This window comes from Streptomyces sp. NPDC035033, from assembly GCF_040636735.1.
Classification (GTDB): Bacteria; Actinomycetota; Actinomycetes; order Streptomycetales; family Streptomycetaceae; genus Streptomyces.
The window spans coordinates 1-103207 of the sequence record NZ_JBEZUZ010000015.1; the positions used below are offsets into that span (position 1 = coordinate 1).

Below are 103207 nucleotides of genomic sequence, written 5' to 3' on the forward strand. Positions count from 1 at the left end.
GAAGCGGAATTCCGGGTATTACCCGCGCAGCGGGTAATACGGGAAAGCGCGGAGCGGGTTCCAATGCGCTGCGCGCATTGCACCGAAAGAATTCGCTGCGCGAATTCTGAGTCCGCTTCGCGGACTCTGGGAAAGCGCTCCGCGCTTTCCCGTATTACCCGCTGCGCGGGTAATACCCGGAATTCCGCTTCGCTCCATTCCGGAGTGAAGCAATTCCCGCTGCGCGGGAATTGACGGGGCGTCCGCTGCGCTCCCGCCCCTCCCGGCTCCGCCGGGCAGCGACGAGGGAGGGTGGCCGGGGCCGGACGGGGCGTCAACCCTTGCAGGGACTGGCCGGGAGGGGCCGGAAGGGGGCGAGGCCGGCTCCGGGGCGGCGGGCCGCTCACCGCCGGGCCGGGCGGGTCCGGGACTCTCCTTCCCACCCCCAACCGGCCCGACTGGGACGAGAAGTGAGCGTGCTTCAAAAAGTACCCCTGGACCGACTCTGGAACAAGCCTGCTCCCCCACCCCGAAAATGATGCAGGATGTAGCTTTGGCAGAACCCGACCACACCCCCACAACACCCCGGAGAAACCCACCGCGGAGCGGGTCTGCATCATTCTGATGCTCTATGTAGGAATGGCAGAACCGGGCCACAGCCCCAGTACACGAACGGGTGAGGGCCCGGGACGCGGGACAGGTACCCGCGCACGGACCGGACAGGCCCGATCGACACCCCGGACGAGACCCCGCGGACCCCCACCGCCGAGACTTACCACGACCTATCAGGTCACCTATCAGCACGCATGTTGACCAGGGAAAACAGGGGGTCGACCTATCAGGTTCCACCTCACCACCAGGGCGTGGTGAGTGGACCTCACCACAGCGGCCGGCCACTGCACCCACTGACACCGATCCGGTGCAACCCTCACACCGGATCGATGCAACACCGCGACGCAGACACCGCGAATTCAACACACCCCCGACCAGGCATTCCCCACACCACTGAGGAGCCCGGCCCCGCCCCCGACCGGGCCGAGGAACACCACCCCGGCCGGGCCCACCGGGACGAGGAACACCAGGACGCCGAGGAGCACCAGGAGCAGCCGACCCGACCGGGACGAGGGCAGCCGGCTCGACCGGGACGCGGACCAGGAGCAGCCGGGGCGCGCAGGACGAGGACGACCAGGAGCAGCCGACCCGGCGGCCGGCCGCGTAGGGTCCCGTGGAGGCCCTACGCGCCTCTCTCCCACCCCAACGACCACCGCCCCACCCCAGAACACCCGGGCGGGCAGACACGCCGTCAAAGGCGGGGCAGGGGCGGTTACGGGTTACCGGTTACAGGCCCCGGAGGCCTGGACACCGCCCCGGGCAGCCAGAACCGGTGTCCTCGCCGGGCTGTAACCGGTAACCCGTAACCGCCCGCCAGGCGGCCGAACGGGCTCCGCCCCACCCAGGACACCCGGGTGGGGCGTAAGGGCCGTCAGAACGGCGCAGGGGCGGCCCGGTGGTACTGCCCCCAGAGCGCGCTGGGCACCGGACCTCGCCCGCGCACGCCATATCGGCGCGGGCTGCGCCCGACCCTATCCGGGCGAGCCGAGGTCCGCGGGTCCGTCCCCGAGCGGGCGCCGGCCGGTACGCGGCGCGGGCACGGGACGGTCGAGGGCAGCGGTCCACTCCCCGGCCGCGGCCAGGCCGGCGGCCGTGCGGGCCCAGCGGTCGGGCGGGAGCTGGTCGGGGACGTCGGGGCCGGGACCGAGCGGACGACGGTGTGGTGCGATGCTCACCGCCCCAGTCTCCCCCCGCCCGCCGCTGTCCGGCCGCCCCCGGCCCGGGAGGAGAGAACAGAGCCTCTTCTGAGGTTCTCCCAGAAGAGGTGTCGGCGCCGGGATCGAGTGACCCACGGCCGGTGACCAGCGCGGACGCGGAGTGCGGCCGGAGAGGTGGGCAACCGGTGACGCAACCAGTGAGGCAACCAGTGGCGCAACCGGTGACGCAACCGGTGACGCAACCCGGTCGGCTGCCTCGGCCACGGGGCCTCGCGGCGGGCGGTACCGGCGAGCGGTCGCCCCGGGCCGTTGACCTGCGGTGGTAAGCGCGGTGGTAAGCCTGGTGGTGAGCGGGGATCAAGATCGTTCTTCCCCAATTGGGGAAGTCGCCGCTTCCCCTTGCCGCGGGGGTCAGCTGGTGCCGACGGCCTGCGCCTCGCCCACCCAGGCCGTGAACGCCGTGGCGCGGGTCTCGGTGATCGTGCCGGAGTCGCCGAGGGCGGGCGCCTCCCACGTGACGGTCCAGGTCGAGGTGGCGGTGCCCTCGCTGGTCCCGACCGTCAAGGTGTCTCACATGTGAGACACGGGGCCCGTAGGGGCCGGGTCCGGGCTGCCGGACGGGCCGGCCGCACGCGCCGGGGGAAGTACGCGTACGACCGGCCCAAGGAGGTGTCCACTTCGCTCCGATCACCCGCCTACCCCCACCCACCACGCACACACACCACCACCTTGGCCAGACGAGGGACGAACGGGCGGGGCGCCCGACGAGGAGGACCAGGCCGACGAGCAGGACAAGGCGAGGACGAGAACGAGGGAGCCGGCCCCGACCGCCGAGAAGGCCGGGCGGGCCATGGACAAGCAAGTCGGGTGAAAACCCCAAAGCGAATCTAAGGGGTGTTAGCACCCATAGCTCCCTTGCACGTTCAAGGGAGGCAATTACTGAATTCAGGAACTGCCCAGGTCACGTCAATGGTCGGTGCGGACAGCGTCACGGCCAGCGCCCCGGTACTCCCACCGGCAGCATTGAGCAGTCAGAGGCACGGGGGTCACATACGGATATCCGTAGGGGGAACGGTCTACGTAAGGCACTCACGTGAGTGCCTTCCCGACCTTGATGGCCATGAACCAGTTGCTGAAAAAGCAATTGCTGGGGCGCTCCGGGGCTCCCGCCGAGCGGGCCTGAGGGGCGGGGCACGGCGTTGTAGGACGAGCCGGGGCGGGTAGGGAGGCTGGCCGCCTGTGACGGGGCCCGCTAGTCGGCTAGCGGACCCGACGGTCGACGACGATCAGGAGGACGAGGAGATCGGCCAGGCGGCCGCAGCCCGTCGAGGAGGTCCCGGGAAGACGAGGAGGCCTTGGCCCGCCACCTCCCTTGAACGTTCAGGGGTGAGGGGGCACCACTTCGTAACGTTCCTAGGTGGTGTTCCCCTGGGGAACACCACCTACGGAGAATCCGTAGGTGCGACTCTCGCGAGGTGCTCGCGTGAGTACCGCGCCCCGGCCTGAGCTGGGGGTTCGCTAATCGACTAGCGAACCCCAAGCTCAGCCCGGAGCGCGGACATCGATCGCCGGCCTTCGGGCTTTGAGTCTTCGCGGGAGGGCTCGTTCCGGCCGCCGGAAGGGCTTTGACCAGGGATGCAGGCGGTTCGGGGGAAGTTCGTCGGCAGGGGACGACGTCGTGTCCGTCCTCACGGCCCCTCACCAGGACTCACCAGTCCTCACTGGGGTCCGGTGGTGCCTATCGTTGCCTGACTCGGCTAACCTGACGGGGACACTCTGTCTACAGCCGCTTCGGCGGGGTGGAAACGACGAAGGCCCGGAACCGGTTGCCGCCAGTCCCAGGCCATCGCCTCACAGAGTGTGACTATCGAGCCCGGCCGACTTGCTCACGGCCGGGCTCAGTCATGAGCCGACCATCTCGTCCGGTCCCGTTCACCTCTAGCCCAGCCAGAGGGTCACAACCCTGTCGATGATCTCCGCGACCAGCAGCGGTGCCAGCCAGTCGACCACCGCCTGCCAAGCGCGGCGCTTCTTCTGACCAGCCGGAGGCTGCTCGTTCTCGGGCATCATCTGCCCCTCCCAACGCGGCCCGTTGGCCCTGGGCCCCAGGGCGCCGCCCCTTGGCGGGACGGAGACTTGAGGACCGGTCTCGGGAGGAACGACCACCAGCATAGAGGCTCGGCGACGCCCCGTCAGAAACGAGACCACTATCCCTGGGTGGCCGGTGACATCGAACCACTAGATCTGGGGTGGGAAATCCATGTACGCCCTAGGCGTGTCGCATATGACGAAACGGGCATCGGGTGCAAGTCGGACCGAGAGCCGACGCGGTAAAGTGCGATGCCCCTGGCAGTCGAACGGCTAGACCAGGCAGCGAAGGCTACCGAGAGTGCGACGCAGCAGCTCCAAGAGCCGAGCGGAAGACGAGCTCGGCAAGGCATTCTGCAGACTTTCACTCGAACGTGTGTTTGGCGCAATCTTTCGAAAGCTACTACCGTTCCGCCAGCCGGGACGACGAAACGACTCCATGGAGTCGCCCTTCACGTCCAGGAACAGGGTGGGAATCTCCACCGGCCCCGAGGCATGCCAGAAATCGCGCAGGGGAGACGCTCAGGGCCCAGCTCGTCGGCGAGAAGGACATCTTCGTCTCGGTGCTCCTCGTCGGCGTCATCTTCGTTATGGGGCAGTTCATCGCGCTGCCGCCGAGAGAGGGTTCTTGCGGGTGTACCGGCCGTCGCCGAGACCTGCGCCGAGGACGACCTGGGTGACGTGCCCGTAGCCGGCCGGCAGCCGGTCGCCCTCTTCGCGGACCGTGCCGGGCGGCAAGCCCGTTTCGTATGGGACGGTGTCGGCGTCGGGGCAGCCGGGCGACTCGGTCACGGCCGCACCCGCAGAGCGGTCAGGGTCCGCAGGGGGAACGTCGCCCGGTAGGCGGGGGTGGTTTCCGGCGCCGCCGAAAGGCCCGGGAGGCGGGCGGCCAGTTCCTCCAGCGCGATCCGCAGTTCCGTACGGGCCAGGCCGGCGCCCACGCAGTAGTGCGTGCCGCGGCCGAACGCCAGGTGCGGTGCGGTGGGCCACCGGTCGGGGAGGTTCCGGCCGGGGTCCGGGTAGCGGGCCGGGTCGTGGTTGCCCGCGCCGTACAGCAGCAGGATTCGGCTGCCCGCGGGGAGCACGTGGCCGGCGACCGTCACCTCGCGCACGGCGGTGCGGTACATGCCGACCACGGGGCAGTCCAACCGCAGTCCCTCCTCGACGAGTTCCGGGATCGGTACGGCTCCGGAGGTGAGCGCCTCCCAGCCGCCCGGTGCGCGCAGCTGGTGCCGGACGGTCATGGCGAGGGCCTGGGCGAGGGTGGTGTGGCCGGTGATGACGAGGGTCGGGATCGCCGAGGCCACCTCCTGCGGGGTGAGCCGGTGACCGTGGGGGCTCTCGTGGAGCATGGCGCTGATCAGGTCGTCGCGCGGGGCGGACAGCCGCTGGGCCGTCAGCTCCCTGGCCAGCTCGCCGAAGGCGCGCAGACCCGTGGCGTACTCCCGTAACCGCTCCTCGGTATGGTCCCGGCCGACCATCAGCTGGACCTTGTGGTCGGACCAGCGCAGGCAGTCCGCGTGGTGCTCGTCCGGGATGCCGAGGAAGCGCAGGATCACCGTCAGCGCGTACGGCTGCGCGAACGCGGTGATCAGGTCGAACTCCGAGAGGCCGGCGAGCGGGGCGAGGAGCTGTGCGGCCGCGGCGCGGATGCCGGGTTCCGCCGCCTTCAACGCCCGGGAGGTGAAGCCCGCGTTGACCACTGTGCGGACTCTGGTGTGCTCGGGCGGGTCCATCTCTCCGAGGGACACCGACTCCCCGCTCCAGGTCCTCAGCGTCTCCCTCACGTCCGCCGGCACGTCGGCCGAGGAACGCGGCTTGTGGTCGCGGGCGGAGAAGTCCTCGTCGTTGCGGAGGATCGCGGCGATGTCCTCGTACCCGGTCACGCACCACGCCTGGAGCCGGGGGACGTGGACAACGCGTCCGTGGCCGCGCAGCCGCGCCAGTTCTTCGTAGAGTTCGTCCGGATCGCCGTTGCGTGGATCGAATCCAGCCGACTGAGTCTCGTCGCCGGATATCCGGCCCGCCATGGAGACCTCCCCGTTGACCGCCTCGCGCTGTCGCCGGAGCGATCGTCGCACCCGGGGCATCGGCTTATCCCTCGCGGGAATCGCCCAAACCACGCGAACGAGTGACGCAGCCGTCTTCGAGTGGACGTGGTGAGGGCGGGCCGGCCGGGCGTCCCGCGCTCAGCTCGTCTCGGGTGGGCACCCTAGAGGATCACGACGGGCTTGGCGGGGGCAGAAAGGGGTTCCGCGGTCCGCTGTTCGTGTGGCGCTGCGGGGAGTTCCGGTGTCCGTCGGTCGGCGCATTCGTTCCCAGGGCATGAAGAAGATCATCAGCACTGCCACGCTCGTTCTCGCTGCCGTGGCCCTTGCCGCCCCCGCCCAGGCCGACGGCCCCGAGGACTGGCCGGGCATCGCCGGCCCCATCCCGCAGACCGTCGGGCAGGAGATGATCAAGGCTCCTCTCGCTCCGTTCGTAGGCACCCAGAAGAACAACGCCAGCAACGGCAACGTTCTCGACCACGCACGCAACCCGCTGCACCGGTAGCCCGCCCGGGCCCTTGCGGTAGCAGGGGCGAGCCTGGTGTGGCTCGCCCCTGGTCCGGCTCAGCTCTTCTCGGGTGGGTCACCCTTCAGGGCGACGAAGTGGTGGGCGCCGGCCGCGAGGGCGCGGACGTCCGTGGCACCCGTGACGTTCGTCGCTGAGGTGTTGTTCACCTTCCATTCGATGACCTTGCCGTCCTCCTTCAGCGCGGCCAGGGACTCGATCGCCACGGCGACCTGGACGACCTTCGACTGCGCCCCGCTCGGCACCTTCTGGGCCGCGTACGTGGCGCCCCAGGCGTAGACCTTGCCGCCGACGACCGCGACGGAGGTGTCCTTGCCCGCGGCGATGGCGGTGACGGTCCCCGACTTCACCTCGGCGGGGATGTCCGTCTGCTTCTTGCTGTTGTCGCCCCAGGCGATGACCTCGCCGTCCTTGGTGAGCGCGAGCGCGTGGTGGGCGCCGGCGGCGATGGCGGTGACGCCCGTCTCGGCCGCGTCGGGGACCTCGGTCTGGTCCTTGCGGTTGTCGCCCCAGGCCAGGACGGCTCCGTTCTTGAGGGCGAGGGAGAAGTACTGGCCGGCCGCGATGGCCTCGACGCCGTTCTTGGCCGCGGAGGGGACCGCGGTGGCGTCGTAGCGGTCGGCGCCCCAGGAGACGACGCCTCCGCTCTTCAGTGCGAGCGAGTGCAGGTAGCCGCCGGAGACGGCCGTCACGCCGCTGTTGAGCGCGGCCGGAACGGCGCTGTGACCGTAGCGGTTGCTGCCCCAGGAGTGGACGGCGCCGTCCCTGACGGCGAGGGAGTGGAAGGCGCCCGCGCCGATCGCGCTCGACCCTTCCTTAACCGCCGCCGGCACGGCCGTCTGCCCGTATTCCGGGTCACCCCAGGCGAGGACCTCGGACGGTGCCGCCGCGTGCGCCGCGTGCGGCACGGCGGCGAGGAGTCCGCAGGCGATCGTCAGGCTACGGAACGTCATGGCCTTGTACGTTCGTTCAGTCACGGTCGGCTCCCGCTGCGGGCGAGGCCGCGTCGTTGGGGGTGTCGGCGGTGGGACGGTTCGCTCGGCAGCGCGCTTCCTCGGCGGCCGACATGGGGCCGGTGCGCTGGAAGACGCGGTCGCTCACGCCGGGGGCCGGGTGGTCGATGACCGTGTGCAGCCGCCAGTCCTGGTTCGGGTCGGTCGGGGTCGGGTTCGACAGGAACCAGCCCTCTGTGCGCTGCCGGCCGCCCTGCGTCTCGAACCACGACACCTCGGCCGGCTTGATGACCTCGTTGACCGTGCGCTCGGTCGTCGGGAACCACGCCGGGGTGCTGCCCGTACCGCCGGCGTACTGGGCGGTCATCGCGGTCGGCTCGCCCCCCGGGGCCGGGGGCAGTCCTGCGGCGGGCGGCAGGTCGCTGATCGTACGCGCGCTGAACTTCAGCGGACGGGTCCGGTTGAGCGTGGAGCGTGTGCAGTTGACGTACGACTCGCCGTTCTGGCGGGCCGGTTCGTAGTACGGGAAGGAGTACGCGTCCTCCGGGGCGAACACGCACTGGCTCGCGTTCTTCACGCACTCGGTGACGGCTTCGCTCACCGGACGCTTGTCGTTGCCCTTGTAGGCGACGGACTCGGGCATTTCGTTGCTGCGCACGGTCTTGTCGAGGGCGGGCGCGATCTCGGTGGCCTTGATGTCCGCGATCATCGCGCCGCACTGCGAGCTGTTCGTCTTGGAGGCGGACATGGTGGAGGCGAAGGTGAGCAGCGGGTCGTACTCGTCGGCGGTGAAGGTGTAGGTGCGCTTGGTGCGCCACACGCCCGCGCCGAGCGTGTTCGTCTCCTTGTCCGGGTCCGGCTCAGTCAGCTCCACGCGCGCGGGGCCGCCGGAGCCCTGGACGCTGTACATCTGGCCCAGTTCGACGTCGCGCGGGCGGCACTCCTTGGCGACGCCGGGGCTGTCGTCCCAGGTCACGGTGACTTTCGCGCCGGGGCGGACGCCGCGCAGGCGCTGCTTGAATCCGTACGTGTCGGCTCCCGAGCCGCGCAGCATCACGCCGACCTTGCCGTCCGGGTGGCCCGACGCCTCGGGGCCGTACCGCCAGACGCCGTCCGTCGTCCCCGCGCCGTTCGTCGAGCCGACGGACCAGCCGGTGACGGAGACCTTGCTCGCGTCCGTGCCGGTGAAGGCGGGCAGGCTCGCGTCGCCGTTGATGAGGGCGACGGGGGTGGCGGCTGCCTTCGGCGCGGCCGGGGACTGGGGCTGGGCGGTGGCGAGGGGGTGGGCCGCCGCCGTGGTGACCAGGGCCAGGCCGAGGGCCGCCAGCGCGGTGGCGCGGGGGTTCATCGCGGTGCGGTTCACGGGCGCTCACCCCGCAGGACGACGGTCTTCTTCAGATGCGAGCCGGCGGGGAGGCGGCCGCCGGGAAGCTCCACGAGACCGGAAGCGGGAGCGGGGGTGATCGTGCGCAGACCGGGCCCCGGGCCCGGGTTGGGCTTGGGCGGAGGCGCGGTGGTGCCGGGCGGCCGGAGCCGGTCGCAGGTGTTGCCGGGGACGGTGTGGGTGCTGGCGGCGAAGGTGCTGCGGTTGACGCTGGAGGGGCCGTCGACGATGACGTTGTCGGCGCCGATGCCGCCACCGGTCAGAATGCTGCCGGCGATGCGCTGCATCGCGGCGCTGCCGCTGAAGGTGAGCGCGTCACCGGGGTTCACGACGAGCTCGTAGGAAGTGGACTCCGTCTGCTCGGTGCTCCACGTCTTGGCGTACGAGAGCTGGAAGCCGCCCTCGAAGGCCGCCTTCAGGGAGGCCGAGGCACCGACCGTGCCGCTGCCGTTGACGGTTCCCTTCGCGGATGCCTCGGCGCTGGGGCCCTGGGACTGGTCGGGGGTCTTGAAACCGCCGCCGGCCTCGCCGCCGACGCCCGCGGTGACGGAGCCGTTGGCGGTGAGCTGTCCCTCGACGGCGAGCTTCCCGGTGATCTGGCCGCCGAGGTTGTCGGAGCTACTGACCTTGAGGGAGACCTCCCGGCTGACCTTGATGTCGTTGTTGGTGCAGTTGACGACGGCGTTGCCGAAGGACTTCACCGTGGTGAAGTAGTCGGAGGACGCGTCACGGTTCACCTTGAAGCGGCAGTCCCCCTGGTGCTCGGCGCAGTAGTCGCTGAGCTGCTGCACGGAGGCGGGCTGCTTGGTGACGGTGTCGAAGAGGCGCGCCGCGGTGACGGGTCCGGGCGCCGAGGCGTCGGAAGACTCCTCGGCCGCGACGGCGGCCGGGGTCGTCAGGGCGACGGCGATCGCGACGGCGAGGAAGGCGACACGGCGCGTGTTCGTGTGGGGGCTCACGGGTTCATCACCTTGCACATGTGAGTCAGCTGCGGGTCGGAGGCGAGGAGAGCCGGCGGCAGATCGGCGGCGAAGCCGTCGCAGCTGCTGTCGATAGCCGAAGAGGCATTGTCCTGGGGACCGGACTGCACGGCGTCCAGCTCCTCGCGGGTCTCCTTCATGCCCTGCTTCTGCTCGGCACCGTCACCCGCGAGCGCGTCCATGCACTTCTTCGACGAGGGCGGACACTCCTCCGTCTTCTCCTTGGCGGCGGCCATGTCCTTCTTGGCCTGCTCCTGGTCCTTCTCGACCTGCTTCTCCTTGGCGTCCACCTCCGCCTCCTCCTTGTCCCCCGCGGGACAGGGCGGCTTGGACGTGCCGTCAGGGCAGGTCTCCTCCTCGGGGGGCGGGGCGAGCGTCGTGACGGCGGGCAGGGGACTGTCGGCGACGGCGGCGGACACGCCCGTGCAGAGCAGGGCGGCCCCGGCGGCGAGAACCAGGGTCAGTGAGGCGGCCCGGCGTGGGAGGCCGGGGCGAGGGCAGAGGGGTGGCATAGGACGTACACACCTTCTGTCAGGGACTTCGGAAAGTTGGGAAACTCGGGGAACTCCGAAGCGAACAAGAATCCGCATTCCGGCCGAGTTTCCGCAAACATATGAAAGTCGTTGCCAACTAGGCGGAGAGGCACGCCGCCCTCGGAGCCATGATCATCCGACTGGCGGGACCGGGCCCCGGCAGCCCGGATGGGCTCAGACGTTGCGCCGGTTTCCGTCAGCGTCACAGGGGAGTTCGGCGACAGGATGGTTCGCGGTGAAGTCGCGTTCAGCCTGGCGCTCGGCCTCGGCGATGGCGGTGGGCTGGATGTCGATGATGCCGCCGAAGGGCCGGTCGACGTCGCGGATGATGACCAGGGCGGTGGTCAGCAGGGCGGTGATGACGACGAGCGTGATGATCTGGCCCCGGTTGTTCCTCCGGGGCAGGCAGATCCCCAGAGCCGCCACCGTGATGACCAGGGTGGCGAGAAGGAACCAGAAGATGGTGGAGGGGATGCTGGAGGTCGCCTGGGTCAGGCGTTCCTCGCGTTCGTCGGATCGCTTGTTGTCGGCGGCGATCAGCATGCCGAAGGACGGCTTGCCCTCCAGCGTCTCGAAGGTCTCCCGGAACGAGGTCGACCACACGCTCGGGGCCGGAGAGCCGTTCCCGTCCGACATCGCGGGCCACTCCTGCACGCGCACCGCGCGGGCGTAGCAGACCGCGTCGGCCTGGATCTTCCCCCGCTGCAGGGCGGGCGCGTACTCGGCGGTCTCGACGAGCTGGTCCAGGGCACGGGCCTCGCCGCGGGCGGCGACCTCGGCCTTGCCGTAGGAGCCGTTGGCGGTCACCAGGACGAAGGAGAGCAGCAGGACCGTCATCGTCAACAGCGGGCCCACCAAATCCTTGACCGCCATGCCCTCGTCGTCATCGGCGTTGACGAGCCGGGGCCGCAGCCAGCGGTTCGCGGCAAGACCCGCGAGCAGGGCGATCACGGCGACGACGATGACGAGGACCACGAGGGGCCACCTTCCGGGAAGACGACGGTTTCACCCCGGCAGGGGGGCGGGGGCGGCGTGATCATCTCCAGGTGGCTGACAGGACCGGAAGAACGGAAACGTTCCCTCGCCCCCGCATGAGCGACGCCTCTGAGCCATCCGGACCAGGCCTTCGACCTCACCGTTCGGGTGCCCGGCCGTGACGTGCGGGACGGTATCGCGTTGACCGGCCATGCGAAAGATCATCACCTGCGGCCTGCTGGCCGCCGCGGCTCTGTCCGCCGCCACGCCCGCCTACGCCGACAACGACAGCAATTTCGGCAGCGGCGCCAACGCCGCGAACAACTGGAACTTCACCGCCGCCGACGTCTGCCTCCAGGAACTCGCCGTCGTCCCCGCCCTCAGCGACTGGACCGGCAACCACAAGAACAACTGCTCCAACGGCAACATCATCGACCACGCCACTGGCGTCCTCCCGCTCGGTCGCTGACCGACGGCACCTCACGCGTGGTTCCGCCGCCGGCCCCCTCGTCACACCCGGCCGGCGGTGCAGCGGCGGCCTTGCCCGGCTCGGGCCCTCACCACACCCTCACCTCACGCCGAAGTCGGCACCGCGGCCCACGCCATACCCGGTGCCGGGCGCGCCCGGAAGGAAATCGCGCCGCCGTGGCGGAGAAACTCGGCAAGAAAGCCGAGGAGGGCCTCGCCCCCGCCCTTTTCACCTCGGCCCCCGAGGTCTGGTAACAGCCAGTCATTGCTGACGGGCTTGCCAAGGGTCCGCGAAACGCGTCAGCTCACTCGCGTCGCCCTCGTTCCTTCTCGGCGTCAACCGCTGCACGGACGTTCTCCGGGGCTGGTATCGCCTCCGGGACGCCTGGCACGACCCGGACCATTCACGGCGAGCCGGCGAACATGACGGCGCTCATGTCCGCCGGTTCGTCGTCCGCGGCCTCCTGGCCGACCTGAGCGCGAACCCGGACAGCACGCTGCACCACCCCGACCAGGTCGCGGAGGTCTGCCGCCGCGAGGACCTGACGGACCTGGTCGCCGCCTACACCCCGCTCGATCCTGAGCAGGCCGCCCGCCTTCGGCTCCGCTGCCGACTTCAACCACCTGATCCGGCTCGGCTGGATCCGCTCCCCGCAGTCGATCGAGGTCCGCTTCGGCACCAGCCGGACCGGGGCCGTCAACGTCGCGCTCTACACCACGGCGTCCGTCGACGCGGTGCCTGCCGAACACCCCGAGGTCGACCGGAAGCAGCTGCGCACGGTCGAGAAGGGCCGGCATTCTCCGCTCGCGGCACTGCGCCCAAAGTCGGCGCCCGTACCGGTGTAAGCCTCCGCGGGCCTTGCGGCCGCACGCGTCCCGGGCGGCGCGGAAGGATGGCCCGGGACGCGGGCGTTCTTGCGTGCCGCTCACGCCTGCCCGGCCGCCGGCTCCCACAGGGGGCGGGCACGTCCGGTCCCGCCGCAGTGGAAGCACAGGCCGCCTCCCGGCGTGCTGCGGGCGCCGGCGGTGCCGGCGGCGTGGCGGAAGAGCCGGGTGAGGCCCGCGGCGTGGGCCGCGTGGAGCGGGAGCTCCTGCCGTCTGCCGAGGGTGACCTCCAGCGCGACGCCGGGGCCGGTGAAGTGGACATACATGCCTCCGGTGATCGCGCGGAGCGTCTCGTTCACCTCGCGCATCGACTCCGCGCCGGACAGCTGCACCCGGGCCGCGAGGACGGTGTCGTCGGCCGCGGCGAAGGAGAGCAGCCCGGCCGGGCGGGCCAGCGGCCCGACGCGGCCCACGGGGTCGGGATGGGTGTGGTGGAGCCGGGCCAGGGCGTGCCACAGGTCGCCCGGCAGATCCTGGGGTGCGGGTCTCTTCTCGGCTACGTCTCATACAGCCCTGTGCAGGGCCTCCTCGGTCCTGTGACCGCCGGGTGGGCCCGCCCGTCCCGCGCGGTGACACGGGGACTTCGGTTCCTGTTCCGCCCGCCGGGCCCGACGCCAGGCAGCCCGCCCCGCAGCGAGGAGCGTGCTTGGCACCGCCTACTCCGGGCCGGGGTCGCGCAGCGGGTTCTCGTGACCGCAGTCCCAGCAGCCCACGGTCTCGGGGAGGTTCTCGAACCGTATGCCGGGGATGCCGAAGGAGCCGTCGATGCGGAAGCCTCCGCAGTTCTGGCACGGTGTGGCGTGGAAGGGCTTGTCGCAGCGGAGGCAGGTGCCTTCCGCGCTGGTCCGGTCGAGGCGGGTGACTTGGGTATCTGCGCTGCCGCATCGCACGCAGAACGCTTCTTGGGCTGTCATGGTTCTGGTGCGCCTCAGGTTCGCGGCATTGTTCCCCCTGCTCCGCTCCGGTGAAATGCCGACGGGCGTGGAGAGGAGCCTTCGGGGGCGTTGTTCATGGGCGTCGTGCGAAGCGATAGATCGCGTACGTGACGCCGAGGACGATGTCCACGGCAGCCCAGAGGAAGATGATCACTCCGACCCCGATCGCGGTGCCGAGGCTTTCGGCGTCGTTACACGTCTGTCGGTCGAGCGTTCCGCAGTCGTCGGGGGTCCCGGATCCCGAGGCGGCCCCGATGATGATCCAGATCAGGAAGATCGCCTGGATGGCCAGGAAGACCCAGAGGAACATCCGCGGCCTGCGCCTGCGCGGCTGTCCCGCCGCGGGCGGCGCAGGGGTCCCCCACTGGGGCTGAGGTTGTGCATTGCTCATGGCGCATCACGCTTCGTCTACTGCTCGGTGTCGCTGCCGGTCGCCCGGCGTTGCCGTAGTTGTCCTTCGAAGGACGGCTCGTTCATCCCAGGCTGCCTCCGAAGGACCCGCTCATCGCCTCGGACTCACTGATCTGCAAGGTTCCGCGGTGGGTGATTTCCACCTTGTAAAAGCCCTGACCTGTGGGTACGTCAGGGACGATCACCTCGAAACTGCACGCGGTCCCCGCTCTGGTCGACTCGCCCAGGGCGCCGGTGGCGATGACCGTGCCGGAGGCGTCGTAGACCGTGACCGCCGCGCCTTCGGTGATGTCGTCGAAGCCTTCGCTTCCCTCACAGCCGCCTTCGCCGTCGCTGACCGCATTCCTGGTGAGCAGGAAGGTGCCGGTCAGCTGGAAGACGGTGGGTGTCGGGGAAGGGCTCGGTGTCTGTGTGGTCGGCGACAGCGGAGGGCTGACGGCCTCGGGAGACGGCCCACCGCTGTCTGCCAGAGCCCAGATGACGCCCACCCCGCCCGCACCGATGACAATCCCTGCCACCAGGGCCAGGACCAGGTTCCGGCGCCCACGCGCCGGCTTCCCCGACGCCACTGCAGGAGGAGGCTCTCCAGACCCGTCCATTACCTCAGAGTGCGCTTCTCCGCTCATCTCCGCACGCCAGGGGCGCCCTGCCCGGATGGCTGAACGTGAGCGTCTGGCCACGAAGACGACCGACTCCATCGCCGGCGACTTCGAAGCCCGCTACGACGCCGATGGCTCCGTGACCTCGGAAAAGCTTCCCGGGGGCTATACCCTCACCGTCGAAGAGGACACCACCGGCGCCACGCTGTCCCGGGTCTACACCCGTGACAGCGACGGTCAGGTCGTTTACTCCGACACCGTCGAGGAATCTGTCCACGGCCAGGTCATCCGCCACTCCGGCTGGTCCGATCAGGAATACACCTACGACGCCGTCAGCCGCCTTAGCCAGGTAAAGGACACCGTCGGCGAGACGTGCACCACCCGTACCTACAGTTTCGACCAGCGCACCAACCGAATCGGCCTCACCACGGCTGAAGGCGCGGCCGGAGCGGCCTGTCCCATCACCGGAGAAACCACCACCACCCACACCTACGACAGCGCCGACCGCATCACCGACACCGGCTACGTCTACGACGCCTTCAGCCGCACCACCGCCCTGCCCGGTACCCAGATCGGCTTCTACGCCAACGACCTGGTCCACCAGCAGACCGCTGGTAACCAGCGCCAGACCTGGCAGCTCGACGCCGACATGCGCTTCCGCTCCTGGACCGTCGAGGAGAACACCGACGGCACCTGGACGCAGACTGCGGCCAAGATCAACCACTACGACAGCGACGGCGACAACCCCCGCTGGATCACCGAGAACCCCAGCGACGGCAGCATCACCCGCAACGTCGACTCCGCCTCGGGCGACCTCGCCGCCACCACCGGCAATACAAGCGGCACCGTCCTGCAGCTGACCAACATCCACGGCGACATCGCCCTCCAGCTCCCGCTGGACACGGCCGAAGCCCCCCTGGTCCTGGACAGCGACGAGTACGGCAACCCCCGCATCGGCCAGCCCGCCAGCCGCTACAACTGGCTCGGCGGCAAGCAGCGCTCCAGCGAGACCCTCACCGGCCTCACTCTCATGGGCGTCCGCCTCTACAACCCCACCACCGGACGCTTCCTCTCCCTCGACCCCGTCTACGGCGGCAGCGCCAACGCGTACGACTACGTCAACGCCGACCCGCTGAACTCCTACGACCTCGACGGAAGGTGGAGCTGCGGCTGGTGCAAGAAGGGGTGGAACAAGTTCAAGAAGAGCCGCTTCGGTAAGCACGTCCGCAAGTACCGCAAGTTCTACGGCGGAGCCGCGGCCTTTGGCATCGGCATCGTCGGCGGGGCCTGCATCGCCGCGACTGCGGGTATCTGCGCGGGCGCCGGCGGCCTGATCATTGGCGCCGCCTTCGGTGCAGCCGGCGGCGCGGCCAACTACCGCATCGCCAACTCCAAGCGCACCCGCTCCGGCTACTACAAGCGGATGGCGTTCGGCGCAGCGACCGCCTTCGGCGGAGGAGTATGGAGCCGTTACCGGCTGCGCGGCGCCCCACAGAGCCCCAAGCGGTGGATCGACTCCTTCCGGCGCGAAAAGAAGTACGGCAAGCACCGACGCAAGGTCAACGTCCACTGGGGATTCGGCACCAGATGGATTCGATGACCACGTCACGACAATCCGCGACCCTGACTACTCAGCACAAGCGATGACTCGCTAGCGTCACCACAGGGGGCCGACTGACTGAAGCCAGTCGGCCCCCATACCACACAGGAAGAACCATGCCCGACGCGACACCCTCACGATTCATGCGCCTCGTCCTTCGCATGGACGCCCTCGCCACGTCCAGAATCGGAACCCTTACGCTGATCCCCGTCCTGATCGCGGTGGTCAGCACCGACACCCTCGTGGGCTACGTGGTGACAGGAGTTCTCTTCTCCACCATGGTGGCCGTAGGCGTGGCCAGCCGCCGCCACGAGCGACGCAACAACCCGCCCCTTCAAAGCTAACCACCCAAGCCCGCCGGGCTCGGTAAGACGTCGTTTCTTATGGCTGTCAGAGCGGCATGAGAGCCTCCTGGCATGAGCTACGACCTTGCTGTCTGGGAAGGCGAGAGGCCAGCGGATGACAAGACCGCCGGTCGGGTCTTCAACGACCTGTACGACCGCTACATCGACAGCGAGGTGGAAGAGCCTCCGTCCGAGCGCATCGCGGCTTATGTGGCCGCGTTGCTTGAGCGGTGGTGCGACCTCACCGAGGACGAGGAGGACACCTCGCCCTGGTCAACCGGGCCGCTGATCGGCGAGGCCAGTGGTCCGCTGATCTACTTCCCCATGCGGTGGAGCATGGCCGAGGAGGCGTCGGCCTACGCGGCAGCCGTCGCGGAGTCCATGGACCTGATCTGCTTCGACGTACAGCAGAACCGGCTCAGGCCGTGAGAAGGCTGGCTAAGCGGCGGTAGCCGATGAGGGCTGCGGCTATGCCGACGAAGGCGAGGAAGTGCTCCGCCTTACGTTCGTAGCGCCGGTGGAGCCGTCGGCAGCCGGCCAGCCAGGACACGGTTCTCTCGACCACCCACCGATGCCGGCCCAGCCGCTGCGAGGACTCGACGCCCTTGCGGGCGATGCGAGGACAAATGCCCCGCTGACGGAGCCATCGCCGCAGGTGGTCGTAGTTGGCTCTGTCGATGACGAGGAGCAGCGTTTCTCCGGCAGTTCGGGAGGCGTTGCCCGAGTCGAACGTCGATGGCTTCGGACAGCAGCTCGGTGCCGACCGGCAAGACGCCGTGTGCCGGTCGTCCCGGGCCTCGGGACAAAAGCGCTGGCTACGGGCACAGGCGGCTGCCGCCGTCCCGCCGTTGCCGAGTGCCGGTGTCTGCCTCCCGTTCTCGTCCATATCGAGATCCGGGCCCGGTGAGCGCCCCCCGAGGTCGTCGACAGCTGCTGTCGTATGGCGTCGATAAAGCCACGTAGTCGTAGCCCTTGTCCGCATGTAGTTTCGCCGGCCTCCGACGCCGGGGCCCGCGACGGGACCGGATGGGCGGGATGCCCCGCACCAGCGGCTCCAGACCCTGACTGTCGTGCATGTTCGCGCCGGAGATACCCAGAGACAGCGGCAGTCCGTTCCGCTCACAGATCAGATGGATCTTCGATCCCAGCTTGCCGCGGTCGGTCGGATTCGGTCCCGTCAGCAGCCCCCTTTTGCAGCCCGCAGGGTGACCGAGTCGATCGCGCACCACGACCAGTCCAGTTCGCCGCGTGCTCCGAGTTCGTCGAGGATCACCCGGTAGAGCCGGGCCCGGACCCGGTCCCGGCTCCACTGGGCGAAGCGTCGGTAGACCGTTTGCCAGGCCGGGCCGAACACCGGCGGCAGCTGCCGCCAGGTGCAGCCCGACGTCGCCACGAAGATGATCGCCGCCAGGGCTTCGCGGTCACCGGCCCGGCGTCGGCCACCGCCCTGCGGACGTATCACCTCAGTCGGTGGCACCACCCGCCGGAACAGCACCCACAACTCGTCCGGCACCAGTCGCTCCACGAGATCCGCCATGGACGGCTCAACGAACGATCACGCCATAAGAAACGACGTCTTAGTTGCCCGCTCCCTCCCGTCCAGCGCAAGGCTGGGGAAGCCCCAGATCGACAGGCTTCCGCGCCTTAAGACGCGCTGCATCAGCTTGTTCGGCGCGTACGAGTCACCCGGTCGTGGGCACTGGCGTGCGGCGATGGATCGCGGCCCTGAGCACTGCTCTCCCACCGCCGACGATGCCTGTCAGCTCACCCACTCGCCGACGACCGTCCACTCCTTGGACAGATCGCTCGCTCGATGCTTGCGGATCTCGTCCTTCATCTCCGCGGCCGTGGCATCCCTCCCGGTGAAGGGGCATCCGCCGCGCGCGTGACTCATCGGCAGCACGCATTCCTCAGGCGAACACACTCGAAGTTCACGTCGTCTGCTTGGCATGCCCGCACTCTCCCACAACACCCACCGCCCACCCCGAGACGGCGGTTACCGGAGGTCAGCGGGTGCCCAGCGAGCGGCGGTGCGGCGGCGGCGCATCCCGCCGGAGTAGCCGGCGACCTGGCGGTCGGCGGCGTCCATCCGGCCGAAGCGTTCGAGCAGCTCGGGCGACCGTTCCTCTCAGCGCGTTCAGGTCCAGACCCCGCAGGGCACGGGTATCGCCGAAGGATGTGTGCAGCCCTTCGGCGACCACGATCTGATCAGGCTCGACCCCTCCACCGGATGCCTCGTACGCGGTCATGACCGACCCCGGCTGGCACGGACCTGGACGACTGGCTCAGCTCCCGCCGTCCAGCCGCGGAGCTTCTCGGGGTTACGGATCACCCAGAGGCACTTGATCTTCCGGTCGACGACGTCGAACGCGAACACCGTCACGATGACGCCGTCCTGCTCCGCCACCACGCCGGGCTGGCCGTTGACCGTACGTTCCAGGAACGCCATGTCGCCGGGCCTGCGGCGGGCGATCTCGACCAGGGCGCGCGCGACCTGCTCACCGCCTTCGATGGGGTCCAGGAAGGTGACGGCGAGGCCGCCCCCGTCGCCGATCGCCGTGGCGTCGGGGTCGAGAAGGCCGATGAGGGCGTCGATGTCCTTCGCTTCCCATGCCTGCTTGAAGTCTCCGACGATGCCGGCGCGTTCGGCCGACGAGGGCGCGGAGGCCTGTGCGGCCCGGACCCGGCGGCGGGCCGACGAAGCCAGCTGGCGGCATGCCGCCGGCGTGCGGCCGACGATCTCGGCCACTTCTGCGAAGGGGTAGCGGAAGACGTCGTGCAGGATGAACGCGACGCGTTCGGCCGGAGTCATGGATTCGAGTACGACCAGAAAGGCAAGGTTCACCGACTCGTCCAGGGTGACCCGATCAGCCGGGTCGACGGCCTCGCCGCCCGGCCGCCCGCTGATCCACTCCGTCGGTTCGGGCAGCGGTTCGGGAAGCCAATGCCCCACGTAGGTCTCGCGCCGGGCCCGTGCCGAACTGAGCACATTGAGGCAGATGCGGCTGGTGACCGTGGTCAGCCAGGCACCGGGGGACTCGATGGCGTCCTGCTGCCGCCGAGACATGGCGTACCACCGGGTGTATGTCTCCTGCACGGCGTCCTCGGAGTCGGCGAGGGAGCCCAGCAACCGGTAGGCGAGATTGATCAGATGGCGGCGCTCGCTCATGATCGCGTCGAGTCCTGGATCCGGCCGGCGCAGTTCTGGCACGGACGGTGTGGTCATCGTGACGGCTCCTCGGTCGTGTCTGCCCTACGCCTCACCGACAAGACAGCGTGCCGAAATGTGAGGCCGCCGCGTCACCTGACATTCCACGGCGCCGTGTTGTCGAACAGTCGAGACGAACTCGCCCACCCCGCCGCGTCGTCGGCGGCAGCACTGCAAGGAGACACCATGAGCCTGTTCCGGCTTGACGCCAGCATCCTTCCCGACACCTCGGCCAGCGCCGAACTGGCCGACATCGTCGAAGCGCAGTGGACCGCGGCCCACCCGGACAAGCCGGTGGTGCGCCGCCATCTGGGCACCGATCCGCTGCCCGCCGACGCCTGGGCACAGGCCCACGCCGGTGCCTCGACGCCCGACGCCGACCGCACTCCCGCCCAGCGCGACGCCCGCCTGCTGGCCGAGTCGCTCGTCGCGGAGCTGGAGATCGCCGAGGCGGCGGTGCTGGCCGTGCCGCTGTACAACTTCGGTGTCTCCCAGCACTTCAAGACCTGGGTCGACCTGGTCATCGCCGGGGCGCCCCTGGGCAGTCCGGTACTCAAGGACAAGCCGACCGTCCTGGTCACCGTGCGGGGAGGTGGCTACGGCCCCGGCACTACCCGCGACGGCTGGGACCATTCCACTCCTTACCTCAAGCGCATCCTCGCCGACGTGTGGCAGGCCGACCTCACCGTCATCGAACGCGAGCTCACTCTCGCCGCCACCGCCCCCGGCATGGAACACCTCCAAGACCTCGCCGCCGACCTCCACGCCGAGGCCATGGCCGCGGCGCGCGACGCCGGCCGTGAAACCGCGGCCAGGTGACACCGCCCGCTCCGGTGCGCCTCACGGTCGTCTCGAACCATCGCCCTGCGATCGCTGAGGTATGTGGCTGACAGACGGGGCCGTGTTCCGGCGCCGGACGCCTGGGCGATGGCCTGCCGGCTGCTGAGCTTGTGCGCGCACCTGCCGTACGCGGAGTCCGGCAAGCTCAAGCCCGGGGCCCCTCCGCCTAAAGCGTGTTGCAGAAGGTTGTGCCCGGGCAGGTCAGGGTCGGTTTTGGGGGCGGTCCGGTCATGCGGCGAGGGCGAGGTTGTGCATGTGGGCGACGGCCTGGACCGCGTGGTGAAGGCCGCTGCCGCGCTGCCGGCAGTCGCGGAGGACCTTGTAGTGCTTCATGCGGGCGAAGGCGTGCTCGACGCGGGCCCTGATCCGTCGGTGTTCGGCGTTGTCCTCTTCCTCGCCGGGCAGCAGGGCCCGCCCGGGGCGTTTGCGGTGTGGGACGACGAGTCCGGTATTGATGTAAGCACCGTCGCCGAGGACGGTCACGCCGTCACACTGATCGGCCAGGCCGGAGTCCCGCCACGCTTTCGCGTCCGCGGTGTTGCCGGGCACCGGCCGGGCCGCGGCGACGACCAGTTCGGTGCCGGCGTCGATGATGACCTGCACGTTCGCCGAGAACCGGTAGTTGCGCGAGGACGCGCCGACCTTCCGGTCACGGACCGGGACCAGGGTGCCGTCCACGATCCACAGCCGCTCGGCCGCATCGACGGGACGGGCGGCCGGCTCGATCGCGAGCAGCGGCCGCAGCCGCTGGATGACTCGGCACACCGTCGCCGGCGAAACGCCGAACAACGGCGCGAGCTGCCGCATGGTGAGGTTCGTGCGGTAGTAGACGGCCACCAGCAGAACCCGGTCCGCCAGCGGCAGACACCACGGACGGCCACCACCGGGCCCGTTACCGCCCCGCTCCCGCACGACCTTCAGCAGCCGCTCGAACTGCCGCATCCGCAGACCCGTGAACGTCTCCACCCACAACGGCTCAGCCCTCAACACCCCACGCATACAAGGGAAATGCCCGGATCGAAGCCTTCTGCAACACGCTCGCAGCTCGGTCTCGCGGGCGGCGGCGGCCGCGGCGTCGGCGGCGAGCTCGGCCTGGACGACGGCGTCGGTGTCCGGTACACGGTGCCGACGGGCGCGGCGGCGAGCAGCTGGTCGAGGCGCTCCCACTCCGCGAGCTCCGCCCGGCCGCGGACGTCGTCGGCCAGGTCCTCGTGGCGGGAGTCCTGGCGTGCGTCGAAGCGGGCGTCGTCGAGGGCCGCCGCGACGGCGGCGGCGTCCATGCCCTTCGCCCGGCGCCGGACGGCGCGGCGGCCGATGCGGGCCGGGTCGACCGGCTCCCGGGGCGCGGCGACGCGCGGGGCGAGCGGGCGGCGGGCGGTACGCGGGGGCGGCCAGGGCGTGGTCATCGTCGGCCTCGTCTTCGTGGTTCGGATTCCGGGAGCGGGCCGCCGCCAGAGCGCTGTGCGGCGGCCCGTTGGATTGAGCCGAAGCTCAGGAGTTGTCACCAGCGGGGCCGGCTGAGCTGGTGAATGTGGACGACCGAGGCAGCCTGGTTGTCACACGCGAGGCATCCGACTTGTCACATACGCTCGTTCGGCAGTCTTTCTGTCACCAGAAAGACTGCCGGGCTGTGCATCGGAATGTGGAACTGCGGGTTTGGCCCTGGACTCACGCAGGACTTCACCCGCAGGGGTTGTGGGGCTTGACTTCGAGATTGGGAAGTTGCGTGATCGGGATAGCCATTGGGGGCTGGATGGCTGTAGCACCGGCCGGCCCCGGGCTCGGGGCGGGGCTCTCCGTACCGTACCGATGCCCGCGCCTACCCGGATCCGCAGGGGCGGGAGTGAGGGGGGCGAATTCCGCGAGGCGCGTTGGTGTCACCGGCCAGGCCGGACCCGCTGGGGCCGTAGGGGCGGCCAGGCCTCAGGCGGGGATCGGGCGGCCACGGGAGTCGAGCACCCTGGCGGCTGGCGGTTCATCGGCAGCAGGCCCCCGGATCGGTGGCGATCCGCTCCTTACGCATTGAGGTGATCGGCGCGGTGCCCGCCCGGTGGAAGGAGTCGACCAGGCTCGGGTCGTGCTCGCATAGTCCGCTGTCAGGTCGGATATAGCCGAGGCCCTTGCGGTCGACTCGTTCGTCGATCCGCAAGGGCCTCGGTTTCGGTCCGTCAGGGCTATGGCTGGACCGGGTCGCCGCTTCCCAGTTGCAGCCACCACGCGTCATCGGCGCGGGACAGCTGCACGGTCTGGGTCGTTCCGTCGGCGTACTTGAGCTCGACGCTCGCCAGGTAGGGGACGACGGGGTCGGCGACGGTCGCTCTGACCGCCTTGTCCGCCTTGCCGCCGTACTGGTCGATGAGGGCCTTTGCTGCCTGCTGCTTGGCCGTGAACCATGGCGCGCCCAGAGCGGCCATGCCCTCGTCGTCGCCGATACGCAGCCGCTGGACGTAGGCCTTGATCAGGAGCTCGGCCTCTTCGGCGACCTCCTTGGCTTCCGAGTCGGAGGACGGAGCCGCCAGGATGTCCACCTGAACCTTCGGCGAGTCGAGCAGGGAGTAGGGCTCGTCATCCCCAAGGGCCCACCAAGTGGCCCCAGCTCCCGCGAGGGCGATAGAGAGCGCCGCGGCGACGATCCACCTGGTGCGCGTGGATTCCGGCATCAGTACCACCTTGGCTTGACACGGACGATGTTGGCCCACGTGCCGCGCTGGCTCTGCACATAGACGTCGAGTCGCTGGTTGAGTCGGTTGTTGTTGTGGGCGCTGACGTAGGCCTTGCCTCCGGCCATCTTGGTCACGACTCCGGCGTGGTCCCAGCCGCCCTTGCCGCCCCAGTTGAAGAAGACGACGTCACCGACCGCAGCGTACCTCTGGTGCGTTTCCTGGTACACGGCCCCGTTGCTGTTCCTCGACAGGAACCTTTCCATGTTGTCGGCGACAGTCCACGTGTGGGACCAGAGGTAGTACACGCCGCCACCGGAGTGCGGCGGGGACATGTGCTTCGTCCGGTACCAGTTGTCGACGTTCCTCTTGTCCTTGTTCACTCCCTTCATCCGCATGCCACCGCCGAAGTGCAGCGCCTTGGAGATGTAGTTGGTGCAGTCCTGGGGGTAGTCGTGGCGGGCGTTCCAGTTGTTCCGTGCCCACGTCGCCGTGCCGTTGGCGGAGATCGAGGCGAACGGGGCGATCTGCACATCGGTGGCGGAGGAGGCGGTAGCCGTGTATGCCGTGCGCTGGGGCGGGGAGGTCGCTTCGGGCCCGTCATTGTCGACGGTTCCGTACACGACCGAGTTGAAGGCGCTCTCGTCCGTGGCCAGACGCTGTTCGACCTGCCCTGCGCTGGCCTTGCTGCGCAGCTTCGGGCTCGTGCCGGCGGAGAAGGAGTAGTAGTAGGGCCCCTCGCTCTGCTCCGGCTCGGAAGGCATGTCTGCGGCCGTCTTCTTCTCCAGCACCGTGGCCCGCAGGGTGACGGTGCCATCGGCGGCCGGCATGGCCAGGACCTCGGACAGCGTCGAGGTCATCCCCGTGTACACGAGGTCCTTGGTCCTCAGCGCGTCGCGCGTGTCGATCAGCCAGGACTCCTCGGTTGCGAGGAGGGTGGAGTACAACGCGGCGTTGGGTCGTCCCGCGACCGCGCCTTCGGAGGTGTCCTTGGCTCCGGTCACCAGTGCGGCCGTCGATGCCAGGTACTCGTTGACGGCGTCACGGTAGACCGTGGGCGCAAGGGGCGCCGCCAGGGGTGCGACTGCGTTCGTTGTGACGGTGGGGCTTGAGCCGTACGGACTGGAGGCGTGTACAGCGAAGGTGTAGGAGGCACCGTTGTCCAGGCCGGTGAACACCGCGGCCGTGCCGGTGGTGGTGCGCTGGGCCACGGTCGTACCGGTGCTGTCGACTGCCGTCACGTGGTAGGTGAGGGCGGTGTCCTCGTAGCCGCTGTCCTTGCTCGTGCCCCAAGTCACCAGTGCACCGCCGTCACCGGGACGCGAGTGCGGGGCGACCGGTGCTGACGGGGGCACCGCAGCCTCGTACTTGACGGTGAGGGTGGCTCCCGTGAAGGTGATGCCCTCGGCCGCGGGTGCGCCCTCCGGCTTGCGCAGGACGATTCCGTGGTTGGCGTCGGCCCCGCCGGTCCAGCCGATGACCAGGCCGGTGACATCGACTGCCCAGGGTGCGGTCGCTTCCACGTTCACGCCTGGAGCGGTCACATTGTCGAGGACCGCGCCGGTCTCGGAGGTCGCCCAGGGGGCGTTGAGGGCATGGACGCTTACTTCGGGGACCGTGGTGCCTGCCGTGAGCTGCAACTTCGCGTCCACCACGGTGGCGCCGGCGGGGATTCCCGAGACATCGGCCTTGAGGTAGCCGCGCCAGTTCTTGCCGGACACGGCTCCGACCTTCAGCGTGCTGCCGGTCGTCCCGGTGCAGGTCTCGGAGTCGGTGCACACCGTGGCCTTGATCAGGGGGAGGACCACGGAGGTGCCGGCGGTTGAGGCGGAAGGCTGCGCCACGGGGTTCGTGGCGATGGCGGTGTTCGCGGTCCAGGCGGAGCACTTGCCCGCGTAGCACCCGCGCATGGACCAGGCGAACGGTCCTCCCGTAGTGAGGTTCTCAGCCGGGATCTGGAAGCCGGCCCTTTCACCGTTCGGAACCAGCTGAGTGCCGAGGGTCTGGGTGGTGGCGCCGTTGTGGAGCCGGAACTGGGCCTCCACCATGCCCCCGTTCGGAGAGGTGACCACTCCGGAGACGAGGGGCGAGGCGGTGTCGGTCGCGCCGGACTGGAGGTGCTGGGGCACGTCCGCGGGCAGCACTGCGTTCGCATCCACGCGGAACGCCAGCCAGCCGGACCATGCGGAGGAAGCGACGCCGTCACTGGAACGTGCGCGGATCCTCAGGTGCGCACCGTCTGGTACGGCAGCGGACGTGGGGATCTGCACCGTGGCCAGTGCCCCGGACACGGCCTGGGCGGTCCTGCCCGTCCAGGTATACGTCGTGTCCGTGTGGGCGGGGTCGGGTTCGACCTGGAACTCCGCCGTCAGGGTCGAGCCCGCGTCGAGGTCTGCGACCTTCGCCTGCAGCGTGGGGGTGAGGGAGGAGACGGTGGGCAGCGAGGCCTCTGCCCTGAGCGGGTTGACGACCAGGTTGGCGGGAACCGCCGGCGTCGAGTTGTAGGTGACGATCAGCGACGGCTCCGAAGCGGAGTCGTGCGAGCCGTCCACGTAATTCGACGACCGGTAGCGGCGCCAGGTCAGCGGGTCGGTCTCGTCGACCGCGGCAAGGCGCACTCCATAGTTCGGCTGGCCGTCCGCCCATGCCTGGACGATGCCGTCCACGTCCCACGACACGTGGCCGCCTGGGCAAGTGGCGTTGTACCCCTTGGCGACCTTCGAGACGGGAGCCCCCACACTGGTCGTGGCCGGCTGGGCGGACCAGGTGATCCCGGACGGATCCCAGTCAGAGGTGACGCGGCGGACCTGGATCCCGGCGTTGTTCGTCGAGCATGACGAGGACCAATGGGAGAACAGCCGGAGGTCAGCGTCGACCACGCTCTTGCCGGCGAACCTTGAGGTGTCGAACTTCAGATACGAGCGTGCTCGCTCGGTTCCGTTGTACGTGCCGGCCTTGAGCTCGGTGGATCCGCGCTGCGAGGCAGGGTAGGCCGCGTCCTGGACCCAGGTGTCCGTCAAGGGGCCCAGTAGGGTGTTCGTCGGGTCGATCGTGACCGGGTAGGTGACGTCCGGATTCTTCAGGAAGCCCGAGTCCGGCTTCAGGACCAGTGTCTGGTCTCCGGCCGGTCCCTCCACCGAAGCTGTGACATCACTGACGTGCTCGGGCTCATTGGCTGCAGGGCGTTCGTCGGCACCCCACATCATCGGTACCGGGGCCGCGGCGATGTCCTTGCCGTCTGCGCTCTCCCACAGCAGGCGCTCATCCGCGGTCTCGCGAAGCTTGAGCCCTTCGGCGGCCACGGGGATCCGGAGCTCGACCTGCTCCGTCGGGCGCTCGTTGAGGATCAGCAGGTGTGAGAAGCCCTCGGGTAGTGCGGTGACCACCAGGTCGGCGTTCGGCTGGACGTTCTTGTACGTCGCGGTGTTGCCGTCGAGTACGGGGCGGGGCAGCGGCCCGTCCCAACCGAGTCCGAGGGATCTGGCGCCTTCGGTGACCTCGGCCAGAGGCCCTTCCCCACCGTCGGAGAACTGGATCTCCGCAGCGGCCTGCTTGGGCTGTACAGCGCCGTTCCGGAACACCAGGGTGGTGTCGACGTCCTGCCAGTCGCCGGATTCGTCCTTTACGCGGACGGGTCCGGTGGTCGACTCCTCGGTCAGGGTGCCGTCCGGATTCGCGTACGTGATCGACGACTCGGTGCGAAGCGGCTCGATCTCCACCCGCTGTCCCAGGAGGGCCGCACGTGCTCGTGCGACTCCTGCCGCCTGGTCCGTGCTCTGCGTCTGGGCCTCTGCGGATGCTGCGGGCAGCACCCGATGGAGTGGTGCGCTGGACACCAGGCCCGTTTCGACGGCAAGGAATCCGGCCATCGACCACGCCATGCTCTGAACCGCTATGGCACGCAGCGGTCTTCTTCTCTTCCCCAAGACCTATCCCCCCTATATTCACTCGCCGGAATGGGCGATTTCGGGATTCTTACATGATCGACTTGCCTCCTCGAAAAATTTCGGAGACTGAGACGCGAAACACAGAGAGAGCAGTCGAGCGGGTTCGACCGTGCCATGATTTCCGTTATACAAAAAGAACATTGAAGATCCGTTCGGCGGTTTCACGACAATAAAGACAAATACGACTAAACTCGTACACTCGACCCTTAAGACCGTGTCCTATGTGGTGAGGCGGTCGTTGGGGTTGTCATGGGGCGGGGTACGTGGAGTTGGATTGTTCCGGACGGGTTGTGGGAGATCGCGAAGCCGTTGATCCCGCCTTCTCGGGTGCGGCCGCAGGGCGGTGGGACGCCGGACACGCCTGATGAGACGCTGTTCGCCGCGATCATCTACGTGTTGGTCAGCGGATGTGCCTGGCGGGCCTTGCCGCCCTGTTTCGGCGTCTCGAAGTCCACGGCCCATCGCCGGTTCCTGATCTGGTCCAGGGCCGGAGTGTGGGGCCGGCTGCACGAGGAGATCCTGTACCGCCTCGACGACGCCGGCCTGCTCGACCTGTCCCGAGCGGTTCTCGACTCCGCCCATGTGAGGGCGAAAAAGGGGGCGAACTCACCGGTCCGAGCCCCGTGGACCGGGGCAAAGCGGGTTCCAAGATGCACGTCCTGTCGGACGCGAACGGCCTGCCCCTCCTCGTCGGAGTCTCGGCCGCCAACACCCACGACAGCCAGGCCCTGAAGCCCATGGTCCTCGGCCACCAAACGAGACACGACCCCCACCGAGGCCGGAACTTCAAACCCCAGCGTCTGCACGCCGACAAGGCCTACGACATACCTGAACTGCGGAAATGGCTCCGCGGGAAACGCATCGGCGTCCGCATCGCCCGCAAGGGCATCGAGTCGTCAGAACGCCTGGGACGCCGCAGGTGGGTGATCGAGCGAACCATGTCCTGGCTCACCGGCTACCGCCGGCTCAACCACCGCTACGAACGACACCCCCGCAACTACCTGGCCTTCCTCGGCCTCGCCGCAGCCATCTGCTGCTACAACCGACTCCTCCGCCTCACCACATAGGACACGGTCTTAGCGGTGGTGCGCCGAGGGGTGCGGTTCCGCCTGGTCTTCACATTCGCTCATCGGCCGCGAGGGTGATGGTCTGCTGATGTGGCAGCAGACCGGCGATGGCTTGGATGGTGTCGGTCATGTGCTCGCGGCGGCCGTGGTGGCGGGCGAGCGCTCGCCAGTTCTTCAGGTGTGTGATGCCGTGCTCGACTCGGATGCGGCGGGAGGAGTGAGCTTTGCGCCGGCGTTCGTGCATCTCCTCGTACCAATCAGGAGCGTCCTTCTTGAACTTGCGATGTGGCGGCGTCACGACCCGGCCGCCGGTCTGGGCGCCGAGCCCCTGATAGCCGGCATCGGCAAGGATTTCGACGACGGGCCCGTCTGTCAGCAGCTTGACCAGCCCCAACTGGCGGGCGTGAGTGATATCCGCGCAGTTGGCCGGCTGGGCCAGGCTGCAGAACAGCAGCCTTCCGTCGGCGTCCGTGACGACCATGGACTTCACCGCGTTCTGTTTGTTCTTGCCGGAGATGAACTTCTCCCGGTCCTTGCGTCCCGCGGCGGGCCTGCGGACCCGGATCTCGGTACCGTCGATGATCCCGGTCTGTCCGCTCGCGCCGAGATGGTCGATGACCTCGGCGAGACTACGCAGTCGGACGCCAGGCGCGATGGTGCAGCCTCTTTCGGAGAGCAGTGGCCGCACCTCAGCGATGGCACGCGTGATGGTGGAACGGTCGACATCGAACCAGCAGGCAGCACATCATGGGTGGCACCGTGGCGAAGGTGAACGAGTGTGGCCAGGAGCCGGTCGACGAAGACCAGCTTGTGTTTCGCCCCGGCGCCGTGGTCGCGACGCGAGCCCGGTCTGATGCCGTTCATGCCACAACGGGCCGACCCCTGAGACGAGTTCAGCGATCACCTCGGGCGTCACCCGTGTTCTGTCGGCTTCGGATGATCGCCGCACGTGCCCGGTTCCCCGCCACACAAACCATGATCGACGATTACAGCCTCGACACACCACCGCTAACCACGCACGAGCTCGTTAGATGAACGGACCGTCGAGTACCGCGTATTCACACCACGCCCCGATCGCGTACTGCTTCGAATACAGCCCGCCTTCCGCCACCTGCTCCGGAGACCATTCGTCCGGCCCCGGGTCGAGGTCCAGTACGCACCGTTCCGATGTGCAGTCCATTTTCAGTCCGTCCGAGAGGACGAAATATGTCTGCTGCACGCTGCAGGGGAATTGATATTCGAAGACGCCTCGAACAACGAGCTGGACCAAGCGCCATTCGTTGCCAGCCACCGTGTCCACCGCCTGGATGTCAAACGCGGCGAACCGGCCGGCCGCTCCCCCCCTGGGAAGATGCAGTCGAATCCCGGTTATCACACCGTCCTCGAAATTCCCAAATCTTTCCACGAATTTCTTCGAGTTCTCTGCGAAGAGCCTCACGAAGGTCATCTACTTTCCGTTCTCGAGCGCCGTCCGTCAGCGCTGCCTCGGCCTCAGGCCCCAGCCCGGAGGGAGGTCGGCCGCCGGCACGTGGGGAGCGCCGGGACCGTGCCCGGAAACAACGCCGGGCGTTTCGAAAACGTGCCCGTGCGGGCCGTCGGTTCCGGGGTGGGTCTTGAAGTCGAAGTGCCCGACGGCATCACCGTTCTCGTTGTAGATCGTATTCTGGACGGGCGTTCCGTCCTTCCCGGTCCTCGTGTAGACGGAATTCGGGGTCTGACCGGTCAGCGACTGACTTCCCACGCCTGAGGTGTGGCCGCCCGACGGCAATCCGTTCTCGTCGAGCGGCATCCGATAAGGCTTGCAGTTGTGAACGAGGACGGAAGTATTCCCCGCCAGCACATAGTACGTGTGCAGGTCATCCACCGTCAGGTTGTGGACCCGCTGGTGCTGGGTCCACGCACGCACGGCGCCGACCTGGACGTAGGAGCCGTTTCCGGTCTGCAGCAGCGTTCCGGGGACGATTTCCTTGGCGTAGAGCCACTTGCCGGGTCCGGGCGCCCAGAACGGGTGGTTGTCCGTCGCGACGACCTTGCCCGGATGTCCGTCGGGGTCGGTGACGGTGATCTCGACCAGGTTCTTCTGGCCCTCACCGGTGATGAGTGCAGTGACCGTGCGCGGGCCGGTCTCTCCGGTCACCGGGTCGGTGGCGATGACCTTGTCGCCGGTATGTACCCGGGCCATGGCCCTGGGGCTACCATCGGCCATCACAACCATGGTGTCCGGGGTGAAGCTGTTGCCGGTGGCGCAGCCCCCCGCCTTGGTGTCGGCGCCCTTGGAGGTCGATCCGCTGTCGGCCGGTTTCGGTGCGGGCGGGCTGTCAGCCGCCTTCGGTACGGGTGCGGTGTCGGCGGCCTTGGCCGTCGTCGCCGCGTCGCCGGCGTTGTTGGCGGTCTTGGCGGCCTGCGTGGCGTCGAGTGCCTTGTTGCCGTACTTGGCGGCGTTCGCCGCGTAGCCCGCGCCCGGGATGGCCGAGGCGGCGGAGAGGCCGGCGTTGACGTAGTCGCCTTCCGCGGCGTACCAGCCGGCGTTGGCCAGGTCGGCGGCCTCACCGACGACCGGGACCATGCCGACGACGTCGAGCGAGGTGTGGCCGATCGTCTTCCAGGACGGCATCTTCGGCCACTTGCCGGTCGGGTCGGTGAGCTTGACCGGGTTGTTGTGGGTGTAGGTGTAGGCGGCGAGGTTGCGCGGCTCGGCGATGCCGCCCGCCATGTCACCGTCGAGGTAGTCGGGCAGCGCCGGGTCGGTGCTCGCCCAGAGCTGGGTCCGTGGGTTGTAGTAACGGGCTCCGTAGTAGTAGAGCCCGGTCTCCGCGTCGAGTTCCTTGCCGGTGAACTGGTAGGGCGTGTCCGCCTGTCCGGTCCGTTCCTCCACCCAGGTCTCCCCGTACGGGAAGTACTCCAGGTGCTCGGTGACCTTGCCCTGCTTGTCGGTGACGTAGCCGGAGGAGCCGATGTGGTCGGCGTGGAAGAACTGCTGGGCGTCCTCGGAGCCGGTGGTCGCGACGGTCTTGGTCGTCACCCGGCTGTCACCGACGAAGACGTGCTTGTAGCCGGTGGTGTCGCGTTCGCTGTAGTACCGGTTCGGGTACAGCGAGAGTCCCTCCTCGCTCCGCTTGACCAGGCGGTCGCCCTTGTCGTCGTAGACGTAGGAGACGGTGGCGCCGGCGCAGCCGTTCGGGTCCTGCGCGAGGGTGCCGGTCGCCGTGTCCTGGGTGCAGACGAGGCGGTTCTCCTCGTCCCACACGTACTGCCGGCGCTTGTCGGCGACGCCGGTGTTGACCGTGCCCGTCAGGTTGCCGTTGGCGTCGTAGGCATGGCCGACCGGACCGACCTTGGTGGGGGCGTGCGGTGCGGTGCCGTCGTAGGCGTACGTGTAGGCGTAGGTGGTCCGGTCCTGGACGTCGATCGGGTTGGACGGGTCGTCGACCGGTTCGATCGGCCCGGCACTGCCGGCTTCGACCGGGAAGGCCGGGGTGCCGCCGGTGACCTCGTGGGTCTGCGTCTTGTTCGTCGTGTTGTGGATCGAGTCGTAGGCCAGGCTCAGCGTGTACGTGTTGACCGCATTGTTCTTGTCGGTGTACTGGCCGGACGCGGAGGTGAGCCGGTACTGGTCGTCGTATCCGTAGGTCTGGCTGCTCGGACCGCCGATGTCCCCGCCCTGCGGCACGTTGTTCGCCAGCGAGGTGATGTTGCCGATTTTGTCGTACGTGTAGCCCAGGTCCTGGAAGGCGGTTCCGCTCGGTGCCGCGGACTTCAGTGCTGCGAGTCGGCGGTCCTCGGCGTCGTAGGTGTAGGTGGTGCGCACCCCGTTGCCGGTCTGCTGCAGGATCTTCTGCCCGAACTTGTCGTAGTCGACCCGGTCCAGGTACGTGTAGCTGGTGCCGTTCTTCGATCCGGTGGCCCGGCCGACCTGGCCGCCCGAGTCGTAGTCGTAGGTCAGGACCTCGCCGTCGGGATAGGTCATCTGCAGCACGCGGTTGAAGGCGTCGTAGCGCCAGGCGGTGGTGTAGGTGCGCGGGGCGTCGCGGACCGCGGTGATCGTGCGGGTCTCCTGGATCACCTCGCCCAGCGCCCCGTAGGCGCGCTTCACGGTTCCCGCCGCGTCGCGGATCGCGGTGACGCGCGAGGCCGCGTTGTCCGGTGCGCCGGGGGCTCCGTACTCGTAGGAGACGTTGTTCTCCGGGAACGTCGGGTAGCGGATGGCCTTCAGCCGGGAGTACTCGTAGTCGTACTCGACGGCCTTGGCCGCTGCCCGCAGGTTCGCGGTGACCTTCGAGGTGACGTTCCCGGCGAGGTCGTAGCGGGTCTCGGTGCGCCCGGCGTCCGGGCTGTCGAACGAAACGCGGCGTCCCAGTGCGTCGTAGCCGGCGCGCGTGACGTTGTTCTTGTCGTCGGTGATCGTCGTGATCTGGCCCATGGGGTCGTACGCGTAGCTGGTCCAGATCGCCGAGGAGCCGTTGAACTCCTTCACCGAGGTGGTGGCACCCCGGACGTCGGTGTAGGTGCGGCGCTCCTTGCCGTTGCCGTCGGTCACCGTCCGCTCGAAGCGAATCGTGCCCGCCCTGTCCTCGCCGAAGCCGTATCCGGTGCTGGTGGTGACTCCGTCCGGTTGCACGGTCCTGACCGACCGGTCCAGGACGTCGAAGGTTTCCTTCGTGGGCGCCACGGAGTCGAAGGAGGCGTTGAACGCGGTGTTCGCGGCGCCCTTGTCCTCGGTCACCGGGTAGTACTTCTCCACGGCTCGGCCGAGGTGGTCGAACTTCAGCCGGCCGGAGACCGTCATGGCCTCGGTGGGCTCGGCCCCTGGTGAGGCGGACACCGAGGCGTCCTTCTTGGTCTGCAGGACGCGCTTGAGGCCGTCGGTGAAGGTGACGGTGTCGATGGTGTCCTCGCGTACGCCCGAGGCGGCACGGTCGAGGTGCTTGGTCGTGGCGTACGGGACGGCCGCCTCGGGGTGGTACTCGAAGGTGATCGTGGCCTGGTCGCCGTCCTGCTCGTAGGGTCCGGTCACCTTGTCGAGCCGGCCGACGCTGTCGTAGGACATCCGGAGCGGCTGGCCGTTGTGGTCGGTGTTCAGCTCGGGCAGGCCGTACTTGAGGTCGTACGCCGTGGACGAGCGGTAGCCGAAGCTGTCCTCGACGGACTCGACGTGCACGCCGACGGTGGTGTCGTAGCCGTACTCCAGCTTGTAGCGCTGCCCTTGTGCGTTCGCCGGGCCGGTCACCGATTTCAGGTTCCCGTCGGGGTGGTACGTCAGGTCGGAGACGGCCGCGGTGTCGTCGTCGAGGTACTCGCGTGTCTGGCTCACGGTGCCGGTCGCGCAGTCGACGGTGGCCTCGCGGTGGCGCAGGAGTGCGCCGGTGGCCGCGGCCTTCTGCCGTATCGCGTCGGCGATGCCGACGAGGTGCCGGTCGCGGCACTGCGTGTCGGAGCCGCTGTACGCGTAGACGGTCTCCAGGTCGTCCGCGGTGCCCTCGTCACCCGCGTCGAAGGTGCGGACGACGTTGCCGTACTCGTCGTAGGAGAGGTCGGTGAAGGTGGACTTCCCCGCGACGGCCGCGCCTTCGTAGTACTTGTCCTCGATGCGGGTGAGCTGCGGGAAGACGGTGGCGGTCCGGCTCTTCGGGTCGGCTTCCTCGCCCGTGGTGGTGTCGGTCAGCCGGTAGGTGTGGAGTGTCTCGCGGTACGGACGGCCGGCGCCGTCCTCGGTCAGCGTGCGGGCGAGCAGGCCTCGGCTCACGTATCCGTCGGTGCGGTACTCGTCGGTGACCGTGCGGCGGACGGTGTCGTCCGCATCGGTGTCGCGGTCCTCGGTCACCACACGGCCGAAGCCGAGGAACTCGCGCTCCAGCCGGTCGTAGCGCCCCTGCTCGTAGCGGTAGGTCGTGAGCCGGGTGTCGGCACCGTCGCCCGTGAGCCCGTCGAACACCGAGGTGCGGGACAGCACCCAGCGGCTCTCCGGCATGGCGGCGGTGTTGCCCGATCGGGTGTAGTCCAGGTCGATCCTGGCGCCCATCGGGCGCGACACCGAGCGCAGCAGGTTGGTGCGTCCGGCCTTGTTGACCGCGACCAGGAGTTCGTCGTCCCGGGTGGACTTGACGTGGTCGGCCAAGCCGTCGCCGTTGACGTCCCGCAGGCTGGTTTCGGCCCGGCTGATGCCGGTGGACGCGTTGGCACCGGGGTTGAAGACGAAGACGCCGACGGGAGTGGGCAGGCCGACGGTGAAGTAGACGCCCGCGCCGAGACTGGCGTTCTTGTCGACGGCGATCTGGGGGAAGCTGCCGCGGAAGGGGGTGGGCGCGGTGAAGCCGGTGCCGGTGTTGACCGCGACCTTGATCGGGTTGGTCCCGTCGGTGAACACCCGGTCGGTGAGGCCGTCGCCGTTGACGTCCGTCATGCTCGTGCTGGTGTACGAGGTGCCCAGCTCGGCGGAGAGTCCGCCGGCGAAACCGTAGCGGTCGACGTTGAACCCGAGGTTGACGCCGACGTTGCGGGTGGACGCGTCGTTGATCGCTCCGGCCGGCCAGGGTTCGCGGGCGGCGAAGGAGTAGCCGAGGTTCAACTGGACGTCGCCGTTGGAGAGCACCTTGTCCGGAAGCCCGTCCCCGTTGATGTCGAGCAGGTCGACGCGGACGTCGGACTCGCCGCCGCCGAGGCTGCCGCCGATGCCGAGCGACGGCTGGACCGAGCCGGTGGTGGCGGTGTTGGCGCTGGTACCCGCGTCGGGTGCGGCCATGCCCAGGGCACTGGCGATGGTGGCGGTCTCGCTGCCCGCGGAGAGCGACACGTTGCCGGAGACGTTGTCCGCCTCGCGGACGTTGCCGCCGAGGGTGCCGCGCGTGGCGCCGAGCGCGCCGGTCATGTCGGAGAACTGGATCTCCTTGGCGCCCACGACGTCGGGGTAGCCGTCGCCGTTGAGGTCGAGGTAGTCGACCGAACCCGCGGTGATCCCGCCGACCACGGTGCCGCCGAACGGGCCGGCCGCGAGGGTGGCCGACACCTGCCCGGTGACACCGCGGCGCATCACCGCCCGGTCGCCCGCCACGTCGGCGTCGGTGACGACGTCGATGGTGTCCGCGCCGAGGCGGGAACTCGTCGCCATCGCGGCGGTGACCCAGGAGGACTCGTCCTGGGCGGCCCAGCCGCCCTTGGCGGGAACGGGGGCGAACACCGCGAGACGCGGCATGGCGAGCCGGGGGTTCGCGGCGAAAGGCGCGACGTCCGCTTCCTTGGGCTCCTCGGGGAGGGCGTCCTTGAAGCTCTGGTCCAGCGTGAGTTCGGCCTGCTTGATCGGCTGGGTGGCACGGGCACGGTTGGCCTGGTAGCCGATCACGCCCCAGCCGCGGTAGGGCTGGGCGAAGGCACCCTGCCCGACGGAACCGTGCATGGCGCTGGGCGCCGGGGTGAAGGTCGGCCAACTGGAGGTCACGTCGTAGGTGACCGACGCGGACTGGCCGACGAGCGAGCCGAGCAGTCCGGTCTCCGTCGTGGAGTAGTCGATGTAGAGCTCGTCGCCGGCGGTGACCGGCACGGTCAGGTCCAGGTTCGTGCTGCCGAAGTAGGTGTCCTTGGCTTTGAAGATCCGCTTGCCGAGCAGTTGCCCGCCGCGTTTCTTCACCGTGAACGCGATCGGGGCGTCACCGAGGAGTCCGAAGTTGAGGGATATCTTCGGCCGCACCTTCAGCTGGCCGGTCCTGGTCGCCTTGTAGGTCTGCTGCGGCGCGGTGAGGGTGTCCGCCGGGAACATGGTCATGTCGTACGGCGGGGTGATCACCAGCGTGGGATCACCCTTGGCGTCGACGACCGACTCGACTCCCTGCGCGGCCGTGTAGTGCGCCTTCGGAGCCCAGCTCACCGCCGAGGGGTCGATCGGGGAGTCGGTCTTCAGCTTCCACGACATCTTCTCGAACATGCTGACCGGGATGCTCACGTCGATCGCGGTGGTGCCGGTCGACGCGGCGGGCAGGACCTTGCGGTACACCTCCGAGGGGGCGTGGACGCCGTTGCCCTTCTCGATCACGACGGTCACGTCGTCCGAGGTCGCCTTGGACTTGACCACGTCACCGGTCAGTCGCAGCGTGCCGTTCACCGGGACGGTCACCAGGGACGGCCTGCCGCCGAAGGTGAAGTCCGTCGACGCGCGGAACACGGTGCTCGCCAGCCCGTTCGCGTCCGTACTAGCCGGCAGGTCGGTGTAGGTGATCTCCGGGTCCCACGCCACGGTGTCGTACTTGCCGTCCAGGATGGACTGGGTACGGAAGTACAGCGCGTCGCCCTTCTTCACCGGAATCGACGCCACGTTGCCCGGGGTGAACTCGGTGTGGTCGTCGGGTCCGATCCGCTGCGCCCAGAGTTCGGTGTCCTTGTGCTGGATGGTGACCCGCACGCCGTCGGCCTTGGTGTAGGCCGCCCGCGCCGGCGAGGGGTCCTGGGTCAGCTGCACGTCGCCGTCCACGCGGACGTTGCCGTCGAACGGCGCGACCCAGCGGCGCACCGTGTCCAGGAGCGGCGAGTTGTCCACCTGCTGGTTGAACTGGGCGGTCTGATCACCGACGATCTCGCCGGTCACCGCGCCGGCCCCGATCGGCACCGGGGTGCGGGTGGAGTCCGCGCTGTAGGCGGGTTGCCCCTGGGCGTCCAGGTAGCCGAAGAGCACGCCGCCGTTGTTCACCAGGTCGGTAATGCCGTCGCCGTTGACGTCGCTGAAGAACCGGTCCGAGGTGGTCGTGGTGCCCACGAAGTCCAGCTGGGCCGAGGTGGTGAGGACGTACGACTCGACGCCGATGGTGCCGGACAGCGTGCGCTCGGTCGAGATCCCCGGAAGGCCGGTGAGCTTGATCGGCGTGTCGCCGAACTTCGGCTCACCCCCTGGCCTGGCCAGATTGGGCCGGTAGAACACGTCCTTGTTCTTGCGGAACACCTTGTCCGGCAGGTTGTCGCCGTTCACATCGGTCAGCGTCGACAGGCCGTCGGACTGGCCCGCGCTGAAGCCGACCTTCAGCCCGACGGAGCCCTCCTTGGTCGGCAGTCCCTGCACGTTGTAGCCCGCGAACAGGTGCGCGCCGAAGTTGGCCGACGTGTTCGCCGAGATCGTGCTGGCCTCGCCTTCGCGGATGTTCACCCCGAGGTCGTCGTCCGGCACCGACCACCCCGCCGCGTCGGCGAACGCGTCGTAGTTTCCCGACCGATCGCGCACGTCGTCGAAGTAGTCGAACGTGTGGGTGTTGAACAGCTGGTTGCTCTCGCTGAACTGCGACACCGAGGTGAGCAGCGTCTTGGCGAACGCGCCGGTCCGGTAGTTCAGCTCGTAGGCGCGGATCAGCTGGTCGTCCAGCTTGACCTCGACGCGCCGCAGCAGGTCGGCGGTGACCTTCTTGAACCCGTACCTGGCGTCGATCCGCACGTCCGCCCGGCGGGGCTCGCCGCGCTCACGGTCCCGGACGAACGTCACCGAGTACCTGCCGTCGGTGTCGCCGCGGCCGGTGTAGGTGATCTTCTGCGGGTACAGGTCGCTGCCCGGCACCGTGGAGCCCCTCGTGCCGCCGTCGGCCACCTTGGCGTACCGGTAGCGCAGGACGTTGTCGTTGCCGTCGCGAACCTCCCGCGCCGCCCAGGTGGCGACGCGGCCCTCGCCGTCGGCCAGCGTGCTGTCGGTCGTGCCGCCGAAGACCGTGCGGACACCCTGCTTGTCGGTGACCTCCCACCAGTAGTTCGCGGGGCTGTCACCATGGCGCACGATCCGGTCGAACGAGCCTTCCACCCGGGAGTGGAACACCTTTTCCGCGGTGCGCGCCTGCAACGCGCCCCGGTGCGCCACCGGGGTCAACTGCTCGCCGTTGAGCAGGTAGGTCTCGGTCTCAAGGCCGGCGTCGTAGCGCGGTACACCCCACCGCGTGTCGACCGTGATCACCGGGGTGGTGAGGTCCCACCCCACACCGAGCCACCCGTTCGCCCCTGACGAGTTGTAGGTGAGGGACAGACTCGGCTCCAGGCCCGAGCGCCCCTTCGGCACCTCCAGGGGGTACGACAACCTCGCGTCACCGCTGTTGTTCGCCGCAGGTGCCTCGATCAGGTTCACCCCGGAGCCGGGATCGGCCGCCTTGATGTCCTTGATCTGGTTCGGGTTGAACGACGTACCCTCCGGCCCCTCCGGCCCGGTGACCGCCGCCCCGGCGTCCGGCACCGCCGCGGCAACGCTGCGCAGCAGTTCGGGCGAGGTCATCCCCGACATGGTGAGCACCATGGCCAGAATGATGGTCACGGCCGTTCGGCCGCGGACCACGCGATGGACAGTCATCAAAGAGCCCCCGTACCGTCGGACGTCCCCGAAGCGCGAGTCGTCCAACGACCCCCACCCCCTGCGCTACCGAACGGTAGTTTCCGGGCGGGGTCGTTCGTACAGGCTTTCCGGACAAGACCCGGCCTGTGCGGTCACGATCCGGCAACGGGAGTTCCGGCCGGTCCGAGGGGGCAATCGTCCAGTGAAGCCCCCATGACCCGATCTTCGTCATCGCCTCCCTCCTCGTCGACGAACGCATCGACTCCCCCCAACACGCAGAAGCCAACGCATGGATCGGGTCGGGATACAACCTGGGATCGGCGACAGGGGGCGGCTCTCGGCGGTCAGCTTTTGGCCTTCACCGGCCCGCGAACCGTTGCCGCCGCGCTCGCTGGGCTGACGGCCGTCACATCGCTGCTCGCGCGCCGACTGCCCGAGCAGACGCCATCGGCCAGTGGAGACACGGACCCGGAAATGTCCCTGCCAGCACCTGGCGACTCGTCCAGCGACGCAGCGCAGCCCGGTTAGCACCGTCGATCAGGCCCTCGATCTGGTCAAAGACGCGTGCACCGTGTCTTCGGCTGTCGGCACCGCGTCGATGTCTGGAGCCGCGGGCACGTGCACTCCTGTCAGGGAGTCTTCAGAGGTTGTCCGTCGTCGGCCCGGGACCGGCCGGCGTGCCGGGGGGAGAGGTGGTTCTCCAGGGCGTCCAGCCCGAACGGCGTGAACACGAGCAGTCCCGGCATGAGCAGGGCGATCACGACCATGACGCCTCCGGATGGAGTGGTGATCGTGGCCAGGTGATGAGCGGTTCCGAGTACTGGATGACGGCTCGGTGCTCGAAGGGTGAACATCGACGGGAAGCGCCCCTGAGGTCTCGTTACCTGCCGGTAGCGTCGAGGGCTGCGACGGAGCGCCGAAGAAATGCAGAGCGGGGAGGGGCTCGCCCAGAAGATCTTCGGCGGGGTCGGGATCCTCGCCGGAGGCGTCATCGGCCTCGGAGGGGTCGCGCTCCTGGTCACGGTCATCAAGCATCGGAACGACGACTAACCGGGAAGGCCACGAGGCGGGCCGGGCGAGGAACGCGGTCGGCGCGCGTTGCGTGAGCGTGGAACGGCGGCGGTCATGACCATCGTGGACAGCTGGGGCTGTGCTGCCGAGCGCTCTCGTCGTTCGCGGGCCGCCCGGAGCGTCCGCCGTTCCGGTCACCGGTTCGGTGGCTCGCTTCTGGATGCTGCCGGTCAGTCGAGCCAGTGCCAACGCCTTCCCCAGGGGGGCAGGTCGTCCCATCGATATCCGCATCGGCATGTCAGTTCGGTGCAGGGGCCGCGGCCCCCGAATTTCAGGTGGCTCTTGTGGTCGCAGAAGAGGCACGGTGAATCCCGCACGACCGCTCGGGGGGCCTCGGCGGGTTTCTCGGCGGGTTTCTCGGCGGGTAAGGGTTCCGAGGGCTCACGGAGTTCCGGGACCGCGGGAGGCTCGGGCGGAAGGTCCGTCCGGCCAGAATTCAGGCTCGCGTACCGGCCGGAGTGCGTGGCCCTCCGCCGCGAGGACGAGGCGCGAACGGACAGCGCACCGCTGACCGACAGCGCAACCCCCAGCACCACGAGTACGACCACGACGGCCGCCCGCGCTTCCGTGCTTCCCCCTCGGGAACGAGGGTCTTCGGCGATCCTTCCCCTCCGAGATCCGTCACACGCCCGAGGTCACCATCAGGCAAGGGCGCGTTCGTGGAAAACGCGTCACCGCGGTGAACGCGGCCCCCGCCATCGCCGGCATCCGCACACCGAGGAAGCGGCCGACGCCGGCACCCCGGATCGTCGTGACGACGCCCGCGACGAGCGGATCGGCGTTGATCAGAACGGCGATCGTCGCGGCATCGAGCCCGGTCGCGGCACCGTCACACGTCCCGTGTGCATCACGAGCACGTGCCGGAGCCCCAGCACCGCGAGCCGCCCGGAACCGGCCCGCTGTCCGCCCTACGCAGGCATCGTCACGTCGACCGCCGGCCTATCGGGCGAAGTTCGCAGCGATCCGCTGCTGGATGTAGTCGGCCGCGGTGATCGGCGGGTAGCGGCCCTCCGGGCCCTCGATCACCACGTCGCGGTCGGCCTGCGCGAAGAACGCGATGCTGTGGCGGGCCGACCGGTCGTCGCCGGGCCCCGGCGACCTGACCCGGTGGAAGTTCGACGGGAGCCGGTCGTCACTCCACCGCATCAGCATGTCCCCGATGTTGCAGGTGATCACGGAGTCCGCCGGCTCGACCGGCGTCCACTCCTGCGCCTCGGCCTCCTTGCCCGGGCACACCTGCAGGCCGCCCTGCCCGTCCCGCTGGAACAGCAGCGTCAGGCAGTCGAAGTCGGTGTGCGCCCCCGCCCGCCACACGTTCGCGGGGATCACGGCGTCGTCGGGCACGGCGAAGTAGTGCAGCATCCGCAGGGTCGACTGGTACTGCGGGCTCGCCGGGTCGTGGGCACGCGCGAAGAAGCCCTCGGGCAGCCCCAGCCTGTCCGCGAAGCAGGACAGCACCCGCATCGCCAGGTCCCGGCAGCGCGCCTCGAACGCCAGCACGCGCTCCTGGAAGCCGGGCAGCGCGTCGTCCGGCCACAACCCCTCCATGTGCGGGCGGGTCACCTGGTACGACTCCTTCTGGTCGGGCGTCCCGATCGAGGGACGCACCTGGGTCATCGACTCCCAGCCGGAGTTGAGCCCCTTCTTCAGCGCGTGCCGCGCCTTGGTCTCCTCCGGCAGGGCGAAGAAGGCCTCGGCGTCGGCGAACGCGCTGTCCACGGCGCCGGGTTCGATGCCGTGGTTGACCAGCTGGAAGAAGCCGATGTCGGTGGCGGCGGCCCACAGTTCCTCGGTGACCTCCGCCTTGCGGCGCTCGAAGTCGGTGAGGTCGATGCGGCGGATCTCCCGGGCGGACGTCTCCGTCCCGGCCCCGCCCATGCGGGTCTCCTTGGTCAGCTCGTCCAGTGTGTACGTGGTGTTCGTCATCGCGGCTGTCGCTCCTCTGACAGGGAGTTGCGTACGGGATGCAGTCACCGCCCCTGCGATCCCCAGCACGGGCACTCAGACGCCCGCGTGCACGGTCACGGCGGGCCCCTTCGTGGGCCCGGCGCCGTGGGCTGGTGCGGGCCCCGGTCGCCGGGGCCCGCACGCGATGTGCTCAGCCTGCACGGTCTGTGTTACCGGTGGGGATCGTGCTGTTACGCGGCCGTAAAGCTCCGGGCGATGCCGGTCGAGGTCTCGGGGCTCCGCCGGTCAGTCGCCGCGGGAGCCCCACCGGGCGAGGCCTGCCGCCAGCTCCCGCGACGGCAGCCGGACGTGTTCCCCGTCGCGTACCAGCACCTCGCCCCCGACCAGCACGGCCGCCACCGTCCTGCTGCCCGCACACGTCAAGAGCGTCGCCCCCGGATCGTGGACCGGAAGGCAGGCGTAGTCCCGGTCGAAGCGGTGCAGGACGAGGTCCGCCCGCATCCCCACCCGCACCGCGCCGTCCGGGTTCTCCTCGATCCCGAGCACCCGGTTCGCGCCGCCCGCCGCCATCGCGAACATCTCGGGGAACCCGAACAGGTCCGCCTTGCGGTGCGCGGCCCGCTGCAGATACGCGCCGATGCGCAGCGCCTCCAGGATGTCCTGCGTGTCGTTGCTGGCGGCCCCGTCGACCCCGAGACCGACACTCAGGCCGGCCTCCAGCATCTCGGGCACCGGTGCGATCCCGCTGCCGAGCCGCATATTGCTCAGCGGGTTGTACGAGACACCGACGCCGTACCGGGCGAGGGTGGCCCGCCCCTCGGCGTCGAGCTCCACGCAGTGCACGGCGAGCAGCCGCTCCCACAGGAACCCGGCCCGCTCCAGATACTCGACGGCGCCGGCTCCCGTACGGTCACGGCACATCGTGTCGTCCGTGGTCGTCTCCAGCAGGTGCAGCGAGACGGGCAGCCCGCGCTCCTCGGCGTACGCGCGCACGGCGCCCATGCCCTCCGGCGTCAGACACCGCGGATTGGGCACGGCCACGCCGACGTCCACCCGGCTGCCGCGCGCCCGCGCGATCAGCTCGTCGGTGTGCGCGAGGGCCTCCTTCAACGGCTGCATCAGCCGCGGATCGAAGCCCCACTTGCGGCTCGGGTCGGCCCGGTCGGCGACGCCCCGGCACAGCACGGCCCGTACACCGCTGTCCTGGAGGGCCAGGAGCACGGCCTCGTGCACCTCGGGCGACGGGTGCGGCCACATGTGCTCGACGAGTGTGGTGGTGCCGCTGCGCAGGGCCTCGGCCGCCGCGGCGGCGGCGGTCGCGTAGGCCCGCTCGGGCGTGAGCAGCGCCGCTTCGTCGCCGACGGCGTTCAGCCACGCGAGCAGCCCGAGCCCCTCGCCGATGCCGCGCAGTCCCGCCTGGAAGAGGTGGGTGTGGGTGTTGACGAGGCCGGGTGTCAGGTGTCCGCCCCGCCCGTCCAGGACGTCCCCCGCACGGGGCAGTTCGCCGTGCGGGGAGATGGCGGTGACCCGCCCGTCGGCGATGTGCACGTCCCTCCCGGGCAGCCAGCGGCCCCCGCTGTGGACGGTGACGTCCGTGATCGTCCCGAGTGTCATCGGCCGGACTCCTTCCGGAGGCGGGTGGCGTCCGTGTGGTGGAAGAGCAGGTTGAGCAGGAAGGCCACGATCCCGGTGACGGCGATGCCGCTGTCCAGGACGGTGCGCAGGTACGGGGGCAGCGGCGCGTAGAAGTCCGGTGCGCCGACGGGGATCATGCCGAGGGCGAAGGCGAGGGCGACGCTCAGCAGGTTCCGCGGCCGGGTCAGGTCGGCGCGCGCGAGGATGCGCAGCCCGACCGCACCCACGGTTCCGAACATGACGAGCGAGACCCCGCCGAGGACCGGTCCCGGCACGGCGGCAACGGCGGCCCCGAGGACGGGCACGAACGCGAGCACCATCATCAGCGCTCCCGACAGTGCCACCACATGGCGGCTCTTCACGCGGGTCACGCTCACCAGCCCCACCGACTGGCCGAAGGTCACGATGGGGAAGGAGGCGAGCGCCCCGGACAGCACGGTGGCGGCTCCGTCCGCGCGAAGCGCCCGTACGACGGTGGGCGCGTCGTCGCCACGGCCGACGATCTGGCCGACCGCGAGGGTGTCGCCGACGGACTCCACCATGTTCACGAGCTGCACGACGAGCATGGCCGCGACGGCGGGCACCACGAACGTGGGCGCTCCGAAGGCGGTCGGGTCGGGCGCCGTGACGAGGCGCGCGTCCGCGACCCCCGAGCCGTCGAAGAGTCCCAGGGGCAGCGCGGCGAGGGTGCCGGCGGCCATGGCGAGCAGCACCGAGAACCGGGCGACCGCGGGCGGCGCGAAGCGCTCCACGACGACCACGAGCAGGACCGTCCCGGCGGCGAGCGCGAGTCCGCGGCCACCGTTGCCGTCGGCCCCCTCCCCGGCGACAAGACCGGCCGCCGAAGGCACCAGCGAGAATCCGATTACGGCGATGACCGTCCCGGTGACCAGCGGCGGGAACAGATGCAGGCAGCGCCCGAACCAGGGAGCGACGGCCAGCGTCACCAGGCCGGACACGACGGTGGCCCCGAACACGGCGGCGAGCCCGTGCTGCTGCCCGATGAGGATGGCCGGGGTGATCGCGGTGAAGGTGGAGCCCATCACGATCGGCAACCGTGCCCCGAACCACTTCAGACCCAGCGACTGCAACACGGTGGCGACCCCGCTGACCAGCAGGTTCGCGCTGATGAGCAGCCGTATCCGGTCCTCGGGCAGATGGAGCGCGGTGCCCACGAGCAGCGGCATCGTGGCCATGCCCGCGTAGGCGACGAGCAGGTGCTGCAGGCTCAGCGGCACGAGCCGCCGCCATGGCGGCCGTACGTCGACGGGGTGGGGTCCCGGGTGTGCGGGCGCGACGGCATGCTCGACAACAGCCATCGTTCCTCCTCGCAGCTCGGCGGAAGACGGCTGGTTAGCGTCCGGGTGAGTCCCGCGCCCGGACGCGCACCGGCCGTTGCAGCCATGACCGGTGTGGAGGTGACGGTAGGGAGGCGGTGTTTCGGCCGCGTTGCGCCCAGGAAACCGCGGCGTACCCGAAGGGCACGGCGCGGACGGGGTTCTACGACGAGACCGCCGAGTCCTGCGAAGCCGCCGTCACCCTCGCCTCGCTCCTGATGCGGGCCTGACATTCAACGACAGAGCCTGGCCCCCTGTTTCGTCAAGGTCCATCCCCGCGGGCGCCGGAAGCAGCGGACTGCACATCGGACCTCGATGATCGTCACGGGTCGATCCCTGTGGGTGCGGGACGCAGCGCACTCCTGGCGAGGCAGGGGTCGAGGCGCGGGTGTATGCGGATCGACGTTGTTCGGACGTGCCGGCTTCGCACTGCTCCGCAAGCGGGTCCTCCTCGCCCCGTGACCGATGTCAGTGGCTCCTGGAACCATGCCTTCGTCCGAGACAGCCGTATCAGGAGCGATGCATGGGAACGTGGGGAACCGGCCCCTTCGACAGCGATCTCGCCGCAGACTTCGTCGAGGAACTCGAAGGACTCACCCACCAGCAGGTCGTCGACGTGCTGGGGCGGGCATTCCAGCGAGTCACCGGCTCGGGAGAACGCGTCGACGGCGGAGACGGGGCCGAAGCCGTTGCCGCCGGCGCTCTCGTCGCCAGCACCCTCCCGGACAGCCCCATCGTGATCGAACCGGACGACGGCCCCAGCCAACCGCTGCCCGAACTGCCGGCCTGCCTGCGCGCGTCGGCGAGACTCGCACTGGACCGGGTTCTCCAGGACGGATCAGAAATGGCGACCGGCTGGGTGGACAGCGCCGACGCCGACCAGTGGCGCCACGAAGTACGACAGATCCTCGAAGCACTCGAAACACCCACCGATCACTAACCGTGACCACTTCACGGAAGCCGCGCCAGAGCCCGAGAACGGACAGCAGATGTTCACGACTTCGGGCAGCGCCATAGGACGCCGTTGTTCTCATGCTTCGTGAGATGACCTTGCACGACGACGGATCCCGGTGGCCGTTCTTGATGTGCGCATCGACTCCGGACGGCGAAACAGGGATGCGAAGCAGCAGCCCGGAGAACTACAACGAGGGGATGACCGTCTTCCTCTGTTCCAAGTGCGGCACCGCGATCACGCCAGAGCTGGTGGAGCTTGCCGCTGTCCCTGACCTCTCCGTCGGGGAGCACGACCGGGACAAGGAGACGCGCCGGGCACCTTCCACCATTCCGCGGGGCCGCTACGCGATCGAGCCCGAGCCGTGGGGACCCCCTTACGTCGTGCAGGAGAACCAGAAGGACCCGAAGCCGGCTCAGCCACGGGGGCCTCTGGTCTGCCGCGAAGAAGGCTTCGTCATCTCGGCGGGCAGCCGACAGACAGTCCTGGTGCACCCCGACGACGCCGCCGGCCTTCAGCCGTTGCCCAACGGGGAGAACAGCACTGGGTGCTGCGGACCGGCAGGCGACGAGGGACTCAACCGAGCCTGCCCCTGCGGTGCTCCGGTCGCTACCCTCGCGGCCGACTGCCTCGGACCCTACGAACTGCACCTCGACCCTGTCCGGACCTACGCGTTCTCCCAGTAGGACCCCGACCTTCGCCGGAGGACCCGCTCGCCCCGCCGTTCCGCCGAACGATCGGCACACACGACACCGCCGGCCAACGTTCGGTTCCAGCGAGGCTTCACTGCCTCCCGGGCTGGTGAATGAACGCCGCCCGAACTCGGGTTCTGGCTCACTTCTCGTGAAGCCGTACCGGTCCTAGGTGTCCGAGGTCGGCGAGCCCGGAGAACCAGCGGGTCGACGGTTTGCTCCGGCAGGAGACACCGGTCCGGTCGACGCGACTTCACGAAAGTGGTGCCAGAACCCGAGAGATGACGTCACTGTGCGGGGCGGTCCGCCCCTCGACGGAGGGACGGGTGGGCCGCCGGTCCTGTCTATGCTCGGACCCATGGCACTGGAATGGGAACAGATCATCGTCGACTCCGCCGATCCCGTCGCTCTCGGGCGCTGGTGGGCCGAGGCTCTCGGCTGGGTAGTGGTCGACGAATCCGAGGAGATCATCGAGATCCGGCCCGAGCCGGACAAGATGCCGGGGCTGCTCTTCGTGCCTGTCCCCGAGGGCAAGACGTCGAAGAACCGGCTCCACCCCGACTTCCGCCCCGACGACCAGGAGGCCGAGGTCGCGCGGTTGCTCTCCCTCGGTGCCCGGCGTGCCGACACCGTGCAGGACGAGCAGCACTGGGTGACCCTCCTCGACCCGGAAGGCAACGAGTTCTGCGTTCTGGGTGAGCGGAAGAGCTGAGGGCGGCGGGTCGTCGGAGAGGAGCCTGCGGAGTCGGCCGGCCTTGGCGGGCTCCTCGGCTCGTGCCCGGGGGGCGAACCGGTAGGAGTCGGTGCCGGTGAAGATCCGGGGCACCGTGTGCCGCTGCTTGCGCGGCGCGTCCAGGTCCGCCCTCAAGATCCCGTCGATCACCGCCTTGTACGGATCCAGCCTCGCGCACAAAGCCAAGGGGTCCGTCCCCGCCGGTGCGGGGAGCAGTTCGCGGCGGACCGGTCGCTGAAGATCACCCCGGGTCCAGGCCCGCGCGCACGGGGAGCAGGGACAGGAACTGTCAATCGGGTGCCGCGAAGGGGGATGCCGCAGCGGAGGGACGGGCTCGGGTCGTTGAGCGGCTCGGCATGTGCTGTCTCGTCGTCCGAGGCGGCCGGCGTCCGGTAGTCGCCGTGCTGGGTGAGATGTTCGCGATGTCGGTCGATGAGTACGTCATACTCGTCGGCTTGCCTGAAGCGTGTTGCAGAAGGCCGTGTCCGGGCAGGTCAGGGGCGGTTTCGGGGCCAGTCCGGGCACGCTGCCATGGCGTGGTTGTGCGTGGGGGCGACGGTCTGGGCCGCGTGGTGGAGTCCGTTGCCGCGTCGGCGGCGGTCGCGGAGGGGCTTGCGGTGCTTCGTGTGGGCGAGGGCGTGCTCGTCGCGGGCCCTGGTTTGTCGGTGTTCGGCGTTGTCCTCCTCGCCGGGTAGCAGGGGCCGGGCCGGGCGTTCGCGGTGGTGCCGGGCGCCGGGCGGGGCGCCGCGGCCACGCGTTTCGTGTCGGCGTCGGTGATGGCCCGCGCGTTCGCTGAGAACCGGTAGTTGCGTGAGGGCGCGCCGGTCTTGCGGTCGCGGGCCGGGGTCGGGGTGAGCGAGTGCCGGTCGGGAGGTGCTTTCGCGCCTTCTGTCACTGCCCTGTTTGGGTGGCGGGCGGTGAGGGCTGTGTCCCGGTGCAGTGGGGCGAGGCGATCACCACCGCGGAGCGGGCCGATCAGGGTGTCGACCGGAAACGAAATGTCTGCCGTGGTGGCCGGCCTGCCGTCCACGGCAGGGGTGGTCCTGTTGGTACGGGCGGGTCGGGCCCGGTGCGTAGCGCCGCTCCCGGCCCTGTGGGGAGGGTGTGATGTGCACGGTCCTGGCGTCCTGCTGGTGGGGGCGCGGGTGTTGCCGTCGTGGTCCGTCAAAGTGCATCGCCTGTTCATCCCCGCGCCGCCCGCGAACGTCCGTTCGACGCGAGAGTCCGTCTCGACTCGTAGAGATCGTTTCGGGGAGGGAACTTGCGTACACCGAGGGCCGTTGTGGGCCTGGCCGTCATGGCCGGGGTACTGGCGGCAGCACCCGCACAGCACGCGTGGGCGGACGGAGCGGTCCGGTCGGCCGCCTCGGGCGCCGTGGCGGCGGATCCGGTCTCCGTCCACCGGGTCGGTGGCGCCAACGCCGTCGACACCGCCGTCAAGATCTCGCAGCAGCACTGGAGGTCGGCCGGCGCCTCCACCGGCAACGCCGCCGACGCCGTCGTGATCGTGCGCAAGGACAGCTACTACGACGGGATCCCCGCGATCCCGCTGGCCACGAACAAGCGCGGTCCGCTCCTGATGACGGGGGCCGCGGCTCTGGACCCGCTCACCGCCGACGAGATCACGCGCGTCCTGCCCACGGGGAAGACCGTCTACATCGCCGGTGGCGTCGGGGCGGTGAGCGCCGAGGTGGAGACCGCCGTCAAGAACCTCGGCTACACCACCCGGCGCTTCGCGGGAACGGACCACTACGACACGGCCCTGCGCATCGCCCGGGACGGCATCGTCACCCCCAAGCACGTCGTCATCGCCTCGTCCAACGACTGGAAGGACCCCGTCAGCGCGGCCTCCGCCGTCGCCGCGGCCGGAGGGGCCATCGTCCTGTCCAACGGGAACACCCTGGCGGCCGGGGTCAGGACCTGGCTCGACGGCCTGCCGGCACAGGTCACCAAGAACACGGTGGGCGGTCCCGCGCGCAACGCCTACGGCAGCACCGACGGCGCCATCGTCGGCACCGACGCCTACGAGACCAACGCCATGGTCTCGGAGCGGTTCACACCGAACCCGGCCCGCGTCGCCCTCACCACGGCGAGCAGCTTCACCGACGCCCTCGGCGGGGGCGCCTACGCCGCCACCGTCGGGATGCCGATCCTGCTGAACCCGCCCGCGGCCCTGGAGCAGGCCCCCAAGTGGTTCGCCACCGACCACAGCGCCACGGCGCGCAACGTGACCCTCTTCGGCGGTACCGCCGCCCTCAGCGACACCGTCGGAGCGCAGGCCAAGTCGGCGACGACGGAAACGTTCCTGGCGGGTGAGGTCGTGCCGCCGGGCTCCACTCCGCTGAGCCGGGAAGAGACCGACGCACTGGCCATCACCCCGGACTGGGCCCTGGAGGGCGGCGCTGCCGCGTTCTCGGCCCAGGGCGGCAGCGGCATGAACGACGCCGAGTACGACTTCTGCAAGTGGCCCAGCCGGTGGAACATCTGCAACAACGCACGGAAGTCCGCGACCCTCGCCGAGGCATGGTCCAATGCCGAGGCGATGTCCGGCGGCGCGTGGCCGGGCAGCGCGGGCAACGGAGGCAGGCAGGACGCCTACCGGCACTGCATCTGGAACGTGCACATGACCATGCAGATGGGCACCAAGACGGCCAAGGGTTTCGCGGACCGCCACGAACTGGGACCGAAGCCGGCCACCATGACCGAGGCGGAGGCGCAGCGGCACCATCGCATGGACTACCACAACAACGCCAAGGGCCGCTTCTTCGGCGAGGAGGCGAAACTGCAGATGGTGGATCCCGGGCTCACCTTCGACCAGGCCTACTCCGCCGCCCGCTTCTGGTGTCTCCTGTCCGTCAATGACGGAGACCTCCACTACCTCAAGCCCTGACACAGAGACCGGCCATGAACCTCACCCGTCGACTCACCCTGGCAGTCGCGCTGCCGGCCCTGGCGGGCCAGGCATTCCTGACCGCCGCCTACCTCCTGTGGTTCCTTCCGGTCTTCTCCGGCGGGATCGGACCGGCCGGCGGCGAGGGATCCGCGGGCGGCTCCGCCGTGCCCGCGCTCCTGTCCCTCGTGGCCGGCGCCGCTGCCGGTGCTCTGAACGTCTGGAGCCTGCGCGGCCTGACGCGGGCTCTGAGGGGCGGCACGCCCGCGACCCGGCCGTTCCTCGTCGGGGCCGTCGTGCAGCTCCTCGTCCTGGCAGGCGCGTGGGTGATCGACCTGACACCTCTGGCGGCGACCGCGGCACTGTCGCTGCCCCTTCTTCTCGGGGGATTCCTGGTGGAACGCCGGCACGTCAGGGCGGGCTGAGGGAGACCCGTCCCTCACGGGCCGGCACTCCGGCCCGTCCGCTGATGAACGGATGCCCGGGCCGGGCCTGTCACCGGCCCGGGCATCCCCGAACCGGTGCGGCGGCAGGGGCGTCCGCGCCCGGATGAGGGTGGCTGGTGAACCCGCCCCGCGAGTGGCCCGGGCCCTCGCCGCCAGCACCACCTCCACTGGGGGTGGTGCTGGCGGGAGGCGGTGCGCCGCCCGGTGTCTTCTTCCCGGACCAGGACGGGGTCGGGCAGGGCGGGGGTGCGGGAGAGGGCGGCAGGGCGGCGCGGACCTGGCCGGCGGGGTAGCCGAGGCGGGCGGCTGCCTGTTCGAAGGTGAGCGCGGGGTCGGTGGTGATGAGGTCGGCGAGCGTGCGGGCCTTGCGGGCCCTGTCGGTCGGTTTCTCCTCGGACGGGAAGGTCGTGTGGGCCCATGTCCGCGGTCCTCTGGAGCACGACGGTCCGGGTCACGACCGTGGGGAGGAGTGGCTGGTCCTCGACGCCGCTGACGGCACGGTGCCGGCCCGCGCCCGGACGCGGACGGTCGCGGCGGGCTCCGTCCACGTTCCGCATCCGGACCCCGGCCGGATGGGTCTGACCATCGGAGAGGGGCAGGACGGATCACCCCTGCGCTGGGGGACGTGGGACGGTCACGCCCTCACGGTTCACGGTTTCGGCGGCGAGGACCGTGTCCTGCTGGGGGTGAGCCCGAGCGGAGACCGCCTGCTCACGGTGGGCCATGACCAGGACGGTCTCGCCGTTCACCGGGTCGCCGACGGCTCCGTGGTGGCCGGACTGGACGCGGACGTGCTTCCCCCGCATCCCGCGGTCGGGGAAGGGACCACCGACGACGAGGCGCAGGCGTTCTTCGACCACGAGGGCGGCTTCGTCGACGAGAACGTCCTCGTCGTCGGGACCGTCGAGAGCGACGCCGAGTTCGGCACGGGCCGGCACTGGCTCGTCGACGCGGTCCATGTGCGGCTGATCGACCGGATCGCCTATCCCTTCGAGGTGACCGGCCTGCCCAGGGCTCTCGGGGACGGCACCTGGTACACCGCGTCCCCTGTCGACCACGCCCTCCACGTCTGGGCTCCGTGACGGCGCCGCCCGCGTACGGGCGCCCGGACGCTGGGCGCGTCGACCGCGTTCAGCCGTTGTCGCGGGGCCGCGTGCTTCCGGCGCGCATCTCGCCCAGGGTTTCCGCGATCACTTCGATGCCGGCGGTGAGGGTGCCCGTCCCGGGGGTGACACTGATGCGGAAGCACTGGCGAGTGTGGCGCCCGAGCCCCCGGCTGTGCTCGGGGTCGGTGAAGAAGTGCCGCCCCGGTACGACGAAGACGCCCTTGGCCTTCAGCGCCTCGTACAGCGCCAGGTCGTCGAACCACTCCTCGTCCACCCACACCCAGAAGAACATGCCGCCCTCGCCCTCGTGCAGCCGCCAGGCGACGTCGGCGGGGAGGTGGTCCACGAGCAGCGATTCCACGAACTTCCTGCGGCGGCTGTAGAACGGGCCGATCTCGAGGTCCACGAGGGAATCGAGGACGTCCGTTCTCAGGGCTCGGGCCAGCGCGGCCTGGACCAGCTGCGGCGCGTGCAGGGTCGAGTTGGCCATGAAGGAGACGATCGGATCGATGTAGCGCTCGTCCGCGATGGCGAAGCCCAGGCGTTCCCCCGGAAGTCCGGTCTTGGAGAGCGAGAAGACGTTGATGACGCGATCGTGCCTCAGCGGGGGAGCCGCCGCCGCGCCGATGCGGGGGAACGGCGCCCCGTAGGCGTTGTCGATCATGATGGGTACGTCGTGGGTCTCGGCGGCCGCCACGAGGCGGTGGATCTCGTCGGGTGACGCGCACCGGCCGGTCGGGTTGCCCGGTGTGGACAGCAGCATCAGCCCGACGTCGGTCAGCCCCTCGATGGCGGGCATGTCGAAGAGATAGCGGAACGTGCGCTCCTCCCGCCGTTGCAAGATCGGTTCCACCCCGGTGATTCCCCCGGTCACCAGGGAAAGCCCCTGGTAGCCGGTGTAGTCCGGGGTCATGGGCAGCACCAGCTGTGTGTCACGGCCCTCGCCGGGCCCGGTGAACAGCGTCGTCGCGATGAAGCAGAGCATCTGGCTGCCGGGCCCCACCACAACGTTGCGGGGGCCGATGTCCCAGCCGTAGCGGCCGTTGAAGTAGTCGACGATCGCGTCCACCAGAGCGGGCAGGCCCCGGGACGGACCGTACCTGCAGCTGACCGCCCCGAAGCTGTCGTCCAGCGCCTCGGCGGTCATGCGCCGCCAGGTGTCGCTGACCTCCGGTATGTCCGCGGGGTTTCCTATGCCGAGGTTCAGCCACTCCCGGCCCGTGGCCGAGCCCATGGAGGTGGCGATGTCCTCCATGATGAGCCGCAGCCCCGACAGCCGCGCCATCTTGTCTCCCGCCCGAGAGAGCCCCACTGTGTGATGTCCTTTCTCTGTCAACGGATGCGACGGCCGCCGGGGGAAGGGCTCTGGTCGAGCAGCCACGCCACCGTTCCGTCCGGGTTGTCACAGGCCCTGTCGAGCAGGGCCACGAAGTCCTCGGCGATCCGCTCCGCCGCACCCGCGGGAAAGAGGTCGACCGCGTACTCCAGGAAGCCGAGGTAGCCCCGTTCCCGCGCCACGAGCGTGAGGCACAGGTCGAACTTCGAGACCCCCGAGTGCACATAGAGGCGTCGCGCATCGAGGCCGGGCAGCCGCATCCGTGACGGCTGGGCGTCATCGACCACGAGCACCGTGCGGACCATGCCCCGGCCGTCCGCCGCGCCGCCCCGCCGGCGTGTCATGCCGACCAGTTCGCCGTACGAGATGTCCTTGTACGTGATCGCTTCGAGCCCGCGGGTGCGCACGCGGCCCACCAGCTCCGCGAAGGAGGCGTCGGCGTCCACCGTCACGCACAGCGGGAGCAGGGCGCTCATCGGCGCCACCATCAGGTCGTGTCCGGCGGAGTCGCGGTGCGAGACGGGCGTGCCCACGACCACGTCCCGCGCCTCGCGGGCCGCGTGCAGCAGCACGGAGACGAGGGACGCGAAGACGGCGAACGGCGTGGCCCGCAGGCGCCGGCACACGGCCCGTACGCGCCCGCCCGTCTCCGCGTCGACGGAGAAGGCGATCCTGGCGCCGCGGTCCGGGTGCTCGCCGGGCCCGCCGGCCGGTGCCGCGGTGTCGCCGGCGGCGAACGTGACGGCCGCGTCCGGGGACAGTCCGCGCAGGTTCTCCCGCCAGTAGGCCCGTACCGCCGGGTCCTTCGGGGCCGCCCGCCGGGCCAGGGCGTGGGCGCCCGGCTGCAGTTCCACCGGGGCGACCGCGGCGGGGCGCCGCTCGACGTGGGCCCGGTAGTGCTCCTCGAACTCCCGCTCGATGATCTGCAGCGCCCAGTCGTCGATCACCAGGTGGTGCAGCTGGACGACGAGGACCGCCGTCCGCGGCGCCACCTCCACCAGCGTGGCCCTCATGGGGCTGCCGGCCACGTCCAGGGGACGCCGCACCAGCTCCTCCAGGACCTCGTCGAGGGAGGCGGCGGCGCAGGACGCGGTCTCCAGCTCCAGCCCCGGCTCCCACGGCAGGACCCTCTGCACCAGCTGGTCGTCCTCCAGGACGAACCGGCTGCGCAGCGCCTCGTGGCGCGCCACGATCCGCTCCAGCGCCCAGCGCACGGCACCCCGGTCGAGGTCGCCGTCGAAGCGGTGCACCCACGACTCGACGTAGCGCGAACCGCCGTCCCGCAGGTGGTCGTCCAGCCAGATCGCTTCCTGTTCGGCCGTCATCGGGTAGGCGCCGGGACCGGTCCGCACCCGCTGTCCCCCGCCGGTCAAGGCCGGCCGCGCCGGGCGCTCGCCGCGATCCGCCGCAGCTCGGCCTGGTCGGCCTTGCCGTTCGCCGTCACGGGGAAGCGGTCCAGCCTGCGGACGACCCGCGGCACCAGATAGTCGGGCAGCAGCAGGGACAGTTCCTTGCGCAGTTCCCTCTCGCCCAGCGGGACGCCGTCCGCGGAGCCGTCCGCCGGCTGGGCCACGTAGCACAGCGCCAGGGCGGTGACCTCGCCGTCCGGTGCGCCGAGCGGTACCACGACGCACTCGCGGACGCCTTCGATCCGGCGGGCGGCGTTCTCGATCTCGGCCAGCTCGACGCGGTAGCCGCTGATCTTCACCTGGCGGTCGCGCCGGCCGCGGAAGTGCAGGACGCCCTCGTCGTCGACGAGTCCGAAGTCGCCGGTGCGGTAGAGGCGCACGGGGGAACCGTCGATCTCCACGGTGGGGAACTTCTCCGCCGTCATCTCCGGCTCGTCCAGGTAGTGGACGGCGAGGCCGGTTCCCGCGACGCACACCTCGCCCGTCTCCCCGGCGGCGCGGGGCGTGTCCTCCGGCGAGAGGATCAGCACGGTGGTGCCGGGGACGACGCGGCCCACCGGGATGCCCTCGGGGAGGTCGCAGTCCTGCGGACGGATGAGGTGGGTCGTGGTGAGCATGCAGTTCTCGACGGGGCCGTATCCGTTGCGCAGCGGTATCGACGGGTGGCGTTCGAGGAAGGTCCGCACGTGCCGGGGGGACAGCTTCTCGCCGCCGATGAGCATCTGCCGCACCCCGGTGAAGCAGTCCACGTCCTCGTCGACGAAGAGGTTGAAGAGCGAGGTCGTCAGCCACACCGTGTCCACGCCGGCGGTGGTGACCAGCTCCCGGAGGGTGTTCGGCAGCAGGTGCCCCTGCTGGACGAGCGCCGCGCATCCGCCGGTGCTCAGCTGTCCCCACAGTTCGAACGCGTACATGTCCCACGCGGTGGCCGCCGCCTGCGGCGTGACGTGCCCCGGCCCGAACCCCTCCAGGCCGTGGGGGCCGAAGAGCCGTGTGACGGCGCGGTGCGGGACGACGACGCCCTTGGGCCGTCCCGTCGTGCCCGAGGTGAAGAACACCGTCGCGGGGTCCGCGGCGGTGACGGGGGCCGGGGTGAAGGCGGAGGCGCGGGCGGCCGCCTCGTCGAGCGCCTCGGGCTCCACGCGGAGGATCGCGGCATCCGCCTCGACCTCCGTCGCGGCTCCGGTGACGACGACCTTCGGCGCCGTCTGCGCGAAGATCGCCGCCCGGCGCTCGGCCGGCCAGTCCGGGTCGATGTTCGCGTAGGCCGCTCCGCACTTCAGTGCCGCGAGCTCCAGGGCGACCAGCTGGGCGGAGCGGGGCAGGACGAGCGGGACGATCTGTCCGGGGCCCGCCCCGTGGGCGGCCAGCAGTTCGGCGTAGGCGTCCGCGGCCGCGTCGAGGGTTCCGTAGCTGATGGCGGAGCCGTCGACGAGCAGGGCGGGGGCGTCCGGCCGCTCGGCGGCGTGCCGGGAGAACGCGGAGTGGATCAGCGGCGTGGCGCCGCCCGGCTCAGACATGTGCCGTCTCCGCCTTCGTCCGCAGCTCCTGGACGAACTCGTGCAGGATGTCGTGGGAGAAGAGCCAGAGCGGCAGGGCCTTCAGGCCGAGGCCGCGCTCGATCCGCGCACAGATGCGGATCGCCTGCAGAGACGTTCCGCCGAAGTCGTAGAAGCTGTCGTCGCGGCCCACCCGGTCCACGCCGAGCACCTCGGCCACGATCTCCGCCACCTGCTTCTCGAGCTCGTCCCGCGGAGGCTCGTAGGGAGCCTCCACGAAGTCGTCGCGCCCAGCCGTCATGGGCTTACTCCTCACTGTCTCGGTTCAAGGGCATACCGGCGGTCGCCGGGTATGGTCGGTCAGTTCCCGCGGTGCGGGGAGAGCGCCGCGGCGATGTGCGAGTGCACCTCCGCGGCGGAGTCGAAGAGCGCGAAATGGCCCCCGGGCAGGGCGTGCAGCGCGAACTCCCGGGCGGTCTGTACCGCCCAGGGCTCCGTCGCGGCCACGTCCGCGCCCGGGTCGTCGACACCGGCGAAGGCGGTGAGCGGTACGTCCAGGGGCGGCTCCGCCACGTGCGCGTAACCTTCGTTGACGGAGAAGTCGGCGGCCAGCAGCGGCCGCATCAGGGCGAGCAGCTCCGGCTCGGCGAGGACCTCCTCCGGGGTGCCGCCGAGCCGGCGCAGCAGGGCGGCCAGTTCGGTCAGGTCCATGCCCGCCAGGTCGCGCCCGGCGACGGGGATCTGCGGAGCGCACCGCCCGGACACGAACAGGTGGACCGGCGGGGGGCCGCCGTTGCGGCGCAGCTCCCGCAGCGTCTCGAAGGCGCACAGGGCGCCCGTGCTGTGGCCGAGGAGGGCGTACGGCGCACGCACCGTGTCGGCGATCACCGTCGCCAGCTCCTTGGCCAGCGGTTCCACGCTGGTGAACGGGGCCTCCGCCTGCCGCCGTTCACGGCCGGGCGGCTGGACCGGGCAGACCGCGATCTCCGGCGGGAGTCCCTGTCCCCACCTCCTGTACGCGCCGGCTCCCGCGCCCGCGTGCGGCAGGCACAGGAGCCGGACGTCGGCTTCCGGGCCGGTGCCGAACGGCAGCCAGGGATTGCCCTTCGTCATGCTGTCCCCATAGGTCGTGTGCGCTTCTGTGGTGTCCTGCGGCGGCCCGCCGTTCAGCGGGCCGCGCCGAGGTGGCGGATGCGGGAGAGGACGGCGTCCCGGGTGGCGGTCTCACCGGCCTGATCGCCGCCCACCTTGTCGACGACGACCGTCCGCGTCGTCGAGGCCCCCGGCCAGTCGCCCCGGAACGGGTGGTCCCGGGAGACGATGTGGAGCACGTCGCCGTCCCACCGCGGGGCGGTGTTGTTGTGCGCGGCGACGAGGTGGGTGATCCAGTCGGCGTAGTGCCGGACGAACAGCCCGGCCGTCTCCTCGATCTCCTCGGGTTCGGCGCCGTCGTCGGCCATCGTGGTCCTGGCGAACCGCCACAGGATCCGGCGGACCTCTTCGGCGGTACGGCCGGGGTCGTCGCGCAGGGCCTCGGCGGAGAACAGCGGGCCGCCCGGGACGGCGTCCAGGGCGGCCACCGCCTCGTCGCCGCCGAAGGCGGCGAACGCGGCGCGGCACTCCTCCTCGACGGTCCGCGCCAGGCACGGCCCGCTGTCCAGGAGGACGAGCGCCGGCGCCGTTCCCCGCGCGGCGGTGAGCCGCGCCACGGCCTCCTGAGCGAAATGTCCCGCCATGCAGTATCCGATGACCGCGGCCACCCGTGACGTTTCGATGCCGGAATTCTCGATCAGTTCCCGCGTGTACGCCCCGGCATGCAATTCGTCGGGCAGTCCGCCCTCCATCGCATAGCGGACGTCGAATCCGTGGTCTTCCAGCCGCATGGCACTGACGTGCTTTGCGTCCCGGCGCCCGGGATAGTCGAAGACAAGAAGCTGAGGCTTTTCCATCAGGTCATGAGCCCAATCTGTGAAGTGGCCCGACTTCCACGCCGTCGCGCCCGGTCGTCGCGCCCGTCGGACACGCTGTCCGCGACCGCTCGGCGAGGCGTGGCCTCACCAGCTCGTCGCTCCCCGGTGCCGCGCCGGCGCGGGCATGCCGGGTGCCGGCGGCAGCGTCGGGAAGAGCGGGCTGATGCCGGACGCCTCGCACCAGCTGTCGTTCCCCGCGGACCGGTCGCACCAGTGGATCCGCTCCCAGCGCAGCGCGGCGGCGTTCAGCTCGACCAGTGCCCGGTAGATCTCCGCGGCTTCCACCAGGCGTCCGTCGCGCGAGGCGGCGGGGGCCAGGCGTTCGGCCATCCGGTCGAGGGCCTCCCAGTCCTGGACGCCGGCCGCTTCGACCGCGCCGCCGAAGCTCTCCCAGAGCTCCGCCGCCACCTGCCGGAGCAGTCCGAGCAGTTCGGTCTCCCGCCCGGTCGACGGGCACGACCGCGAAGTCGCCGGATCGGCCACCGCGGTGGCCCGTCCGCCGCCGCCCACGACGGCGAGCGTGCGGGGCCCGCCCGCGGCCGGCTCCCGCCGGCCCTCCGGGAACTCCCGCCCCAGGGTCACCACCAACCCGGCGAAGTCGATCAGCCGGACCGCCCGACGGATGCCCTGGACCGCCAGGTGGACGTCGCCGGCCCTGACGCAGCGTGCCGCCAGTGCGAGGTCGTCGACCGAGCGCGCGGCGACGAATTCCATGACCGGCCGGGCGGCCGCCGCGAACGGCCGCCGCGGAAGTCCCCTCCTGGACGCGTCCCCTCCAGAGCCGTCCACCGTGTCCCCCTCCTGTACTCGGTGCGGACGCCGGACCGGAACGGCCGGCTGTCCCCCTCGTCCGTCACTGCCAGCCGGTGTCGGTCGGCCGCATCGTGTCCTCGTGGGTCACCGAGGCGTCGGCGCGCACGGGCGCGGGACGTTCCTCCCCCGACACGGACACGATCGCGGCCGATGCGGCGAGAACCACGGCGACAAGAGCGGACAAAAACTTCGCGGACATGTTGTGCTCCCCCATACGAAAAACATCTGGTGTATGTCCGGCCTCGGCATCCGAAACAGAGTGCGCATATCGCGGTCGGGGTACCGACCGGTTTCCGTGGACGGAGGACTTCCGGACACCTCCAGAATCTCCCGGCGGCCAACCGCGCCGCAACACGCGGGTACTGACCACAAGTGCGCGTGGAACTTGAAGCTACCGACGCCCGGCCGGCCGGATCGAATCCCCCACGTGCCGGTGGATTCCCGCTCAGAACGCACGTCCCGCGTCCGCCGTGGCCGCCGTCCGCAGCACCCCGCGGCGCACCAGGGCCTGCTTGGTCCGGGCGACGTAGTCCGGCTCGAAGAGGCCGAGCCGGCGGCAGGTGTCGGTGACCGTTTCCTGCAGCGCGGGGGTCGGACGGGCGGCGAACCCGCCGCAGAGCTCCGGCTCGATCAGGGCCAGCGGTCCGATCAGGCCGGCCACGCCGGGCGTGGCGGTCAGCAGGTCCTCCCAGCCCTGGTACACGTCGACGTCCCCGGCCTCGTCCACCAGCCGCCGGGTCACCCCGGGGTCGCGGCTGGACTCCTTCACGCCGACGACGCCGGGCAGCGAGCACACCGCGACGAGCGTCCCCAGGTCCAGTTCGACACCGCTGACCACGCTCTCGTTGTAGAGGTGGACGGGGATGTCGAGGGCACTCGCGATCCGCGCGTACGCCCGGTACACCTCCCGCCGGCCGCGTCCCGCCGCCCAGGGCGGCCCCACGTAGACCCCCGCGGCACCGTGCCGGGCCGCCCAACGGGCCCTGGACAGCACCTCGTCGGGGTCCGCGCACTGGATGCCGGTGATCACCGGCAGGCCGTCGGCCGCCTCCAGCGCCGCGCTGTTGACGGTGCGCCAGCTCTCGGGGTCGAGCCGCCAGCCCTCGCCGCAGCTGATGGTCGGCACCACGGCCCGTACGTACGGGCGGACGCGGGCCACCAGTTCGCGCACACAGGCCGCGGAGACCCGCCCGTCGGCGTCGAACGGGGTGACCAGCGGAGCCATGACACCGCCCCGGCGCCACTCACCCATGCCGCGACACCACCGCGCGCAGGCGGTGCATGGAGGCGGCGAAGTCCTCCGGGTCCCGGGCGAGCGCCACACGGATCCACCGCTCGCCCCGCTCCGGGCGGCTCCAGTAGAAGAAGGTGCCCGGCAGCACGTGGACGCCCTCGTCGGCCAGCTCCCGCTGCAGTTCGGTCGCGCTGGGGGCGCCGTCGGCGATCCTGAACCAGGCGACGCTGACCGGGACCGCGGGTTCCTGGTGGTGCAGCACGGTGCCCCGGGTCAGTTCCCTGGCCACCGCCCGGTTCGTCGACAGCACGTCGGCCACGGACGCGAATCCGTCCGCCATCGAGTCCTCGATGTACCGGGTGAGCACGTTGAGGGTGAACGGGGAGACGTTCAGCAGCACGCTGGTGTGGACGTTGTACAGGTCCGGGTAGATGTCGGCGCTCGCCGTGATCAGGGCGCACTTGGCGTCCTGCACCGGCCAGGTCTTGCCGGTGTCCTCCATGGCGATGTAGCTGACGCCGGACGTCTCCAGGATCTCGTAGACGTCGATCCGCCCGCCGGGGGAGTCGAGCGCGAACGCGGCGAAGCAGAGGTCGAGGACGAGCAGGCGGTTGTTCTCCTTGCAGAACCGCACCACCTCCTCGAAGATCCGCCGGCCTCCGGTCAGCAAGCTGTGGCCCGTGGGGTTGTTGGGGTCGACGAGGAAGACGGCCTCGGTGGCGGGCTGCCGCGCCAGCCGGTCGTAGACGGTGTCCGCCGATGCCAGCACCTGCTCCGGCAGCGACACCAGCTCGATGTCGAGGTTGACCAGCAGGTCGCGCAGGTTGTCGAAGCACGGTTCGATCAGCGAGACGCGCGCGCCGCGCCGCTTGAGGTACATGCCGGCGACGACGGTGGAGACGGAGGCGGCGTAGGTCAGCAGGGTGCGGTTGAGGCCGAGCGCGGTGTGCTGACCGCGGAAGCGGAAGAACGTGTCGATGAAGCGCTCCTCGAAAGCGCTCTGCTTGCCCGCTTCCGCCTCGTACCAGAGCTGGGGCAGCGACGCCACGATCCGGCGCTGGCCCGGGGACTGGGACTGGTGGGTGTGGGCGTCGGCCAGGTTGTGCTCCGAGCGCAGCGCCCGGATCTCGTGCTGGGTGAGGTCAGCGGCGCTCACGGTCAGGGTGGTGCCAGGCATGGTGCTCCTTGGGCGGTTCGACGGCTTCGGCCGGACGGGCGAAGAGAGGGGAACGGTGCGGGGTCAGACCGGTGCGAGACACAGCTGCCGGAGCTGACGGGCGAGCTGCGACGCTCCGCCGAGGGCTCCCGCCCGTCCGGTGTCCACGGGCCAGACGTCCGGTGTCACGGTCAGGTCCGTGCGGTCGCCGGCTTCCGCGGCCAGGACGCCGAGGGCCTCCCGGACGCGTGCCTGCCGGACGCCGGCGCCGGGCAGCAGCCGCAGCGGCACGTGCGCGGCCTGGGCGAAGGACGTCGCCAGCAGGGTCGGTGCGGCCACCAGGAGGTCGGTCCGGCGCAGGGCGCGCGGCCAGTCGCCGACGTCGACCCGTACGAAGGCGAACTCGGCCAGCCGGCCCGCCAGCCGGTCCCATTCCGCCGCGGCCATGTCGGTCAGCACCGGTATCGGCCCGGCGGCCGGGTCCGCGTCCCGCAGCGCGGAGCGCAGGGCCGCGGCGGTCCGTTCCGGGTCCGGGCGGCCACCGGTCAGCTGGACGGCCGGGCCGCCTCCGCCGGCCGACCGGACCCGCCTCGGCGGAGCCACGTGGGAGACCCTCACCTCGGACCGGGCGAACCGCCGGACGCGGCCGCACGACGCGGTCAGCCAGTCCGGCACCTGCCAGCTCACGACGGTCGCCGCGACGCCGTCCGTGCCCGGGTCACCGGGGGCGGCGCCGGCGGGATGCAGATAGACGGTGGGCAGGCCGTCCGCCATCAGCTCGGCGCACCGCTCCGGATCCCCCACGACCAGGGCGGCCGTCGCGGAGGTGCCCGCGGAGGCCCGGCGGAACTCGGGCAGGTGGGCGGCCACGAACTCCAGGGCGGCCGCGGCTTCCAGGTCGTCGGGACGTGCGTGGAGGACGAGCGAGGGCCCGTCGTCGGATGTGGTCAAGGCATGCTCCTCGGGGGGAATGACGCGCTCCTGGTCGGTGTCAGTAGTGCCAGGCGGGGACGGCTCCGAGCCGGGCCATGTCGTCGCTGTAGCCCGCGGCCGTCGTCGAGCATCCGTTGCACACGCGGGGCCCTTCGGACCGGAAGAACGCGGCGTGCTTGCGCAGCTCGGGGCTGTCGAGGAACACCCTTCCGCGCTCGTCCCGCAGCGGTGCCCCTCCGGGCCCGTCGCCTTCCCGGTGCGGCAGGCAGCTGCAGCCGAACGCGCGGCCCTGCTTGGGGTCCAGGTAGATCACGTCGTCGGTGACGTAGCAGAGCGGCAGCGAGGCCCGCGGGGTGACGCCCTCGTCGAAGAAGGCGTCCTGCTCCTCGGGCGTGTCCCCGTAGAACCGCTTGCCGAGCGGGACCAGGACCTTCTCCGGGTCGCCGGTGTAGACCGGGTCGCACACCTCGAGCACGTCCTCTCGCGAGGGGTAGGTGATCGTGCGCTCCAGCTTGAGCGCCGACAGCTCCCACTGGCTCACGCCGGCCTCGGTGAGGACCCGCTGGAGCTCCGGCAGCTGCTGGTAGTTGTGCGGTCCCGCCACGGTGTTGACCCGGGTGAGGATGCCGGCGGCCCGGGCCGCGCGCAGCCCCTCCAGCGCGCGGTCGAAGCAGCCCGGAGTACGCCGGTAGACGTCGTGGGTCTCCCCCGAGGAGCCGTCGATGCTGACCACGATCTGCGCGAGTCCGGCCGCGGCCAGGGCGTCGACCATCTGCGGGAGCCGGAAGCCGTTGGTGATCAGCGACATCCGCATGCCCGCCGCGGTTCCGGCCTCGACCAGCTCCACGACCTGCCGGTGCATCAGCGGCTCGCCGCCGGTGAACCGGACGTAGCCCACGCCTGCTTCGGCGGCCTGGGGCAGGAGCTCGGCGAAGTCGTCCACGGTGAAGCGGTAGCTGTCCCGCGAGAGCGCGAACTCGCACATGAAGCAGTCCGCGTTGCATGCCTCCAGGATCCTGATGAACAGGTAGCGGTGGCGATCGCCACTCATCGTGTCTCTCCTTGGGTCGGGTGGTCCGGAGAACCGGACGACGGGTCGAAGGTCAGCCACGGCCCCAGCTCCCGCGGCGCAGCCGGTCCTTCACCAGGTCGGCGGTCCGGGCACTGGTGCCGGGGGGGAAGACGCCCGCCACTTCCAGTGCCACGTGCCGGGCGAGGAGGTGGCCGGCCACCAGGTCGGGGTCGGGCTGTCGTCGGGCGTGGGCCCGGTAGGCGGGCAGGAGATGGTCCAACTGGTCGGGGGAGAGCTGGCCCAGGTCGGTCTCCGGGCCGGCCGCCCGGGCGTCGGTCCAGTCGAGGACCAGGGCGACCCGGTCCTCGCGAAGCACCAGGTTGGGCGGCCGGAAGTCGCCGTGGCAGGCCACCTCGCGGCTGGTGCGCCAGTCCTCGGCCGCCCTCCGGAGCAGGGCGTCGGCCCAGGACCCGGCGGGGATCCCCACGGTCCCGCCGCCGCGGAGGGCCGTGTCGTAGCGCGCCCTCCTGCGCGGCAGGTTGCGGGTCTCCTGGGGGAACCGGTCCCCCGGGACGGCGTGCAGCGCCGCGAGCGTCTCCCCCGCCGCGCCGAGGCCCGGCCGGCTCTCCGCCGGCCCGCCCTCGACGTACCGGTAGACCAGGTACGGGCGCCCGTCGGGCAGCACCCCGCTGCCCGCCTCCTCGGGCGCGGGCACGCCGTGGGCGCGGGCCACCCGCCAGCAGTCCAGCTCCTGCGCGGTGTCCAGCGGCCAGGACCGGCCCACCCTCAGCGCGAGTGCGGAGCCGGCGTACACCACGCAGTTGCCGCCGTGCCACAGGCGCACGTCGCGCACGTCCGGATCGCCGCACCGCCGCAGCACCTCGGCCGCCCGGTCGAGGTCGCCGCCGCTCATCCCTTCAGCAGTTCCACGGTGGCGGTCGCGACCCTCCGGGCGTCCTCGGGGCTCATCTGGGTGCCGAGCACCAGGGTCCGGTCCCACAGGGCGCGCTCCGTGCCGAGGAGGTGCTCCTCGCGCTCGCCCCACCAGCCCTTCGAGGTCATCCAGGGCTTGACCCACGGCATGCCGATCAGGGCGGGGTAGTGCCAGCCCGGGATGCCCTCGGCGACGAGCGCGTCCACCAGCCAGTCGCGGTGGCCGGCCCACTCCTCGTCGAGGACGAGCGCCACGTCGAACCAGGCGGGGGTGCAGTCGAGACCGGCGGCCGGGCGGGCGGTGCGGATCCCGGCCGCGTCGAAGACCTCGAACATGGCGTCGGCCGTGGCGTTGCGCGCGGCGACCCGGTCGGCCAGCTGCTGCAGGGCGGCGTGGGCGAGGATCGCCTCGATCTCGCCGCCGCGGAAGTTGTACCCGGGGAAGACCCCCTCGAAGTTCCCGGACTTGCCGTGGTGCCCGTAGGTGCGCATCCGCCAGTCGATGTCCGGGTCGTCGTAGACGTTGAGACCGCCCTGGCCGGCGGTGACCAGCTTCTTCGTGGAGCCCGCGAAGGAGCCGATCTCCCCGTACGCGCCCACCGGCTTGCCGCGCAGCGTCGCGCCGTGCGCCTGGCCGCCGTCCTCGACCAGGTACTGCGTCCCGGAGGACCGCCGGATGGCCTCGACGTCGGCCACGTTGCCGAAGAAGTGCGTGATCAGAGCCGTGTGCACGGGGGTTCCCTCGGTCCACTCGGCCACGTCGTCGACGCACTGCAGCGTGTCGGGGTGGGTCGGCAGGAAGACCGGACGGGCGCGCAGGTGGTAGATGGCGTTGAGGCTGGCCACGAAACCCGAGTCGCTCAGCGCGACCGGCGTGCCCTCTTCGACCCCGAGGGCGAACAGGGCGGTCTGCAGCGCGGCCGTGCCGGACTGGTGGAAGAAGGCGCGCTCGCGGCCGATCAGCGCCGCGAAGTCCGCTTCCAGGCGCTTGCTGTGCGGGCCTCCGCCCCAGTAGACGGTGCGCCGCGTGCGGATCAGCGCGGCCACGTCGTCGGCCGCCTCGGGAACGATGCCGGTGTCCTCCCAGGGGAGTTCGTCGAAGCGGGCGGTGCCGCCGTTGATCGCCAGGGACCGGTCCTGCTTGAGTTCATCGGGATGCCGCATGGGCGGATGTCTCCATCTCTCGCACGTCGCTGAGCTGCTGTCGGGTGGGGAAAGTCGCTGGGGCCGGGAGGCGGACGCCGGGGAGCCGGGTCCGGGCCCGCCGGACGACCGCGTCCACGATGTCGGCCACCTCGGCGGCGCCGTCGCCCCCGGTCGGTCCGGAGAACGGCGCCATCCGGGCGCCGGGCCGGCCGGAGGCCCCGATGGCCTCGTCCAGCCGGGCGGTGAGCCACGGGCCGTACGTGGAACGCCGTGCGGCGGCGGCCGCGATGCGTCCGTAGAGGTAGCGGACGGCCTCCGCCTCGCCGCGTGACTTGTGGGAGTCGAGCACGGCGTCGTCCACCACGTCCGCCGGCCATCCGACCACGATCGCGGGATCGACCTGTGCCGCGACGTCGGCCGCGTTGGCGATCTGGCTGAGGTTCTGCGGCGGGAGCACCACGCAGCGCTGGTCCAGCGCGGCCGTTTCGAGCAGGGTGGTGCGGCCGGGCGAGGTGACGACCAGTTCGGCCGTGCGCAGCGCCTCCAGGAACTCCCCGCGCGGCAGCCGTCCGCCCGTGATCGAGAGTCCCTCCGTCGCGGGCGTCCGCGGCAGCCGGTCGAGGTCCACGTTGCCCGTGATGGTCACGTCCCGGAAGCCCCGGCCCCCCAGCGCCGTGAGGGCGCTCTCCAGGACGAGCGACAGATAGGCGTCGTCGCCGCCGTCCCGGAAGGGGGACTCCAGGCCCCCCAGGTTGAGGACCGCGTGGCCCGCCACCGGTGCCGGTCCGCCGTCCCCGGTCATGCCGACCACCGGCCCCACCCAGTGCAGCGACCGGATCCGCCGCAGCGACGGCCAGCAGGCACGGGGCAGTACGGGGCACACCTGGGCGCAGTAGGCCTCGACGTCGACGGGGAGTTCGTCGCGGTCCGTCCAGAGGAACGGAAGGCTGTCCAGGTACACCACGGGGACTCCCACCGACTGGAGCCGGGAGGCGAGTTCCGGGTCGAGCACCACCAGGGCGGCCGTGACGCGGTGGGCCGCGACCAGCCTCGCGAGCTCCTCGTCGTCGGCCGGCACGTCCAGCCAGGCGTCGACCGGGTGGGCGCCCAGCACCGGCCGGCCGAGCGTCGAAGCGAGTCCGACGAAACCGATCCGGTCCGCGTGCCTGGCACCCAGGACGTCCATGACGGCGGCGAGCTTTCCGACACTGCCCCAGCCGAACTGTACGCCGGCGATCGCGACGACGGTTTCTTTTCCATGGGCCGAGAAAAGCGACGCAGCGTCGCCGGTCATATATCCCCCCATGAGCTGCAGAAGAATTGTGACTGCCTCTGCGGCAGCCGTTAGAGATACTCCATGCTCGTGCCGGGCGAGTCCACGGAAAGCTACTGGCCACAAGTGACCGACAGACTTGCTGACACTGAACGACCCGTCCCACGCGTCTCTGACCAGCTAGGATCTTGTCTGCCAGGAAAGCCCTCAGGGAAGCTCCCGGCAAATGGTGGGGCGAATCCACCATAGGAAACGAATGTGTTGACAACCCCGGACGCCCGCTTCTACGGTCGTCCACACCGCAGCACCCACGGTTATTCGTGCCGGGCTGACGGCACTTTCTTACGGATTTCATCCGAGCGCTTCGCGCACGCTGGCGAACGCCGTTTCCTTTCCTTCATCACACTCAAGAGGTGACACCTTGCAGGCTGCCCCAGTCCAGGTAAGCGTCGATCTCACGGGAATCAACGTCTTCGTCGGCGGGCCCATCCAGTACGCGATCGAGGGCGACGGCTTCTACTCGCCGCTGCGCCGCACGCTGCACAGCATCATCGAGGCGGTCCAGGAGGCCAACGGGACCGTCTTCTCGGCCCACGTCGCCGAGAAGTTCGGGGTCGACACCCCCTTGTTCTCCCCCCAGCAGGTCTCGGTCCGGGACTTCGACTGGATGCGCCGGTGCGACGTCTTCGTCCCGGTCCTGCCCGTCCTGGGGGACGACCTGCTGCGCACGGACGGGACCCACGTCGAGCTGGGCTGGGCGTCCGCGCTGCGCAAGCCCGTCAAGCTCGTCACCCGGCAGCCCCTGGCGGCCGGCGCGAGCCACCTGCTCCGCGGGCTGCCGGAGATCGCCGAGGTGACGCTCTTCGACGACATCGACGTGACCGGGGACCCCACGGCGCTCCTGGAGTCGATCGCGCGGTCCGCCCGCCCCGCGGGGCTCTGGCAGGAAGGGGCGGGGGCATGACCGACGGGCGCGTCGAACGCGACTGGGTGATCCGCTGGCTGTCGAAGAACCTCGGACTCACGGTCTCGGACGGAAGCCCCCTGCGCGGTGACGTCGACTCGCTCCTCATGGCCGAACTCCTGACCGCGGCGGAGTACGAGCTGGGCCGCGACGCCTGGACCGATTTCACGCCGGGCTGCTTCGACACGGTCGAGACGCTGGCACGGCACCTGGCGGACTCCCCCGCGGGGGTGGAGAAGCGCTGGTACCGCCCGCTCGGCGCGCACCACGGGCCGGAAGCGGCCCCCGACGGCTTCGACCGGGCCCGCACCTCCCTCGGGGAGGTGGTCGTCGGAGCGGCCGCGAAGCCGGCCGCCACCGGCAGGGCCGGCAGCGTCATGCTGGTCGGCGAGCACGCGACGGCGATCACGGAGCTGGTGGCCGGCCTCGACGCGGCCGTGGCCTCCTTCGGCCCGACGCCGGTGTGGTACCCGATGCTCACCAATGCCGGCACCGGCCGCGACCACCCGCAGAACGTCGCCTCCTCGCTGGAGAGCGGCCGTCTTCAGCACGCGGCGTGCCTGGAGCTGCTGGAGGAGATCGACGAGCGGCCTGACGGCCTGTACTCCGGCATCGGGTACGCCTACCGGCGGGAACCGGCGCGACGGTGGGACAGTGCCGGGCGGCTCGAGGCCTACCGGGTCTGGGAGGCCGTCTGGTGCGGGCCCGTCGCGGACGCTCCGGGGGCCATGGAGGAGCTCCGGAGCGCGGTGGCGGCGGTCCTCGGCGGGTTCTCGAAGGGCGACTGGACACCGGCGCTCGACGGCTTCACGCCCGGCCTGACGCGGAAGAGCGAATGGACGGTCGCGGACGGCGAACCGGGAGCGGGGGCGGCCCTGTCGTCCCTGAACGATCACGGCACGACGTTCGTCCGCGACGGGCGGTCGAGCTTCTGCCTGGGCGTCGGCATCGACCGTCTGGCCGACCTGGGCCTGCTCGGGACCCGGGGGAGCGGGGCGTCGCCCGCCGGCACGACCGGCGGCGCTCCGTCCGCGGACGACCCGCGCGTCCCGGTCTTCACCGGGAACCGCCGGCCGAACTTCTGCCTGGGTTCCGACGCCGACCGCCTGGGCCGCGCCGGACTGGTGCCGCTGTGACCGGGACGACGTGGCAGTGGGGCACGGCCGGCCACAGGATGACGGCGGCCGGCGAGGGGAATCCGGAGATGTGGCGGGAGGCGGGGCTCGTGCCCTGCCCCGGCGACCGGGAGCCGGGGATCGTCCTCGGCTCGTTCGGCGACCGGACCGACGAGCTGCTGGCGGCCCCGGCGTTCGCCGCGCAGCCGTGCATCGGACAGAGCTCGGGGGACGTCCGGCGGCTTCCGGTCAGCGTCGTCTGGGAGGTCCTGCTCCCGATGCTGCTCGCGGCCGGGAGGCCCGGTGACGTGATCGTCCGGATCAACCTGGCCGAGGAGCAGCTGAAGTACCCGCGCAGGGCCGAGCAGTTCGCGCGGGTCGCGGACGCGGTGGCGGGCGCGGCGAAGGCGCTCGCGGACGGGCTGGGGCTGGTGAGCGAGGTGAGGGTCAACACGCGTCCGCCGGCGTCCGCCGTCTCGGTCGACACGTCGACGCTGTACGGGATGTTCGCCCCGTTCCAGCCCGAGATCGACCATCCGCGGGGCTTCCAGAACGAGGCGAACATCCTCATCGCGTTCACCTGGTACCTGGCCCGCTACCGCGAGCTCCCTCCCGGCTCCTGCGTCGTGGAGGGGGCCCACATGGTCGGCGCCGTACGGGCCGCGCTGGGCACCGACGCCCGATACCTGGCGGCCCTCGGCCTGCCCGCGCCGAGCGGGCGGGCGTGCCTCGTCCAGGACGCGCCGGCGGGCGAGCGGATCACCATGGCGAACGTGGAGGACCTGCCGCTCGACTGGTGGCCGGAGCAGGTCGTCCGGTCCGTCTTCGGGCGGGGACTGCGGGAGCTGGCCCTCGACTTCCGCGACAGCCTGACGTCCTGACGACGCGGCATCGCGCGGGCCCGCCGGCCGGCGCGGTACACGGCGCCCGCCCCGACGGGCCGATGCACAGAATGGGATCACGATGAAGACTGGTAACCAGCTGAGGACCCTCATGGGGGTCCGCTGGGTACACGTGCCGTTCCTCCTGGCCTTCCTCGGCCGGCTGCCCCTGTTCATGACCTCCGTCGCGCTGGTGCTGTGGACCGACGCGGCGGGCCGGTCCGCCGTCCTCGGCGGCTTCTACGTGGCGGTGCTGAACACCGGGGTCGCGGTGGCGGCTCCCTGGCTCGGCCACCTGGCGGACCGGCGCAGCCGCCCGTTCGCCCTGCGCCTCACCGGAGTCGTCCAGCTGCTGGCGCTGGGGACGCTGTCCTTCCAGTCCCCGTCCCACGTGGCCCTGAACGCGTCCCTCTGCCTGCTGGCGGGACTGTCGACACCGCCGATCAGTTCAGCGCTGCGGTCGATGGTCACGGACCGGGCGCAGGACGACGAGCGGGAGGCCATTTTTACCGGCGAGGCGATGGTCGGATCGCTGTTCGCGATCCTCGGCCCCCTGGCGCTGTCCGGCTTCGTCCTGCTCAACGGCGCCCAGACGGCGCTGACCGCGGGCGCCGTCCTCCTGGGCGGATCGGCCGTCGCGCTGTCCTTCCTCCCGGTCATGCGCAGTCTCCCCCGGAAGCCGGAGGGGGACGGCGCGGACGAAGCCGCCCCGCGCGGCGCGCTCGCCCCCTTGCGGCAGCGCGGATTCCGCGCGCTGACCGTCCGGATGGTCATCGAGGCGATCGCCGGCGGTGTGGAGCAGGTCGCGGTTCCCGCGTTCGCGGTGTCGATCGGCTCGGCGGCCCTGACCGGGCCCCTGTGGGCGATATCCGGCGGCATCGGCCTCGCCGCGGGCGCCGCGTACGCCGTCAGGACGTGGCAGATGCCCAAGGAGACGCTGTACTGCGTCGGCGTCACCGGACTGGCCGTGTCGTACGTGGTCCCCGCCTTCGCGGACTCCTTCACCACGATGGTCCTCGCCCTGTCGGCGGGCACCGTCCTGGCGGTGCCCGTGATCGCGACGGAGTACGACCTCGTGGCGCGGACGGTACCGGAGACGCAGCGCAACAGCGGCTTCGCCCTCATGACGTCCGCGGCCATCTGCGGCACGGCGATCGGGGCGCAGGCCGGCGGCTTCGTGATCGCGCACAGCGACTACCGGGGGGCGTTCGTCTTCGCGGCCGTCCTCGCCGGACTCGCGGCGGCCATGTCCTGGCGCAGCCGCAGGCTGTGGGCCGAGCCTCCGGCCGCTCCGGCCGCACCGGAGCTGCCCGCGGCGCTCGAAGGCTCCGGCCGGTGAACGGGGAACCGCCCGCTCACTCCCCGCCGAGCAGCGCTCCGCGGTTCTCCCGGAGCCAGCGGCCTTCCTCGCGCATCTCGTCCGCGTCGCCCCGGGCCAGGAAGCCGGCCCACGGCTCGATCCCCTGCGCGCCCAGCCGCCGGATGCGCCCGGCCTCGCGTTCCTGGAGCTCCTCCAGGGCGTCCAGCACCGCCTCCGGCCGCTCCCCGTAGGCGGAGCAGAGCACCGCGAGGCGGGTGCGCGCCTCCCCGTCGGGCGCCCGGCCGGGGGCCTCGGGGCGCAGCGGCACGGCGTACCAGGCGAGTTGTGCCAGGTCGTCGACGGCGTGTCCGGGCGCCGCGAAGTCCCAGTCGATGAAGCCGGTCAGACGGTCGCCGTCCCAGATGGAGTTCCACGGGCCGAGGTCGCCGTGCCGGATCACCATGCCGGGCTTCCATTCCCCGTCGTACTGCCGCCAGCGGGCGTTCGGCGGGGGCCGGAAGTCACGCACGGCCTCGTGGTAGTCGCGGAGCCAGTGCCCGAGTTCCACCAGTCCGTCCGCGGAGCGCAGGGAGGGGGGCCACGGTGTGAAGGCGGGATCTCCGTGGAGGAGGGACAGCACCTCCTCCTGGCCGTCCACGCCCAGCGCGCGGGGGGCCCTGTCGAAACCCGCCGCCTCCAGGTGCTCCAGCAGTGCGTGCACCGCCGGCGTCCACGGTCCGACGGGCCGCCGGATGGTGTCGCCGACCCGCCGGACCGTGGTCACGCTGCCCTGGTCGCTCGCCCCGTCCTCGATCATCCGACGATGTTAACGCCTCTTTCCCGCGCACCGATTTCCCAGGAGGGATCACTGTGACCGCATCCGCCCGACCGGCCGTCGACGCCGGGACCCTGACCGGTCTCCTCGCCGCCGCGGCCGCCCGCCTCGCCGACCGGCCGGCGGTCCGTGACGACCGGCGGACGCTGACGTACGCGGAACTGGACCGGTGCTCCGACGTCCTCGCCGAGACCCTGCGCGGGCACGGCGTCGGGGAAGGGCATCGCGTCGGACTCCACCTGGAGCCTTCCGTCGACGTCTTCGTGGCCGCCCTCGGCATCGCCAAAGCGGGTGCCGATCACGTCGTGGTCGACATCCGGCTGCCCGACGACCGCCGGGCCCCGCTGCTCGCGGACGGCGGCGTGAAGCTGGTGGTGGCCCGGCCGGAAGGACGGGAATCCCTGCGTGCGCTCGGCCTCGGAGTCGTGCCGCTCCCCGCCGGGCCGGCCGCCGTCGCGGCGGCGGCGGCGCGGCCGGGCTCCGGCCCCGGTGCCGCGCCCGGGATCCCGGCGACCGACCACGCCGAGCGCGATCTGCAGCGGCTCCTGGAGCTCCTCGTCCAGCACCGGGAACGGCAGCGGAACCACCTCCCGCCCGCCACCGGGACCGAGCGCTACCTGGCCGGCCTGTGGGAGGCGCTGCTGGGGGTCGAGGACGTCGGCGGCAACGACGACTTCTTCCGGCTCGGCGGCCACTCCCTGCTCGCGTTCCGCATGCAGAGCCGGATCAAGCGCGAGCTGGGAGTGGTCCTGGAGTACCGCACGGTACTCGCCCACCCCGTCCTGTCCGCCCTCGCCGCCGAGATCGACGCGGCCGGGGACGAGCTGGACTTCCTGTGAACCAGACGCAGAGACAGCAGAGACACGAGAGAGGCGATGCGCCGTGACGTCCGTCGAGCGCAGTGAGACGTTCCACCCGTGCGACACCACCGCCGCCCTGTCCGAGGCGGCCCGTCACTTCCTCGACGGGCGGTCGGCGGTGATCCCCTTCCTCGCCGCCGGCCGCCCCGACCTGCGCGCGTCGGCCGTCAGGGCCGAGGAGCTCTACGGCGCGACCCGCGTTCCGGAACCCGCCGACACCGGCCTGGACCTCCTCGGGGACGACGTCGCCGCGGACGCCGTCCGCGTCCTGCTGCGGCCGCTGGCACGCACCTGGACCACGGACCCCGAGGCCGCCTCCGGTGCGCGTTCGCTGCTCATCTGCGGCCTCTACCAGGACCTGTCGTCGCGGATCGTGGCCCCCCTCATGGGGTTCTCCGCGCCCCGCCCGGGCGTCGCCGTCCTGACCGGCAGGGACCTGGCGTCCGTGAGCTGGATGGTCGCGAAGCAGTACGCGCGGGTGCGCCCGGACGTCACCCGGCAGGCGCTGCTCACCAGCCAGGACGTCGTGGACGCCCCGCCGGAGGACGTCGAGGTGCTCTCCTACGAGGACTTCCAGACCCGTGACATCCGCGGCTTCCTCGCCTCGTCGCCGTGGCGGCGCCTGCAGTTCCAGTCGCACGGGAAGGACCAGGTCCTCCTCCTCGGCGACTGGGCGCTGTCCGGGGTCAGCGACGTCGACGCGCCCGAGGGGCCCGTCACCCTGCGGCCCCGGTTCGGCTACGGCTACCCGGACCCCGAGAACAAGCTCGCGTTCATCCGGTTCTCCGAGTTCACAGCGGCCGAACTGATCCTGAACTCCTGCCACAGCGGGCCGTTCCCCGACACCGGCTCCTACGCCGTGCGGTACCAGATGGTGCTGGCGGCCGTCGACGGCACCGCGCAGACCATCGTCGCCGCCGTCACGAACAGCAACGCCGGCATGCCGGAGTCGGCGCGGTTCCTCGCCCAGCACGACCTCGACGAGGACATGGCCGCCGTCCTCAACGCCAGCATCGCCGACGTCAACCCGTACGGCGTCTTCCTGCGGCACGGCGTGCAGGCGGCACCGAACCGTCCGGCCGTGGCCGTCGGCGCCGGCGACCGCCGGCAGCGGGAGACCGACCGCCTCCTGGCCCTGGCGCTCGACCGGGCCGTGGGATGGGCGGAGAGCGGGCTCCTCCCCGCCGACCATCCGTCGAGGACGGCCTGTGCCAGGTTCCTGAAGAAGTACACCCGGCTGCTGTGCCGGACGTCCTCCGCCGAGTCCGAGCGCCTCCACGCCCGACTGGTGCGCGACCTGGCCGCGCTGGACCGCTCCATCGCCGCCCGGATCGCGGCCGACCCGGACGACCCGATGATGGACTACCCCGACTACTGGGCCGATCGCAGCGTGGTGCGCGCGACGCCCGAAGCGGTGGCGTGCGGCACCTGCGGCGACATCGCGCAGAAGTTCGTCCGTGCCGGCAAGAGCCGCGTCATCCCGGACGTCGAGGTCGTCGGGTGCCTGCGCTGCGGCGACGGGGACTACCGTCCCGCCCATGCCCCGGCCCTGATCACCAGGTCGCCCCTGGGCACGTACATGGGGGCGTCGGTGTCGGTGCGGCTCGACGTCTCACAGGCGCGGCCGGGCACGGTCCACTACGGCTTCTACACCCCTCCCTACCTCACCGACTACGGCCTCGACTCCCCCCTGCGTTCCACCGAGGTCGGGGAGGACGGCACGTTCACCGACCGGTTCACCCTGACCCTCGGCCCGTCGGTGGTCCCGCAGATGTACTACTACACGGTGTACATGGTCCAGGACCTGGGCATCAACGTCGCCCGCCACAACCTCGGGGTCCGGCCGGTCCCGGCCGGCTCCTGACGGGCCCACCGGCCGGACCGTCCGGTCAGACCGCGATGTCCTGCCGGCCGCCCTCGGTCCACGAGGTGTCGATCCAGCCGAGGCGGCCGGCGAGCATGCCGGCCTGGAAGCGGCTGTCGGCTCCCAGTTCGGCGAGGATCTCGGAGATGTGCCGGCGGCAGGTGCGCGTGGACATGTTCATGCGCTTGGCCACCACCTCGTCCTTGGCGCCCGCCGCCATCAGCCGGAGGATGCCGGCCTTGATGTCGTCGATGGTCTCCCCGTAGCCGACCCGGGTGTAGACGAACGGCGTCGCGAGCCGCCAGGTCTGTTCGAGGGACTGGTACAGGTACTCCACGACCGCGGGCTCGCGGATGATGACCGCGCCGCCCCCGGGGTCCGTCCGGTCGGCGAGGAAGGCCACCTTGCGGTCGAAGATGACGACCCGCTCGATGATCCCGGAGGCCGTCCGTATCTCGGACCCGGCCGCCTGCATGATCGAGAAGTGGCGCTGCACCGCCGGGCTCGACAGCACGGTGTGGGGGTAGATCGTCCGCATCCGCACACCGCGCTGGAGCAGGGCCAGGTCGCGCGGGCGGCTGTCGGCGACGGCGCTCTCCTGCAGCGCTTCCGGCTGGGCCGTGAGCACCTCGCTGACACAGTTCTGTCCGGCGTCGCTCAGCAGCGAGCGGATGACCTGGAGGTCGCTGGTCCGCTCGACCGCCTGCGGCTGGTCGTCGAAGCCGCCGAGCGAGTCGTAGACCTCCTGCAGGCTCTCGATCCCCTCGCGCACCTGCTCCGATTCGGCGTGCAGCCGGCTGATCTCCGCGGCGCGCCGGGCGACGGAGGCGGTGAGCGCGAGCCGCGGATTGAGCACCGACACCAGGCCCGTCCCAGGCTCCACGCTCACCAGGTGGAGGGAGACGAGGGCGTCGAGGTCGGCTTCGGAGAACGGGGCGGCGCCGGCCGGGGATCCGCCGTCGAGCAGGACGTCACGCGGCGCCGATCCGCCGCTCTCGACCAGAAGTCGGTAGAGCCTCTCGGCCGTTTCGGTCACGGCATGCGACATCGTCATGGCTCCCCCCGGGGCCGTGGTCGGCCGGACCCGTCGTGATGACCGGCGCGCCGAAATGAGTGGAGCACCTGCCTGGGCCCAGCCTCAGAAGTGGATCAAGGTCACCGTGGCGATCATACTAGAGGGTCGCACCGCAAGTCGTACAGGTAAGTTCCTACCTCTTGCGCGAGGGGATCCCGGGGAGGCCGCCAGGCCGGGGGCCCTCTACCCCGGGGAGGCCGCCGGTCCGGGGGCCCGGCACCCCGTCGAGGCCGTCCACCCAGACGAAGGGCCGTGGTCGCCGGTCCCGGTCGGCGGCCCACACCGCGATGTCGTGCTCCAGCATCTCGACGGATACGTGGCCGCCGCTCCGTCGGAGCTTGTCGGTCAGCGGTCCGGACCAGTGCTCGGCCCTCTCGTCCCAGGAGACGCCCGCCGGGGCGACGTGGACGCGGAAGCGCGGGTGCCGGCTCAGCCAGGTCCTGGCCTCGGCCGCGTACGGGGTGGTGTGGTGGTCGCACACCAGGTGCACCTCGGCTCCGTGCGGCACCGCCCGGTCCACGGCCGCCAGGAACTCCACGAACGCGAGGGCCCGGCGCCGCCCGGGGAACCGGTCAGCGTCGGCGCCGCCCATGGGGCCGGGCGCCGCGAACAGGCCGGCGGCACCGGACGGCGGGCGGCCGTGGACGGCGGGGAGCGCGGGGGCGCCCGGCGCCTGAGCCCGGCCTTCCTCGTCGACGCGGAGCGCCACCGCCCGCTCGGGCGGGTTGTGGTAGAGCCCGACCACGTCCACGGCGTGGTCGGGGAACCACGGCTCGGTGAACATCGCAGGGGATCCCCCGGCGTGGGGCGCGAGATCGAACGTCTTCCAGATCCGGCCGACGGTGGACCTGGACAGCCCGGTGTGCTGCGCCATCGACGCCCGCGACCAGCGCATGCCCTTTCCGGGGCCGGACCCCAGCGTCGCGGCCAGCACCTCTTCGACCTGTTCCAGGGGGATCGACGACGGCCGGCCGGACCTCGGCTCGTCGTACAGGCTCTCCAGGCCGCGGGCGACGAAGCGGGCCCGCCAGCGCTCCACGGTCGACTCGTCGACCCCGAGCTCGGCGGCGGTCCGCCCGTTCGTACCGCCCTCCGCGCAGCACAGCACGATCTTCGCGCGCAGCGCGAGGAACTGCGGGGTCTTCGCCCCCCGCGCCCAGCGCGTCAGCTGGGCGCGCTCGGCGTCGCCCAGGACCAGCTCGGCCTTCGGCCGTCCGGCCCGGTCCGCGTCCCGCAGCCCGGCCAGCCGCTCGGCGGCGAAGCTCCGGCGCCACTTGCCCACCGTCTTGGCCTGGACGTCGACGAGCCGCCCCACGGCGGCGTCGGACATGCCGTCGGCGCACGCCAGGACGATGCGGGCCCGCACGGCGGCCCTCCGGTCGCGCGACCCGGCCCGGCGCAGTAACTCGGCGCGCTCATCCTCGGACAAGGCGATCGGCTGGACTGATGATCTGGTGTTCGACACTCCTGGAGGGTATCAACTTACCGGTGGGACTTACGATGTGATGACCTGTCAGAGACCCGTCACCGGGACGCGCGCGAGCTCGATTCCCGTGTCGACACCGGAGCTCCTCCAGCTGAGATCGAGGTGGCGGACCATCAGCCGCACGTCCGCCACGTCCAGCACCGGCCGGGGCGAACCGTCCCGGACCACGGCCAGTACGGGCACGAGCAGATCGGAGAACAGTTCGCACCAGTCCTCCGGCGAGGTGGCGTCGCGCCGGCCGAGATCGACGATCCTGTCGGAGAACCCGAGGTCCGCGACGGTCGCGTCGAGTCGGGCGGCGAGCTCGTCCAGGGGGCGGTCGTCGAACGACGACGGAGGCGGCGTGTCGAAGAATCTCCCCCATTCCGCCTCCCCGTTCAGGGCGAGGGAGAGCAGGAAGCGGTATTTCGCGAGTTCGAGCTCCGCGTTCGCCCAGCTGTAACTGATCAGGTCGTCGAGGTCGACCAGCTCCGCGACCCAGCGCGAACGAGGTGCGCGGCGCGGTCCCAGACAGACGTCGAGGAATTCCCGGACATGGCGCACGGGTCCGGAACACGCGGCGTCCGGCGTGAGAAAGACCCCGCGCTCCTCGGTCTCCCGGAAGAAATCCTCCGGACTCGGCACCGATTTCCCTTCGTCACCCGCGAGCATGACGTATTCCGGGGTCATGGCCATGCCGAGGCTCGGCTTGTACAGGCTGGCGACGCGCCGCGGGACGACGGTGCGGCTCCCTTCGCCGGACCGCCGCGCGTACAGGGTCGGGAGGGTGGTGAGCACCCGTCCGAAGACCCACACCCAGCGCCAGTCCGGTTCCTCGTGGCCGTGCCGGCGGTGGAACGCCTCGCGGATCTCCGCGACGCCGTCGAGGACCTCCGGCCAGTCGGCCTGCATGCTGCGCAGGGCCGAGACGTTCATCTCGTAGCCGGACCGCGAGCCGGGGTAGGGACAGCGGCGCATGTCGTAGGTGACGCCTTCGCGCACCCGGGCGGCGGCGTACCGCTCTCCGAGCGGGCGGCCGTCGTCCCCGTACAGCAGCCGGGCGATGTCGAAGCCGAGGATGTAGAACTCGCAGAGTTCCCAGACCCGTTCGGGGGACGGCGGCCGACCCTCGCCGGTCAGGTCATGTGCTGCGGACACGCGGTTCCTCTCAGTGGTGCGGGCGTCAGGGGCGGGGGATCAATCGAGGACCGGGGTGTGCCTGCACCGGGACCGGCCGCTGAACTCCATCGGCACCGGAAGCGGCACCCGCCGCCAGGTGCGCGGCGTGAACCGCCAGAAGCGCCCGTTGCCGCCCGAGCGTTCCGCCGCTCCCTCCCAGTGCGTGGTCGACGAGCCGGTCAGCACGAGGAACTCGTCACCGTCGATGAGGCCGATGCTGACACGCGGCTCCAGCAGGAGGTTTCCGATGGTCTGGTACATGGCGTTGCCGGCGAAGTCCGGAATCTCGAACGTGTTCCGCTCGACCTCCCGGATGAACCCGGGGTCGCCGCTGCGGGTCGCCGCGTCGAGCTGGCCCTGCGGGTTCGCGCTGCCGACGAAGACCAGCGACGCCCGGCACAGCAGGGCGGCGTCGGCCCGGGTGATCGACCGGCCCTGGGTCGCCGCCTTCGCGGGGGCCTGCGCCGCCGTGGCGACCTGCTGACGGACCAGGTACTTCTTGCAGTTGGGGAACGCCTCGAGGATGGACACCTCGAGCGGGTCGGTGCGCGAGTCCACGACCTCGCCGTTGACGCGGAAGCGCCGGCGGGTGTGCGGATCGAGGTACACGAGACCGATCCGCCGGTCCCGTTGCAGATTGGCGAAGAGAGGGTCCGCGGGGCTGACGGCCGCCCGCGGGATCGTGAGTCCCGACGAGCCGAGCGCGCCGAACGCGCCCGCGTCGGCGGCGAGCAGCGACAGCACCGGCGCGCCGTTCCGGCCGATCGTCGTGGCCACGGCAATACGCGCGGATTCTATGAGCGAGCGCCCGCCCTCGGCGAGGAACGGTTTGACGACCGGTCCGAGACATTCTGCTTCGACCGTCTGGCCGGCCCGGATCTGAGCGGTCAGTTCACCCGAATGGAAATTCGCCGGTCGATCGGAATCCCGTGGCATCTTTCCCCCGATTCAATGTGCACGACAGCGGTGTCTGCGACGTTAGGCACGAGGTCAGCGGTGATCAAGAGACGTCCGGTGGCAAGAACTTCAAGGCGTCAGAACGTGTCACCGAGCCGCGGCCGGCGCGCCACCGCCACCAACGGCACCGGCACCGGCACCTACGCCAAGGGCCTGTCCTCCAGCAGCCAGGTCACGGCGAGCGCCCCGAGGCCGGCTGGTACGTCCGTACCGCCGAGCACAAAGACCCCTCGTCACCGCCGCACCGGCACGGGACCGGGTCAAGAAGCGCCGGTGCCGTCGAGCGCGCCTTCGCCTGGCTGCACCGGTTCGAACGGCTCCGCACCCGCTACGAACGACGCGCCGATCTCCACCAGGGCCCGCTCGAACCGGCCCGCAGCCTCATGTGCCTGCGCCGACTCCCACGGACGGTCAATCGCTCAGTCAGTAGCGGAGGCGAGCTTCAGCCCCATGGACACGCACCATGCAGTCCTTGAAGAGCTGTAACGGAGCCTGGTCGAGCACGACGAACTGTGGGGCTGCGACCGGCCCCCGCCGTGCGTCCCCGCCGAGGAGAAGTCCGTGCCGACCCTCGCCGAGAAGATCAACGCCGTCCCCTGGATCGAGGGACGCCCGTACCACGACATCGTCCGCAAGGCCGTCGTTCGTGCACCAAGCGTCGGCCCGCTGCGTGAAGGAACGGCTCGGGCGGCCGGCTATGGAGGTGGTGGACGCCCGAAGCGGAGGACCCGAGGCCCGTCTTCTTCGAGGAGGGGAGGACGTACCGGCGGTTCGTCGACCGGAGCATCCGGGCCCGGGCGGCCGGCGTCGTGGGGCGGTTCGCGTGCACGGCCGCAGAGGAGGACGGCGACGGCAACCCGGTCGTCTTCGGTCGCATCACCACCGACGGGGGCGGCCGGCTCGGCACCGGCATCGGCCACTGGTACCTGCTGCGCCGGCACCAGTGGAGGAACGACGGCTGGGAGCCGGCGCAGGAGCGGCTTCGGTCAGGGGATGCGGAGGTTGTTGAGGGCGTCGTGGGTGGGCAGGTCTTCGGCGGTCTTGTCCTGCTGGTCGCCGTTTCCGAAGGTCTGGTTCAGGAGCCCGACCCCGGGGAGGTGATTGCCGACGCTGTCGGCCGACGCCGCCCCGGCGGAGGCGAGGACGGCGGTGGCGGCGACAGCGGCGGAGGCGAGGACGCGGCGGTTGAAGATCGTCATGCCGGGCTCAACGACGAGGGCTCCGACAGGGCACGCCGGTCGGCCCATGGGTACCTGACGCACCGGTGCCAGTGGAAGAACAGCGGCTGGACGGAGACAGCTTTCAGCGATTCCCAAGGAACTGGATCGTGAGTTCGAGAAAGTCGTCAGGGTCGCCGTTCTTCGGCGTTTCCACGAGTGCGAGGCCGCCTTTGCCGGACTCGAAGCAGAATCGCATCCCCGCTTCCATCGAGATGAGATCGATGTTTTCCACGAAACGGGTGACCGACCTGCATGTTGCGAGGGTCCCTGGTTCTTCAGGTTTCAGCACGACGATCCGGGAGTTTCCTCTCGCTTCAAAAACCTCCCTGCCTCGGGCGAAGTCCAGTCCCTCCTCCTCCCAATCCTCGACGAGGGGTACAGGAACATTCCCTCGCAAACGGAATCCGTAGTACTCCGGCAAGGTGATGGTGACACCGCCGCCGGCAGCGGGGGGCGGAGTCGTCGCCGGTGGACTCGGCGTGCTGCTTGTGCTGGGACTCGCCGAGGAGGAAGGCGTTGTCGCTGCGACGGTCGGCGTGGGGGTGGGGGTGGGCGTCACGGTGACGTACACCGTCTCCGTGCGCGCCGTGGGCGACTTGACGAGTGCGGGCAGGCCGAGGAAGCCCAGGGCCACGCCCGCCACCGCTGCGACGGCCGAGATCAGCGCCGCCCACTCGCCTAACCGGCCGCTCGACCGCCGGGGGCTCTCCGACGTTGCGGCCGGCGGCGATGTCGAGGGCGGGGCCGGCGGGGCGGGCGGCATCCCGGGCGGGTTCTGCGACGCCGGCGTCGTTCCCGAGTCGTTACCGCTGTCCTGCGGGCTGCTGCTCATGCGTCTCGCCCTCCGCTGGTGGGTGCTTCACCTCGTCGCGCTAGAGGATTCATACAGCCCGACGAACGACAGGCCCCAGCGGTTTCACCATCCCGTGATGTTCTGGCCAGGCCTACGCCGCCCGCCACCATCGGCGGCGCTGCGCCGGCACTGGCGCCGGGGCGACATCGTCCTCGGACCGCAGCATCTCGCGAGCTTCGTGGATCAGAACACCTCACTGAACATGTCATGGCCGTGGCCGTGGTCGGCGAACAGTCGCCGTGGCCGGTGACAGGGCCTGTCGGCCAGGTCGGGGATGCAGGCCAGACGCCAGCCTCGGTCCAGTCCCACAAACGCCACCGGCACGTCACCCCGCTGGGGCCGACCGTCGCGGTCGGTACGTCCGCAGCCGCATCACCATCGTCGTGAAGGCGGTCCTCGTCCTTCACCACGCATCAGCGTGAGGTTGGAGAAGGCGCAGTACATACCTTCAGCTCGAAGCGTTCGAGAAGAACGGAAAGATCGTCGTGGGCGCGTCTCTGACGAACCGCGCCCACGGACAACAGCAACAGCGACGCCGGCGGGGAGTTCTGTGACCAGCCTCGAAGACCTGACCCGACTCGTTCCACCTCCGGCGAGCCCACCCCCCACCGACTGGAACGTCATCGAAAGCCTCCTGCAGACACCGCTGCCGGACGACTACAAGCAGCTGACCGACACCTACGGCCCCGGCGTCTTCTGCGACTTCGTCCACCTCTACCACCCGCACGGGGCCACCGAGTGGGTCGACCTGACCGGCCCGATGCCCGCGCGGCTCCGCAGGCAGCTGGTGGCAGACCGGGACAGCGGCACCTGTCCCGTGCCGCACGACCCCGAGAACCTTTTCGCCCTCGCGGTGACCGACAACGGCAACCGCCTCTTCTGGATCACCACCCCCGGGGAAGAACCCGACGCGTGGCGCATCGCCGTCGATCAGGCCGACGGACGCGCCTGGTACACCCACGACGGCAACCTCACCTCGTTCCTCGTCGCCCTGCTCAGCGGCCACGTGCGCGCACCGGTCTTCCCCGACGGCCTCCTCGGCAACGGCGCGTTCTTCACCCCGGCACGCCCGGCCGACGACGGTCCCCCGGCCACACCCAACCCCGCCGGTGCCACCACGAGCCGCGAGGTCATCCGGCAATGGGCCCGCTCCCAGGGGTACGACGTACCCGACCGCGGACGCGTCCCGGGCCATGTCATCCAGGCATGGGAACGAGCCGCCGAGCGTTTTCGGCGCTGACGCTCCAAGGTGAGGACGGAGGCGGCGATCGACGTGAGTCGGTTCGGGCCGCACCGGGCCCGGCGGAGGATCCGCCAGGACTTCAGTCGCGCGATGCTTCGTTCGGCAGGCGCCCGCGCTGTTGGTGGGGCGTGGTTGACGGCGTGCGGGGTGGGGGCGAGCTCCCCGAGGGGCGGGCATCCGAGCGGGGTGGTCGTCCGGGGGCCGGCTCCGATGTGGGCCCGGTCGGCGAGCACCCCGTCGAGCAGGACGTGACCAGGATCGGCATCGCGCAGGACGCGCAGCAGTCGCAGCAGTCCAGGGGCTCGGCGGGCTAGGTGGTCGGCGGCGGTGGCGGTGACGCGGGCGTGGGCAGTGCCGATGGGTGTGCTGAAGCCTGCGGCGATCCACGTGGGGGCGGCGACGGTTTCGGTCGTGACCGTCCGGGGCATCGGCACGCCGGATGTCTTCGTGCGTTCCTTTGCTTTGCGTGGCGCTTTCAAGGACGAGCCCGTCGTCCGAGCCGGCTTCCGGCGATGGCCCCGCCCATCAGCTGACCTGCCCGCGGCAGGTGCGGGGCAGCGCCTCGGCCGGTGAACCAGGCCCCTTACTGCGGCGCCACCGGCAGCGTCGCCGCCTTCTTCCACACCGCCAGCTGCGCGTCGTCCACGGGTTTCATCTCGCCCTGGTACAGATGCGCGTGCCCGTCCTTCGCCGGGTCCGTCCAGGCGGCGGTGGCGAACACGTAGGTCTGGCCGTCCTTCAGCCGGGCGGCGGGCCCCTCGTCCAGACCGTACGTGACCCGGACCGTTCCGCTGAGGTCTCCTCGCAGCACGGAGCCGACCTCGACCCGATAGACGTCCTGCGTCCACCCCTCGATGTTCCGCTGCTCCTCGAAGGCCGCCACACGGCCGGTGAACACGTTCTCGGTGTGCGGTGCCGTGCTCGCCGGGCTGCCGGCGTCGTAGCCGCGCAGCACGTGTCCCTCCCGTGGCTGGTTCCACTGCTGGTAGCCGAGCCAACCGCCCACCGCCAGCACCCCGGCCGCCACCGCCCCCGCCGCCAGGGCCGTCGTCTTCCTGTTCATGGTCATCCCCACAGTGCGTGATGCGCCTTGATGTCGTGCTCGGTCGGGCCGTTCAGCTTCTTGGCCGCGATGAGGTCGTACTCGGCCCGGAGCAGGGACTTGGTCATGCCGTAGCCGTAGTCCTTATGGCAGAACCACAGGGCGTGCCCCCGTTCATGAGCGGCCACCCGGTTGCGGTGCTCGTCGGTGCCGTACCGCTTCCCGTCATCCAGGTAGGCACGGTTCACCAGCACTTGACCGCGTGCTTGCGGGCGTCGTCGAGCCTCGACTCGTCATCCCACGCGATCTCGGTGCCGTCCACGGAGGAACGGCCGCGCGAGTCGGCCTCTCCGCCCTCGCAGGCGTACGGCCGGACGGCTGCGGGGCCGCGTGCGCTGGGGGGCGGGGGCTATCAGCAGCACGGCGGCGGCCGACGCCGCCATGAGACCTGGGCCGTTTGTCCGCAGGTAACCGGATGGTAGCTTTCCGTGACCCTGCGTGGGTGCGGTCCTGCCCGTCGGAGGCGCTGAACGCCACCGTGCGGCCAGTGTGCTCCCCCTCGCCTCCCCTCGCGCCGTTCACGCCCCGCACCGCACGCTCCCGCGCTCGCCTCCACGCCCCCGCCGGATCCGACGCCGAAGCCGGTGGTGGGCCGACCGCGAGTGCGTGGCAGGCGGGCTCTGTGCGGGATCCTGTTCGTGCTGCGCACCGGGGTCCCGTGGGAGTGTCCGCCCCGGGAGCTCGGCCTCGGCTCGGGCGTCTCGGTCTCGCCGCTTTCCTCGTCGCCCACCGGCATGTCCCGCGCCTTCGTAAGGACCTCTAAGGTGTGCCAGTGATCTTCAGGAGGAAGCGGAAGGCCGTGGATCTGGCTGCGGTCATATCGGAGCTGGAGCAGGCAGTGGCCGCTCGCGACGGTGGGCGCACCGCGCGTGCGTTCGGCGCGGCGATGCGTGGTCTTCAGTCGGCCACGGACGCCGAGTGCGTGTCGGCGGGGCCCCGGTTGGCCGCGCTGCTTCCCGCCTTTCCGCCCGTCGGTCCGCGGCCGGCGCTGGCGACGATGGCCGGCTTCTGCGTGGAACGCGGTGCCGATCCGGCGGCCTGTGCGCAGCCGGTCCTCGACGGCACCCACCGGGACCTGCTCGATGCCCTGGAGTTCGCCCGCCGCTGGGCCGCCGGCGGTACCGGGGACGAGCTGCCGGAGGCCGACGAGGAGATCATCGACGACGCGGTGCTGGCCCGGCTGGGTGGCGAGGCGGACGAGGCGTTGCGGCTGGCGCTGGCCTGGTGCTCGGTCGAGCGGTGGCAGCCCGCCGCGCTGGCCGTGCTGTGCCGCAGCGCCGAGGTGCGCCGTCGGCGCGCGTCCGCGCTGCTGCCCGCCTGCCGGGACCTGGCGGCCCTGGAACGGCACGATCTCAAGTGCCTGGCGTACGCGCTGGCGGTTCTGGACGACGAGCCGCTGGTGGTGTTGCACCGGCCCACCGGGACCGGGTTCGAGGTGCGCATCGGCGGCATCGGGGACAACTTCCAGTTGCACACGTTGCTCGCCCACGTGCTCGTCGGCGGCGGCCACGTGCCCGGCACCGCTCCGTCGGCGGAGAGCGTCCGCCTGGCCACGGACCCCGTGCCCGCTCAGGGGCGCACCGAGACCGTCGCGACCGGGGCCTTCGAGCTCCTCGCCCCCGACGGGGAGCGGATCTGGAACGAGGGGCTGCCCGACGACATCCCCGTCGTGGCGGGACGCCGCCTGCTCGTGCTGGACGAGCCGGTGTACCCGCGCAGTTGGAACGCCGACCGGTTCTTCCCGATGCTGCCGGGGACGGCCGAGCTGACGCGCGTGCTATCCGCCGACGAGGCCCGGACCTGGTTCGCCTCCACCCGTCGGCCGTCCTGACCCGGCCGCCCGGTGCCGCCGCCCGGCGTCGGGCGCCGTGCGGGTGCCGGTGCGGCGGGGGCGGTCCGTATCGGAGGATCTGCTCGTCGGAACCGGCCGGCGGGCTGGGCGGATCCGAGGCGAAGGCGGGTTCTGTGCGCTTTCGTGGACGGTCTCTCCGTGCCCTCTCCACCGGTCGGTCGGTACGATCGGCCCGTGAGGGACAAACCCGTGACGGAGCTCTCCGACGCTGAGGACCGCCGCGTCTGGGACCGCTTCTCCGAACAGTTCGGCTTCCGGCCGAGCATGAGTCCGTCCACGTGGCCGGCCATCGAAGAGCCCGGTGCATCGGTCACATGGAGCCTGGCGGCGCTTCCCGACGAACCCGGCGACGAGCGTCTGGACCGCCTGGTCGCCGTCGTCGAGCAAGGACTGTCCTCCTGCGCCGGCCCGTCGGGCACTCTGTTCGCCCTCGACTGGCAGCACCCGTCGTACCGCTTCGCACCGCACCAGGTGGGCGGTCCTGGGCAACCGGCCTGGCCGTTGAGCCCGTATCCCGATGGGGACTACTTCGTCTTCCTCGCAGAGGACTTCCGCTTCGGCAGCTTCGGACATCCCTGGGAAGAGTCTCTCTGCCTGTTCGGTGAGGAACTTCTCGACGTCACGGCCGCGGAGGTCGACAAGGTCCTCGGCCCGCCGATCCGCAGGTCAGGCACGGCGGTGGGCCCGGCCTGAGCCCGGACCGGACGAGCCGTGCGTGACGGGCCTTGTCCGAACTCCTCCGAGCCCGCGTCCTCATCCGGCCACGAGCATCACGGAACTGCGGGAGCCCCTCCGCCGAGGGCGGGGCCCGGCGGGCCGTGCGGGGCTGGGGTTCTGGGGTTGGTCTCTTCTCGCGTCGCCGCGGGCGTCAGGTGCTCATGCCGGCGGCGAAGGGGGTCGTCCGCCAGTGGGCGAGGGCCGGCTTGAGGTACTCCGTCAGTTCGGGGAGCTGCGGGGCCAGGGTGAGTGCGGCGATGACGCGGAGCATGCCCAGGGCGTTGGCGAAGGCGAGGACGTCTTCGTCGAGCGGCCTCAGGCCGTTGCGCCGCGCGCCGCGGTTGTAGGCGGCTTCGTGTTCGGGGCCGAGAGCGGCCAGGTCCCATTCGACGGGGCCCAGGGTGACCAGTTCGAAGTCGGCGTAGAGGTCGCCGTCCGTCGCGTGGAAGATGTTGGCGGGCGGGGAGTCGCCGTGGAGGGGCTGGAGTTCGATGCCGGGGAACCTGGCCTCGAAGGCGCTGCGTGAGCGTACGAGGGGTTCGATCGTCTTCCATTCGCGGCGGGCTCGGTCGAGGTCGGCCGGGTCGATCAGGTCAGGGTGCCGGTCGAGCCGGGTGAGGCTGTCCGCGATGAAGTCGGGGTCGGCCGCGGACAGGAACCGCAGGCGGCCCGGGTAGGCGCGCAGTGCCGCGTGCAGGCGGGCGACGCTCTCGGCGTTCGCGACGTAGTCGGGTTCCTTGTCCCGGTTCTCCTCGACGAACGGCCAGAACGTCATCGAGAAGCCGTCCCGCCGCACGGGTTCGCGCGGGACGAGAGGGCTGGGCGCGATCACGGGGATCTCCTGGTCGGCCAGCCACCGGGTGACGTCCAGTTCGTCCTGCTGGCGGCGGGCGAGAGCGGCCAGGTCGTCCGTGCGGGGCAGGACGGTGGGGATGCGGGCCACGACCGGCGAGGGGGCCAGGTGGACGACGACCGAGAAGACGTCGTGGAGCACCCTGGGTTCGGTGACCGTCAGGCCGAGGTCACGCGCGGCGGCTGCGGCTGCCTCGACGGCGGCGGCGGTGCGGTCGGCGCGCTGTCGTGGTGTCAGGAAGGTGGTCATGGATCCCTCGTTTCACCGTTTGTGCGGTTGCGGAGCGGTTCAGGGCGGGGGGCGGGCCGGGGCGGGGCCCATGGGCGGTGTGCGGGTTCAGCGGCTCGGCTTCGGAGCGTGCGGCGGGTTGCGTCCGCCACCGGGTGTGAAGGGTTGTGGTACAGGGAGTCCTGGTGGGATCGGTTGGGCGCTCCGGGTGAGCGGTCGCGGCTCCGCGGTCAGAGTTCGCCGCGGCGTGCGAGCTGCTTCAGCGCGTTCTCGCGGATGATCTCGTTCTCGGCCTCGCGCAGGCCGTCGAGGACGTCCCGGGCCTCCGGGCCGGGGACGGCGCCGAGGGCCCAGATCGCCTTCACCGCGAGCGCCCGGTTCTCGTCCCAGTCCAGGCGTTCGGGGACCCAGTGGGTGGCCAGGGCCAGCGTCGGCACCGTCCGGGGCGAGCGGAACCTGCCCAGGATGGTCACGATGTCCTCGTGGCCTCGGTGCCAGTCGGCGGGGAAGAGCTCGGTCAGCGGTTCCAGGAACTCCTCGGCCGAGGCGTCGGCGGCGGCGTGGAGGATGAGCGCCATCTCGACGTCGTCGGCGTCCCGGCGCTCCATGGCGTCCCGGAGCACCCTCAGCGCCAGGGCCTCTCCGTCGGGCTCGCCGAAGTGGGCGAGCACCTCGTCGAGCGTGTGCCTGCGGCCTTCGCCCGGTACGAACACCAGGCCCATGACCAGGTCCTGCTCCTCGGGGGTCATCTCCTGACCGCCTCCCCTGCGGTGGTGCCCTCGTCGAAGGGCTTGAGCGCGTCACGGCCGCCAGGCCGGTGTTCCCCCGCGACGTCGCTGAACGTCCCAGGGCCTGGATGCACCCTAACGAGTGCGTGCGCGGTGAGCGGGAGCCGAAGGGCCGGCGGTCGTACCGGGCGAGGAGAGGTGCCGGTCAGGGGCGTTGCTCCGGGAGACGTCCCAGGGGCGGGCCGACGACGATCAGGACGTCTCCGGCGCCCCAACGACGGGTCTCGGTCTTGGGCGGGTTGAGGCGGGGGCGGGGGGCGTCGCGGGGACGGTGGCCGATGGCGGCGGCGCCGTGGCGGGCGGCGGCGGTGACGAGGGACCCGAAAGGGGCCTCGGTGCCGGGCGGGACGAAGTCGGTGGCGGGGCGGAGGCGGACGCCGTCGCCGGTGGCCGCGAAGAGCGCCTCGAAGGCGGCCGCGAGGTGGACGTCCTGGGAGACCTGGGCGATCAGGAGGGCGGCGAGCCGGCCGGTGGGCAGGAGGTCGGTGCGGGGTCCGGCGGGGGCCAGCCGTCGGTTGCGGGCGTCGGTGAGCTCGGCCACCGCCGGCACGCTGTGGCCCGACTCCCGGGCGCGCGCCCGGAGGTGGAGCAGGGCTTCGAGGGCCGGGGTGTCGGGGTCGGGGTGCCCGTCGCCGTCCGGTCCCGCGAGGACCACCACGTGGTCGTACGCCTCCGGTGTCGCCGGCCGGCCGGCGCCGTCGTCCCGCACCGCCGCGACCCCGCCCCGTGCCAGGCCCTCCAGGACGCGTTCGCCCCGGCGGTTCCAGCCCAGGACGAGGGCCCGGCGGGGAGCGGCGGCGGTCCGGGGCCGGGTGGGGAGGGGGACGGCCGCGGGGCCGGGCGCCGGCGCCGCGGGGAGGACGGTCGCCCGGTGGTCCTCGGCCAGGACGACGAGGCCGTCGCCGGGGGCCAGGACGGTCTGCGGGGGCGGGTTGAGGTGCGGGGTGCCGTCCGCGCGGACGATGCCGACGGCGCAGGAGTCCGGGCAGGCGGCGGCGAGTTCGCCGTAGCGCCGGCCCGGGAGGCCGGGCGGGCGGAGGACGTGGAGTTCCGCGCCGGCGAAGTCCAGCAGGTCCTCCAGGACGGGCGCGAGGCCGGGCTCCAGGACGCACTGGACGATCAGCCGGGCGGCGAGGTCGTCGACGTCCAGGACCACCGCGCCGGGCCCGGCGGCGAGGCGGGCCGTGGCCAGGTGGGCGCCGTCCCCGACGGCCGCCACGATCCGTACCGGGCACCCCTCCCCCACCACCGCCCGCAATGCCAGGAGCGCCCTGGTCACCTCGGCGTCGGCGCCGGGGGCGTCCGGCGGCAGGACGACCACCGCCCCGGCGGCGGCGGGGGTGACCCGGGCCAGCGCGCCGGGGTCGGCGGGGCGGCCCCGGCGGCACAGCAGCCGCACCCGGGCGCGGGGCGGCAGGACGTCCCGCAGCTCCCGCTCCATCTCCCCCTTGTCGCGGTCCGCGAGGACCACCACGGCGCCCCGGCCGTGCTGGGCGTGGGCGGCCAGCAGTTCGGCGACGACGGTCGGGGTCTGCTCGGACCAGCCGAGGACCAGGGTGTGGCCGCGCTCGACCACCGTGGTCTGGCCGCGTTCCAGCTCGGCGAGGCGGTCGGTGAGGGCGGTGGTGACGATGCCGACGAGGAAGGAGACGTACAGCAGGGACACCAGGGCCAGGAAGACGGAGAGGACCATCCGCAGCGGCGGGCCCACCTCGCCGCCGAAGCGGAGGGTCTGGCCGACGGTCCGCCAGATCGTGGCGGCCTTCCCCTGGAGGGTGTCCGGGGCCTTGCTGTCGGTCCAGACGAGGAGGGCGCTGACGGGGGCCACCAGGCCGAGGCAGGCCAGCCGACGAGGGCGGTCATCCCGCGCACCACGGTCCGGTCGACCCAGTAGCGGGCCCGGGCCCGCAGGCCCGGCTCGGCCACCGGTGGTCGCACCGGCCGGACGGGCCGTCCGGCGACGGGCCGGGGACGCCGGGGCGTCCGCTGGGAAGGGACCGTGGACTCGCGCTCCTTACGCACGGCAGCAGGGTGACGGCGGCTCCGACGCGAAACGCCGCCGACCGCCGCTGTTCATCCTTTCGGGCAAGCGCGCGGGAGGCAGGCGTTCGAGCGGCGCGCGCCGGGGCGCGCCGGTCCCCGTCGCGACCGGCTCCGGAGGTACGAGGCTCCGTCGAGGTCCAGTCCCAGGCCCAGGCCCATGAACGTGCCGGACGTCCGGCGGGCCGGGTGGTCGTGGTGCCGCTGGTGGCTCATGGCGGGGGCGGGGACGGTGTCAGTCGGCGCTTGCGGGCCGGGGAGTCTCCTGGGGGCGTGCCGCGCGCCGGCACGCGGCCCGGAGGGCGCGCCGCGGCCGGGGCGAAGCGGTCTGCGGCGTGAGCGTTGGGTCGCTCACCCCTGGTGGTTTTCCTGTTCGTCCGTGTGCTGGGTCGGGAGGATCGTCGCGGTCGTTCTCCGGATCACCCGCCGGCGGTAGGTCCGCACGATGCCGGTGAGCTGGTCGGGGTCGTCGAGGGCGACGGTGTCGAGTTCGGCGTCGAAGCGGTCGCGGTCGCCGGCGGCGCCGTGGACGGTGAGGGCGTGGCGGAGTTCGGCCAGGGTGCGCATGGCCGGGGCCGTCGGCCAGGAGAGGGTGACGAGCTGCGGTCCCGGGTGGGAGCTGAGGTCGACGCGGGCCCGGACGGTGCGCGGGTCGGTGCGGTGGAGGGTGAGAACCGGTTTGCAGGCGTCGGTCAGGACGGACGCGGGGTGGTCGGCGGGGAAGGTCTCCAGGAGGGAGCGGGAGGTGTCGGGGGTGGTGGGCAGGGCGGTGGTGAAGAGGGAGGGGATGTCGGTCCTGAGCATCTGGACGGCCCTCAGCAGTTCGTCCGCCGGTGTGGGGGGTTCGTGGTCCAGGTCGTCGATCGGGTCGTACCGGTCCGCGAAGGGGTATTCGTCGGGGCCCAGCCGTTCGTAGTGCTCGACGACGAGGAACTCGAACTCCCTCCCCCGGTGCTGCGTCCGGAGGCGTTCGTCGATGCGGGAGGTGGTGGGGCGGGCGTGGGTGTCCACCAGCAGCAGGGGCGGCACCTCCAGGGGCCGGCGCGGGGTGCACAGCAGGGTGGGGATCCCGGCTTCGGCCGCGTGGACGGCGAGGTCCGTGCCCAGGGAAGCCTCGGGAGTGCCGTGTTCCACGACGACGCCGACCTTGTGCCGGTGGATCAGCTCGGCGACGGCGGAGAAGGACTCCCAGGGGGTGGGGATCGGGTCTCGCGGATCGCGCGGCGTCCGGGACCGCTCGTCGAACGATCCGGTGGTGCTGGTCAACAGGTCCTCACTCCGGGAGCTGGGGGCGGTGTGCCGCATGCGGGTCGAATGCGGAGACTGCCCAGCCGGGGCGGACGTCATGCACAGGTCACCACGGAGACGGGCCGGAGGCGGGCCGGCCCCACCGGCGGTGGACCCGGGTCCTGCGCTGCTCCACCCGCTCGCACTCCCAGCACCGCCAGCCCTCGGGCTGCCTGCCCACGGTCGAGTGCCAGCATCCGGGGGACGCGCACAGGGTGTTGTCGCCGGTCGGGCCGTCGTGGATGACGATGTCCTGCCCGGTCGGCTCGCGTTCGTAGCCCTCGGGCCGCTCGGTCAGGATGTGGTCGTCGTGGAGCAGCGGGTGGAACTGGATCAGCTCGAAGGTGACGTGGTCGGGTGCGCCGGAGCCGAAGTGGTCGACACACTGCTGCTTCCACCAGCGGCGCAGGTGGTTGAAGTCGTTGACGACCCAGGCCCACATCCGGCCGCCGGTGACGGAGAAGATCTGCTGTCCGTGCCGGCCGGGGGCGTGCGGGATGTCGACCTCTTCCCACTTGCCCTCGTCGAGGTCGAAGACGCCGTTCTCGCAGCGCTCCCCCGTCCGGAGGTCGGTCGAGATGCACCGCAGTTCATGGACCTCGCACGGGGCCAGCCGCAGCGTCCCGTAGTAGGAGATGACGTGCCGCACCTCCTGGGTCTCCTCCGGGTCGGGGCCGGCGACCTGCTCCTCGATGACGGGCTCGATGTGCGGGGCGAACTCGCCCCGCTCGATGCGGCCGCGCATCCGTACCGCCAGTCGGGCCACCACGTCCTGGAGCTCGTCGGGGAGGTCGGGGTGTTCGGCGGCCGGGCAGATCGCCGGGTGCGGGATGCGGCAGTACCCGGTGGAGGGGTCCTGCCCCGGGTAGGCGACCCCCTTGGCCAGGTGCCACCGCATCTTCGGGGGGACCGGCCGTGCCGGGAACTCCGGCGACAGCGGGATCCGGAGCGTGTCGTACCGTTCGAACCACTCGATCGGCGTACCGCAGTACTTGCAGCGGTCCGCGGCCATGCGGCGAAGCAGTCGGGTCTGGTTCGAACGGTGCAGGTGCAACGACACGGCTGTTCCTCGATCCGGTACTGCGGGGCGCGCCCGTGAACGTGAAGGATATTCCAGGGCGTTCGGCCGGGGGCGTGCACCGATCCTCTTGTCGCCGCCGGGAGCGGGAAGGGGAGTTCGCGGGTGGGCGGTGGCCGTCCGGGGACGAGGGGCGAGGGGCGGGGGCTCAGGGGGTGGCGGAGGGTTTCGCGAGGGTCGTGTAGCGGGCGGGGTCGCGGTGGCGGATCCAGGCGGCGTGGCAGAGGCCGGCCAGGGCGGTGGCGGCGAGGAGCCAGGGGAGGCGGTTGATCCAGGGGGAGGTGGTGCCGGTGATCAGGGGGAAGTTGGACAGGAGCAGGGTCAGGGCCGTGGTGAGGGCGGTGGCGGCGAGGAGGGGGGCGGTGAGGGTGCGCCACCAGTGGCGGTCGGGGCGGGTGCGGAAGAAGCCGATGACGGCGAGGGCCACGGCCGTCTGGAGGGCGACGATGCCGACGGTGCCCAGGGCCAGCATGGTGGTGGCCAGGGTGGTGTAGGGGTGGGCGCCGGCCAGGGCGAAGCCCGCGCAGATCAGGGTGGTGACCGCGGTCAGGGCGGCGCTGGCGCGGTGGGGGGAGTGGTGGCGGGGGTGTATCGCCGCGAGGGGGGCGGGCAGGATCCGTTCGCGGCCGAGGACGTAGAGGTAGCGGTCGGCGGTGGTGTGCAGGCCCAGCAGGGCGCCGAACAGGCTCGTGCACAGCAGGACCTGCATGGCGGTGGTGGCGGCGGGGCCCAGGTAGGTGTCGCCGAGCCGGAAGAAGAAGTCGCCGAGCTGGTGGGTGGCGGTCAGGCGGTCCGGGCCGGCCGCTCCGACGCCGGCCCAGCTGGTGAGGGCGAAGAAGGCGGTGATGAGGATGACGGAGGTGTAGGTGGCGACGGGGACGCTGCGGGTGGGGTGGCGGCTCTCCTCGCCGTACTGGGCGGCCGCTTCGAAGCCGACGTAGGAGATCAGGGCGAACATCAGGGCCACGCCCAGGGTCGGGGTCAGGACCGTGTGGGGGGTGAAGGAGGCCGCGGGGAACGCGGCGGGGCCCTCGCGCACGCCGATGGCGAGGGTGAGGGCGAGCAGGATCGCCATCTCGGCGAGGGTCAGCACGGCCAGCAGGCGGGCGCTGAGGTCGATCTGGCGGTAGCCCATGAGGGCGGTGACCGCCAGGGCCGTGCCGGTGGCGGCCTGCCAGGGCAGGGTCAGGCCGTGGGAGGCGGCGGTGAGTTCGGCGAAGTAGCCGAAGGCGCCGGCGACCCCGGCGGCCGTCGCGGTGTAGGCCAGGACCGCGGTCAGGCCGGACGCGACCGCGAGGGGGCGGCCCAGGCCCTGGCCGATGTAGGTGTAGAAGCCTCCGGTGCTGACGACGTGGCGGCTCATGGCGGCGTAGCCGACGGAGAAGCACAGCAGGGTCAGGCCCGCCAGGACGAAGGTCGCCGGGACGCCGGGGCCGTTGCCCAGGGCGTAGGCCAGCGGGACCGAGCCCACGACGCCCGACATGGGGGCCGCGGCCGCGACGACGAGGAAGACGATGCGGCCCGTGGTCAGGGTGCGGCGCAGGGCCGGCGGCCGCGCGGAGTGCGCGGTGCCGGCCCCGGTGTTCGTGGTGGTGGAGGTCACCCCTGTCACCTCGGGTGGGTGCGGATGAGGTCGACGGCCTCGGGGATGCCCATGTAGGGCAGGCGGATCTCGGCCATGTCGTCGGTCCAGCGCTCGGCGAGGTCGTAACGCTGCTCGGGAGTGGTCTCCAGCAGCCGGCAGCCGGGGAAGACCTCGTAGCCGTCGAGGAGGGCGGCGTGCTGGAACATGCCCTGCTGGAACAGCTCCTCGCGTTCCAGGACGAACTCCTTCGACGGCAGCTCGTCCCACAGGGCGCGGCCGCGGCGGATCAGCTCGATCAGGCGGGGGCGGTAGCCGGGGTGGTGCTTCAGGTGGTCGCGGACGATGGAGCTGCCCACGGTCAGGTGGCGGATCTCGTCGATGGACGCGCCGCGGGCGATCTCGGACGCGGCCGGGTCGAGGAGCGTCCACTTGCGCTCGCTGAGCTCGGCGGCGGGGGCGAGGACGCCCTCGATGACGATGGTGAAGACGGCGACCGCGCCGATGAAGTCGCCCTCGTCGCGGACGACGGTGGTGGCGAACTCGGCGATCGGGTTGAGCACGCGCCGGGTGTAGTCCTCGCCCTGGCGGGCGATGAAGCCGAGCAGGTCCTGCTCGGGGACGCCGAGGTCGACCAGGTGCTTGCGGAAGATCATCGCGTGCCGGGCCTCGTCGACGACCTGGGTGACGAAGAACTCCTGCTCGACGACGCCGGGGGCGCCGATGACGTAGTTCGACAGCACGCCGACCGCGCGGGACTCGGCCAGGGAGCGGTTGCCGAGCTCCAGGACGAGGGCCTGGCGCAGCGGGCCGTCGGCGCGCATGTGGTCGGGGGTGGCCGCGGCGTGGCCGCGTTCGGCCCGGCCGCCGCGCAGGGTGCCCTGGGCCACCGCGGAGAGCCAGTAGCCCAGGTCGCACTCCTCGGCGGTGAGGGTCAGCTCCTGCGCGCCGTCCAGGAGGTTCGGGGCCAGGTCCCAGTCGGCCTCCACCGGGACCGGGGCCGGGTCGGGGGTGGGCTGCATGTCGGTGGTCATGACACCTCGCTGTGGGAAGGGGCGGACGCGGGAGCCGGCGGGGCGGGGGTCAGGGTGGGGGTGTGCGTGGTGCCGGCGAAGCTGAGGAGGGGGGCGTGCGGGTGGTGGGCGCCGCCGACGACCTCGGCGAGCAGGAGGTCGTGGTCGCCGACCCGGTGCCGGCCGAGGATCCGGCAGGACATGTGGGACAGGCAGCCGTCCAGCAGGGGCGCGCCGCTGAGGGGGTCGGTGGTCCATCCGTGGCCGGCGAACTGGGCGTCGCCCAGGGGGCGGCGCGGGTCGGCGAAGCTGTGGGCGGTGTCGTGCTGCGCGGCCGACAGGACGTTGACGGCGAACCGGCCGGACCAGCGGGCCATGGTGACGAACGTCGAGGTGGGGCGCAGGCCCACGCCGAGGATCAGCGGGTCGCGGGAGAGGGCGACGACGGCGCTGGCGGTGGTGCCGTGGCGGACGCCGTCGCGGTTGACGGTCAGGACCGTGATGCCGGAGGTGAGGCGGCGCAGGGCCTGGCGGGCCTGGTCGGGGTGGGTGAAGTCGGCGGCCCGGTCCGGGGCGGGGTCCGCGGGTCCCGCGGGGGCGGTCGGGGGGCGGTCGGTCAGCCCGGTGGGGTGACGGGTCATCGGTGGGCTCCGACGGCGGCGGCGTCGTGGTCCTCCGGCAGCGGCAGCGGGACGGGGCCGTCGGTGCTGGCGCGGCGCTTGAGGAAGGCGGTGACCTGGTCGACCTGGGGGGTGGAGACGGGCTCGAAGGGCAGCCCGAAGGGCTTGTAGAAGTTGCCGAAGACCCCGCGGTCGCCGAAGACGTGGAACGCCAGGGCCAGCAGGGCCCATTCGGGGCCGATGAACCACATCCACAGGGCGGCGACGGCACCGACGGTGATCAGGCTGTGCATCGTGTTGTACAGGACGTAGTACGCCTTGGGGATGCGGCCGGTCCTGCTGCGGCGGAAGGCGATCGCGCCGGGGATGTAGCCGATGAGGTCGATGTAGAGGAACAGCGCGATGGCGTAGCCCCAGCGGATCTCCGTGAAGTGCAGCAGGATCAGGACGATCGTCACGGCGAAGGCGACCAGGTACTCGGCGCGGTGGAGGGTGAACGTGACGCGGGACTCGACCGGGTTCTTGATGTCCATGGGTGACCTTCCGTCGGGCGTGGTCGGATCAGGACAGCCGCAGCGGGCTGCCGGCGAAGTAGTCGGCCAGCTCGGCCGCCACGCTGGCGCGGGAGGGCGGGTGGAAGGCCAGCGCGCGGACGACGGAGGCCAGGTAGGCGACCTCGCCGGAGCGGATGTAGGACATGCCGCCGAGCATTTCCACGGCCTGGTCGACGAGGGTGGCGAGGAGGTCCTGGGCGGCGTAGCGGGCGGTGAGGACGGCGGCGACGGCCTCGTCGCCGTCCACGCCGTCCTCCAGGGCGCGGGCGGCGCCCTCGACGAGGCCGACGACGGCGTCGAAGCGGGTGCCGAGGGTGGCGCGGTCGGCGGCGCTGCCGCGGCGGGCGGTCATGACGCGGTCGACGAGGGCGGAGGCGGCGCCCGTGTAGGCGGCGGTGGTGAGGAGCTCGAACCAGGTGAACCCGCCGGCCTGGAGGTCGTCCAGGCGGTCGTGGTCCTCGGGGGTGCTGACGATGACGAGGTCCTCGGGCACCTCGACGTCGGTGAGGCGGACCTCGTCGCTCTGGGTGGCGGCCAGGACGGGCGTGGACCAGAACGGGGTGGTGCTGACGCCGGGTGAGGAGGCGGGGATCAGCATCAGGGACAGGCAGGAGGTGCCGTCGTCCTGCTTGAGCATGACGCTGGCGGTGAGGACGTCCATGGAGTGCGAGAGGCTGCAGGGCTTCTTCGAGCCGTTGACGCGGTAGCCGGTGGGGGTGCGCTCGGCGGTGACGGAGGGCGCCAGGATGTTCTGGTCGGTGCGGCCCTCGGCCCATCCGGAGGCGAGCAGCAGGTTCTCGGGGGCGACCGAGGAGAGCAGCTCCAGCTGGGCGGGGGTGAGCCGGGCCGCGATGCCGGCGAGGCGGAAGAGCATCGCGACGGTGAAGTGGTGCATCACGGTGGCCACGCCGAGGGACGGAGAGGCGGCGGCGATCGCGCGCTGCACCCGTACGGCTTCGAGCGGGCTCGCTGCCTGGCCTCCGTACGCGGCCGGGACGAGCAGGGAGGGGCCGCCGTGGGTGCGGTAGAGCTCCAGCACCGGGCTGGCGGCGGCCTCCCGTTCCATCAGCGGAATGCTCTCGATCGCTTCGAGAAGCCCTTTGTGGAATCTTTCGCAGACATCCCGCGCCGTCGTCAGGGAGCGCATTCTCGTGTTCTCCTCGAACAAACTGGGAGTTCTCCTCGGAAAGGCGAGGAATGACGTGTCGAATATTCGCTCAGAAGTGTGACACCCGACGTCTGACCCTGTCCTGACATGGCTCTGACCCTGCAATCTGCCGGGTTCCGGGGGCTGTTGGCGGCCCTGTCCCTGACGTGCGTCTGACCGCCGGCTGACCGGAGGGGCCGGGGTCTTGCGGGCCGCTTCGGGGGCGTGGGATAAGTGACGGCACTGTCGGCTGGAGAATGGATCTCACATGACCGGAGCAATCCTGGAAACGGATATCGCACTGGATGCCGTCCGCCAGTACGCGGAGGCCGACAACCCGAGCGCCTATTTCGCTTTCAATGACGGCAACAGTTATTTCCGGCTGCCGGACGTGCCGGGGTTGATCGTGTACCGGCCGGTGGGCCGCTATCTGGTGCAGTTCGGCGGTCCGTTCGCGCCGTTCGCGCCCGGGGGGCCGGCCGGGGCGCGGGAGCGGCTGATGCGGGGCTTCCTCGCGCACGCCGAGCGTCAGGGCCGGCGGATCGTCTCCGTCCAGGTGCAGTCCGGCGACGCGCGGCTCTTCGTGGACCACGGGTTCACGGTGAACCAGATGGGCTCCTCGTACGCGGTCGACCTGGCCGAGTTCACCCTGGCCGGGACCCGGTTCATGCAGCTGCGCAACAAGATCAAGCGGGCGCTGCGCGCCGGTCTGGTCGTCGAGGAGGTCCCGTACGAGGACTGGGCGGAGCGGGTCGAGAAGCTGGACGCCGCGTGGCTGACGACCAAGGGCGAGGGGGTGAAGCCGCTGGAGTTCCTGGTCGGCCAGACCGGCGGACGTCACCAGGACCTGCGGCGGCTGTTCGTGGCGCGGCGGGACGACGAGCTGATCGGGTACGTGTCGTACGCGCCGGTGTACGGGTCCCGGGCCGGGTGGATGCACGACCTGAGCCGGCGGGTGCCGGACTCCCCGCCGGGGGTGATGGAGGCGGTGAACAAGGCGGCGATCGACGTCTTCCAGGAGGAGGGGACGCGCTGGCTGCACTTCGGCTTCACGCCGTTCACGTCGCTGACGGCACCGCGGTTCCCGGGCCACAGCAAGGCGTTCCACTGGTTCATGGAGCACCTGTGGGAGCACGGGGCGCACATCTACCCGGCGCGGACGCAGCTGGACTACAAGCTGAAGTGGGCGCCGCAGGTGGTGCTGCCGGAGTACATCGCGTTCCAGGGCGCGGCGAGCCTGCCGGCGCTGGTGCACGTCTTCCGAGCGTGCAACGCGGTGTGAGCCGGGTGCCGGCCGCGGCGGGTTCTTCCGGGCGGGCCGTGCGGGCCGGGGCGGGTGCCCGGGCGGGCGCGGGTGTGGTGACGACGGTGGGGAGGAGGTGAGCGCGATGGCGGAGCGTGCGGAGATCGAGGCGCAGGGGCGGCTGGTCGTGGAGCTGTTCCAGGCGTGCGCGGCCGATCCGGACGATCCGGCGGCGGCGGAGCGGGCGGACGCGGGTCTGGCCGCGCTGGACGCGCTGCTCGGCGAGGGGTCGTAGGAGGTCCGCGCCGGCGGGGGTGTCCCGTCGGCGCGGAACGTGGGAGAACGGGGCCGCGGCCCCCACCCGGATCGGGGTGGGGGCCGCGGTGTTCGTGCGTGCCGGCGGCGGTGCCGGGCGGCGGGCGCGGTTCTCGCGGGTGCCGCCGGCGGGCCGGTCGGCGGACGGAGCGTTCGTGCGTGCCGTCGGCGGTCCGGCCGGCGGGCGCGGTGTGCGTGCGGGCCGGCGGGGGCGGGCCGGTCAGTCGGGCGTCGTCGGGGGCGGGGGGCCGGTCCAGCGGGAGACCGAGGCGGTGAGCAGGTCCCGTACGGCCGGCCCGGTCGCGGCGGCGGTCAGTTCGTGGGCGTCCAGGGTGACGGTGTGGCGGTCCATCAGCAGGCCCTGGCCGGGACCGAGCCGCACCTCGGCCAGGGGGGCGGTGCGGCCGGGGGCGTAGAGCCGGGTGTGGCAGGCGCCCGTGCCGTTGCCGCCGACGACCGCGACGAGCTTGTACGGGCAGGGCTCCGGGCGGGGTCCGGGCAGGTGCACCCGGACGGTGCGGCCGGCCGGTGCCACCGTGCGGACGTGGTGCAGGCTGATCAGCCAGTCCTCGTGGACGCCCAGCCACGGGTCGGACAGGGCTCGGCGCAGCAGCCCGGACAGGGCCGCGGTGAGGCGCCGCTCGGCGCCGTCCGCGGGCCGGCGCGGCAGCGGGCGGAAGAGCCAGTCGTCGTCGGCGGTCCAGGACATGCGCAGGCGCAGACCGGGTGAGCGGTGGGTGCCGGCGGGCCGCCCCGGGGGGAGGGCCGGTGGCCCTTCCCCGGCCGGCGGCCCCGGGGCGGCGGGCGCCGCCGGGGCCGCCGGGGCGGTGCGCGGCAGTGCGCCGAAGCCCGCGGCGACCGCCTCCGGCACCGGTGGCAGGGTGACGAGCGCGAAGCCGCGCTGCCGCGGGGACACGGCTCAGCCTGCGGCGACGGGCGTGCGGCGCTCGGTGGACAGGGCCAGCTCCAGCCGCTCGTCGAGGTGACGGGCGGAGGAGTTGACGCGCCACAGGGCGCCGCGGGCGATGCCGCGCCGCATGTGGTCCGAGCCCGCGCTGGGGATGACCACGTTGTGGAACCAGCCCGCGGCGTGCTGGGAGTCGATGGTGATGTGCAGCCGGTGGTAGGTGATGCCGACCTCGGGCAGGCCCAGGCGCTCCCACGCCTCCACGACGTTGCGGAAGCGGTCCGGGGCGAGCCACTCGGTCATGCCGAGGAAGCCGACGGCCTCGGGGTAGAGGTGGCGGTAGCGGCACAGCAGCACCGCGAGGTTGCCGGAGTGCAGGTCGGTGGTGGTCATCGCGGCTTCGAGGTCCTCGGGCCGGACGTCGAAGACCTCGTAGATCTTGTTGAAGAGGTGGGTGTGGACGGCCTCGGGGTCGCCGTTGCCCATCTCGTCCCAGTAGTTGTTGGCGATCTCCATCTTGCTGGCGCCGGCGGTGCCGACCTGCATCATCGCCAGGAAGTCGTCGAAGCGGCCGTCGATCAGCGACTCCTGGATGACGTAGGTGCGCAGGTCCTCGCGCTGGGCGTCCTGGTTGATGAACTCGGTGTAGTACGGGTGCTTGTAGGCGCGGTGGCCGCGGACGATGCCCTTGAGCCAGGACAGGAACTGCTTGGGCTCCACCGGGGCCTCGTCGAGGACGCCCGGTTCCAGGTGGGCGTCCTCGGCCGCGATGGTGGCGTGCTCCAGCAGGCGGGTGACCTCGTGGAGCAGGGCGGAGCCCTCCGCGGTGGGGTGGTCGGGTATCTGCATCACCGTCTGGTAGATGCGGGAGAGCAGCAGCTGCTGCGCGTAGCGGGCCCGGTCGGCGGAGGGGCCGGGGGTGCCCGCGGCGGCGGCGTTGACGGCGGAGACCTCGGCGAGGATGCGCTCGCGGTCGCCCGCGAGGGCGCGGTCGAACTCGTCGGCGGGTGCCGTCAGCCAGGACGTGATCTCGTCGACGATCGCCATGGGGTCGGTCGGAGCGGCCGTGGACGTGGCGGCACTGTCGTTGCTGAGCACTGCTTCTCCAAGTCTGTCGGGAATCGACGTCGATGCGCGTCGTGCGCGCTGGGGCGTGACGCGGCTCGCTCGGCGGGAATCCGTGCGCGGGGGCCGGCCCGCGGGGGTGTCGGGGCGGGCCGTCGCTCCCGGGCGTGCCGAAGGGCGGATCCCTTCCGATCGGCCGTCATGCCAAAGACACGCGCATCCGGGTCGGGGGAATTCGGAATGCGCGTGTCTTTGGATGAGCATCGGCGGAGAGGGCAGGATTCGAACCTGCGTGGGCGTGAACCCGTCCGGCGGCGATGTGCGCCGGACCCCATTCGGCCGCTTCGGGTACCTCTCCCGGCCTTTCGGTGACTTCAGCTTCGCACGGGTGTGCTGACACGCTCCTGATCGGTTCCTGAGCACGGGCACCGTCAGGAGCGTGTCAGAAGGGCGTTGGGATAGTGGCGTACGCAGCCGGCGTGCTCGGGATCTGATGCGCCGCCGGTTTCCCAGTGGCCTGATCAAGGAGAATTCCGGTGACCGCCGAGTCCGTGAAAATCCCCGTTTCGAGGCTCTACAACGACGAGAGCGGGGAATCGCACTTCGCCGACGAGATGCTGGAGGTGACGGCGATGAACTTCGCGCCGCCGGCTCCGTCGCTGTACGTCTCCGAGGGCGTGCCGGCCAAGCAGGCCGTCTACCTGTTCATCCCGAAGGGGTGGGTGGGCGACTTCCACCCGGCGCCGCGCCGCCAGATCATGACGCTGGTCAGCGGCTCGCTCAAGTGCGGGGTGAGCGACGGCAGCTGGCGCACCTTCTCGCCGGGCAACACCCAGCTGGTGGAGGACACCGTGGGCAAGGGCCACGCCACGGAGGCCCTGGAGGACTGCGTCATGATCGTCTCCCAGCTGGAGTAGCGGCCGTGGCGGCTTCCCCCGGCCGCCGCGGCGTCCACACGAAGGGGCGCGGGCCCGTCGGCCCGCGCCCCTTCGGCATGCCGTGCCTCAGCCCTTGACGTACCCGAAGCTCTCGACGATCCGGCCGCCGGAGAGCCGGTGCACGTTGACGCCGCGCACGAAGTCGGCCGGGCCGGAGCCCCAGCGCAGGGTCCAGCGGACGACGGAGCGCTCGTCGGCCACCCACATCTCCTCGACGGTGAAGTCGGCGTCCTGGTTGGAGGCGATCGAGGACCAGAAGGCCAGGCACTCGTCATAGCCCTCGTGCCGGGAGCCGTCGGGGGCCGGGCCGGAGTTCTCCAGCCGGCAGTCCGCCGCGATCACGTCCCCGAGGAGGGCGGGGTCGTGCTTCTGGAAGGCCTCGTTGAACTGTTCGATAACTTTGCGGGTCTGCTCATCGGACGTCATTTTCCCTCGTCTCTTCGCATCGGGCACGGCGCGAACGAATCGCTGGGGAAAGTCATATCGGTAGGACGGTGTGTTCGTCCAAGCGAACGCGATGGCCCGTCAGCCGGAAGTCAGCGACGGCTCCCTACCGTTGCACCATGACCGATGCGGACAAGGCACCTCTCGACCTGGCCTATCGACAGGCCATCGAATATCTGGCGGGCCTCGCGGAACGTCCGGTGGGAGCCACGGCCGGCACCGAACACCTGCTGAAGACATTCGGCGGGCCGCTGCCCCCGGGACCCGTTTCCGCGACCGAGACCGTCGAAATCCTGGGCCGGGCCGTGACCGAAGGCGGAATACCCACCGCCTCGGGCCCCCGCTACTTCGGGTACGTCACCGGCGGCACGCTGCCGGTGGCCATCGCCGCCGACTGGCTGGTCTCGGCCTGGGACCAGACGGCCAGCCTCTACAACCTCTCCCCCGCCGTCATGGTGGCCGAACACGTGGCGGCGACCTGGGTGCTGGACCTGCTGGGCCTGCCGCGGGACGCCTCGGTCGGCTTCCCCACGGGCTGCACGATGGCGCACCTGACCTCGCTGGCCGCCGCCCGCCACAAGCTGCTGGCGGACGCCGGCTGGGACGTGGAGCGCGACGGTCTGCCCGGGGCGCCGGAGGTGCACATCGTCGCCGGCGCGCAGCACCACATGACGATCGACCTGGCCGCCCGCTACCTCGGGTTCGGCTCCGGGCGGATCCGCAACGTGCCGGTGGACGACAAGGGCCGGATGATCCCCGCCGAGCTGGAGCGCGTCCTCGCGCCGCTGAGCGGACCGGTCATCGTCTGCGCGCAGATCGGCGACGTCAACACCGGTGCGATCGACCCGGTCGGCGAGGTCTGCGACATCGCGCACCGCCACGGCGCGTGGGTGCACGTGGACGGCGCCTTCGGGCTGTGGGCGGCGGCCAGCCCGGCGCTGCGGCCCCTGGTGGCGGGCGTGGAGCGGGCCGACTCGTGGGCGCTGGACGCCCACAAGTGGCTGAACGTGCCGTACGACTGCGGCATCGTCGTGATCGCCCACCCCGAGGCGCACCGCGCCGCCATGCTCAACGAGCGGGCGGGCTACCTGCCGGCGGCCACCCCGGGCGAGCGGGACGCGATCGAGTGGGTGCCGGACTTCTCCCGGCGCGCCCGCAGCCTGCCGGTCTGGGCGGCGCTGCGGACGCTCGGGCGCTCGGGCGTCGCCGAGATGGTGGAGCGCTGCTGCGCGCTGACCCGCCGGTTCGCCGGGCAGCTGGCCGGCCTCGACGGGGTGGAGCTCCTCAACGAGGTGGTCCTCAACCAGCTGCTGGTGCGCTTCGGTGACGACGACGGGGTGACGCGCGCGGTGATCGCGCGGATCCAGGAGAGCGGGGTCTGCTGGTTCGGCGGGACGGTGTGGCAGGGCCGCGCCGCGATGCGGGTCTCGGTGGTCAACTGGCGCACCGGCGAGGAGGACGTGGACCGCAGCGTGGCGGTGATCCGGGAGGCGCTGGCCGAGGTGACCGCCGAGCGCGCGGCCTCACGGGCCGCCTGACGCCCGCTCCGGCCCCGCGAAGGGTGGGGTCGGAGCGGGCGGTGCGGACCTCGGGGGCCCCGGGCCTCCTGCGGTCCGGCCGCCCCGGCGGGCGGCGGGGCCAAGGGGAGAGGGGGGGGT

92 protein-coding genes, 1 tRNA gene and 9 pseudogenes are annotated in these 103207 nt (G+C 71.1%); 30 read left to right on the plus strand and 72 right to left on the minus strand.

Annotated elements, in window-relative coordinates; translation table 11 throughout:
* Positions 1-1562 precede the first annotated feature (1562 nt).
* The 5 genes from AB0E83_RS09130 to AB0E83_RS09150 all read right to left on the minus strand — a co-directional run bounded on the left by AB0E83_RS09130 (position 1563) and on the right by AB0E83_RS09150 (position 5917).
* Positions 1563-1766, minus strand: coding sequence for a hypothetical protein (locus AB0E83_RS09130; RefSeq protein WP_362108186.1), 204 nt, complete (start codon positions 1764-1766; stop codon positions 1563-1565).
* 393 nt (positions 1767-2159) lie between these two features.
* Positions 2160-2312 carry a hypothetical protein gene (locus AB0E83_RS09135; protein WP_362108188.1) on the minus strand — a complete coding sequence of 51 codons (153 nt, stop codon included), beginning with the start codon at positions 2310-2312 and terminating at the stop codon, positions 2160-2162.
* 1374 nt (positions 2313-3686) lie between these two features.
* Positions 3687-3815, minus strand: a complete 129-nt coding sequence (locus tag AB0E83_RS09140) for a hypothetical protein (RefSeq protein ID WP_362108190.1) — start codon at positions 3813-3815, stop codon at positions 3687-3689.
* Between the two features lie 621 nt (positions 3816-4436).
* Complete coding sequence (locus tag AB0E83_RS09145) at positions 4437-4574, minus strand: hypothetical protein (protein ID WP_362108192.1); 138 nt, start codon at positions 4572-4574, stop codon at positions 4437-4439.
* Positions 4575-4624: 50 nt separating this feature from the next.
* On the minus strand, positions 4625-5917 hold the full coding sequence (locus AB0E83_RS09150) for a cytochrome P450 (protein WP_362108194.1): 1293 nt from the start codon (positions 5915-5917) through the stop codon (positions 4625-4627).
* A gap of 244 nt (positions 5918-6161) precedes the next feature.
* Between AB0E83_RS09150 and AB0E83_RS09155 the strand changes: the two genes are divergently transcribed.
* The gene (locus tag AB0E83_RS09155) at positions 6162-6389 is read left to right on the plus strand and encodes a hypothetical protein (protein ID WP_362108196.1); all 228 of its coding nucleotides are present in this window, start codon (positions 6162-6164) and stop codon (positions 6387-6389) included.
* Positions 6390-6448: 59 nt separating this feature from the next.
* Here the strand turns inward: AB0E83_RS09155 and AB0E83_RS09160 are convergent, their stop codons facing one another.
* The 5 genes from AB0E83_RS09160 to AB0E83_RS09180 all read right to left on the minus strand — a co-directional run bounded on the left by AB0E83_RS09160 (position 6449) and on the right by AB0E83_RS09180 (position 11235).
* Positions 6449-7387, minus strand: coding sequence for a hypothetical protein (locus AB0E83_RS09160; protein WP_362108198.1), 939 nt, complete (start codon positions 7385-7387; stop codon positions 6449-6451).
* The gene (locus tag AB0E83_RS09165; protein ID WP_362108200.1) at positions 7380-8726 is read right to left on the minus strand and encodes a hypothetical protein; all 1347 of its coding nucleotides are present in this window, start codon (positions 8724-8726) and stop codon (positions 7380-7382) included. The genes AB0E83_RS09160 and AB0E83_RS09165 overlap by 8 nt, the downstream gene beginning before the upstream one ends.
* Positions 8723-9706: a hypothetical protein gene (locus AB0E83_RS09170; RefSeq protein ID WP_362108202.1), complete on the minus strand. Its 984-nt coding sequence runs from the start codon at positions 9704-9706 to the stop codon at positions 8723-8725. Before AB0E83_RS09170 ends, AB0E83_RS09165 begins: the two co-directional genes overlap by 4 nt.
* Positions 9703-10146 (minus strand): hypothetical protein, encoded by a 444-nt coding sequence (locus AB0E83_RS09175; RefSeq protein ID WP_362108204.1) that lies wholly within the window; start codon positions 10144-10146, stop codon positions 9703-9705. The genes AB0E83_RS09170 and AB0E83_RS09175 overlap by 4 nt, the downstream gene beginning before the upstream one ends.
* 288 nt (positions 10147-10434) lie before the next feature.
* Positions 10435-11235 (minus strand): hypothetical protein, encoded by an 801-nt coding sequence (locus AB0E83_RS09180; RefSeq protein ID WP_362108206.1) that lies wholly within the window; start codon positions 11233-11235, stop codon positions 10435-10437.
* Positions 11236-11446: 211 nt separating this feature from the next.
* Between AB0E83_RS09180 and AB0E83_RS09185 the strand changes: the two genes are divergently transcribed.
* Entirely contained in the window at positions 11447-11704 is a 258-nt protein-coding gene (locus tag AB0E83_RS09185; protein WP_362108208.1) for a hypothetical protein, read from the plus strand.
* Between the two features lie 403 nt (positions 11705-12107).
* Here the strand turns inward: AB0E83_RS09185 and AB0E83_RS09190 are convergent, their stop codons facing one another.
* The 5 genes from AB0E83_RS09190 to AB0E83_RS09210 form a co-directional block, all read right to left on the minus strand.
* A complete protein-coding gene (locus tag AB0E83_RS09190; protein WP_362108210.1) occupies positions 12108-12404 on the minus strand; it encodes a hypothetical protein in 297 nt (98 codons plus the stop codon).
* Positions 12405-12629: 225 nt separating this feature from the next.
* A complete protein-coding gene (locus AB0E83_RS09195; protein WP_362108212.1) occupies positions 12630-13001 on the minus strand; it encodes a hypothetical protein in 372 nt (123 codons plus the stop codon).
* A 243-nt stretch (positions 13002-13244) separates the two neighbouring features.
* Complete coding sequence (locus AB0E83_RS09200) at positions 13245-13478, minus strand: hypothetical protein (protein WP_362108214.1); 234 nt, start codon at positions 13476-13478, stop codon at positions 13245-13247.
* A 118-nt stretch (positions 13479-13596) separates the two neighbouring features.
* Positions 13597-13833: a hypothetical protein gene (locus tag AB0E83_RS09205; RefSeq protein ID WP_362108216.1), complete on the minus strand. Its 237-nt coding sequence runs from the start codon at positions 13831-13833 to the stop codon at positions 13597-13599.
* A gap of 163 nt (positions 13834-13996) precedes the next feature.
* Positions 13997-14452, minus strand: coding sequence for a hypothetical protein (locus tag AB0E83_RS09210; RefSeq protein ID WP_362108218.1), 456 nt, complete (start codon positions 14450-14452; stop codon positions 13997-13999).
* A gap of 154 nt (positions 14453-14606) precedes the next feature.
* On the opposite strand from AB0E83_RS09210, the pseudogene AB0E83_RS09215 reads away from it, so the two are divergent.
* The 3 genes and pseudogenes from AB0E83_RS09215 to AB0E83_RS09225 all read left to right on the plus strand — a co-directional run.
* Positions 14607-15695: pseudogene (locus AB0E83_RS09215) on the plus strand (RHS repeat-associated core domain-containing protein); the annotation flags it as partial.
* Positions 15696-16249: 554 nt separating this feature from the next.
* Positions 16250-16477, plus strand: coding sequence for a hypothetical protein (locus AB0E83_RS09220; protein WP_362108220.1), 228 nt, complete (start codon positions 16250-16252; stop codon positions 16475-16477).
* A gap of 72 nt (positions 16478-16549) precedes the next feature.
* A complete protein-coding gene (locus AB0E83_RS09225; RefSeq protein ID WP_362108222.1) occupies positions 16550-16906 on the plus strand; it encodes a hypothetical protein in 357 nt (118 codons plus the stop codon).
* On the opposite strand, the pseudogene AB0E83_RS09230 reads toward AB0E83_RS09225, so the two are convergent.
* The 5 genes and pseudogenes from AB0E83_RS09230 to sigJ form a co-directional block, all read right to left on the minus strand.
* Positions 16896-17153, minus strand: a pseudogene (locus tag AB0E83_RS09230) (transposase); the annotation flags it as partial. The gene AB0E83_RS09225 and the pseudogene AB0E83_RS09230 sit on opposite strands and share 11 nt — an antisense overlap.
* Positions 17154-17436: 283 nt before the next feature.
* Positions 17437-18014 (minus strand): annotated as a pseudogene (locus AB0E83_RS09235) (IS5 family transposase); the annotation flags it as partial.
* A gap of 222 nt (positions 18015-18236) precedes the next feature.
* Positions 18237-18371 (minus strand): hypothetical protein, encoded by a 135-nt coding sequence (locus AB0E83_RS09240; RefSeq protein WP_362108224.1) that lies wholly within the window; start codon positions 18369-18371, stop codon positions 18237-18239.
* A 141-nt stretch (positions 18372-18512) separates the two neighbouring features.
* Positions 18513-18599 (minus strand): annotated as a pseudogene (locus AB0E83_RS09245) (daunorubicin/doxorubicin resistance ABC transporter ATP-binding protein DrrA); the annotation flags it as partial.
* Between the two features lie 123 nt (positions 18600-18722).
* Positions 18723-19703, minus strand: coding sequence for an RNA polymerase sigma factor SigJ (gene sigJ, locus AB0E83_RS09250; protein WP_362108226.1), 981 nt, complete (start codon positions 19701-19703; stop codon positions 18723-18725).
* 168 nt (positions 19704-19871) lie between these two features.
* Between sigJ and AB0E83_RS09255 the strand changes: the two genes are divergently transcribed.
* The gene (locus AB0E83_RS09255) at positions 19872-20504 is read left to right on the plus strand and encodes an NAD(P)H-dependent oxidoreductase (RefSeq protein WP_362108228.1); all 633 of its coding nucleotides are present in this window, start codon (positions 19872-19874) and stop codon (positions 20502-20504) included.
* A 249-nt stretch (positions 20505-20753) separates the two neighbouring features.
* On the opposite strand, the gene AB0E83_RS09260 is transcribed toward AB0E83_RS09255, so the two are convergent.
* The 4 genes from AB0E83_RS09260 to AB0E83_RS09275 all read right to left on the minus strand — a co-directional run bounded on the left by AB0E83_RS09260 (position 20754) and on the right by AB0E83_RS09275 (position 26904).
* On the minus strand, positions 20754-21524 hold the full coding sequence (locus AB0E83_RS09260; protein WP_362108230.1) for a transposase family protein: 771 nt from the start codon (positions 21522-21524) through the stop codon (positions 20754-20756).
* Positions 21509-21931 carry a hypothetical protein gene (locus AB0E83_RS09265; RefSeq protein ID WP_362108232.1) on the minus strand — a complete coding sequence of 141 codons (423 nt, stop codon included), beginning with the start codon at positions 21929-21931 and terminating at the stop codon, positions 21509-21511. The genes AB0E83_RS09260 and AB0E83_RS09265 overlap by 16 nt, the downstream gene beginning before the upstream one ends.
* Before the next feature lie 768 nt (positions 21932-22699).
* On the minus strand, positions 22700-23185 hold the full coding sequence (locus tag AB0E83_RS09270; protein WP_362108234.1) for a hypothetical protein: 486 nt from the start codon (positions 23183-23185) through the stop codon (positions 22700-22702).
* Positions 23185-26904 (minus strand): DNRLRE domain-containing protein, encoded by a 3720-nt coding sequence (locus tag AB0E83_RS09275; RefSeq protein ID WP_362108236.1) that lies wholly within the window; start codon positions 26902-26904, stop codon positions 23185-23187. Before AB0E83_RS09275 ends, AB0E83_RS09270 begins: the two co-directional genes overlap by 1 nt.
* Positions 26905-27381: 477 nt before the next feature.
* On the opposite strand from AB0E83_RS09275, the gene AB0E83_RS09280 reads away from it, so the two are divergent.
* A protein-coding gene (locus AB0E83_RS09280; protein WP_362108238.1) for an IS5 family transposase occupies positions 27382-28199 on the plus strand; the annotation gives its coding sequence in 2 pieces (ribosomal slippage) (positions 27382-27724 and positions 27724-28199; 819 coding nt in all).
* A 49-nt stretch (positions 28200-28248) separates the two neighbouring features.
* Here the strand turns inward: AB0E83_RS09280 and AB0E83_RS09285 are convergent.
* The 4 genes from AB0E83_RS09285 to AB0E83_RS09300 all read right to left on the minus strand — a co-directional run bounded on the left by AB0E83_RS09285 (position 28249) and on the right by AB0E83_RS09300 (position 39248).
* Entirely contained in the window at positions 28249-28887 is a 639-nt protein-coding gene (locus AB0E83_RS09285) for a transposase family protein (protein WP_362108240.1), read from the minus strand.
* 339 nt (positions 28888-29226) lie between these two features.
* The gene (locus AB0E83_RS09290; RefSeq protein WP_362108242.1) at positions 29227-29646 is read right to left on the minus strand and encodes a hypothetical protein; all 420 of its coding nucleotides are present in this window, start codon (positions 29644-29646) and stop codon (positions 29227-29229) included.
* A 27-nt stretch (positions 29647-29673) separates the two neighbouring features.
* Positions 29674-38463, minus strand: coding sequence for a SpvB/TcaC N-terminal domain-containing protein (locus AB0E83_RS09295; RefSeq protein WP_362108244.1), 8790 nt, complete (start codon positions 38461-38463; stop codon positions 29674-29676).
* A 647-nt stretch (positions 38464-39110) separates the two neighbouring features.
* On the minus strand, positions 39111-39248 hold the full coding sequence (locus AB0E83_RS09300) for a hypothetical protein (protein ID WP_362108246.1): 138 nt from the start codon (positions 39246-39248) through the stop codon (positions 39111-39113).
* A gap of 157 nt (positions 39249-39405) precedes the next feature.
* Between AB0E83_RS09300 and AB0E83_RS09305 the strand changes: the two genes are divergently transcribed.
* Positions 39406-39531, plus strand: a complete 126-nt coding sequence (locus tag AB0E83_RS09305) for a hypothetical protein (RefSeq protein ID WP_362108248.1) — start codon at positions 39406-39408, stop codon at positions 39529-39531.
* A gap of 960 nt (positions 39532-40491) precedes the next feature.
* Here AB0E83_RS09305 and AB0E83_RS09310 read toward each other — a convergent pair.
* The 3 genes from AB0E83_RS09310 to AB0E83_RS09320 all read right to left on the minus strand — a co-directional run bounded on the left by AB0E83_RS09310 (position 40492) and on the right by AB0E83_RS09320 (position 44414).
* On the minus strand, positions 40492-41478 hold the full coding sequence (locus tag AB0E83_RS09310) for a 2-oxoglutarate and iron-dependent oxygenase domain-containing protein (protein ID WP_362108250.1): 987 nt from the start codon (positions 41476-41478) through the stop codon (positions 40492-40494).
* Between the two features lie 267 nt (positions 41479-41745).
* A complete protein-coding gene (locus tag AB0E83_RS09315; protein WP_362108252.1) occupies positions 41746-43074 on the minus strand; it encodes an amidohydrolase family protein in 1329 nt (442 codons plus the stop codon).
* Complete coding sequence (locus AB0E83_RS09320) at positions 43071-44414, minus strand: nucleobase:cation symporter-2 family protein (protein ID WP_362108254.1); 1344 nt, start codon at positions 44412-44414, stop codon at positions 43071-43073. The genes AB0E83_RS09315 and AB0E83_RS09320 overlap by 4 nt, the downstream gene beginning before the upstream one ends.
* Positions 44415-44530: 116 nt before the next feature.
* On the opposite strand from AB0E83_RS09320, the gene AB0E83_RS09325 reads away from it, so the two are divergent.
* From AB0E83_RS09325 to AB0E83_RS09340, 4 genes are all read left to right on the plus strand, one after another.
* Positions 44531-44662, plus strand: a complete 132-nt coding sequence (locus AB0E83_RS09325) for a hypothetical protein (protein WP_362108256.1) — start codon at positions 44531-44533, stop codon at positions 44660-44662.
* A gap of 293 nt (positions 44663-44955) precedes the next feature.
* Positions 44956-45372: a DUF4259 domain-containing protein gene (locus AB0E83_RS09330; RefSeq protein WP_362108258.1), complete on the plus strand. Its 417-nt coding sequence runs from the start codon at positions 44956-44958 to the stop codon at positions 45370-45372.
* 104 nt (positions 45373-45476) lie between these two features.
* Positions 45477-46070, plus strand: coding sequence for a hypothetical protein (locus AB0E83_RS09335; protein WP_362108260.1), 594 nt, complete (start codon positions 45477-45479; stop codon positions 46068-46070).
* A gap of 364 nt (positions 46071-46434) precedes the next feature.
* Positions 46435-46788: a VOC family protein gene (locus AB0E83_RS09340; RefSeq protein ID WP_362108262.1), complete on the plus strand. Its 354-nt coding sequence runs from the start codon at positions 46435-46437 to the stop codon at positions 46786-46788.
* A 515-nt stretch (positions 46789-47303) separates the two neighbouring features.
* Here AB0E83_RS09340 and AB0E83_RS09345 read toward each other — a convergent pair.
* Positions 47304-47653 (minus strand): annotated as a pseudogene (locus AB0E83_RS09345) (IS5/IS1182 family transposase); the annotation flags it as partial.
* Positions 47654-48070: 417 nt separating this feature from the next.
* Here AB0E83_RS09345 and AB0E83_RS09350 point away from each other — a divergent pair.
* The 3 genes from AB0E83_RS09350 to AB0E83_RS09360 all read left to right on the plus strand — a co-directional run bounded on the left by AB0E83_RS09350 (position 48071) and on the right by AB0E83_RS09360 (position 51227).
* Positions 48071-49699 carry a cell wall-binding repeat-containing protein gene (locus AB0E83_RS09350; protein WP_362108264.1) on the plus strand — a complete coding sequence of 543 codons (1629 nt, stop codon included), beginning with the start codon at positions 48071-48073 and terminating at the stop codon, positions 49697-49699.
* Between the two features lie 14 nt (positions 49700-49713).
* The gene (locus AB0E83_RS09355) at positions 49714-50124 is read left to right on the plus strand and encodes a hypothetical protein (protein WP_362108266.1); all 411 of its coding nucleotides are present in this window, start codon (positions 49714-49716) and stop codon (positions 50122-50124) included.
* A gap of 707 nt (positions 50125-50831) precedes the next feature.
* A complete protein-coding gene (locus AB0E83_RS09360) occupies positions 50832-51227 on the plus strand; it encodes a hypothetical protein (RefSeq protein ID WP_362108268.1) in 396 nt (131 codons plus the stop codon).
* 49 nt (positions 51228-51276) lie between these two features.
* On the opposite strand, the gene AB0E83_RS09365 is transcribed toward AB0E83_RS09360, so the two are convergent.
* The 15 genes from AB0E83_RS09365 to AB0E83_RS09435 form a co-directional block, all read right to left on the minus strand.
* The gene (locus AB0E83_RS09365) at positions 51277-52536 is read right to left on the minus strand and encodes an aminotransferase class I/II-fold pyridoxal phosphate-dependent enzyme (protein WP_362108270.1); all 1260 of its coding nucleotides are present in this window, start codon (positions 52534-52536) and stop codon (positions 51277-51279) included.
* A 47-nt stretch (positions 52537-52583) separates the two neighbouring features.
* Positions 52584-53939, minus strand: a complete 1356-nt coding sequence (locus AB0E83_RS09370) for a condensation domain-containing protein (protein WP_362108272.1) — start codon at positions 53937-53939, stop codon at positions 52584-52586.
* 17 nt (positions 53940-53956) lie between these two features.
* Positions 53957-55516 carry an amino acid adenylation domain-containing protein gene (locus tag AB0E83_RS09375; protein WP_362108274.1) on the minus strand — a complete coding sequence of 520 codons (1560 nt, stop codon included), beginning with the start codon at positions 55514-55516 and terminating at the stop codon, positions 53957-53959.
* On the minus strand, positions 55509-55796 hold the full coding sequence (locus AB0E83_RS09380) for a phosphopantetheine-binding protein (protein WP_362108276.1): 288 nt from the start codon (positions 55794-55796) through the stop codon (positions 55509-55511). The genes AB0E83_RS09375 and AB0E83_RS09380 overlap by 8 nt, the downstream gene beginning before the upstream one ends.
* A 59-nt stretch (positions 55797-55855) precedes the next feature.
* Positions 55856-56608, minus strand: coding sequence for a thioesterase domain-containing protein (locus AB0E83_RS09385; RefSeq protein WP_362108278.1), 753 nt, complete (start codon positions 56606-56608; stop codon positions 55856-55858).
* 53 nt (positions 56609-56661) lie between these two features.
* Positions 56662-57378 carry a hypothetical protein gene (locus tag AB0E83_RS09390; protein ID WP_362108280.1) on the minus strand — a complete coding sequence of 239 codons (717 nt, stop codon included), beginning with the start codon at positions 57376-57378 and terminating at the stop codon, positions 56662-56664.
* 171 nt (positions 57379-57549) lie between these two features.
* Positions 57550-58179 carry a hypothetical protein gene (locus AB0E83_RS09395; RefSeq protein ID WP_362108282.1) on the minus strand — a complete coding sequence of 210 codons (630 nt, stop codon included), beginning with the start codon at positions 58177-58179 and terminating at the stop codon, positions 57550-57552.
* 139 nt (positions 58180-58318) lie between these two features.
* Positions 58319-58492, minus strand: coding sequence for a hypothetical protein (locus AB0E83_RS09400; protein ID WP_362108284.1), 174 nt, complete (start codon positions 58490-58492; stop codon positions 58319-58321).
* A gap of 231 nt (positions 58493-58723) precedes the next feature.
* Positions 58724-59530 carry a dihydrodipicolinate synthase family protein gene (locus tag AB0E83_RS09405; RefSeq protein ID WP_362108286.1) on the minus strand — a complete coding sequence of 269 codons (807 nt, stop codon included), beginning with the start codon at positions 59528-59530 and terminating at the stop codon, positions 58724-58726.
* Positions 59523-60689: an aminotransferase class I/II-fold pyridoxal phosphate-dependent enzyme gene (locus AB0E83_RS09410; protein ID WP_362108288.1), complete on the minus strand. Its 1167-nt coding sequence runs from the start codon at positions 60687-60689 to the stop codon at positions 59523-59525. Before AB0E83_RS09410 ends, AB0E83_RS09405 begins: the two co-directional genes overlap by 8 nt.
* Before the next feature lie 63 nt (positions 60690-60752).
* On the minus strand, positions 60753-61619 hold the full coding sequence (locus AB0E83_RS09415) for a hypothetical protein (protein WP_362108290.1): 867 nt from the start codon (positions 61617-61619) through the stop codon (positions 60753-60755).
* Between the two features lie 40 nt (positions 61620-61659).
* Complete coding sequence (gene blsE / locus AB0E83_RS09420) at positions 61660-62652, minus strand: cytosylglucuronate decarboxylase (protein ID WP_362108292.1); 993 nt, start codon at positions 62650-62652, stop codon at positions 61660-61662.
* Between the two features lie 52 nt (positions 62653-62704).
* Positions 62705-63526: a phosphotransferase gene (locus AB0E83_RS09425; protein ID WP_362108294.1), complete on the minus strand. Its 822-nt coding sequence runs from the start codon at positions 63524-63526 to the stop codon at positions 62705-62707.
* The gene (locus AB0E83_RS09430) at positions 63523-64710 is read right to left on the minus strand and encodes a DegT/DnrJ/EryC1/StrS family aminotransferase (RefSeq protein ID WP_362108296.1); all 1188 of its coding nucleotides are present in this window, start codon (positions 64708-64710) and stop codon (positions 63523-63525) included. The genes AB0E83_RS09425 and AB0E83_RS09430 overlap by 4 nt, the downstream gene beginning before the upstream one ends.
* Positions 64694-65986: a hydroxymethylcytosylglucuronate/cytosylglucuronate synthase gene (locus tag AB0E83_RS09435; protein ID WP_362108298.1), complete on the minus strand. Its 1293-nt coding sequence runs from the start codon at positions 65984-65986 to the stop codon at positions 64694-64696. The genes AB0E83_RS09430 and AB0E83_RS09435 overlap by 17 nt, the downstream gene beginning before the upstream one ends.
* Positions 65987-66386: 400 nt before the next feature.
* Between AB0E83_RS09435 and AB0E83_RS09440 the strand changes: the two genes are divergently transcribed.
* The 4 genes from AB0E83_RS09440 (at position 66387) to AB0E83_RS09455 (ending at position 70264) form a co-directional block, all read left to right on the plus strand.
* Positions 66387-66929, plus strand: a complete 543-nt coding sequence (locus AB0E83_RS09440) for a hypothetical protein (protein WP_362108300.1) — start codon at positions 66387-66389, stop codon at positions 66927-66929.
* Positions 66926-68065, plus strand: coding sequence for a hypothetical protein (locus tag AB0E83_RS09445; protein WP_362108302.1), 1140 nt, complete (start codon positions 66926-66928; stop codon positions 68063-68065). Before AB0E83_RS09440 ends, AB0E83_RS09445 begins: the two co-directional genes overlap by 4 nt.
* Entirely contained in the window at positions 68062-68925 is an 864-nt protein-coding gene (locus AB0E83_RS09450; protein WP_362108304.1) for a hypothetical protein, read from the plus strand. The genes AB0E83_RS09445 and AB0E83_RS09450 overlap by 4 nt, the downstream gene beginning before the upstream one ends.
* An 82-nt stretch (positions 68926-69007) precedes the next feature.
* Positions 69008-70264, plus strand: coding sequence for an MFS transporter (locus AB0E83_RS09455; protein ID WP_362108306.1), 1257 nt, complete (start codon positions 69008-69010; stop codon positions 70262-70264).
* Between the two features lie 16 nt (positions 70265-70280).
* On the opposite strand, the gene AB0E83_RS09460 is transcribed toward AB0E83_RS09455, so the two are convergent.
* The gene (locus AB0E83_RS09460) at positions 70281-71042 is read right to left on the minus strand and encodes a phosphotransferase (RefSeq protein ID WP_362108308.1); all 762 of its coding nucleotides are present in this window, start codon (positions 71040-71042) and stop codon (positions 70281-70283) included.
* Positions 71043-71095: 53 nt separating this feature from the next.
* Here AB0E83_RS09460 and AB0E83_RS09465 point away from each other — a divergent pair, with 53 nt between their 5' ends.
* Positions 71096-71899, plus strand: a complete 804-nt coding sequence (locus tag AB0E83_RS09465) for an AMP-binding protein (protein WP_362108310.1) — start codon at positions 71096-71098, stop codon at positions 71897-71899.
* 43 nt (positions 71900-71942) lie between these two features.
* Positions 71943-73784: a hypothetical protein gene (locus AB0E83_RS09470; RefSeq protein ID WP_362108312.1), complete on the plus strand. Its 1842-nt coding sequence runs from the start codon at positions 71943-71945 to the stop codon at positions 73782-73784.
* Between the two features lie 25 nt (positions 73785-73809).
* Here the strand turns inward: AB0E83_RS09470 and AB0E83_RS09475 are convergent, their stop codons facing one another.
* From AB0E83_RS09475 to AB0E83_RS09490, 4 genes are all read right to left on the minus strand, one after another.
* Positions 73810-74838: a LuxR C-terminal-related transcriptional regulator gene (locus AB0E83_RS09475; RefSeq protein ID WP_362108314.1), complete on the minus strand. Its 1029-nt coding sequence runs from the start codon at positions 74836-74838 to the stop codon at positions 73810-73812.
* A 154-nt stretch (positions 74839-74992) separates the two neighbouring features.
* Positions 74993-76288 carry an IS630 family transposase gene (locus tag AB0E83_RS09480; protein ID WP_362108316.1) on the minus strand — a complete coding sequence of 432 codons (1296 nt, stop codon included), beginning with the start codon at positions 76286-76288 and terminating at the stop codon, positions 74993-74995.
* Between the two features lie 84 nt (positions 76289-76372).
* A complete protein-coding gene (locus AB0E83_RS09485) occupies positions 76373-77482 on the minus strand; it encodes a hypothetical protein (protein WP_362108318.1) in 1110 nt (369 codons plus the stop codon).
* A 39-nt stretch (positions 77483-77521) separates the two neighbouring features.
* Entirely contained in the window at positions 77522-78439 is a 918-nt protein-coding gene (locus tag AB0E83_RS09490; RefSeq protein ID WP_362108320.1) for a pyridoxamine 5'-phosphate oxidase family protein, read from the minus strand.
* Between the two features lie 299 nt (positions 78440-78738).
* On the opposite strand from AB0E83_RS09490, the pseudogene AB0E83_RS09495 reads away from it, so the two are divergent.
* Positions 78739-78861 (plus strand): annotated as a pseudogene (locus tag AB0E83_RS09495) (IS5/IS1182 family transposase); the annotation flags it as partial.
* 585 nt (positions 78862-79446) lie between these two features.
* On the opposite strand, the gene AB0E83_RS09500 reads toward AB0E83_RS09495, so the two are convergent.
* From AB0E83_RS09500 to AB0E83_RS09510, 3 genes and pseudogenes are all read right to left on the minus strand, one after another.
* Positions 79447-79659, minus strand: coding sequence for a hypothetical protein (locus AB0E83_RS09500; RefSeq protein WP_362108322.1), 213 nt, complete (start codon positions 79657-79659; stop codon positions 79447-79449).
* Between the two features lie 103 nt (positions 79660-79762).
* Complete coding sequence (locus AB0E83_RS09505; RefSeq protein ID WP_362108324.1) at positions 79763-80512, minus strand: hypothetical protein; 750 nt, start codon at positions 80510-80512, stop codon at positions 79763-79765.
* Between the two features lie 296 nt (positions 80513-80808).
* Positions 80809-80892 (minus strand): annotated as a pseudogene (locus AB0E83_RS09510) (IS5/IS1182 family transposase); the annotation flags it as partial.
* A gap of 191 nt (positions 80893-81083) precedes the next feature.
* Between AB0E83_RS09510 and AB0E83_RS09515 the strand changes: the two are divergent.
* The gene (locus AB0E83_RS09515) at positions 81084-81773 is read left to right on the plus strand and encodes a histone-like nucleoid-structuring protein Lsr2 (RefSeq protein WP_362108326.1); all 690 of its coding nucleotides are present in this window, start codon (positions 81084-81086) and stop codon (positions 81771-81773) included.
* Here AB0E83_RS09515 and AB0E83_RS09520 read toward each other — a convergent pair.
* The 3 genes and pseudogenes from AB0E83_RS09520 to AB0E83_RS09530 all read right to left on the minus strand — a co-directional run.
* Positions 81767-82159, minus strand: a pseudogene (locus AB0E83_RS09520) (hypothetical protein); the annotation flags it as partial. The gene AB0E83_RS09515 and the pseudogene AB0E83_RS09520 overlap by 7 nt on opposite strands.
* A 200-nt stretch (positions 82160-82359) precedes the next feature.
* On the minus strand, positions 82360-82845 hold the full coding sequence (locus AB0E83_RS09525) for a hypothetical protein (RefSeq protein WP_362108328.1): 486 nt from the start codon (positions 82843-82845) through the stop codon (positions 82360-82362).
* Positions 82842-83072 carry a hypothetical protein gene (locus AB0E83_RS09530; RefSeq protein ID WP_362108330.1) on the minus strand — a complete coding sequence of 77 codons (231 nt, stop codon included), beginning with the start codon at positions 83070-83072 and terminating at the stop codon, positions 82842-82844. The genes AB0E83_RS09525 and AB0E83_RS09530 overlap by 4 nt, the downstream gene beginning before the upstream one ends.
* 396 nt (positions 83073-83468) lie before the next feature.
* On the opposite strand from AB0E83_RS09530, the pseudogene AB0E83_RS09535 reads away from it, so the two are divergent.
* The 3 genes and pseudogenes from AB0E83_RS09535 to AB0E83_RS09545 form a co-directional block, all read left to right on the plus strand.
* Positions 83469-83582 (plus strand): annotated as a pseudogene (locus AB0E83_RS09535) (IS5/IS1182 family transposase); the annotation flags it as partial.
* A gap of 293 nt (positions 83583-83875) precedes the next feature.
* Positions 83876-84709: a hypothetical protein gene (locus tag AB0E83_RS09540; RefSeq protein ID WP_362108332.1), complete on the plus strand. Its 834-nt coding sequence runs from the start codon at positions 83876-83878 to the stop codon at positions 84707-84709.
* 210 nt (positions 84710-84919) lie between these two features.
* Positions 84920-85423, plus strand: coding sequence for a DUF2716 domain-containing protein (locus tag AB0E83_RS09545; protein WP_362108334.1), 504 nt, complete (start codon positions 84920-84922; stop codon positions 85421-85423).
* Positions 85424-85598: 175 nt separating this feature from the next.
* Here the strand turns inward: AB0E83_RS09545 and AB0E83_RS09550 are convergent, their stop codons facing one another.
* The 10 genes from AB0E83_RS09550 to AB0E83_RS09595 form a co-directional block, all read right to left on the minus strand.
* The gene (locus tag AB0E83_RS09550; protein ID WP_362108336.1) at positions 85599-86549 is read right to left on the minus strand and encodes an aminoglycoside phosphotransferase family protein; all 951 of its coding nucleotides are present in this window, start codon (positions 86547-86549) and stop codon (positions 85599-85601) included.
* A gap of 209 nt (positions 86550-86758) precedes the next feature.
* Positions 86759-87277 carry a HEAT repeat domain-containing protein gene (locus AB0E83_RS09555; protein WP_362108338.1) on the minus strand — a complete coding sequence of 173 codons (519 nt, stop codon included), beginning with the start codon at positions 87275-87277 and terminating at the stop codon, positions 86759-86761.
* 184 nt (positions 87278-87461) lie between these two features.
* Entirely contained in the window at positions 87462-89144 is a 1683-nt protein-coding gene (locus AB0E83_RS09560) for an NAD-binding lipoprotein (protein WP_362108340.1), read from the minus strand.
* 563 nt (positions 89145-89707) lie between these two features.
* A complete protein-coding gene (locus AB0E83_RS09565) occupies positions 89708-90622 on the minus strand; it encodes a hypothetical protein (protein WP_362108342.1) in 915 nt (304 codons plus the stop codon).
* 88 nt (positions 90623-90710) lie between these two features.
* Positions 90711-91703 (minus strand): DUF6083 domain-containing protein, encoded by a 993-nt coding sequence (locus tag AB0E83_RS09570; protein WP_362108344.1) that lies wholly within the window; start codon positions 91701-91703, stop codon positions 90711-90713.
* Between the two features lie 166 nt (positions 91704-91869).
* The gene (locus AB0E83_RS09575) at positions 91870-93324 is read right to left on the minus strand and encodes an APC family permease (protein WP_362108346.1); all 1455 of its coding nucleotides are present in this window, start codon (positions 93322-93324) and stop codon (positions 91870-91872) included.
* Positions 93325-93329: 5 nt separating this feature from the next.
* Positions 93330-94337: a VlmB-like protein gene (locus AB0E83_RS09580; protein ID WP_362108348.1), complete on the minus strand. Its 1008-nt coding sequence runs from the start codon at positions 94335-94337 to the stop codon at positions 93330-93332.
* Positions 94334-94957 carry a flavin reductase family protein gene (locus AB0E83_RS09585; protein WP_362108350.1) on the minus strand — a complete coding sequence of 208 codons (624 nt, stop codon included), beginning with the start codon at positions 94955-94957 and terminating at the stop codon, positions 94334-94336. Before AB0E83_RS09585 ends, AB0E83_RS09580 begins: the two co-directional genes overlap by 4 nt.
* Positions 94954-95469, minus strand: a complete 516-nt coding sequence (locus AB0E83_RS09590; RefSeq protein WP_362108352.1) for a hypothetical protein — start codon at positions 95467-95469, stop codon at positions 94954-94956. The genes AB0E83_RS09585 and AB0E83_RS09590 overlap by 4 nt, the downstream gene beginning before the upstream one ends.
* 28 nt (positions 95470-95497) lie before the next feature.
* Positions 95498-96556: an acyl-CoA dehydrogenase family protein gene (locus AB0E83_RS09595; RefSeq protein ID WP_362108354.1), complete on the minus strand. Its 1059-nt coding sequence runs from the start codon at positions 96554-96556 to the stop codon at positions 95498-95500.
* A gap of 349 nt (positions 96557-96905) precedes the next feature.
* On the opposite strand from AB0E83_RS09595, the gene AB0E83_RS09600 reads away from it, so the two are divergent.
* A complete protein-coding gene (locus AB0E83_RS09600) occupies positions 96906-97919 on the plus strand; it encodes a DUF2156 domain-containing protein (protein WP_362108356.1) in 1014 nt (337 codons plus the stop codon).
* A 106-nt stretch (positions 97920-98025) separates the two neighbouring features.
* Positions 98026-98175, plus strand: a complete 150-nt coding sequence (locus AB0E83_RS09605; RefSeq protein ID WP_362108358.1) for a hypothetical protein — start codon at positions 98026-98028, stop codon at positions 98173-98175.
* Between the two features lie 240 nt (positions 98176-98415).
* Here AB0E83_RS09605 and AB0E83_RS09610 read toward each other — a convergent pair whose 3' ends face one another.
* The 3 genes from AB0E83_RS09610 to AB0E83_RS09620 all read right to left on the minus strand — a co-directional run bounded on the left by AB0E83_RS09610 (position 98416) and on the right by AB0E83_RS09620 (position 100525).
* Positions 98416-99111 (minus strand): hypothetical protein, encoded by a 696-nt coding sequence (locus tag AB0E83_RS09610; RefSeq protein ID WP_362108360.1) that lies wholly within the window; start codon positions 99109-99111, stop codon positions 98416-98418.
* A gap of 3 nt (positions 99112-99114) precedes the next feature.
* Positions 99115-100200, minus strand: a complete 1086-nt coding sequence (locus AB0E83_RS09615) for an iron-containing redox enzyme family protein (protein ID WP_362108362.1) — start codon at positions 100198-100200, stop codon at positions 99115-99117.
* A gap of 234 nt (positions 100201-100434) precedes the next feature.
* Positions 100435-100525 (minus strand) — tRNA-Cys (locus AB0E83_RS09620).
* 178 nt (positions 100526-100703) lie between these two features.
* On the opposite strand from AB0E83_RS09620, the gene AB0E83_RS09625 reads away from it, so the two are divergent.
* Positions 100704-101084 carry a hypothetical protein gene (locus AB0E83_RS09625; RefSeq protein ID WP_362108364.1) on the plus strand — a complete coding sequence of 127 codons (381 nt, stop codon included), beginning with the start codon at positions 100704-100706 and terminating at the stop codon, positions 101082-101084.
* Between the two features lie 87 nt (positions 101085-101171).
* On the opposite strand, the gene AB0E83_RS09630 is transcribed toward AB0E83_RS09625, so the two are convergent.
* Complete coding sequence (locus tag AB0E83_RS09630; RefSeq protein ID WP_362108366.1) at positions 101172-101531, minus strand: nuclear transport factor 2 family protein; 360 nt, start codon at positions 101529-101531, stop codon at positions 101172-101174.
* Between the two features lie 137 nt (positions 101532-101668).
* Between AB0E83_RS09630 and AB0E83_RS09635 the strand changes: the two genes are divergently transcribed.
* Complete coding sequence (locus AB0E83_RS09635) at positions 101669-103087, plus strand: aminotransferase class V-fold PLP-dependent enzyme (protein ID WP_362108368.1); 1419 nt, start codon at positions 101669-101671, stop codon at positions 103085-103087.
* Positions 103088-103207: the final 120 nt, after the last annotated feature.

Excerpts from the sequence above, each read along its gene's own strand:
- AB0E83_RS09140 (WP_362108190.1), bottom strand. The coding sequence starts at position 3,815 with ATGCCCGAGAACGAGCAGCCTCCGGCTGGTCAGAAGAAGCGCCGCGCT.
- AB0E83_RS09155 (WP_362108196.1), top strand. The coding sequence starts at position 6,162 with ATGAAGAAGATCATCAGCACTGCCACGCTCGTTCTCGCTGCCGTGGCC.
- AB0E83_RS09185 (WP_362108208.1), top strand. The coding sequence starts at position 11,447 with ATGCGAAAGATCATCACCTGCGGCCTGCTGGCCGCCGCGGCTCTGTCC.
- AB0E83_RS09205 (WP_362108216.1), bottom strand. The coding sequence starts at position 13,833 with ATGTTCCTCTGGGTCTTCCTGGCCATCCAGGCGATCTTCCTGATCTGG.
- AB0E83_RS09220 (WP_362108220.1), top strand. The coding sequence starts at position 16,250 with ATGCCCGACGCGACACCCTCACGATTCATGCGCCTCGTCCTTCGCATG.
- AB0E83_RS09225 (WP_362108222.1), top strand. The coding sequence starts at position 16,550 with ATGAGCTACGACCTTGCTGTCTGGGAAGGCGAGAGGCCAGCGGATGAC.
- AB0E83_RS09240 (WP_362108224.1), bottom strand. The coding sequence starts at position 18,371 with ATGAGTCACGCGCGCGGCGGATGCCCCTTCACCGGGAGGGATGCCACG.
- sigJ (WP_362108226.1), bottom strand. The coding sequence starts at position 19,703 with ATGACCACACCGTCCGTGCCAGAACTGCGCCGGCCGGATCCAGGACTC.
- AB0E83_RS09255 (WP_362108228.1), top strand. The coding sequence starts at position 19,872 with ATGAGCCTGTTCCGGCTTGACGCCAGCATCCTTCCCGACACCTCGGCC.
- AB0E83_RS09260 (WP_362108230.1), bottom strand. The coding sequence starts at position 21,524 with ATGCGTGGGGTGTTGAGGGCTGAGCCGTTGTGGGTGGAGACGTTCACG.
- AB0E83_RS09265 (WP_362108232.1), bottom strand. The coding sequence starts at position 21,931 with ATGACCACGCCCTGGCCGCCCCCGCGTACCGCCCGCCGCCCGCTCGCC.
- AB0E83_RS09270 (WP_362108234.1), bottom strand. The coding sequence starts at position 23,185 with ATGCCGGAATCCACGCGCACCAGGTGGATCGTCGCCGCGGCGCTCTCT.
- AB0E83_RS09290 (WP_362108242.1), bottom strand. The coding sequence starts at position 29,646 with ATGACCTTCGTGAGGCTCTTCGCAGAGAACTCGAAGAAATTCGTGGAA.
- AB0E83_RS09300 (WP_362108246.1), bottom strand. The coding sequence starts at position 39,248 with ATGGTCGTGATCGCCCTGCTCATGCCGGGACTGCTCGTGTTCACGCCG.
- AB0E83_RS09305 (WP_362108248.1), top strand. The coding sequence starts at position 39,406 with ATGCAGAGCGGGGAGGGGCTCGCCCAGAAGATCTTCGGCGGGGTCGGG.
- AB0E83_RS09310 (WP_362108250.1), bottom strand. The coding sequence starts at position 41,478 with ATGACGAACACCACGTACACACTGGACGAGCTGACCAAGGAGACCCGC.
- AB0E83_RS09315 (WP_362108252.1), bottom strand. The coding sequence starts at position 43,074 with ATGACACTCGGGACGATCACGGACGTCACCGTCCACAGCGGGGGCCGC.
- AB0E83_RS09320 (WP_362108254.1), bottom strand. The coding sequence starts at position 44,414 with ATGGCTGTTGTCGAGCATGCCGTCGCGCCCGCACACCCGGGACCCCAC.
- AB0E83_RS09330 (WP_362108258.1), top strand. The coding sequence starts at position 44,956 with ATGGGAACGTGGGGAACCGGCCCCTTCGACAGCGATCTCGCCGCAGAC.
- AB0E83_RS09335 (WP_362108260.1), top strand. The coding sequence starts at position 45,477 with ATGACCTTGCACGACGACGGATCCCGGTGGCCGTTCTTGATGTGCGCA.
- AB0E83_RS09340 (WP_362108262.1), top strand. The coding sequence starts at position 46,435 with ATGGCACTGGAATGGGAACAGATCATCGTCGACTCCGCCGATCCCGTC.
- AB0E83_RS09355 (WP_362108266.1), top strand. The coding sequence starts at position 49,714 with ATGAACCTCACCCGTCGACTCACCCTGGCAGTCGCGCTGCCGGCCCTG.
- AB0E83_RS09365 (WP_362108270.1), bottom strand. The coding sequence starts at position 52,536 with ATGGCGCGGCTGTCGGGGCTGCGGCTCATCATGGAGGACATCGCCACC.
- AB0E83_RS09375 (WP_362108274.1), bottom strand. The coding sequence starts at position 55,516 with ATGTCTGAGCCGGGCGGCGCCACGCCGCTGATCCACTCCGCGTTCTCC.
- AB0E83_RS09380 (WP_362108276.1), bottom strand. The coding sequence starts at position 55,796 with ATGACGGCTGGGCGCGACGACTTCGTGGAGGCTCCCTACGAGCCTCCG.
- AB0E83_RS09385 (WP_362108278.1), bottom strand. The coding sequence starts at position 56,608 with ATGACGAAGGGCAATCCCTGGCTGCCGTTCGGCACCGGCCCGGAAGCC.
- AB0E83_RS09390 (WP_362108280.1), bottom strand. The coding sequence starts at position 57,378 with ATGCGGCTGGAAGACCACGGATTCGACGTCCGCTATGCGATGGAGGGC.
- AB0E83_RS09395 (WP_362108282.1), bottom strand. The coding sequence starts at position 58,179 with ATGGAATTCGTCGCCGCGCGCTCGGTCGACGACCTCGCACTGGCGGCA.
- AB0E83_RS09400 (WP_362108284.1), bottom strand. The coding sequence starts at position 58,492 with ATGGGGGAGCACAACATGTCCGCGAAGTTTTTGTCCGCTCTTGTCGCC.
- AB0E83_RS09405 (WP_362108286.1), bottom strand. The coding sequence starts at position 59,530 with ATGGGTGAGTGGCGCCGGGGCGGTGTCATGGCTCCGCTGGTCACCCCG.
- AB0E83_RS09410 (WP_362108288.1), bottom strand. The coding sequence starts at position 60,689 with ATGCCTGGCACCACCCTGACCGTGAGCGCCGCTGACCTCACCCAGCAC.
- blsE (WP_362108292.1), bottom strand. The coding sequence starts at position 62,652 with ATGAGTGGCGATCGCCACCGCTACCTGTTCATCAGGATCCTGGAGGCA.
- AB0E83_RS09425 (WP_362108294.1), bottom strand. The coding sequence starts at position 63,526 with ATGAGCGGCGGCGACCTCGACCGGGCGGCCGAGGTGCTGCGGCGGTGC.
- AB0E83_RS09430 (WP_362108296.1), bottom strand. The coding sequence starts at position 64,710 with ATGCGGCATCCCGATGAACTCAAGCAGGACCGGTCCCTGGCGATCAAC.
- AB0E83_RS09435 (WP_362108298.1), bottom strand. The coding sequence starts at position 65,986 with ATGACCGGCGACGCTGCGTCGCTTTTCTCGGCCCATGGAAAAGAAACC.
- AB0E83_RS09445 (WP_362108302.1), top strand. The coding sequence starts at position 66,926 with ATGACCGACGGGCGCGTCGAACGCGACTGGGTGATCCGCTGGCTGTCG.
- AB0E83_RS09455 (WP_362108306.1), top strand. The coding sequence starts at position 69,008 with ATGAAGACTGGTAACCAGCTGAGGACCCTCATGGGGGTCCGCTGGGTA.
- AB0E83_RS09460 (WP_362108308.1), bottom strand. The coding sequence starts at position 71,042 with ATGATCGAGGACGGGGCGAGCGACCAGGGCAGCGTGACCACGGTCCGG.
- AB0E83_RS09475 (WP_362108314.1), bottom strand. The coding sequence starts at position 74,838 with ATGACGATGTCGCATGCCGTGACCGAAACGGCCGAGAGGCTCTACCGA.
- AB0E83_RS09490 (WP_362108320.1), bottom strand. The coding sequence starts at position 78,439 with ATGCCACGGGATTCCGATCGACCGGCGAATTTCCATTCGGGTGAACTG.
- AB0E83_RS09500 (WP_362108322.1), bottom strand. The coding sequence starts at position 79,659 with ATGACGATCTTCAACCGCCGCGTCCTCGCCTCCGCCGCTGTCGCCGCC.
- AB0E83_RS09505 (WP_362108324.1), bottom strand. The coding sequence starts at position 80,512 with ATGAGCAGCAGCCCGCAGGACAGCGGTAACGACTCGGGAACGACGCCG.
- AB0E83_RS09525 (WP_362108328.1), bottom strand. The coding sequence starts at position 82,845 with ATGACCATGAACAGGAAGACGACGGCCCTGGCGGCGGGGGCGGTGGCG.
- AB0E83_RS09540 (WP_362108332.1), top strand. The coding sequence starts at position 83,876 with ATGGCCGGCTTCTGCGTGGAACGCGGTGCCGATCCGGCGGCCTGTGCG.
- AB0E83_RS09550 (WP_362108336.1), bottom strand. The coding sequence starts at position 86,549 with ATGACCACCTTCCTGACACCACGACAGCGCGCCGACCGCACCGCCGCC.
- AB0E83_RS09555 (WP_362108338.1), bottom strand. The coding sequence starts at position 87,277 with ATGACCCCCGAGGAGCAGGACCTGGTCATGGGCCTGGTGTTCGTACCG.
- AB0E83_RS09580 (WP_362108348.1), bottom strand. The coding sequence starts at position 94,337 with ATGACCACCGACATGCAGCCCACCCCCGACCCGGCCCCGGTCCCGGTG.
- AB0E83_RS09585 (WP_362108350.1), bottom strand. The coding sequence starts at position 94,957 with ATGACCCGTCACCCCACCGGGCTGACCGACCGCCCCCCGACCGCCCCC.
- AB0E83_RS09590 (WP_362108352.1), bottom strand. The coding sequence starts at position 95,469 with ATGGACATCAAGAACCCGGTCGAGTCCCGCGTCACGTTCACCCTCCAC.
- AB0E83_RS09595 (WP_362108354.1), bottom strand. The coding sequence starts at position 96,556 with ATGGAACGGGAGGCCGCCGCCAGCCCGGTGCTGGAGCTCTACCGCACC.
- AB0E83_RS09600 (WP_362108356.1), top strand. The coding sequence starts at position 96,906 with ATGACCGGAGCAATCCTGGAAACGGATATCGCACTGGATGCCGTCCGC.
- AB0E83_RS09605 (WP_362108358.1), top strand. The coding sequence starts at position 98,026 with ATGGCGGAGCGTGCGGAGATCGAGGCGCAGGGGCGGCTGGTCGTGGAG.
- AB0E83_RS09630 (WP_362108366.1), bottom strand. The coding sequence starts at position 101,531 with ATGACGTCCGATGAGCAGACCCGCAAAGTTATCGAACAGTTCAACGAG.
- AB0E83_RS09635 (WP_362108368.1), top strand. The coding sequence starts at position 101,669 with ATGACCGATGCGGACAAGGCACCTCTCGACCTGGCCTATCGACAGGCC.